The sequence below is a fragment of the Microbacterium pollutisoli genome (assembly GCF_053586795.1).
Genome location: NZ_JBNYWT010000003.1, coordinates 111,233 through 225,495 on the forward strand (window position 1 = coordinate 111,233; position 114,263 = coordinate 225,495).

Genomic DNA, 114,263 nt, shown 5'->3' on the forward strand with positions numbered 1-114,263 from the left:
GCGCGTGACCACGCGCTCGGCGCTCGACCAGGCGCTCACCGCCCCGGCGGGCGGTCGCCAGATCATCGAAGTGCCGCTGGACAGGTGATCGCGCGCGGCGTTTCGGCCATGATGTGTGCATGGGCACCGAGAGCGCGCGCACGACCACGTCCGACGACGAGCTGACCGGAGCGCTGCTGCGGGTCGGCGACGGGTTCCGGCTGAGCGATGTGGATCCGGGCTCGACCCCCGGGTTCGACGGCGACAAGAAGGACGGGCAGAAGCGTCTCGCCGACGACGAGCCCGTGCTCGACGAGCTTCAGGAGCGCCTGTACGCGGCCAGCCGCGACGACGATGACGCCCCCGCCGTGCTGCTGGTGGTGCAGGCGATGGACACCGCCGGCAAGGGCGGGATCATGCGCCATGTCATCGGCGCCGTCGACCCGCAGGGGGTGCGGCTGAAGGCGTTCAAGGCCCCGACCGAGGAGGAGCTCGCCCACGACTTCCTGTGGCGCATCGAGAAGGAGGTGCCGCCGGCCGGGTTCATCGGGGTGTTCGACCGTTCGCACTACGAGGACGTGCTGATCGGCAAGGTGCGGCAGCTCGCGCCGCCGGAGGAGATCGAACGGCGGTACGACGCGATCAACGACTTCGAGCAGCGGCTCGTCGACCGCGGCATCCACCTCGTGAAGGTGATGCTGCACATCTCGGCCGAGGAGCAGAAGGAACGCCTCATGGAGCGGCTCGACCGCCCCGACAAGCACTGGAAGTACAACCCCGGCGACGTCGACGAGCGGCTGCTGTGGCCGCAGTACATGGACGCGTACCAGACGGTGTTCGAGCGCACCTCGACCGCGCACGCGCCCTGGCATGTCGTGCCGGCCGACGCCAAGTGGTACGCGCGGATCGCGGTGCAGACACTGCTCATCGAAGAGCTCCAGCGCATCGATCCGCAGTGGCCGGCCGCTGATTTCGACGTCGAGGCCGAGAAGAAGCGCCTCGCCGCGAGCTGACGCGCCGGTCAGGCCAGGGCGTCGACGATCGGGCGGAACTTGACGCGGGTCTCGAGCATCTCGGCCTCGGGGTCGCTGCCGGCGACGATGCCGGCCCCGGCATGGGCCGTGAACGGGATGCCGTCGGTGCCGCCGGCCGGAACGGCGCCCAGATCGAACTGGGCGCAGCGCAGCGCGATCGCCCACTCGCCGTCGCCGTGCGCATCGATCCAGCCCACCGGCCCTGCGTAGCGGCCTCGGTCGAACGGCTCGAGCCGGCGGATGAGATCGAGCGCCGCGTCGGTGGGGGTTCCGGCGACAGCGGCCGTGGGATGCAGCACCTGCACGAGGTCGAGGGCCGAGGCGCCGTTCTCGAGCGTGCCCTCCACATCGGTGGCCAGATGCCAGACGTTGGGCAGCTTGAGCATGAACGGCTGCTCCTCGGACACCAGGGCGCTGGTGTGCGGGCGGAGCGCGGCGAGCACGCTCTGCACGGCGTACTGATGCTCGTCGAGGTCTTTGGCGCTGGTGGCCAGTGCCACCGATGCCGCGGTGTCGGCGGCCGCGTCGATGCCGCGGGCGATCGTTCCGGCCAGCACCCGCGCGGTGACGGTGCCGCCCGAGACCGTCACCAGGGTCTCGGGGCTCGCGCCGATCAGACCGGCGACGGAGAACACCCACGTGTCGGGGTAGGAGGCGGCCAGCGCCCGCACGAGCCGCCGCAGATCGGCGCCCGGCGGCACCGAGCCGACCAGATCGCGGGCCAGCACCACCTTGCTCACCTCACCGGCGGCGATCGCGGCCAAGCCGGCCCGGACGACCTCCTGGTACCCCTCGGGGGTGAGGGCGCCGGGGCCTACGGTCGGCGACCAGTGCGGACCGTACGGGGTCGGTTCGGCGGCGACCTCGAGCCCGGCCCGGTCGACGGCGGTGATGCGGGTGAGCCACGTGCGGTCGCCGCGGCGGCCGACGACCACCGCGGGCACGATCAGCCGCGCGGTCGCGGCCGAGGCGGTGTCGAACGGCAGGGCGCCAAACGCGATCAGGCCGGTGCCCGGCAGCCCCACGGCGTCGTCGATCTCGGTGGCCTCGGCGACCCGGCGCCACCACTGCGCGGTCTCGTCGGCGGGACCCTCGTACTCGACGGCCGCGTCGATGCCGACCAGGGTGTCCCCGCGGCGGGTCCACACCAGTGGGTCGCCGGCCGACGCGTACTCGAGCAGCTCGTCGACGCCGTCGATGTCGCGCGTGACGACGCGCAGGCGCGGGGCGGGAAGCGGTTCGGTCGTCACCCTCCCAGCCTAAGCCGCCCGGCCCTGCGCGCTCGCCGAGCCCGGCGCTCTACACTCACGTAGGTGACCCCCGCGCCCGGCACCCGGCTGACCTTCCGCTGGCGGAAGTGGGACGGCTCGCCGCACTGGGTGCACGAATGCGTGTACCTCGGCCGCGACGGCTGGGGCGAGTGGGTCGGCCAATGGCGGGGGGCGCGCAGCGTGCGCCCCGGACGCGAGGTCGTCGCCGCCGGGCCCAACGTCACCCTCCTGTCCCCGGACGGCCGGTGGGCGGCGACGTTCAACGCCGACCATCCGCGCATGTGGATCTACATCGACGTGGCCTGGGACGTGCGGTGGGACGGCGACGAGCCGACCGCCATCGACATGGACCTCGATGTGGTCGCCGCCACCGACGGCCGGGGCGTGTTCATCGACGACGAGGACGAGTGGGCCGAGCACGCACAGCGGTTCGGGTACCCGGCCGACGTCATGGCCCAGCTCGAGCAGGTGGCGCTCGACCTGCAGCGCCGGGTCTCGGCATCCACCCCGCCCTTCGACCCCGCGACCTCCGCCGGCTGGCTCGACGTGCTCCGGCAGGTCGGGCCCGGGCCCGACGCCTAGACTCGAACGGTGACTGAGCACGCGCACCGCGCCGACCTGGGCAAGGACCCCGACCGCGTCAGCGGCATGTTCGACGAGGTCGCCCCCGGCTACGACCGCACCAACACGGTGCTGAGCCTGGGCAACGACAAGCTGTGGCGTGTGGCGACCACCCGGGCGATCGCCCCGCGGCCCGGTCAGCGCATCCTCGACCTGGCCGCCGGCACCGGCGCGAGCTCCGTCGCCCTGGCCCGCAGCGGCGCCGACGTGGTGGCCGCGGACTTCTCACCGGGCATGATCGCCGAGGGCCGCCGCCGCCACGGCGACATCGCCAACCTCGACTTCGTCGAAGCGGATGCCATGGCCCTGCCGTTCGGCGACGACGAGTTCGACACCGTGACCATCTCGTTCGGCCTGCGCAACGTCAAAGAGCCGCGGGTCGCGCTGGGGGAGATGCTGCGGGTGACCGCGCCGGGCGGCAAGCTCGTCATCTGCGAGTTCTCGCAGCCGCCGTCGCCGGTGTTCGGCGCGCTGTACCGCTTCTACAACGACCGGGTGCTGCCGCTGGTGGCCGGGGTCGTCAGTTCGAACGCCGACGCCTACGACTACCTCAACGAGTCGATCCGGGACTGGCCCGATCAGACCACTCTCGCCGCGTGGATCCGCGACGCCGGATGGACGGGGGTCGCCCACCGCAACCTGAGCGGCGGCATCGTCGCGCTGCACCGGGCGACCAAGCCGCACGCCGCGGCCTGAACACCCGGGCCGGCCGCGCCGGGCGCGCACCGGGCGGCCCGCCGCCCGCATCGCCCGACGGTAGGCTGTCAGGGTGACTGCGCGCCCCCACTCGTCTGCCTCGCAGCTGGCGAGCCATCTCGGCCCGACCGAGCGCATCTTCGCCGGTCCCCGCATGCGCGCGCTGGCCGCGATCGTCGACGACGGCCTCGCACAGGTCGAGGCCAAGCTCGCCGAGGAGCTGCGCGCCGCCGACCCCCTGGCTGACGCCGCCGGCCGCTACCTGTTCGAAGCGGGTGGCAAGCGCATGCGTCCCATGCTGACGCTGCTGGCCGCCCAGCTGGGTGACGGCACCGGCGCCGACGTGATCGCCGGGGCGGCGGCACTCGAGCTGACCCATCTCGGGTCGCTGTACCACGACGACGTCATGGACGGTGCTGACACCCGGCGCGGCGTCCCCAGCGCGCAGTCGGTGTGGGGCAACAACGTCGCCATCCTCACCGGCGACCTGCTGTTCTCGCGCGCGAGTCAGCTCATGGCCGGGCTCGGCGAGCGGGCGATCCGCATGCAGGCCGACACCTTCGAGCGGCTCGTGCTCGGCCAGATGCACGAGACCGTGGGGGCGCAGGAGGGGGATGACCCCGTCGAGTTCTACCTGCAGGTGCTGGCCGACAAGACCGGGTCGCTCATCGCGGCGTCGGCGCAGGCGGGCGTGCTGTTCTCGAACGCCCCGGCGGTCTATGAGAAGCCGTTGCGGGAGTTCGGCGAGAAGGTCGGCATCGCCTTCCAGCTGCTCGACGACGTGATCGACCTGTCGGCGGACGCCGCCGAGACCGGCAAGGTGCCCGGCACCGATCTCCGCGCCGGTGTCCCCACCATGCCGTACCTGCTGCTGGGGCGCGCCGGCGACGCGGCCTCACAGGACCTCAAGACCACGATCGACGACGGGGTCGCCCGCATCGCCGACGGCGCCGCCCCCGGCATCCTCGATGCCGCCCTCGCGCGCCTGCGCGACCACGACGCCACCGAGCAGACCCGGCGGCTGGCCGCCAGCTGGTCGGAGGACGCGGTCGTCGCGCTCGAACCGCTGCCGTCGGGCCCCGTGCGCGAAGCGCTCACGCGGTTCGCGCGCTTCGTCGTCGACCGTTCCCGCTGAATCTGTCGGGCCGCGTGCCCACGCCCCATCTCGGAAGGATCCTATGACCAAGCTCAGGCTGGCCATCGTCGGCGCCGGACCCGCCGGCATCTACGCTGCCGACATCCTCCTCAAGGCCGAGCGCAAGTTCGAGGTCGCGATCGACCTGTTCGATCAGCTGCCCGCACCGTACGGACTCGTCCGCTACGGGGTGGCGCCCGACCACCCGCGCATCAAGGGCATCATCACGGCCCTGCGCGACGTGCTCGACCGCGGGGACATCCGCATCTTCGGCAACGTGCGCTTCGGCACCGACCTGAGCCTGGACGACCTGAAGCGGCACTACCACGCGGTGATCTTCGCCACCGGCGCGATCCGTGACGCGGAGCTCGACATCCCAGGCATCGACGCCGAGGGCTCGTACGGCGCAGCGGACTTCGTCAGCTGGTACGACGGGCACCCCGACTTCCCCCGCGAATGGCCGCTCGAGGCCGAGTCGGTCGGCGTCATCGGCAACGGCAACGTGGCCCTCGACGTCGCGCGACTGCTGGCCAAGCACGCCGAAGACCTGCTGCCCACCGAGATCCCGGCCAACGTGCAGGCCGGTCTGGAGGCCTCGAAGGTCACCGACGTGCACGTGTTCGGTCGTCGCGGCCCCGCCCAGGTGAAGTTCACGCCGCTCGAGCTGCGCGAGCTCGGGGAGCTGCGCGACGTCGACATGGTCGTCTACGACGAGGACTTCGACTACGACGACGCGTCGAAGGCGGCCATCGCCTCGAACAAGCAGGTCATGGTCATCGACCGGGTGCTGCAGTCGTGGCGTCAGCGTCCGTCGGTCAACAACGCCGGCGGCGAGGCGAGCCGGCGGCTGCACCTCCACTTCTACGCCAAGCCCGTCGAGGTGAAGAAGGACGCCGAGGGGCGGGTCTCCGCCCTCGTCTACGAGCGGACGCGCCCCGACGGTGAGGGCGGCGTGGTCGGCACCGGCGAACTGCGCGAGGTGCCCCTGCAGGGCCTGTACCGTGCGGTCGGCTACTTCGGATCGCCGCTGCCCGGTGTGCCGTTCGACAAGCGGCACGGCGTGATCCCCAACCGCGAGGGTCAGGTGCTCGAGAACGGGTCGAACCAGCGCGTGCCCGGCGTCTACGCGACCGGATGGATCAAGCGCGGACCGGTGGGTCTGATCGGCCACACCAAGTCGGACGCGATGGAGACGATCAGCCACCTCATCAACGACCAGGGCTCGTGGTGGGACCCGGCCGATCCGTCCCCCGAGGCGATCCCGGCGCTGCTGGCCGAGCGCGGGGTGCGGTGGACCGACCTCGACGGCTGGCACCGTCTCGACGAGCACGAGATCGCCCTGGGCGCCCCGCAGGAGCGGGCCCGCATCAAGGTCGTCGACCGCGACGAGATGGTCCGGGTCTCACGCGGCGAGTAGGCCACCACGTCGGTGACCCGTCGGCCGGCTCGATACGCTGGCGGCATGGTCGACGCATGGGTTCCGGATGTGCTCGGTGCGCCGTTCGAACAGCTCACCCTCACCCTGGAGCCGGATGCGGAAGGCGAAGTCGTCGCCACACTTGTGCGGCGGCTGCCGTCACTTCTCGCGCGCCTGACCGGACCGCTGCGGGACGTCGACGTGCTCTACGTGCACGGCTGGTCGGATTACTTCTTCCAGACCGCGCTCGCCCAGTTCTGGAATGATCTGGGCGCACGGTTCTACGCGCTCGACCTGCGCAAGTACGGCCGCAGCCTGCGCGAGGGGCAGACACCGGGCTACGTGGCGTCGCTCGACGAGTACGACGCCGACATCGACGCCGCGCTGGCCGCGATGCCGGGACGTGCCGACCGGCGGCTCGTGCTGATGGCGCACTCCACAGGTGGGCTGACTCTCACCCTGTGGGCGGCCCGGCATCCCGGAGTCGCGGCCGGGCTCGTGCTCAACAGTCCGTGGCTCGAGCTGCAGACCGGAGCCCTTGCGCGTCAGGCGCTGACCCCGCTGGTCAACGCCCGCGCCCGCCTCGACCCGCTCGGCGCGCAGCCCGCCGTCGATCTGGGGTTCTACACGCGGGCGCAGCGTGAGCTGGGGACGCTCCCGGCCGGCCCCGAGCAGTGGCGGCCCGAGCGCGGATTCCGCACCCACCCCGGCTGGCTGGCGGCGGTGCTGGCCGGACACGCCCGCATCGCGGCGGGAATCGATGTCGGGTGCCCGGCCCAGGTGCTGCTGTCCACGGCATCCGCGTACCCGTTCGCCTGGTCGGACGAGATGACCTCGGCCGACGCGGTGCTCACGGTCGACGACATCGCCCGCGCCACCACCCGCATCGGCGGCGACGTGACCCTCACCCGCATCGAAGGCGCGATCCACGACGTGTTCCTGTCCCGCCGCGACGCCCGCGACGCCGCCTTCACGGCGCTGCGCCGCTGGGCGCTGCACGGAGCGCTGCGGAGCTGACCTCGGGTTACCGGTAGTTGACGAACTGCAGGTCGACATCGAGGTCGGCGGCCTTGAGCAGGCGCTGCACCTCCTGCAGGTCGTCGCGGCTCTTGGACTGCACGCGCAGCTCGTCGCCCTGGATCTGCGACTTCACCGACTTCGGGCCCTCGTCGCGGATGAGCTTGCCGATCTTCTTCGCGTTCTCCTGCGAGATGCCCTCCTTCAGCGAGGAGACGATGCGCACCTCCTTGCCGCTGGCCACGGGGTCGCCGCTCTCGAGGCTCTTCAGCGAGATGCCGCGCTTGATGAGCTTGGACTGGAACACGTCCAGCACCGCCTTCGCGCGCTCTTCCGTGTTCGCCTTGATGAGGATCTGCTCACCGCTCCACGCGATCGACGCGTCGGTGCCGCGGAAGTCGTAACGCTGCTCGACCTCCTTGCGGGCCTGGTTGAGCGCGTTGTCGGCCTCTTGCCGGTCGATCTTCGAGACGATGTCAAACGAGGAGTCAGCCATGCCGTGAGTCTATCCAGGCCGCGACATCACCCCCACCCCGCGTCGGTCTTCGTAGACTGGCCGGATGCAGGCGCTGACCGAAGACCTCGTGCGCGCGGCACTGATCAACGCGTCACCCGACGAACGCGAGCGGCTGGCCGTGCCGCCCGACTTCCGCTTCCTCGACTGGGACCACGTCGACTTCTACGCCTGGCGCGACCCGCACCTGCGCGGGCGCGGATACATCGTGGCGCAGCTGCCCGACGGGCCGACGGGTGTCGTGCTCCGGGCGACGGATGCCGGTGGCGCCGGCCGTCCGGCCCTGTGCAACCTGTGCCACACGATGCAGCCGGGCGACCAGGTCGCGCTCTTCACGGCACGCAAGGCGGGGGATGCCGGTGCGCGCGGCGACAGCGTCGGCACCTACATCTGCGCCGACCTCTCGTGCCATGAGAACGTGCGCATCGCCGCGCCGCTCGCGCCCAACGAGATCCGCGCCAGCGTGGACCGTCGTATCGACGGCACGCGCGACCGCATCGAATCGTTCGTGGAGCGTGTCGCCGTGGCATCCTGACCGAGTGGTTCTCGACACCCTCCCGGTGCAGGTAATATAGGTGATCGCGCCTCCGGTCGACTGTACAAGCCGGGCGGGTGCGCCTGGCGAGTTACCCAAGCGGCCAAAGGGATCTGACTGTAAATCAGCCGGCATAGCCTTCGGGGGTTCGAATCCCTCACTCGCCACCCTTGTCCTGAGTCGCGACATCGTTTACGAACGAGTCGCGGCTCAGGACTTTTTCGTGGGTTCGGGGTCTTGACGTTGACGTGGGTCTGGTGAGTCGCGTCATCGTTGACGGTGGGTTTCAGCGCTTTTTGGGTTGGTAGTCGCGGGCCGGGTCGATGGTGTGTTCGGCGATGATCTCGCCGGTGTTCGCGTCGCTGGTGGTGACGTCGCGGTCGTGGATGAGTAGGAGCACGGGGGTGAATCGCCCCGGGTCTCGTGGAGGGTCTGATTCCCCGAGAGGATGATGACTATGCCAGCACCGAGGAAGTATCCGCCGGAGCTTCGTGAGCGTGCGATGCGGCTTGTTGCAGAGGCCAGGAAAGAGGATCCGGAGCTGTCCGTGAACGCGGCAGTGGTCCGGATCGGGCAGCGTGTCGGGGTGAACGCCGACACGCTGCGTGGCTGGTGCAAGCAGGCCGCGATCGACGCGGGCGAACGCCCTGGGACGACCACGAGCGACGCGAAACGGATCAAGGATCTTGAGGCCGAGGTTCGCGAGCTGAAGCGCGCGAACGAGATTCTGTTGGCGGCCTCCTCGTTCTTCGCGCGGGAGCTCGACCCGCGACTGCCGTGGTAGTTCAGTTCATCGACGATCATCGTGACCGGTTCGGGGTCGAGCCGATCTGCCGGGTGCTCACCGCGCATGCCGTGCCGATCGCTCCGTCCGGTTACTACGCGTTCAAGAAGCGGCCGGCGTCAGCGCGGGCGGTCTCGGACGCGGAGTTGATCGTGCAGATCGAGCGGGTGTTCTGGGACCGCAACCTCGGGCGCGGGATCAGCGGCGCCCGGAAGATCTGGAGGTTGCTGCAACGTGAGGGCATCGCCGTCGCCCGCTGCACGGTCGAACGTCTCATGCGGCAGCAGGGGCTGCGCGGGATCCGCCGCGGGAAGCAGTTCGTCACCACGAGAGCGGACGGTGCAGCGTTCCGGCCACCGGATCACGTGCAGCGCTGCTTCCGCGCGGACCGGCCCAACGAGCTGTGGGTTGTCGACTTCACGTATGTGCCCACGTGGTCGGGGATGGCGTTCACCGCGTTCGTCACCGACGTGTACTCCCGCCGGATCGTGGGCTGGCGGACCATGGACCGGATGCCCACCGACCTGCCCTTGGACGCGCTGGAGATGGCTCTGTGGATCCGGGACCGCGCGGGCGAGGACGTCACTGGCGTCATCCAACATTCCGATGCCGGGTCTCAATACACCGCGATTCGCTACGCCGAGCGACTCGCGGACGTCGGCGCGATCGCCTCCATCGGAACGGTCGGGGATTCGTATGACAACGCCCTCGCGGAGACGGTCGTGGGCCTCTACAAGACGGAGTGCGTGAAGATCGACGGCCCGTTCCGCACCGCCGACGAGCTCGAACTCGCCACGCTCTCCTGGGTGCACTGGTTCAACGAGAACCGGCTGCACTCATCGATCGGATACCTCACCCCGATCGAGAAGGAGAACGAGTACTACCGTCAGAACAACCCCCAGAGCCAGTCGGCACTGGGAGAACTCGCCCTCCACTAAACCCGGGGCGATTCAGAGTGATATCGGAACTAGCTGGTTCGTGATATCGGATCTAGCGGGCACTGATGACAATTTCCCCGGTAATCCGGGGGTTTCGTGCTGCTGGTTGGCGCGCGCACTCCACCCGGGGGCGCGCACAATCGTGCGCAATCTTGCTCAAGTGCTCCCGAGAGAGCTGGCGGTTGCCCTCCCGGTGTATCGGAGTACGGGCTCCTGGTCCCAGCGGATTCACTGAACCTCAAAGGTCTGGGTTAGTCCCACTCAACTCTTCTGACTCGGCGATGTCGTCATTTCGACCCTCGTCCGCTAGTTCACGGCATCCGAGTCGGGCGGTGCGAAGAAACCGTGTTGCTTTGCGTTCCACCGGTAACCGACCGCGTCCATTACTCGCTTCGCGTCGGCCGGTCCAAGATCGAAGAATGTCTTGAGATGAACAATCCACCACCAGTCGCTTTTCTGGATCTGCCTTCTCAATACTGCCGGGACTTCGCCGCCTTCGATCAGCCATGACCTCGCGGCAAGCCTCGCCTCACGGTATCTCCGACGCCTGGTGGCGCTCCCGATTCGGCGAGCAATCTCGGCGTAGCCGTAGAGCTCGACGAGCTCGGCGCCGATCGGGGCGAGGTCCTCCACGAACCATGTGACGAACTCCTCAACGCCGTCGCCTCCGAACCCGGTCTCAAAGACCGTAACGCTGAACGGTCGCGGGCCTACCATTCGCCGCAATTCTGAGAATGTCGTGCTCGGAGGGACCGCGATGTACTCGACGGGGATACCGCCAGACGGGTCGTCGGGGGACTCTCCGCACAGCACTAACCCGTACTCATCGCTGTCTTCGCCATCGTTGTCCGCCGCGCCCTCTCGGGGTTTGATCGGCGCCCGCCCAAGTTCGAGGCGGATGGCGTTGACGAGAGCGCTGGCTGCGTTCGCCGCTGGCTGGCCTGTAACAGTCAGCTCGCGGCGCCGGTTGTCGTGCCCGAGGAGAACCCGGATCGTGATCTGGTCGGTGTCCAACATGCCGACAGGGTATCCACTTCGTCGAGTCCACTCGTGAGCCGGACGCTGCGCGCTCGTCGGGATTCAGCAGGCCACCCGGCGTCGGCGGGTATCCACCACCGCGACGTCGGTGCCGAAGTGACCGCGAGCTCATGAGATTGGTAAGCGGTCCGGCCGAGGGCGCGTACGAGTTTCGGCTCTTCCGCTAGTGCGCGACTCATCACCCGAGTAGGGCGTTGCAAGAAAATGGGTGGTGCCCGCCGCGAAGCACGGGGCTCGACGGTCCGGACTACCGTGAAGTGTGCCCAAACTTATCGACCATGGCGAACGGCGTGCGCAGATCGTTCATGCCGCGTGGGCGGTGGCCGCAAGCAATGGCGTAGGTGCTGTGACACTCCGGCAGGTAGCGGACGACGCGGGCATCGTGGTCGGCTCCCTCCGCCATATCTTCTCCTCACGCGACGACTGCGTCTTTTTGTTAGCCGCCACGTGCTATCACCGCGCGCTGCGTCGGACGCTACTCGTCGGAATCGGTCTCGACAAGTCCCCTCGCGCAGGGGGTGGTGGACCCGGATGACGCGAGTTGATGTGTGCACCGCGCATAGTCCGATACATGGACGTTTACATTGCCCCAAACCCTCGTAGTGCCGGCGAGTGGGTGCTCGACGACTTCTTCCACTTCTTGGGCGGGTCCGACGACGATCACCGCGCGCTTGAGGCGGCGATCGAGAGAAGGCGCGCCGCGGGGTGAGCCTGGTCCGTTCTGAACGTGACGTGCTGTGCAGTCCGATGAGCAGAGCCGCTCGGCGTTGAAGCCGCAGTCAGCCGGACGCGGAGAACAACTGCGCGCCAGAGCCACTCATCCGTACTGAGCCGGTCGAGTGCGGCGCTCGTTGGGTCGCCCCCACCGCAACGAGCGGTCGACGTCGGATCTTGCCCGACCTACAAAGAGGCAATGAGGTTCGAGCAGGCTTGCTCGCAGCGGCGGCATGCCTCGGCACACACTCGGCAATGTTCGTGCATCTCGGCGTGCTGCTCGCACTCGGAGGCGCACGACGCGCAGGCCGCGCGGCATGCCTCGACGAGCGCCCGGAGAACGTCCGAGTTCTCGCCGGTCTGCCGCGTGAGCACCGCAGCCGTGGCAGCGCACACATCCGCGCAGTCCAGGTTCTTCCGGATGCACGCCGTGAGCTCCGCGACCATGCCCTCGGACAGGCACGCGTCCGCGCACGCGGTACACGCTTGCGCGCATTCAACGCACGCTTCGAGGCATTCGAGTAATGCCCTGTTCGGGTCGCCCGTGGTGGCGGGGTGGGTCTGCAGCATTCTCTCCATGACGGTCATCGCCGTCTCCTTCCGATGAGCGGGGGCTGATGGGGGCACCGTACGCGGGAGGCTGCACACTCAACAGGGGGCTTGCATATCCTTCCGGGGTAGAGTACTCGCGCCGACAGTTCTGTCGCGGACCCACTTGCTTGTAATACCCCTGGGGGGTATGCTCGGGGCCATGAACGGATACGTAGCTAACAAGGATGACCTGCTCAAGCGGCTGCGGCGCGCGGAAGGGCAGGTGCGCGGGATCGCCCGGATGGTCGAGGAAGACCAGTACTGCATCGACATCCTGACGCAGGTATCGGCGGCGACGAAGGCACTCGAGACGGTGGCTCTGTCCCTGCTGGGAGATCACCTCAGCCACTGCGTCGCCGAAGCGAGCGCCGAAGGTGGCGCGGTCGCGGCCGAGAAGATCCGTGAAGCCAACGAGGCCATCGCCCGCCTCGTCCGCTCCTGACCAACCCCTCACCCACCCTCTGAAGGAGATCATCATGACCATCGACGACCGCACCGATCTGGGCCTGAAGGACACCGGCGCGAGCTGCGCCTGCTGCGCCACCTCGGAAGCCGCTTCCACGCCGACCGCCGCAACCGAGGCCGCGGTGACGTCGGAAGTGCTGGTGTCGGGGATGACCTGCTCCCACTGTGTGAAGAGCGTCACGGAGGAGTTGTCCGCCATCGACGGCGTGGACGACGTGTCGGTCGATCTCAACGCCGGCGGGACGTCGCGAGTGACCATCCGAAGCTCGTCGCCCGTCGCGGACTCCGCCGTGCAGGCGGCCGTCGAGGAGGCCGGCTACAGCCTGGCCAGCAGTCCCTCATGAGCACGGTCGACGTCGAACTCGACATCACCGGAATGACGTGCGCGTCGTGCGCGACGCGTATCGAACGGAAGCTCAACAAGCTGCCCGGCGTCGAGGCAACCGTGAACTACGCCACCGAGAAGGCACGCGTACGCGGCGAGGGCGTGGATCCGGCGGTGCTGATAGCGGCGGTCGAGTCCGCGGGATACCAGGCGGCCGTTCCGGCGCCCCCGGTCACCGGCCCTGAAGACACCGAACGCGCATCGGGAGCAGACCCGGAGCTGCTGTCGCTGCGGCGACGGCTGCTGATCAGCACCGCACTGGCCGTGCCCGTCGCCGTGCTGTCGATGGTGCCGGCGTGGCAGTTCACCTACTGGCAGTGGCTTGCGCTCACGCTGACCGCACCCATCGCGGTGTGGGGCGCCTGGCCGTTCCACCGCGCCGCGGCGGTCAACGCGCGGCACGGGGCCGCGACGATGGACACCCTCATCAGCATCGGCGTGCTCGCGGCGTTCGGCTGGTCGCTGTACGCCCTGTTCTTCGGCGGTGCCGGGATGACCGGCATGACGATGACATTCACGCTCGTCGGCACCCCGCAGGCCGGCGGCCACGAGATCTACCTGGAAGTGGCGGCGCTGGTCACCGTCTTCATCCTGGCCGGGCGGTACGCCGAAGCACGCGCCCGCAGGTCATCCTCCGAAGCGCTGCGGGCCCTGCTGGAGCTCGGCGCGAAAGACGCCGTGAAGCTCGTGAACGGGATCGAAACGCCGGTCCCGGTCTCACAGTTGACGGTGGGCGACACCGTGCTGGTGCGCCCAGGGGAGAAGGTCCCCTCGGACGGTCTCGTGCTCGACGGCGCCTCCGCGATCGACGCCAGCATGCTCACCGGCGAGGCCGTCCCGGTCGAAGTCGAACCCGGCTCCCGGGTAGTCGGCGCGACCGTGAACGTCGGAGGTCGCCTGATCGTGGAGATCACCCGGGTCGGCGCCGACACGGAGCTGTCCCGGATGCGCCGGCTCATGGAGGAAGCGCAGACGGGAAAGGCACAGGTGCAGCGGCTGGCCGACCGCGTCTCCGCGGTGTTCGTTCCCACCGTGATACTGCTGTCGGTCGCCGCCTTCGCCGGCTGGCTGATCTTCGCAGGCTCGGTGGAGCTGGCGTTCACCGCGGCGGTCGCCACGCTGATCATCGCCTGCCCGTGCGCGCTGGGCCTCGCCACCCCCACGGCCCTGCTGGTCGGCACCGGACGAGGGTCGCAACTGGGCATCCTGATCCGCGGCCCCCAGGTACTCGAGCAGACGCGCAAGGTCGATACCATCGTGCTCGACAAGACCGGCACGGTCACCTCCGGCGTCATGAGCGTCACCGGCACCTACCCGTCGCCCGGCATCACGGAGCAGGATCTCCTGCGTGCGGCAGCCGCGGTCGAGTCCGGCTCTGAGCACCCCGTCGCCCGCGCCATCACGGCCCGCGCGGACACCGTGACGATGGCCGAAACGTTCACCTCCCACGCCGGCTTCGGCGTGCAGGGCATCGTGGCGGGATCCATGGTGCTCGCCGGGCGACCGGCCTGGGTGCAGGAACAGTGGAGCGTCGCCCTCGACCGCGACGTGCACCGCCAGGCCGAGCAATCGGCGGACGCCGGTGCCACGGTGGTCGCGGTCGCCCGCGACGGCGCCCTGCTGGGCCTCATCACGGTCGCCGACACCGTCAAACCCACCAGCACGGAAGCCATCCGCAGGTTCCGCGACCTGAATCTGGCGCCGGTGTTGCTCACCGGCGACAACCACGGAGCTGCTGAGCACGTCGCCGCAACGGTCGGCATCGAGCAGGTCTTCGCCGAGGTCACCCCGGCCGGCAAGCTCGAGGTGGTCCGCCGGCTCCAGTCCGAGGGACGAGTGGTCGCGATGGTCGGCGACGGGGTCAACGACGCTGCGGCCCTGGCCGCCGCCGACCTCGGCCTCGCCATGGGCGGCGGGACAGATGCCGCCATCGCCGCCAGCGACATCACCGTCGTCTCCGGCGACCTGCTGGTCGTCGCCGACGCGATCCGGCTCGCCCGCCGAACACTGGGAACGATCAAGGGCAACCTGTTCTGGGCGTTCGCGTACAACGTGGCCGCCATCCCCGTGGCGATGGCCGGGCTCCTCAACCCGCTGGTCGCCGCGGCGGCGATGGCACTGTCTTCGGTGTTCGTCGTGACCAACAGTCTTCGACTGCGCAGCTTCCGCCCCGTCCCCTCACGCACCGCGGCCGCCGCCGAGGCGACCCGGGCGGTCCACCAAACGGTTTGACACACCTCGAGCACCCGGCCTTCGGGTGCGAGCAGGAAGGAGGCTCGACATGAGCCAGCACGACCACCACGACCACGCCATCCCCACCCCGGTCGACGACGAACCCGCCGCCCGCGACCTGCGGGAACAGGCGGCGGCAGCCGGCGTCCGTAACCACACCCACCACCACCACGGGGATGCCGCCGACACGCTCGGGGACCACCAGCACACCTCCGGCCACAACGCGCCACCCACTCCCGCGCCGCGCGACCCGCACGCAGCCCACGACAGCGCCGGCGGCGACGGCGGACATGCCGGGCACACCGGTCATGCCGGACACAGCGGCACCAAGGACCACGCCCAGCACGCCGGTCACGCCGGTCACGGGGGCCACGCCGGTCACGCTGACCATGTGGGACGGTTCCGCCGGCTGTTCTGGATCATGCTCGTCCTCGCCGTTCCGGTGGTCGGGTTCTCGACGATGTTCGCCATGCTCATCGGCTACCCTCTGCCCGACGCCAGCTGGGTGACGTGGATCTCTCCGGTTCTCGGCACGGTGATGTTCGTGTGGGGTGGCGCCCCGTTCCTCACCGGCGCCGTCAGTGAACTCCGGAGCCGGAAGCCGGGGATGATGCTTCTGATCGCGCTGGCGATCAGCGTTGCGTTCATCGCCTCGTGGGGTGCGAGCTTGGGACTGCTGCATCACCAACTCGACTTCTGGTGGGAGCTGGCGCTGCTGATCGTCATCATGCTGCTCGGCCACTGGATCGAGATGCGCTCCCTCGCGCAGACCACCTCCGCCCTCGACTCACTGGCCGCGCTGCTGCCCGACGAGGCGGAGAAGGTCGACGGTGACACCACCGTCACCGTCGCCCCCGCTGACCTGCAGATCGGTGATGTCGTGGTCGTGCGCCCGGGCGGCCGCGTCCCCGCGGACGGCCGCATCGTTCAGGGGTCCGCGAGCATGGACGAGTCGATGATCACCGGCGAATCCCGCCCTGTACGTCGTAGCGACGGCGAGCAGGTCATCGCCGGGACGGTGGCCACCGACAGCGGTGTCCGCGTGCAGATCACCGCAGTCGGCGAAGACACCGCCCTCGCGGGGATCCAACGGCTGGTCGCAGAGGCGCAGAACTCGTCCTCCCACGCTCAGCGTCTCGCGGACCGCGCAGCCGGTTGGCTGTTCTGGTTCGCGCTGATCGCGGGCGCGATCACCGCGGTCGTCTGGTCGCTGGTGGGGCTTCCCGACGAAGCGGTCGTCCGCACCATCACGGTCCTGGTGATCGCGTGCCCTCACGCTCTGGGCCTTGCCATCCCGCTCGTGGTCTCCATCGCCACCGAGCGCGCCGCCCGAGGCGGCGTCCTGGTGAAGGATCGACTGGCGCTCGAAAGCATGCGGACAGTCGACACGGTCCTGTTCGACAAGACCGGCACGCTCACCAAGGGCGCCCCCGCCGTGACGGGCATCGAACCCGTCGCCGGCATCGACGCGGACGAGCTGCTCACCCTCGCCGCCGCTGCGGAGGCCGACTCCGAACACCCGCTGGCACGCGCCATCGTCAACGCGGCGAAGGAGAAGACGCTTCGCGTACCAGCCTCGTCCGAGTTCGAGTCCTCGCCCGCTGTCGGGGTGCGGGCGCGCGTCAACGACCGCGTCGTGCAGGTGGGAGGGCCGTACCTTCTCGAACAGGAGCAGGCGACGGAGCTCCCCGTCGCGGACCAGTGGCGCGAGGAGGGAGCGATCATCCTCCACGTCCTCATCGATGGCGCGGTCGCCGGCGCGCTGCGGCTCGCTGATGAGATCCGCCCCGAATCCCGTGACGCGATCGGCGCGCTCCATCGCCGTAACGTCCAGGTCGTCATGATCACCGGTGACGCCGAAGCGGTCGCCGCCGCGGTGGCGGCCGACTTGGGCATCGACCGGTACTTCGCGGGGGTCCGCCCCGAGGACAAGGCGTCCAAGGTGAAGCAGCTCCAGACGGAGGGGCGCAAGGTCGCCATGGTGGGCGACGGTGTCAACGACGCTCCCGCCCTCGCCCAAGCGGACGTCGGCATCGCCATCGGCGCCGGCACGGACGTCGCCATCGCGTCCGCCGGGGTCATCCTCGCCAGCGACGACCCCCGGTCGGTGCTGTCGGTGATGGAGTTGTCGAGCGCAAGCTACCGGAAGATGAAGCAGAACCTGTGGTGGGCGGCCGGGTACAACCTGATCTCCGTTCCCCTGGCAGCCGGCGTGCTCGCACCGGTCGGTTTCGTCCTGCCGATGTCGGTCGGGGCCGTGCTCATGTCGCTGTCCACCATCGTCGTCGCGCTCAACGCGCAATTGCTGCGACGCCTTGACCTGGACCCGCGCAACGTGTCTCGCGGCGCGTAGGGGCTCAGGAAAGAGACGTACCCTGGAAGGGAGGAGGGTCAGGATGTCGCTGGTACGGATAGCACAGCACGTGCACGGCCCTCGCACGCTGGGGCGCACCGTCCTTGTGGTGCTCGCTGTCAGCATCGCCGTGATCATCGGGCTCCTGGCGATGCACTCCCTCAACACGCACGCGGTCGGCGGTGGAGCGACGGCGGAGAGTGTCGCTCAAGCACCCACCGAGATGACTGTCCATCACGGTCCGGCTGCCCCTGCGGAGCCGGGGGCGGGGTGCGCGTCCTGCGGGCAGGGCGAGCACACCACCGCCTGGATGGCGTGCGTGATCGGGCTTCTGCTCACCCTTCTGCTGCTGGCGCCGCGCGCGGGCGTCCGAAACGCCGTCCGTGCCGTATGGGGTGAGCGTGTATCGCGTCTGCTGTGGCCGGTACGGTCTCTGGCCGCGCCGCCCGGCCCGTCTTTGAAGGTTCTCTGCATCACTCGAACGTGATCCGAGCGGTGCCGCAGCCAGGCTGCCGCCGACCACCGATCACCCGGGCCACGCGCCCACACCATCGACTCTTGGAGAACCCTCATGAAGATCCGCACTTTGGCGATCCCCGCGATCGCCCTCACCGCCGTTCTCGCCCTCGCCGGCTGCTCGGACACCGGCGCCACAGGCAACGGCATGCCCGGCATGGACCACGGCAACGGCAGCAGTTCCGCCCCTGCCGCGAACGCGAACGAAGCCGACATCATGTTCGCGACGATGATGATCGAACATCACCGACAGGCGATCGAGATGTCCGACGCTGTGCTCACCAAAGAGGACGTCGACCCTCGAGTGACCACCCTGGCAGAGGACATCAAAGCCGCGCAGCAACCCGAAATCGACCAACTGGAGCGATGGCTGGAGGAGTGGGGCGCCAGCGACTCTGGGATGGGCATGGATGACATGGGCCACGGCGACGGCATGATGACAGAGGACGACATGCAGGCCCTGGAGGCCGCGACCGGTCCCGAGGCGTCGCGCCTGTTCTTGGAGCAGATGATCGAGCACCACAACGGTGCGATCACGATGGCGCAGGAACAGGTGGACAACGGCCAGAACCCGGACGCTGTCGCCCTCGCCCAGAAGATCGTCGACGACCAGACGGCTGAGATCGCGACCATGGAGGACATCCTCGCCAGCCTCTGACCGGAGCGAGTGGGGCGGGCGACCGCCTCACTCCCCGGTTGGCGCTTGCAGGTCCACGACCATGAAGCACAGCTACGTCAACACACCGTTCCTTTCCACCTTCCGCTCTCGGGCGACTCGACCGTCGCGCCGGTCGTTCCTCGGGGTTGCGCTCGGCGCCACGGCCGCACTGGTGCTCGCCGGGTGCGTCGCAACCGCACCGGCACCCACCCCGCAGGCGACCAATTCGTCATCAATCGGTCACGTCCACGGCATCGTCCCGGACCCCGCAGGGGACGGCTTCCTCATCGGCACCCATGACGGCATCTACACCGTCAACGCGGACGGGGAACTCGGGGCACCCGTCGACGGGCCCGGCTTCGATGCCATGGGGCTGACAGTGGTCGACGACGTCCTTCTGGCGTCCGGTCACCCCGGACCCGACACCCCACCCGACCTGGGCGCACCCCACCTCGGCATCATCCGCAGCACCGATGGTGCGCGGACGTGGACGCCGATGGCGTTCACCGGGTCGAAGGACTTCCACGTGCTCACCGCCGCACCCGACGGCACCGTGTTCGGACTGTCAACTGACAGCGCCGAACTGTTGCACAGTCCCGATGCGGGCGCATCCTGGGTTCCCACCGGCGCGTCCGTCGAAGCGTTCAACCTCACCGTTGACTCGGAGAACCGCCTCATCGCCTCCACCACCGACGGGCTGCTGACCAGCGCCGACGCGGGGGCGACTTTCGGTGCATGGCCGGGGACGCCGCCATTGATTGCATTGCTGAACTCCTCTCCCGACCGGGAGCGGATAGTCGGCGTGGCGACCGATCTCACCGTGTGGGTGACCGCCGCCGGTTCTGATGAGTGGACGCAAGTGGGTGCGGCGGGAGACGGACCGGAAGCGATCGCCATCACCAACGATGGGGACATCCTCATCGTCGATGCGAGCGGGATCGTCACGTTGCCCCGGGACGCCCAGTCGGCACCACCCGAATAATGACCCGTCGCGTTGAGAAGGCGAATGTCCCCGTGCCGATCCGCACCCCCTTCACCGACCTGACCTGAGGCTCATGCCTCTTGGAGCTTGCAATGGAAACCATCATCTCGGCGCGCCGGCGGGTGCGACCGCGTCCCAACGAGCGCGCCGCCGCCCGCCCCACGAGCGGAAGCCCGTCATCATGAAGCGCCTCCAGGACGCCCCCACCCTGCGGCGGTACAGGATGGCAGGGTTCATCGCCGGGCTGATCGGCCTCGCCGTCGTGGTCGCCGGCTGCGCGCCCGACTCCTCGCTCGTGGATCAGTACCGTGCGGGCGACAACAAGGGGTACATCGCGGGTGACTTCCGCGTCGTGGAGATTCCCCCAGCCGACAGGACAGCGCCGGTCGAATTCGCGGGGACATTGGACTCGGGCAAGAAGACCACCAGCGACGACTACCGCGGTCGAGTGCTCGTTGTGAACTTCTGGTACGCGGCCTGCGCACCGTGTCGAGTGGAGGCCCCCGAGCTTGAGGCGACCTATCAGGCGTTCGCGGACGACGACGTCTCTTTCCTAGGCGTGAACCTGTACGACGGGGCGGCGGCGTCAATCGCGTTCGCCGAGACATACGGCGTCTCCTACCCCAGCGTGCTGACTGTGGTCGATGGCTCGATCAAGCTCGCGTTCGCGGAACAGACCCCTCTCAACGCGGTTCCAGTGACGCTGGTCCTGGACCGGGACGGGCGGGTCGCTTCGCGGATCATCGGGCAGCTTCCGGACTCGTCCGTCCTCAACTCTCTGGTCCGTGACGTGCTGGAGGAGAAATGAACATCGCGACGATCGTCGGAGACGGCTCGCTCTGGCTGGCGAGCCTGATCGCTGTGGCGGCGGGGCTCATCTCCTTCCTGTCTCCCTGCGTTCTGCCGTTGGTGCCCGGCTACCTCGGCTTCATCGGCGGCGCTGTCGCCCGCCCCGCCGTCCCGGCAGCCCACGCCCATGCCGTCGGTGGCGGCCGCTCGGCGGGAAGCGACGCCGCCCCAGCCAAAGGGCCGGGTGCTCCCGTGGCACCTAGCCGTGCACGGCTGCTCGGCGGAGTGCTCTTGTTCATCGCGGGGTTCACGCTGGTGTTCATGAGCGTGGCCGTACTAGGCGGCGCGGCGGGCCGGTTCCTCGTCCAATACGGGGACCTCATCACCCGCATCCTCGGCGTCGTGATCATCACGCTCGGGCTGGTGTTCCTGGGTGTGCTGTCCTTCGCACAGCGCACCACACGTCCACGGGTGCGCAGCAACATCGGCCTGGCCGGCGCCCCGCTCCTTGGCGTCGCGCTGGGCATCGGGTGGACACCGTGCATCGGCCCGACGCTTGCCGTCATCCTGGGGATGTCGTTCGACTCCGCCTCCGCAGGACGCGGCGCCGTGCTGGGCCTGGCCTACTCCCTGGGGCTGGGCATCCCGTTCATCCTCCTGTCCCTCGGATTCGGGTGGGCCACCCGCTCCGTCGCGTTGCTGCGCCGCCACATCCGCACCGTCAACGTGGTCGGTGGCGCGATGCTGATCATCCTCGGCATCCTGATGGTCAGCGGCGCCTGGACAGCTCTCATGTCGCAACTGCAGGGGGTGTTCCAAAGTGTCCCGCTCCCCATCTAACGCTCCCGTGTCGGCTGAGAGCGGCGACCCGCTGCGACCATCCGACTACGCGGACAGCCCTCGTACGCGCGACCTCCCGCCGGCCCCCGGACCCGACGGCGATATTGCTGTCGGTCTCGGCGTCAGCGGATGGGTGCGCTGGGGGTGGCGTCAACTGACGTCGATGCGCACCGCCCTGGTGCTGCTGCTCCTGCTGGCCGTCGCAGCCATCCCGGGGTCCCTTGTTCCCCAACGCAGCGCCGACCCCAACGGCGTCACCCAGTACTACGACGACAACCCGGAACTGGCCGGCACCCTGGACAGCTTCGGCATGTTCGACGTGTACACCTCCCCGTGGTTCTCCGCGATCTACCTGCTGCTGTTCATCTCACTGATCGGGTGCGTGCTTCCTCGCACAAAACACCATTACAAGGCGCTGCGAGCCCGCCCGCCACGCACACCCATGCGACTGCAGCGGTTGGGCGCGTACCACCGCGAGGAAATCCCCGCACCCGCGGGCACGGACGAGCCTGAGGCCGCCGAATCCGTGATCCAGGTCGCACACGACCAGCTACGAAAAGGCGGCTACCGTGTTGAGCGCTACGACACAGGCACGACAGTGTCCGTGTCAGCTGAACGCGGCTACCTGCGCGAATCCGGCAACCTCGTCTTCCACGTATCGCTGCTGGGCGTCCTCCTGGCGGTCGGCATCGGTGGCGGATTCACCTACACCGGTCAGGCCGTCATCATCGAGGGGCGGACCTTCACGAACACCCTCCTGGACCACACCTCGTTCAACCCGGGACGGTTCGTTGACACGGAGGCGCTCGTCCCCTACTCGCTCGACCTCGAAAGGTTCACAGTCTCGTACGTCCCGCCCGGGCAGGCCGGTGCCGGACAGGCCGGTGACTTCGTGGCGCACCTCACCACCCGCTTCCCGGGCGAGGACCCGGCCCCCTCCGAGGTGCGCGTGAACCATCCCATCGAGATGGGCGGGGACCGGATCTACCTCATGGGCAACGGCTACGCTCCCACCCTCACCATCAAGGACGAGGACGGCGAAATCGTGTACTCCGAGCCGGTCCCGTTTCTCCCACAAGACAGCTTCATGACATCGCTGGGTGTGGTGAAGATCCCCGACGGCATGCCCCAACAGCTGGGGCTGGTGGGATTCTTCTACCCGACCGGTCAGGCCCTGCCGAGCGGCGCGATGACGTCCGTCTACGGCGACTTGGAGTACCCCGTCCTCACACTTGACGTGTACACCGGTGACCTGGGAATCAACGATGGCACCCCACGCTCGGTCTACGCGCTGGACACATCCGGGATGACGAAGCTGACCGGTCGGGACACGGAGGTGCCGTCCATCGAACTGATGCCGGGACAGTCAGCGGAGCTCCCGGACGGGTTAGGCACCATCACCTTCGAGAACGAGGCCCCCGCGGGCGCGGCCGACTACGACGGGTCCGTCAAGAGGTTCGTCTCCCTGTCCATCCATCGTGACGCCGGGACGACCTGGGTCCTCATATTCAGCATCACCGCCATGCTCGGGCTGATGGCCGCACTGTTCGTACCGCGACGGCGGATCTGGGTCAGAGCGGTACCCGGCGACGCGACCGTGAGCATCGAATATGCGGGGCTTGCGCGGGGCGAAGACCCTGGACTCGCGCAGGCTGTGACCGCTTTCGCAGCGCGGCACACCGCGGCACTCGGTCAAGGTCCGCGCTAGCTCCATACGGCGCGTACCGAGGCCGACGTGTGGGTGCTCCCTCGGGCGGCGGCTCGAGTCGGCGTTGAGTGCCGGTGGGCGACGGCGGAGACACCCGCCGGCTCGCGACTCCTCGAGCCGCGAATCCTCGCGTCGCGATCGCGCAACTATCGCTCGATCGCGGCGTCGATGGCGTCGGTCAGATCTGACAGCTGCGTGAGCTCCAACCTCTCTCCGTCCAGGAAGAAGGTGGGCGTGCCAGTGACATTCATTACGCGGCCGTCGTTGAAATCCTCCTCCACGCGCGCCTGCGTTGCGGGGTCAGCGATTGCGGCGTCGTACTGCGCCATGTCGAGGCCGAGCTCCACGGCGAAGTCCCGGAATAGTGCTGCGAGGGATACCTGCTGTTCGCCCCACTGTGATTGAGTCTCGAACAGGCGGTGGTACATGGCCTCCAGCTGGCCCTGCTGCGCGGCGGCTTCGGCTGCGAGAGCGGCGTTCATGGAGTTGTGGTGGCCGGGCAGAGGGAAGTGCCGGAGGACGTAGTTGATTTCGCCGTCGTAGTCCTTCCGGACCTGCTCGATCACGGGGTAGAACGCCCCGCAGACCTCGCATTCGAAGTCAAGGAACTCCACCAGCGTGGGGGCCTCGGGGCCCGCGTTATCGATCACGTGTGAGTTCGCGCGGGTACCTGGCAGCGCCCCTTCGGTTTCTGCAGGCGAGGGAGCTTCGGGGTTGTTCATCCTCGCAAGGATCAGCACCACGACAAGCAAGACGACGACGAGTCCGCCGGCAATGATGGTCGCTTTGACGGGGGTCTTCATGGAGATCTCCGGTTCGGGGGACGGGGGAGGATTTCGGGGCCAGCAGCTGACGAGTTCAGATGCGCAGCGTCTCCGACTGTGTCGGTGCGGTGTGTGCCAGCTGCTTCAGTAGGAGCGGTCGCCGTGCTGCGCGGATGCCGTTGAGGATCACGACCACTTCGGCGACCTCGTGCACGAGGACCACGCCTGCCAGGCCCAGGACGCCGAACAGGGCAAGCGGGAACAGTGCGACGATGATGGCCAGGGCAAGCGCGATGTTGACGGTCATGATGCGGCGGCCGTGGCGGGCGTGCGCGAGAGCCCCGGCGAGCAGGCGCAGATCGTGTCCGGTGAATGCGACGCTGGCGGATTCGACTGCGGCGGCCGAGCCTTTCACCCCCATGGCGATGCCGACGGTCGCTGTTGCGAGGGCGGGCGCATCGTTGATGCCGTCACCGACCATCGCGGTCGGGTTGCGGGCGGCCAGCGCGTCGATCTCGGCGGCCTTGTCGCCAGGCAGCTGCTGCGCGCGGACCTCGGTGATGCCAGCCTCACGAGCGATGGCGTGCGCGGTGCGTTCGTTGTCACCGGTGAGCATAACGACGTCGATGCCCTGCGCGGTGAGCATCCTGACGGTCTCGGCCGCCTCGGGGCGAAGCTCGTCGCGGACGCCGATAATACCCGCCACACGTCCGTCAGCTTCGACGATGACGACCGTCATCCCGGCTGCGGCCAGCTCCTCTGCGTCGCCGCGAAGCTCGCCCGCGTCCAGCCAGCGGTCGCTGCCGACCTTGATGGCGCGCCCTTCGACCGTGCCTTCGATTCCGGATCCCGCAATTTCTGACACGTCGGCCGCCGGCGTGTTCTTCGGCGCGGACGCGGCGATGGCAGCCGCGAGCGGGTGCGTGCTGGTCGCCTCCAGGGCAGCCGCCCACGTCAGGACCTGCTCCGAGGTCACACCGGCGACGGTCCGGGTGTCGACGACGGCGGGTTCATTGCGTGTCAGCGTGCCAGTCTTGTCGAGTGCCACGGTGCGAATCGTGCCGAGTTGTTCGAACGCTTCGCCCGACTTGATGACCACACCGAACTTCGATGCTGATCCGATCGCGCTGATGACGGTCACCGGGACTGCGATCGCCAGCGCGCAGGGCGAGGCGGCGACGAGCACGACGAGGGCTCGCTCGATCCACGTCGACGGGTCTCCGACCACGAAGCCGAACAGTGCGACAAGGGCTGCGGCGACGAGGACTGCCGGCACCAGGGGCTTCGCGATGCGATCGGCCAGGCGCGCCCGCTCACCCTTTCGCGAGTGGGCCTGTTCGACGAGCGACACGATCTGCGTCAGAGAGTTGTCGGTCCCGGCAGCGGTCGCCTCGATACGCAGCGTCGCGGAGCCGTTGATCGATCCGGCGGCGACAGGGTCCCCAGGGCCGACTTCGACCGGTATGGATTCTCCCGTGATCGCGGACGTGTCCACACTCGAGCGCCCTTCGACGACGATGCCGTCGGTGGCCACACGCTCGCCTGCCCCGACGACGAGGATGTCGAGTTGCTGTACATCGGCAGCCGGGACTGTGACGTCGCCAGCGAGTCGGGAGACGCGGACGGTGTCGGGGATCAGCGACAGGAGCGCACGCAGGCCTTCTCTTGCCCGGTCCATGGCGCGGTCTTCCAGCGCTTCTGCCAGTGAGAACAGGAACGCGAGAGTCGCCGCCTCACCGACGTGTCCGAGCAACACTGCTCCGATGGCAGCGATTGTCATCAGCAGCCCCACGCCCAGCCGGCCGCGCAGCAGCCGGCGGACCGCCCCGGGGGCGAACGTGTACGCACCGGCAAGGAGCGAAACCCACTGGAAGACCAGCGCAGGGACCCCGGCACCGATCCACTCGAATCCGAACCCGATCAGCAGGAACACCCCGGACAGCGCGGCAGGAAGCAACGCCACGTCACGCCACCACGGCGGGCGCACGTCGTTGTCCTCGTGGTCCTCGCCGTGCTCGGCCGTGCTAACGGCAGGACCGCAGCACGCGTCGCCCTCAACAGGGGCGTGCGGCGACTCGACCCGCCGGGGCGGGGTTGTCTTGCGCGGCTCGTCTGTTCCGCAGCACTCTTCGCTCATCAGTCTTTCCTTCGGATTGTGCAGTCACCGGTTCACGCGCGATTGCCGCGCGACGAAGTCCAGCGTTGTTGGCTGGCGTTCAGTGCGCGGGAGGCAGTGGCTCTTACGCGCAGCAGGTGCAGCCGTCGTCCACGCAGGGCGCACCCTCGTCGACCGCGACCACCGACTCCAGCAGCTGCGCCAACCCACGAGCCAGGTGCGGGTCGGCAATCTCGTACCGGGTACGGCGGCCTTCGGGGGTGGCGACAACTAACCCGCACCCGCGCAGACACGAGAGGTGGTTGGAGACGTTCGTGCGAGTGAGCTGTAGATCGCGCGAAAGCTCTGCGGGGTAGCCCGGGCCGTCGAGCAGGCTCAGCAGGATGCGCGACCGCGTGGGATCGGCCATCGCACGGCCAAGACGGTTCATCACGTCCAGACGTGAAGCAATAGTCAGCATATAGTGACTATACAGTGATAGCTGACGATTCATTTAGTTGGGCCCAGCGTGATCGTCATGCGGGTCGGAGCGGAGTGAGCCCGGCCCCCGGGGTTGGGAACCCGAAGAGGTCCCCCCGGTGATCATTCTCCGGACATGACCCAGCGTGATTGCGCCTCCGACACCGAGGAGCGCGATTACCCAGGAGAGGGGCGTTGCCCACGCCATGGCCGGGGTGATCGTCGAACTCAGGGGCACCTCAGCGATCATGGCGCCGGGAGCGAACGGAGTGAGCTGGTTGATCACAGCGCCGTCGGGGCCGATCATCGCAGAAACCCCCACCGTGGACGCATTCACCACGCTGCGGCCGCTCTCGATCGCTCGCATCCGGGCGATCGCAAGCTGCTGAGCGCTCTGGTCGGTCCGACCGAAGTCGGCATTGTTCGTCGGCGCGAGAATCAGTTGGGCGCCACCATCGACCATCTCCCGGATCAACGCATCGTCGACGATGTCGAAACAGATCGCGACTCCCGCGGGAACATCGCCGATGTCCAGGACATTCGAACGAGCGCCGATGGAAAGGTCGCGAGGGACCAGCGAGAACAAGTCCGGGGCCAGCGGATACCAGAAGTCCCGGTCCGGAAGGTACTCCGCGAACGGCACCGGGTGCTTCTTGTCGTACTGGGCGGTTGCACCCTCACCTTGCTCCCAGAGCAGCGCGCTGTTGAACGTCCGATCACCGTCGGCGGTGATCGTGCCGACGAGGACCGGCGCATCCACCTGCGCCGCGAGCTGGTCGAGAATATTCGCGACGTCCCGGTTCCGCAGCGGATCGATGTCCGCCGCGTTCTCTGGCCACACCAGAAGGTCCAGGTCCTGCCCCCGTAGCGGGGTGGTCGCAGCAAGGTGATCCTGGAGGATCCTGCCCGGCTGGTTCCGGGCGAGCAACCCGGCTTCCGAATTCCCTTGCGCCGCTCCGATGCGCATCGTCCCGATGACCTCGATGGGAAACGCAGGCACGGCGACGAGTGCTGCCAGCACCGCGGCGGGGAGAGCAAGGAGGCTGCGTGGAAGGTGCCGCCGGTCGCGGATGGCCTGGACGGTGAGGGCGCTGATCCCTGCCAGGAGGAACGTCAGCCCGTCCAACCCGGTCCACGCGGCGAGCTCTCCCAGCGGGCTGTCGGCCTGCGAGTAGGCGAGGTCTCCCCATGCGAACCCGCCGTATGGCCAGGCCCCGGTGACCATCTCGCGGACCGTCCAGAGAGCGCCGATGGTGATAGGGATCACGGCCAACCGTGCCACTGCGCCCGGTATCGTCTGCTCCGCCGACCGCCACGTGAACGCCATCATGACCCCGGCTGTTGCCATGAACACGGTTTGCAGCCCTGCAAGCCCCAACCACGGCGCCGCGCCGAGGTACACCGTCAGCCAGTACGTGTGGGTTCCCCAGAAAGCGGCCGCTCCGACCACCGCGGAGAGCACCGCGATCCGAAACCGCGCGGCGATGAGGGGAGCGAGAAGGAGTGGAGTGCCAATGAGGATCAGTGGCCACCAGCCCAGTCCGGGAAAGGCTGCGGCGTTGAGGACACCACCAGACACCGCGACCGGTATCGCCCACCATTCGCGTGCGCGCCGGCGAGCACCTGGGAAGCGTGTGTCCGTTTGAAGATGTGGGGGTCGACGATCGGCCCGCCCGTTGCGCACCCATCTGGGCGATGGTCTCGCCTGCGGCGGATCGGCGGCGAACCGGTCACGCCGGTCGAGTCGCTCACGCAGCGTCAGTGGTGACATCAGAGAAGTGCTCCCAGCAGGAGGTAGCTTCCGATGGCGAGAAGGATGGCGGTCACAGTCCCGATGGCGACGAAGAAGGTGAAGTTCTTGAGAAGGCCTTTTCGGTCATTCATACGAGTCGGTTCGTCCTTTGGAATTCTGAGTGGTTGAGTGCGGGGTGCGTGCGCACAACAGCGGTGGTGCCGGGGCGCGTGAGGGCGACGCGGACTCGCTCATCGATCACGTTCACGGAGTGATCGCGGGCACCTCGGAGGCAAGCCCGGGTGCGAGTGCTGTCGTGTCGCCTCGCTTGCTAGGCGCCCGAGATGGGCTTGGGAATGTGTCAGCGCCGGGATAGGGGACGCCAGTTACCGCTCGTCCGAACCGTTGAGGGGTACGAGTCGGCAGACTGTTCGTTGCGCGCGGGGTTCAGGTGCGGCTGATCGAAAGCACGACGAGCGACGGGGCTTCTGGCATATGTGGAGTGCCGAAGTCCCTGGACCGCGGGTGGAGATCGTGAACGACCGGGATGCGGCGAAGTACCGGCCTGGGAAGCGCGAGCAGGAGGAATCCGGCGAGCACGGCCAGGACGCACGCCATCAGCAGGTCATCGTGAGCTGGCCACTTCGCAGCACTGGACTCGCACGGCGCATCGCATGCGATCTGAGCTTCGTCGGACCCAGTGGTGACCACGATGGGATTGGTGTCAGGTACAGGGCTTGTAGCACCGACAACTGTGTGCGTTGCAGACTCCGCGGTGAACGTATGCAGTGCGAGCAAGCCGACGATGATCAGGGTCACCGTGGCGCCGAACAGTACCAGCGCGCGCAGCGAAAGCCGCGTGCGAACGTTGTGAAGTGCGACGTGCATGCCCGGTCCTCCCGCTCGCGGCAACGTTAACACCGGATGCTATGTACTTACTCAATCGCCCCGCGGCTAGGGCATGTCTGACAATTGCCGGGTCCAGGCGATGACGGCGTTGAGGATGACAGCGGCCCGGTAGGTGATCGCGAGTTTGTCGTAGCGGGTGGCGAGTCCTCGCCATTGCTTGATGTGGCAGTAGCGGCGCTCGATGACGTTGCGGCCCTTGTAGTCGGCGGCGTCGAGGCAGACGGGGCGTCCGCCGCGTGAGCCGCGGCGCTTGCGGTGGCCTTGCTGGTCGGACGGCTCGGGGATCACGGCCTTGATCCCGCGGGCGCGTAGATGCCCGCGGATCGCGCGGGATGAGTACGCCTTGTCACCCCGGACCGCGTCCGGACGAGTGCGGGGCCGGCCGACGGGACGGGCGACACGCAGGTGTCCCATCAGCGGCAGGAACATCGGCGAGTCCCCGGCCTGGCCTGCTGTCAGCAGCGCGACCAGCGGGAGCCCGTTGCCGTCGACGAGCTGGTGGATCTTCGTCGACAGGCCGCCTCGGGAGCGGCCGACCGCGTGATCAGGCGGCTCGCGCGTCGTTCCATCCGACTTGCCGGGATGCATCGGCGATCGGCAGGTCGGTTTCCTCGATCAGTCGCGTGAACTCCGTCAGGCGGGTCTCGATGAGGAACCGCATGGGGGGGCGACACCGACCTGCTGGGTGAAAGCGCGTGTGAGATGGGCGCGGGAGACGGCCACCTCCGCGGCGAGCCTGCCGACCGTCCACGGCTCGGTCATGCGCGAGCGCAGCAGGACGACCGAGCGGCGCACGGGGCGAGCGATTGGCGGCTGCGCGAGCCGGCCGCGCACCGGGAGGACGAACCTCTCGGGCACGGCGCCGTCGTCGGCGAGCAGCGTCGGTAGGGCAATCTCGACGGCGCGGGAGAACAGAGAGATCAGTCGGGTGGTCGCGACCTCCGGTGGCGCGGTCTCGTTCACGAGGCTGATCTGGCGCCACAGCGGTTCGATGCGGTGCAGGATGTCCACGCCAGGCTGCAGCACGAGTGCCGAGCCGTCCCAGGCGTCAGGATGCACGCCCGGACGGACGCGCGTGGTGTCGGCGAGCACCCATCGCATGTGGGAGCGGAGGAAGGACTCGTCGAAGTAGAGCGTCCATAGCCGCACAGTCGGGTCTGGGCGCACTGAGCACCACATGCCGGCCCCGAGAGCCATCGCGTAGCCCGGTGTCAACTCGTGGATGCCTGTGGCTGTCTCAATGCGTGCGGCGCCCTCGAGGACGTGGACGATCTTGGCGTGCCCAAACACGGCGCGGTGGATGCGTTCGGCGCGCACGCTTTCCACCGCCGACAACGGCGGACCGGCCGGCCGGCCAATAACGTAGCCGCGGCTGGTATCGTCACGATCCCGCAGGGGTGGGACCGCATCCCGTCCGATCAATGGCGCCGTCACGCGTTCATCGACACGACCAGTTCCGTGGCCTCCGGAAGGTTGCGCCGTGGTCACGCCCGATAGCCGATGACAGTGGTCATGCCGGTTTCGGCGTGGTAGATGTTGTGGCAGTGGGCGACCCAGAGACCTGGGTTGTCAGCGTCGAAGTCGACGGTGAGGGTCTGCTTGGGCAGGATGATCGACGTGTCTTTCCGCGGGCCGCCACCTTCATGCTGGTAGGTGTGGCCGTGTAGATGGAATGGGTGCCACATCTCGGTGTCATTAGTGATCGTGAACCGGACGCGTTCGCCTTCGCGGATCTCGTGCGCGCCGTCGAGGGGCTGATTCATATCGAACCGTCGCCCGTCGATGCCCCAGTCGTATTCGGCCATACCTCCGGTGAGAGTGATCGCCACGGTCCGATCAGGCTGCCGTGAGGACAGCGCAACGCTGCTATCTGACGTCAGCAGCTGTGCGGTCCCGATCCGGCTGCTAGTGAGCTCCGGGATGCTCACATCGGCCGTCGGTGCTGCCGCGGCGCTGCCGGTGCGGATGACGGCGAAACCGCGATCGCGTTTGCCCTCGGCCTGAGCGATGAGGGGGAACGCGCCGTCATCCAGGGTAATGATCGCGTCGTAGCGTTCGCCCATACCGATGAGGATGCTGTCGACTTCGACCGGTTCCACGGGGAATCCGTCGGTATGGGTGATGGTGAGCGGGTGACCGCCGATGGCGAGGCGGAACGCGGTGTCGCTGCCGGCGTTGATGATCCGCAGCCGCACCTTCTCGCCGGCCCGCCCGGTGAACTGGGTCGGGTCGGCGGGGGGCTTCCCGTTGACGAGGTAGAGGGGATAGTAGACGTCGCCGGCGTCGCCGCCGAGCAGGTCGGAGGTGGCGCCCATGAGGGTGTTGCCCATCCGCATGAACATGTCGCCCATCCCGCCCATGTCGCCCATCCCGGCGGACAGCTCGTCAAGGACGTCGTCGGGGGTGGCGGTGACGCCGTCGAGCCAGTCGTCGAGGATGATGACCCACTCGTCCTCGTACCCGCCGGGCTCGGCGGGGTCCTCGACGATCAGCGCCCCGTACAGGCCACGGTCCAGCTGCACCCCGACGTGGGGGTGGAACCAGTAGGTGCCGGGATCGGGCGCGATGAACTCGTAGTCGAAACTGGCCCCGGCCTTGATGGGCTGCTGGGTGACCGGCGGGACGCCGTCCATGTCGTTGCGCAGCGCGAGCCCGTGCCAGTGCACGGAGGTGTCCGCCTCGAGCTGGTTCCGGACGGTGGCCTTCAGAGTGTCTCCGGCGCCGAGACGGATCACGGGCGCCGGAACAGACCCGAACGCCCAGGTCGGCGCGGTCGCCCCGGCTAGGTCCAGCACGGTCGGGGCGGCGGTGAGGGTCGCGGTGGTGACCTTCCCGGTGCCGCCGCGGCGCCGCTCGGCGCCTTGGACCTGGGCGCCGTCGGGCTGCACCCAGTTCGCCGCCGGCGCGCAGGATGCCAGCGCGACCGTCGCGACGGCGCCAATGCTGACGCCGAGGAACCCTCGCCGAGTTAGGAGGAAGCGGGGGCGTGGGGCGGGCGACGGGTTCATCGTTGTTTCCTTTCCGGCCGGGAGCGCGGGCCGTGGTTTTCGTCAGGGAGGCCGTCCGGGTCGGACGTCGCATGATCGGCGGAGGCTCGTGGGGCACGATTGCCGGTTGCCGTGACGGCCGAGGGCTCTGAGCGCCTGGATCCGATGGCGAGCAACGCCATTGCGATCAGCACGATCACGGTCCCGATCCAGCCCCACAGGCCCGGGTCCTCGCGCAGGATCAGCAGCGACAGCAGGATCCCGAAGACCGGCACGAGCAGCGTCCACGCGGCGAGGAGGTCGAGCCGGGCACGTCCGATCTCGGTGAACCAGGCGACCGTGGTGGCGGCGGTGCCGACCAGTGATAGGAACAGCAGGGTGAGGATGAACCGGATGTTCCAGTCGATCGTGGGCGGCCCTTCTGTGACGGCTGCGGTGCCGGCGAGGATCGCACCTCCGATGAGCAGCTGAGCTGCCGCCACGATTCGGACGTCTGCGTGCACGATCCGGCCGATGAGGGTGCCGGCGGTGATCGCGGCGGCGGAAGTCAGTGAGAGCCACGCTCCGGTGCCGAGCCCGGAGGGAAGGACGATGATGAGTAGGCCGGTGAAGCCCAGGCCGATCGCGGCGATCGCGGCGGGGGTGGGACGCTCGCGGTAGAGCCACCACGCGGGCAGCAGGATCAGGATCGGCTGCGCGTTGGCCAGCACCGAGGCGATCCCGGTCGACAGTCCGGTCGCGGCGACGAACATCGTCGCGAATGCCAGGGCGATGTTCACCAGTCCGAGGCAGCCGATCAGTGCCCATGTCTTCGGGTCGCGGGGAAGAGGTGCCCGCTGGATGCCCGCGACGGTTGCGAGCGCGACCCCGGCGATGAGGGCTCTCAGTGCCGCGAGCCACAGCGGCGGGGCGTCTTGCAGGCCGACGGTGATAGCGACGAAGCACGACCCCCACGCGAGCGTGACCCACAGCATCCGCAGCGGTCGGGGGTGCCCGTGCCGGCTGGCGTCCGCGAGGGGGCGGACGACGGTGTTCACGACGACTCTCGCGTGTCGGTCCCGCTGTCGCCCCCGTGGCGTCGATGATTCGAGTCGTGGGCGCCGGTGTGGTGGCGGTGGCCGAACAGGTGCATGGCGGCAATGCCGATGATCGCGACGTAGGGCAGCACTGCGACGACGTGGGGAAGGTGGTCGATGAACAGGTAGATCGCGATCCCGAGCACGGAGATCCCGATGATCAGCCACGCCGTCACAGGCATCCGTCGCCGCGGGTCGCCTTCGCCGGGATGGTCGGCGGGCGGTTGGTGGTCACCGGTCATGGTCGGGCTCCTCCGCCGGTGTGAGGAAGTCCTGGCGCATGCCGAGGCTCTCGTCGGTGAGGCGGATCGAGGTCGCGGCGTCGGGGACGGTGCCCGTCAGCGCGCGGATCGCGTCGATCGTCTCGGGCACGACGATGGCCTCGTTGTAGACCTGGTAGGCGAGGTAGGCCTCGCTGCCGTTCACTGTGACCAGGTCCTCCCACACGGCGACCTCCCACATGTCTCCCCGGGGGCGGCCGAGATCGCGCATCAGCTCGACGGTGGAGTTGAGGGCGACCAGGCCATCGGACATCCGGATGAACGCGATGCGGGGCGCGGCGCGCAGGGCGTCCAGCACCTCGTCGCGGGTCGCCTCCCGGGTCAGTTGTAGCGTCCAGTAGTGGCTGTGGGTCTGCGTGTGGGCGCCTTTGGCGGCGATGGTGACGACATCGAGTCCGGGGAGCACCGTCTGTGCGTCGGGGCCCTGATGAGAGGGGATGGTCGGTTCTGGGACCATCGTGTTCATGATCCCGCCGAGGTGCGATTCCCACGGGTCGGTGGCGCGGCGGATGAGCACCCCACGGGCGCGCAGCAGGAGTCCGGCCGCATCCAGCGCGCCGAGGATTCGCACGATGCTGGTGGTGTTGCAGGAGACCACCCGGGTGCTGTCCCTGCCGATGGCGCTGGCGTAGTTGGCTTGGGCGACGAAGGAGTGGCCGGTGGTGGAGTGGGACTCGCCGCCTTGGAGCACTGCCTTGACGCTGAGGGCGCGGTAGCGCTCCAGGTTTCCCGCTGCCACATGCTTGGGGGTGGTGTCGACGACGACGTCGCACTGCGCGATAAGGTCGTCGAGCACTCCCTGTGCGGGCACGTCGGCGGCCCGCATGGCCTGCTGCGCCTCGATGGTGGAGGCGAACACGGGCAGGCGGTTCGCTGCGGACTTGATCCGCCAGTCGGTGGCGATGTCCGCGACGCCGACCAGGTCCATGTCCGACTGCAGCCGGACCGCGTCGGCGACGCGCTTGCCGATGACGCCGTAGCCGTTGACGCCGACTCGAATGGTGTTCATGTGCGTGCCTTTCTGATGAGGGATGGGAGCCGCGGCGGTCATCGCCGTCGCCGCGTGGTCCAGAGCAGGTAGCCGCCGAGTGCGGTGACCACGCTCGCGCCGGCGCCGATCATGACGCCTTCCCGCGAGCGCCATCTCGTGTTCCCGCTGACGAGTTCGCCGATGCCGTTGATCAGGGCGGCGGTGATCATGCCGGCGATCAGGCGATTGCCGATCCGTTCAGCCCGTCCCACGAGCGGTTCCAGTTCGGCCGCGCGCATGTGCACCTCGAGGCCGCCGTTCTCCAGCACCCGCCGGAGCTGCTTGAGTGTTCCGGGCAGCTCGAGCAGCAGTGCTCCGGCATCCGCGGATGCCTGTGCCCAGCGTTTCGCCAGGGCGGGGAGGGAGAACTGTCGCTGCACGATCCGCTCCGAGAAGGGGGTGAGCGCCTGCAGCATCTCGAACTCGGGGTCGAGCCGTGCCGCCAGTGCCTCGCCCATCATCAGGACCTTGAACAGCAGAGCGATCTGCTGCGGCAGCTGGAGGTGGTGGTGTCGCAGCAGGGCGAGCAGCTCTCCGAGCAGGTGGCTGAGGTTAATGTCGGACAGGGGGCGTCCGAGATACCGCGACACGAAGACGTCCAGGGAGCGGCCTAGCTCGCCGCGGTCGGAGGTGTTCTTGGTGATCGAGAGCGCGAGCAGGGCGGTGGCGAGCGCGTTGGAGTCTCCGCGGGTGAAGGCGAGCAGCACGTCGGAGAGCTGTTCGGTGACCTCTTCGTCGAGTTGGCCGACCATGCCGAAGTCGATGAGAGCGATGGATCCGTCGGCGTGGATGAACAGGTTGCCTGGGTGCGGGTCGGCGTGGAAGAAGCGGTTCTCGAACACCATGGTGAGGATGAGGTCTGCGCCTCGCCTGGCCAGCTGGTTCCGGTCGATGCCGGCCGCGTCCAGGGCGGGCAGGTCGTCGACTCGGATGCCGTGCATCCGTTCCAGGGTCAGCACACGTGACGTGGTCGTCTCCCAGAACACCTGGGGGACGGCGACGTCGGGTGAGTCGGCGAAGTCGGCGGCGAACCGCTCCGCGTTCCGGCCCTCCTGCAGATAGTCGAGCTCGGCGCGCAGCGTGCGGGAGAACTCCTCGATGATGCCCGGCAGGTTGTATTGGCGGGCGGCATCCCACCGCTTGTCGGCGCGCTCGGCGAGGTTCTGCAGGATCTCCAGGTCTTCGTGGATCTGGGCCACCGCGCCTGGTCGGCGGACCTTCACGACGACCTCGGTGCCGTCGTGAAGGGTCGCGGCGTACGCCTGCCCGATCGACGCGGCGGCCAGCGGTTGCGGGTCGAACTGTGCGAAGAGCTGTTCGGGGTCCGCGCCGAGCTCCTCGCGGATCACCGCCTTCATCGGCTCCCAGGCCTCGGGCGGCGCGGCGTCCTGAAGCTTGACCAACTCGGCGAGGTAAGCGGCGGGCAGCAGGTCGTTGCGGGTGGACAGCAGCTGGCCGAGTTTGATGAAGGTCGGTCCGAGCTCCTCGAGGGCGAGTCGGAGGTGTTCCGGACTGGTGTAGGGCTCGTCCCGGCGCGCATGCCCGAGAACGCCTTTGTTGAAGGGAATCCACTTCTCCAGCCCGAGCAGCCCGAGGCCGAGCCCGAGTCCGTGATGCTCGAGGATGGTGGCGATGCGCCGATACCGGCTCCGATGCGTGCTCATCAGTCGAGGCCTCCTTCGCGGTTGGTCGCGTCGCGGGCCGAGGTGCCCGGGCCGATCGCGAACGTCTTGGTCTGTCCGGCCGAGAGCGGCACGGCGACCGCGCCGACGCGCACGTGGATCGCGGGTGCTGAGCCGGCGTGCACGCGAAGCTCCAGGCTGCGGTCACGGAGCATCACGTCGACGAGGTGGCCGCGGTATCGGATCTGGAACCCGACCCGGGTGAGGTTCGGCGGCAGTCGGGGGGCGAAGACGAGCTCGTCGTCACCGAGGGCCATGCCGGCGAAGGAGCGGACGGGCAGGTCGATGGTGCCGGCCATCGCGCCGAGGTGGATCCCTTCGCGGGTGGTGCCGCCCTGGGAGTCGTCGAGATCGGCGATCAGCGCCTCGCGGAACGCGATCCAGGAGCGGGACGGGTCGATGCCGGCCAGGACGGAGGCGTTCACGACTCGGCTGAGCGTCGACCCGTTGGCGGTGCGCGCGAGGTAGTACTCGACCGTGCGGGTCAGGTCCTGCTCGGAGAACGGGTAGCCGAGCGTGGCGAGTTGCGCCCGGAGCCCGTCGTGACCGAGCAGGTAGACCAGCATGACGACGTCGGGCTGCTTAGCGAGCTTGTACCGGTTGGTGCTGTCGTTCTCGGACTCGAGGATGAGATCGAGCCGGCCGATGTTCCCGTACTCTTCGCGGTAGTGGTCCCAGTCCAGCTCCTGCAGGCTCTCGTAGCCGTCGAACTGGGTGAGGATGCCGTCGCGGTGGAACCCCACCGCCAGTCGTGTGCTGAGCCGGGCCCATCCCGCGATCTCCTCGTCGGTGACGCGGAGCCGGTCGCGGAGGCCCTCGCCGCGGTGCCCGTGGAGCAGGGCGAGTGTCCGGGCCGCTCGCGTGGCGACCCACGAGGCGAGGACGTTGGTGTACGTGTTGTCGCGCAGGCCGCTGCCGGGAGCGTCCGGGGCGCCGTCGTGGAACTCGTCGGGTCCCATCACCCCGGCGATGTGGAAGCGGTCGGTGGCAGTGTCGTGCTCGGCGAGCGAGGCGAACAGGCGGGCGACCTCGATGATGAGCTCGCCGCCGCGTTCGGCGAGCCACTCGAGGTCGCCGGTGGCCTGGTAGTGCTGCCAGGCGTTGTAGGCGATGGCGAGGCCGACGTGGCGTTGACGGTGGGAGTTGTCCGGCATCCACCGACCGGAGCGCGGGTTGTAGAGCGCCTCGGGCGTCTCCTCGCGACCGTCGCTGCCGCTCTGCCAGGGGAAGAGGGCTCCGCGGAGTCCGGCGGCGGTCGCCGCGGCGCGGGCGGCGTCCAGTCGCCGCCAGCGGTAGTCGATCAGCGCCCGGCTGATCTCGGGCGTGCGCAGAGCGATCACGGGCAGGACGAACACCTCGTCCCAGAAGACGTGCCCCCGATACCCCTCGCCGTGCAGGCCGCGGGCGGGCACCCCGGCGTCGAGCTCGACGGTGTGCGGCGAGAGGGTCTGGAGCAGGTGGAAGACGTGCAGGTTCAGGATGAGTCGGCTGTGCGTGTCGGCGTCCAGGGTGACCGCGAAGCGTTCCCAGAGTCGCCGCCACGCCGCCGCGTGACGTTCCCGCAGCGCCTCGACGTCGCCACCGCGTTCGGTGAGCAGGGCCAGGGCGGCACCACCCGGCTCGCTGATGGCCCGATCGTGGGAGGTGTAGATCGCGGCCGTCTTGGTGAGGGTGACCGGTCGACCCTGCTCCAGAGGGATGCGCAGCTCCCGGGCGTGCTGCGATGGCGTGTCGATGCGGTGATCGGTCGCGCTGTCGGTTCCGGTGAGGGTCGAGCGGACGGCGGTGGCGATGTGGACCCGGCTCTGCCGGGTCCACACCTCGCAGAGGGTGGTGTCGCCGACCTGGCGGAACGTCGGCTGCGTGAGGTGGGTGGCGTCCGATCCGAGATACGCGGCCACGTTGCTGTTGCGCACCCCGGCGTCGATCCCGGCGCGGAGGGTGACCGTGCCGCTCCAGTCGGGGGCGGTGAGCGTGGTTTCCAGCACGGCCAGGTGAGGCTCGTCCAGGGAGGTGAACGTCGTCTGCACGAAGTCGAGTCGATCCCCGTTCGGACCGGTGAGGACCGCGCGGCGGACGACCATGCCGCGGCGCAGGTCGAGCTCGCGTCGTTCGCTGTGCGTCACGACCTGGCCGGTGGACAGCCACGGCCCGTCTCCGAGGCGGAGGTCCACCGGAAGCCAGTTGGGAGTGTTGACGAGATGCTCCTCCTCGAGCTCGCGCCCGTGGATGGTGCTCGCCAGCCGGTTGTACACGCCGGCGAGGTAGGTGCCGGGATAGTGGATGCCGTCGTCGTGGTGCTCGGGCCGGGCGCCCCGGGTGGCCAGGTAGCCGTTGCCCAGCGCGGTGAGCGCCTCCCGGTGCCCTTCGTGCGCGGGGTCGAAGCCGTCGTAGACCAGCTGCCACGGATCCGTGGTGGAGACGCCCAGGTCGAGCTCGGCGACATCGGCCAGGACGAGGTCGGCGCCCGCGGCCTCGAGCTGCTCCCGCGCTCCGGCGCGGTCGATGCCGACGACGAAGCCGAAGCCTCCGCGCCTCCCGGCCGCCACGCCGGCGACCGAGTCCTCGACGACCGCGGTGCGGGCCGCAGCGACACCCAGTCGCCGGGCTGCCTCGACGAACATGGCGGGATCCGGCTTGCCTTTCAGGTGATGCGAGAGCGCGATCCGGCCGTCCACCACGGTGTCGAAGCAGCCGGCCAGTCCTGCGGCGGCGAGCATCTGGTGCGCGTTCCGGCTCGCGGTGACCAGCCCGACCGGAACGGCCGCGCCCCGCAGGCGATGCAGCAGCGCCACGGTGCCCGGATAGACGCGCAGCCCGCGGGTGCCCAGCTCCGCCAGGAACAGCTCGTTCTTGCGCGCCGCGAGCCCCGAGATCGTCCACGCCGTTGGTGGGTCGTCGGGATCTCCGGCGTCCAGGGCGATCCCACGGGCCGTCAGGTACGCCGATACCCCGTCCTCGCGGGTTCGCCCATCCACATAGCGGCGGTAGTCGGCGACCGGGTCGAAGGTCGTCTCGGGGTCGTCCACCTGCACACGCGGGTCTCGCAGCACCTCGTCGAACAGCTGCTTCCACGCGGCGGCATGGATCGCGGCGGTGTTCGTGACCACGCCGTCCATGTCGAACAGCACCGCGTCGTACACGGCATCGAGGTGGTGAGTCCCGCGCTCTGCCGACCGCGGAGTCATCGCGGCGCCTCGCGTCCGGTCATGAGGCGCCGCCGGGCGTCGACGCCGGGGCGAGGCTGCTCGCCTCTGCCGGGGCCGCGGGGGCCTGCTGGGCGGGCAGCCGGAGCCGCTTGAGCAGGAGCGCGTTGACGGCGACGATCACGCTGGAGCCGGACATGCTGATGGCGGCGATCTCGGGGGTGAGCATGATCCCGAACGCGGGGTAGAACACGCCGGCGGCGATGGGCAGCGCGATGGCGTTGTAGCCGATGGCCCAGCCGAGGTTCTGCCGCATCTTCCGCAGCGTGCCCTTCCCGATCTTCAGCGCGATCGCCACGTCCAGCGGGTCGGAGCGCATCAGGACGACGTCTGCGGTCTCGATGGCAACGTCGGTGCCGGCGCCGATCGCGATGCCGAGGTCCGCCTGGGCGAGGGCGGGGGCGTCGTTGACGCCGTCGCCGACCATCGCGACCTTCTTGCCGGATGCCTGGAGCTCGGCGATCTTGGCGGACTTGTCCTCGGGGAGCACGTCGGCGATCACGGTGTCGATGCCCAGCAGCGAGGCGATGCGCTCGGCGGTGGGCTTGTTGTCGCCCGTGAGCATCGCCACCTCGATGCCCTGCTCGTGGAGGGCGTCGATCGCGGTCTTCGCGGTGTCGCGGGCTGCGTCGGCTAGGGCGATGATCCCGGCGACGTTCCCGTCGACGGCGAACAGGATCGCGGTCCGCCCGGATCCTGCCAGCTCCTGCTGCGAAGCATGCACGGCGGTGATGTCGACGCCCTCTGCGGTCAGCAGTCGCGGGTTGCCCAGGACGACTTGGTGTCCGTCGACGGTGGCGATCGCGCCCTGCCCGGTGACGTTGCGGAACGCGGTCGCGGTGCGGCGGGGGATGTCGCGGGCGTCGGCGTAGTTCACGATCGCTTTGGCCAGCGGATGCTCCGACTCCCGCTCCAGGGCCACGGCGAGGGCGAGCATCTCGAGGTCGTCCCCTCCGACCGGGATGTAGTCGGTGACCTCGGGCTCGCCCTTGGTGAGCGTACCGGTCTTGTCGAACACGACGGTGTCGATGCGGGCTGCGGTCTCGATCCCGGATGCGTTCTTGAACAGCACCCCGCGCTTGGCGCCCAGGCCTGTGCCGACCATGATCGCGGTCGGGGTGGCGAGCCCCAGCGCGTCGGGGCAGGTGATGACGACGACGGTGATCGCGAACAGGATCGCCATCGGCACCGCCGCCCCGGCGAGCAACCACACCACGAACGTGAGGGTGCCGCCGATGAGGGCGACCAGGACGAGCCAGAACGCGGCTCGGTCGGCGAGGCGCTGCCCGGGGGCCTTGGAGTTCTGCGCCTCCTGCACGAGCTTCACGATCTGCGCCAGCGCGGTGTCGGCGCCGACCTTCGTGGCCCGCACCCGGAGCGCGCCGACGGTGTTCACGGTCGCGCCGATCACCTCCGAGCCGGGCGCCTTCTCCACCGGCATGGACTCGCCGGTGACCATGGACTCGTCGATTTCGGACTCGCCGGACTCCACCACGCCGTCGGTGGGGATCTTCGCCCCGGGGCGAACCAGCATCAGATCTCCGGGCACCACGTCGGAGGTTGGGATCTCGACCTCCTCGCCGCCGCGGATGACGACCGCGCGGGACGGGGCGAGTTCCAGCAGCGTGCGGATGGCGTCGTTCGCGCCGCCGCGGGCGCGCATCTCCACCCAATGGCCGAGGAGCACGAACGTGGCCAGCACGGTCGCGGCCTCGTAGAACACTTCCCCGCCGCCGGTGAGGGTGACCGCAAGGCTGTAGATCCAGCCGGCGCCGACACCGACCGCGACCAGCACCATCATGTCCAGGGTCCGGGCGCGCAGAGCACGGTAGGCGCCGTCGAAGAAGATCCAGGCCGAGTAGAAGATCACCGGCAGCGACAGGATCAGCATGAACACGTCGTCGCGCAGCCCAAACGGGGCCGGCACCTCGAAGCCGATCACCTCCCGGCCGATCGGGGACCACAGGGTGATCGGGATCGACAGGATCAACGCGACCAGGAACCGGTTGCGCATGTCCCGGATCATGGCATCCATCGACATGCCGCCGTGATGCCCGCCGTGACCCATCACCTCCTGCGCGCTGCGGCCGGCCGGCTGACCCCCGTGATCGTGCCCGCCCTCGGTAGCCGGAGCGTGACCGGCATGCTCACCGGCCTCCACTACGGAGTCGTCAGCGTGGTCCGCTGCCGGGTGCGGATGCTCGTGCCGCGCCGCACTGTCATGACCGGCGGACACCGCGCGTCCCTCGTGCCCGTCGTGCACGTCATGCCCGGCGTGTCCTGCGTGCACGTCCTGCCCGGAGTGCTCCTGGTGGTCGGCGTGCCCATTGTGGAGCTCGTGGGCAGGGTCGCAGATGTGATCCGGGACGGATTGCCCGGCGCAGTGGTAGCCGCATTCGATCACCCACTTCTGCAGGTGCGCGACCGAGGTGGTCTGCGGGTCGTAGGTGACGGTCGCGGTCTGGGAGACCGGGTTCGCGTCGACGGCGAGCACGCCGGGCTGGCGGGCGAGGTGGGCTTCGGTGACGTTCTTGGAGGTCGCGCGGATCATGCCGCTGACCTGCAGGGTCACGGTCTTGGTGTCGGTCATCACAGTTCCTTCGCGGTGGAGGGGCGGTTCGGGTCGGTGTCGGGGTGGGGCCAGCGCCAGTCGGCGACGGCAGGGATGTCGGTGCCGTGCTCGCGGGTGTGGGCGCGAGCACGCAGGCGGGCGTCGACGAGTTCCTGCCGCAGCTGCGCGTGCGTCGCGGCCAGGCCGGGAATGTGGTCGAGGACGTCGATCGCGAGCCGGTAGCGGTCGAGGTCGTTGAGCATGACCATGTCGAACGGGGTCGTGGTGGTGCCCTTCTCCACGAAGCCGTGCACGTGCAGGTTCTGGTGCCCGGTGCGCTTGTAGGTGAGCCGGTGGATCAGCCACGGGTAGCCGTGGTACGCGAAGATCACCGGCTTGTCGGGAGTGAAGATCGCGTCGAACTCCCGGTCCGGCAGGCCGTGCGGGTGCTGGTCCTCGGATTGCAGACGGGTCAGGTCGACCACATTCACGACCCGCACAGACAGGTCAGGGATGTGCTCGCGCAGCAACGCGGCCGCGGCAAGCACCTCGAGCGTGCGCACGTCGCCCGCGGCGGCAAGCACCACGTCCGGCTCGGTTCCCTCGGTCTCGGTGCCCGCCCACGGCAGGATGCCCAGGCCCCGGGTGCAGTGCGCGATCGCCTCGTCCATCGTGAGCCACTGCGGGGCGGGCTGCTTCCCTGCGACGACGACGTTGATGTAGCCGGTGGAGCGCAGGCAGTGGTCGTAGGTGGACAGCAGCGTGTTCGCGTCGAACGGGAGGTAGACCCGGACGATGTCGGGGCTCTTGTTCAGAGCGAGGTCGAGGAACCCGGGATCCTGGTGGCTGAACCCGTTGTGGTCCTGCCGCCAGACGTGGCTGGAGAGCAGGTAGTTGAAGCTCGGCACCGGTTCCCGCCAGGGCACCTCGCGGGCGGCCTCGAGCCATTTGGCGTGCTGGTTGAACATCGAGTCGACGATGTGCGTGAACGCCTCGTAGCAGTTGAACAGGCCGTGCCGGCCGGTCAGAACGTACCCTTCGAGCCAGCCCTGGCACTGGTGCTCGCTGAGTACCTCCATCACCCGCCCGGTCGGCGCCAGATGCTCGTCCACCGGCAGCACGGTCGCGTTCCATTGCTTGCCGGTGGCCTCAAACACGGGCGGGGCGAGCCGGTTGGAGGCGGTCTCGTCGGGGCCGAAGATGCGGAAGTTGTCCGGGTTGTGCCGGATCACGTCGGCGAGCCACTGGCCGAGCATCCGGGTCGCCTCCGCCGTTCCCGTGCCTCGCGCCTCGGGGTCGACCGGGTGGGCGTGGTCGCGGAAGTCGCCCAAGCGCAGCGGGACGGTCAGCTGTCCGCCGTTCGCGACCGGGTTAGCGCTCATCCGCCGCGCTCCCGCCGGCGCGGCGGCGACCGTGGCGGGGAACGGGGTGCCGTCGGCGTCGAAGAGCTCGTCGGGCCGGTAGGAGGCCAGCCAGTCCTGGAGGATCTGCAGGTGCTCGGGGGTGTCGCGGACCTCGGCGAGCGGCACCTGGTGGGACCGCCAGGTGCCCTCCACGGGGAGCCCGTCGATCACGGACGGGCACGTCCAGCCTTTCGGGCTGCGCAGCACGATTGCTGGCCACGCAGGCCGGCCCTCCAGGGTGCCCGCCGCCGCGGCGGCCTTGATGTCCGCGATCCGGTCCAGCACCTCGTCCAGCACGTCGGCGAACCGGGCGTGGGACTCCCGCGGGTCCTCGCCGTCGAAGCCGACGGTGACAACAAACGGCTCGTGGCCGTAGCCGCGCAACAGTGCGACCAGCTCGTCCTCGGGGATGCGCGACAGCACCGTCGGGTTGGCGATCTTGTACCCGTTCAGGTGCAGGATCGGCAGAACCACCCCGTCCGCGACGGGGTTGAGGAACTTGTTACCGTGCCACGCGGTCGCCAGCGGCCCAGTCTCGGCCTCCCCGTCGCCGATCACGCAGGCGACCAGCAGGTCCGGATTGTCGAACGCGGCGCCATAGGCGTGAACGAGGGAGTAGCCGAGCTCGCCGCCCTCGTTGATCGACCCGGGTGTGTCCGGGGAGGCGTGCGAGGGGATGCCGCCAGGGAAGGAGAACTGACGGAACAGCGCCTTGAGTCCCTCCTCGGTGCGGTCGATCCGCGGGTACAGCTCCGTGTAGGTGCCGTCCAGGTAGGCGTTGGCGACCATGCCCGGCCCGCCGTGCCCCGGCCCGGTCACGTACAGCGTGTTCAGGTCCCGGTCGGTGATCGCCCGGTTGAGGTGGGCGTACAGGAAGTTCAGGCCCGGGGTGGTGCCCCAGTGCCCCAGCAGCCGGGGCTTGATGTGCTCCGCGGTGAGCGGGTCGCGCAGCAGCGGGTTGTCGAGCAGGTAGATCTGCCCGATGCTCAGGTAGTTCGCCGCTCGCCACCACGCATCCACCTGCTCCAGTCGTTCCGGGGTGACGGCGGCGGTGCGGTATGCCCAGCGGGCCGGTGCGGTGCTCATGGTTGGTCTCCTCGCGGTTCGCGGCCGAGGCCGCCGAATGTGGTCATGGTGATGGTGGTCATTGTGCGGTCCCTGTCGGGAGGACGACGGCGGTCTCGGTGCCGTGGATCCAGACGATGCTGCGGTCGTCGACTGCTGGGGCGGCGGTCGGCGCGGAGGTGCAGCCGGCCAGTAGCGGGCCCCCGGGCAGCGGCGACGGCAGCGGCCGTGATCATGGTGGCGTTGCTGCTCATGCGATCGCCTGGATGAAGAGAATGGTCGCCGCGGACAGGATGATCAGGGCGAGGATGATGCCCACGGAGCCGGCGGGCAGAGTCCGGGAAGTCATGATGGGCCTTTCGACGGACCGGCGCTGTCGGTGAGGACGGATGCCCCGGCGCCGGGCCTAGGGCGGGGCCAGGTCAGCGGTGGTCGGCCCCGCCCGAGGCGTCCGGGTCAGAGGGTGGCGAGGATGTCCTGCATAGTGGTGATCTCGGCGGTCTGCCCGTCGATGATCTGCTGGGCGAGCGCGGACACGTCCGGGTTCTCTCCGTTGTTCAGTACCATCTGGGCCATGGTGACGGCGCCCTGGTGGTGGCCGATCATGCCCTCGAGGAAAAGCCGGGTCGCCTCGACCCCGGTGGCGGCGTCGAGGGCAGCCATGTCGTCGTCGGACATCATCCCGTCGCCGTGGTCCATGCCGTCCATCCCGCCCATGTCGGACATGGAGTCGTCGTAGGGGATTCTCCAGTCCTCGAGCCAACCCTTCATGGTCTGGATCTCGGGGCCTTGGGCGGCTTTGATCTGCTCGGCGAGGGTCACGACCCGCTCGTCGATGCCGTCCTTGGCCAGGATCTGGTCGGCCATCTCGATGGCCTGTTCGTGGTGCGGGATCATCATCGTGACGAACATCTCGTCAGCGGAGTTGAACGATGCCTGCCCGGAGGGGGCGGGGGTGCTGCTGGTCATGCCGCCGGTGCCGTGGTCCATGCCGGGCATGGATCCGTCGGTAGGGGCGCAGCCGGCGAGCACGAGCGCAGCGGCGAGCGCGCCGGTGCTCAGCGCGAGAATGCGGAAACGCATGGGTGGGTGTCCTTGTCTAGTCGGTCGAATGGTGTGTTGATTCCTGTGCCGTGTGCGGGCACGGCGCAACATCTCCCGGCACAGTGGTGACGGGAGGGCGGGGAATCAGGTTCGACTGATCGACAGGACGATGAGGGAAGGTGGTCGGGGGTGTGGTAACGCGGTGAGCACATCCCGCCCGTGCGGGCGCAGCAGGGCGAGCGCGGTGCCCAGGCGGGCAAGCAGCGCCGGAGCGAGCAGCACGATCACGGCGACCAGCAGCGCCAGGACGCACGCCATCGTCAGCATCGACTGATCCGGCATTCCGGCGGCGCCGCCGCAGTCGCCCTCGCAGTGCCCGCCCGAAGCATCGGGGCCTGTCCCGATGGTGTTCTCGAGCATGCTGCCGGTCGCGACGGTGCCGTCCAGGTCAGAGGCAGGCGCGGCATGGGCGGCTTCGGATGCCGCTGCGAGGGTTTCGGCGTGCCCGCTGGTGAGGGTGTGCATGGCCAGCAGGCCGGCGATCAGCAGGAGCGCGGTGGCGAAGGTCAGCAGCAGGCGGTGCAGCGCGGATGGGGAGTGCACCAGGGTTCGGATGTGGTTCACCGCTGACCTCCTTCCCGCGTCCAGCGTACTCCGGGGTGCCTGGATGCCCACTGGCACCGATGTGGCGCACGATGGTCCTGCTCATCTTGGTCGCCCGACCGGTGCCTGGCCAATGGCGATGGTCCCGGATGCGGACCGGTGCGCGGCAGCCGGCTCATCGGCGGCCCGTTCCGGCGCGGTGGGCCTTCTCCATCAGGGCTAGCAGCCCGAGGGTGTCGTCCTTGATCTGGGTGCGACCGACAACGGCCCAGTTGCGGGCGAGGTGATCGCGGAGATAGTCGAGGATGTGCTCGAGGGGGACGGTGTGCCAGGAGCCGGACCGGTTCGGCCGGGCGGTGTTGCCGAACGCGACCGTGCGGATCAGGTGGCCCTCCGGGGCGAGGACCTGCCCGGTCGTCAGCAACTCCTGGACGAGCGCGGGCGCGTCGGCGGGGGTGCAGCAGCCGAACCGGGCGAACGCGGCCTCCAGCACCGCGGGGTCGCGCATCGCGGGGTTCAGCTTCGGGGCGCCCTCCTTGACCTCGCCGACGATCATGTCCGGCGCCCCGGGGCGGGCGCCGAGGGCCGGGTCGGGGTCGTCGCCGGGGATGTGGTGCAGCCGGATCGCGAGGATGTCCAGGTCGGTGACGGTGCGCGGCCCGTCCGGACCGGTCGCGTCCAGCACCGGGTACTCGGCGACGGTGAAGTACCCGTTCACTCGCAGGTAGGCCTGCACCAGCCCGACCGCTGTATCCATCCCGCGCCCCCCTTTTCCTGCCGTCGCGGGTTAGGCGGCGTTGGCGTAGCGAGCGGGGTCGGCGTCGAACAGCGGCCCACACTCGGGGCAGCAGAACCAGTACCGCGCGCCCTCGTAGTCGCGGAACAGGCCGCGCTTCTCGGCCCATGCCGGGTCGACCTGATTGCCGGGCATGACCGGGCAGGTGACGAGGTTGGTCGCCCCGGCCGGGGGCTCATGGTGATGGTGCTCGTGGGATCCGTGATCGTGCGCGGCGTGCTCGTGGCCGGTGTGGTGGTCGTGGTCGTGCGTCATGGCGGTCTCCTTGCGGGGGTGTCAGGCGTGGACGGGGGTGGTGTCGCGGCTGGACGTCGGGACGGTGGTCGTCGGGGCGGGCAGGGGGCGGAAGCGGCGCAGTCGGAGGCTGTTGGTGACCACGAAGACGCTGCTGAACGCCATCGCGGCGGCGGCGAGGATGGGGTTGAGCAGGGCGAGCATCGCGACCGGGATCGCGGCGACGTTGTAGGCGAACGCCCAGAACAGGTTGCCCTTGATGGTGCCCAGGGTGCGGCGGGCGAGCCGGATCGCGTCCGGGACCAGCAGCAGGTCGCCGGAGACGATGGTCAGGTCCGCGGCGGTGATGGCCGCGTCGGAGCCGGTTCCCATCGCGATGCCGAGGTCCGCCTGTGCGAGGGCGGCGGCGTCGTTCACGCCGTCGCCGACCATCGCGACCACCCGACCTGCGGCCTGCAGCTCCCGGATGGTGTCGAGCTTGCCCTGCGGGGTGACTCCAGCGCGGACGTCCTCGATGCCGGCGTCGTCGGCGATGGTGCGGGCGGCGCCGGGGTTGTCGCCGGTGAGCAGGATCGGGGTCAGCCCGAGCCCGCGCAGTCGGGCGATGGCCTCACGGCTGGTGGGCTTGATGGTGTCGGCGACGCTGATCGCGCCGCGCGCCTGCCCGTCCCAGGCCACGACGGTCACGGTGGCGCCCGCGGCCTCGTCGGCCGTGATCGTCGCGGCGAGCTCGTCGGGGAGCGTGATCGCCCATTGCCCGGTGATCCAGGTGGCGCGGCCGGCGGCGACCATGCGGCCGTCGACGATGCCCTGCACGCCTTGACCGGCCTCGGCGGCGAATGACTCCACGGCATCCACCGGGCCGTCGGCTGCGGCGGTGATGGCGCGGCCGATGGGGTGCTCGGAGCCGTGCTCGAGCGCCGCGGCGAACCGGATCAGCTCCGCCTCATCGGTGCCGGGAGCGGGGTGGATGCCGGTGACGGTCATGGTGCCGGCGGTGATGGTGCCGGTCTTGTCGAGCACGACGGTGTCGATGCGGCGGGTCTGCTCGAGCACCTGGGGTCCGCGGATGAGGATGCCCAGCTGGGCGCCGCGGCCGGTGCCGACCAGCAGAGCGGTCGGCGTCGCCAGCCCCAGCGCGCACGGGCAGGCGATGATCAGGGTGGTCACCGCGGCGGTGAAGGCGACCTCCAAGGGCGCCTCCGCGATCAGCCACCCGGCGAACGCCGCCAGGGCCAGGACGATGACGATGGGGACGAAGACGGCGGAGACCCGGTCGGCGAGGCGCTGCACCTGGGCCTTGCCGGTCTGCGCCTCCTCGACCAGCCGCGCCATCCGGGCCAGTTCCGTGTCGGCGCCGACGCGGGTGATCTGCACGAGCAGGCGCCCGCCGGTGTTCACGGTCGCGCCGACCACGCGGGAGCCGGGGGCGACCTCGACCGGCACGGACTCGCCGGTCAGCATCGACTCGTCCACCGCGGACATTCCCTCGGTGACGAGGCCGTCGGCGGGGATCTTCTCACCCGGCCGCACCACCACGACATCACCCGGCACGAGCTGTGCGACGGGGATGCGCTGCTCAGTGCCTTCGCGGAGGACCACGGCGTCCTTCGCGCCGAGCTCCAGCAGCGCGCGCAGGGCCTCACCGGACTGCCGCTTCGCGCGGACCTCGAGGTAGCGGCCGAGGAGGATGAACACCGTCACCAGTGCGGCGACCTCCAGGTACACCTCGTGGCCACCGGACTGCGGGGTGCCGACGAAGGTGACGCTCATCCGCATCCCCGGCATCCCCGCGCCGCCGAAGAACAGCGCGTACAACGACCAGCCGAACGCGGCCAGCACGCCCACGCTGATCAAGGTGTCCATCGTCGCCGCCCCGTGCCGGGCATTGATCGCCGCGGCCCGGTGGAACGGCCACGCCCCCCACACCACCACAGGCGCAGCCAGGGTGAGCGTGAGCCACTGCCAGTACGTGAACTGCAGAGCGGGGATCATCGACAGCACCGCCACCGGCACCGCCAGCACCGCCGAGACGATCAGCCGCTGCCGCAGCGACGCCAGCTCCTCGTCCCGCGGGATGGTCTGCTCAGCCGTGTCGGGGGCGGGCGGGGCGGGGACGCTCGCCCCGTACCCCGCCTGCTCGACCGCCGCGATCAGTTCCTCCACCGGCACCGGGGTCTCCGAGTGCACGCGGGCCTTCTCGGTGGCGAAGTTGACCGTCGCCGCCACGCCGGGCAGTTTGTTCAACTTCCGCTCGACCCGCGTCGCGCACGACGCGCAGGTCATCCCGGAGATGTCGAGATCGACGTCCACCGTGCTCATGATGCTGCGGCGAGGCTGTACCCAGCCTCCTCGACCGCCTCCCGCACCCGCTCCGCGTCCACCGGGGCGGTGCTGGACACGGTCACCGTGGACACGCCGCCCGCGTGCAGGTCGACCTCGACGCCGGAGACCCCGTCGATCGCGAAGACCTCCTCGGTGACGCTGCGCACGCAGTGCGAGCACGTCATGCCCTCCACCAGGAACTGCGCCGACAGATCACCCGACGCTGGTTGCGCCGTCGCCGGAGCGGTGGTGCTCGCCGTGGTCGCGTGCGAGGCGGGGCCGCAACAGGCGCATCCACCGCCGTTCGTCGCCTGCAGGCCGAGGTCCTGGAATCCCTGTCCGGTCATGTTGTGCTCCTTTCGCGAGCGTGTCGATGCGTGTGGTGTGAACGTTCTAGGAGCGGACCAGCCGCGCGATCGCGGCGTTCGCCTCGCGGAGCTTCTCCTCCGCCACCGGGCCGCCCTGCGCGGTCGCCTGCGCGACGCAATGCCCGAGATGGTCCTCCAGCAGCGTCAGCGCGACCGACTCCAGCGCCTTCGTCGCCGCCGAGGCTTGGGTCAGGATGTCGATGCAGTACACGTCCTCGTCGACCATCCTCGCGATCCCGCGCACCTGCCCCTCCGCCCGATGCAACCGCGCCAGCAGCGCCTGCTTGTCATCCACGTATCCGTGTGCCATCTCAGCCACCTCCAACGACAATCCTATACCCTCTAGGGGTATAAGGTACTTCATGAAGAGGATATTCCCGGAGCGGGCAGAGCGAAAGGGCGAACGTGACCAACTGGTACGTCATCACCGGCGGGCCCAGCTCGGGCAAGACCACCACCGTGAACCTGCTGCGGGACCGCGGCTACACCACCACCATCGAGCATGCCCGGCACTATCTCGACCTGCAGCGCATCGCCGGCCGCACGGTCGAGGACGTCCGGGCGAAGCAGCGGCAGTTCCAGCGCGGCGTCCTGGACACGCAGCTCGCGGAGGAAGCTGCCCTCGACCCGGACGCCACCGTGTTCCTGGACCGGGCTATCCCCGACTCCCTCGCCTACTACCGTTTCCTCGACCTCGAGCCCGACCCCGCCCTGCTCACCGCGCTCGAGCACGTCGACTACCGCAAGACGTTCATCCTCGACCTGCTGCCCCTGGCTCCTGACTATGCCCGCACCGAGGACACCGCCGCGCAGCAGCGCATCCACGAACTGCTGACCCAGGTGTACAAAGCGCTGCCCTTCCCGGTCGTGCGGGTTCCGGTCCTCAGCGCCGAGGAGCGGGTGCAGTTCATCCTGGACCGGCTCTGACCGCTCTCGCCCGATCGGGATGTCCTGCGTATGCGCGGAACGACCGGTATGCGACATCCGCGCGATGGCTGTGGTGTGGAATGAGGAAAGCGCGGCACGGTTGGGCGGGACGCTCCGCCAGCTGAGGAACGCTCGCGGCCTCTCCCAGGAGTCGCTGGCCTACCAGGCGGGGATCACCAAGAACCAGCTGCAGCTCATCGAGTCCGGTCGCGGCTCGGGCGCCAGAGACAAACTAGGCCCGTCCAATCCTCGGATGGCGACTCTGGCTGGCCTCGCCTCCGTGCTGGGTGTGTCGATCGCAGAGGTTCTTGCTGAGGCGGAGTTGTAGGCGACCCCGCCTGTTTCGCGCTGGTCCCGGGGTGTCAACGCTCGACCGCGTAGCCGACATCGATGAGTGGGCGTCTTGTCGCGCGGCTCGCGTGGTGATGGCCCGTGACCCATGTTTCGATGACGACCGCGCATGGGGTGGGTGAGGCCCGCGCCCGCGGGCGGAGACGGAACGACACCATGATCACCAGCCCCTACATCCGCGCTGACGGGACCGTCACGGCGGTGCCGCGCAGCATCCACCACGCCGGGACCGGTGTGGAAGAGTACGGCAGCGCTGGCGGCGACAGTGATCGGCAGCTTCAGCCTCCACGCAGAAGACGACTCACGGCACGCAGTCCGCATCCGGCGCGAGTAGGTGCGAGAGAACAACGCCCTAGCAATGCTGGTACGTGCAACCCGATGTTGGAGTGGCCTGCAGAGGATTAGTGCGTCCCCGCCACAGGTTTCGACCCGCATGGAGGTAACCGTGACGACCGGAAACTCAAGGCAAAACCAAGCACGGATATCGTTCCGGCGGGGGCCAATCTGGTGTCATCTGGACGACGGAAGGCAGCCCTCCTACCGGGCGCTAAGGCCCCGAAGCCTGGCCATCTTCGACCTGTTAGCCCGAGCGCCCAAAATCCGAGGTCACAGGGAAGTTCGCCCTAGCGGGCGAGGAACGCCCGTGCCAGTATGATCGAAAGTCGGCTCGGTGCCGGACTCCCGAGAAGGGAAGCCAGATGCGCAAGCTTGTGTTTGTTGCAACCGGCGCCGTGCTCGTGGGTTTCGCAGTCGGCGCTCTCGCTGTCAACGCGATCAGCCCGCCCCCCGATGCGGACGCGCGGAGCGGCAGCACGGAAATTCACGTTGCCCAGGCCAGCTCGCCTCGTGCGTACGACACACCCACGCCCGCAACGGGTGTGAAGCCGGGTAGCGACGGGATCAACGAAGCGGGCGTCACATACGGGTATGACGCCGGCCCTACCCAGCCTCACCCGGACCTGGTCGAAGCGATAGCGACGAATGGTCTCATCGGCTACTACTACGCTGCGGACCTCGAAAAGGCACTTGGGGCCTCGGCGGAGCTCTCCCCTGGTCAAGCGGCTAGTCAGTGGCTTTGTCAAGCTGATTTGGGACCGTTGTGACGGTTTGATTCGGGACCACCGTGCGTTGCGTCGTTGAGAGAAGGGCGAGGCTCCGGGACTTAGAGGTACTGGCAGACGCTGTCGGGGTCGCAGTTCTCGGTGGGGGTGTCGGCGTGGTGGCGAAGCTCGAGGAGCGCGGCGTGGAGGGCGGTGAGGTTGCGGATCTGCTGCTCGACGTCCATGAGTCGTTGGTCGAGTAGGCCACGGACGTGGATGCAGGGGGCGTGACCGGTATCGCGGATGTCGAGGACTTGCTTGATCTGGGCCAGGGTAAGGCCGGCGGCCTGCCCGCGGTGGATGAAGTCGAGCCTTGGGAGCATCCCGGGGTCGTAGTCGCGGTACCCGGCCGGGCTCCTGTTCGCTTCGGGTAGCAGGCCTTGTTCTTCGTAGAACCGCAACGTCTTGGCGGTGGTGCCGGCCGTTGCGGCGAGCTCGCCGATCCTCATGACAATCTCTCTCCTTCCCGGGTGCCTTAGCGGACGCTTGACCTTCCCCCGTACTGGAAGGTTCATCGTAGTCCTATCGGCCGTTTTTGGTGAAGGAGAGGTGCCGGATGGGTGTGCAGGTGGATCTTGTGGTGATCGGATCGGGTGGTGCGGCGTTCTCGGCCGCGATCCGTGCCCGGAACTTGGGGAAATCGGTGGTGATGATCGAGCGGGGCACGGTCGGAGGCACGTGTGTGAACACCGGGTGCGTGCCGTCGAAGGCGTTGATCGCCGCGGCCGAGGCCCGGCACGTCGCCGCCGACGCCGCGGCCCGGTTCCCTGGCATCACCGCGGACGCGGGCCCGGTGGACATGCGCGCCCTGGTGGAGGGGAAGCAGGCACTGGTGGACGGGCTGCGGTCGGCGAAGTACGTCGACATCGCCGAAGCGTACGACTGGCCGATCCGTCACGGGGAAGCAGCCTTCGCCGGTACCCGGGACGCGCCGGTGGTGCAGATCACCGACGTCGACGGTGACCCCGAAGAGCTCGAAGCGCAGCAATACCTGGTCGCGACGGGTGCAGCCCCGTGGATCCCCGACATCCCGGGGCTGGACCGAGTGGAGTATCTGACGTCGACGACGGCAATGGAGCTGACTTCGGTGCCGGACTCGCTGCTGGTCCTCGGTGGCGGGTATGTCGCGTTGGAGCAGGCGCAGTTGTTCGCCCGGCTCGGGTCGAAAGTCACCATGCTGGTCCGATCCCGTCTCGCCTCCAGGGAGGAGCCCGAGGTCAGCCGTGCCCTGGAGACGGTTTTCGCGGACGAGGGCATCCGCGTCGTGCGCCGGGCGCAGGTCACCGCAATCAGCACCGACGACACGACTGGCGAGGTCGTGGCCACCACGACCGTGTCGGGCGGGACGAGCGAGTATCGCGCCCAGCGTGTGCTGGTCGCGCTCGGCCGCCGCCCGGTCACCGACACGTTGAACCTGGACGCCGTCGGGGTGGAGACCGGTGAGCGTGGCGAGATTGTGGTCAACGACACGTTGGCGACCGCGAACCCGCGGATCTGGGCGGCCGGGGATATCACCGGACACAGCGAGTTCGTCTACGTTGCCGCGAACCACGGTGCGATCGCCGTGGACAACGCGTTCACCGGAGCAGCCCGAACCGTGGACTACACCCACCTGCCCCGGGTGACGTTCACCAGTCCCGCGATCGGTGCGGTCGGAATGACGGAGAAGGAAGTCCTCGCTGCCGGGTATCGCTGCAACTGCCGGGTGCTGCCCCTGGAGTATGTGCCGCGGGCGATCGTGAACCGGGACACAAGAGGGTTCATCAAAGTCGTCGTCGATGACGATACCGGTCGGATCCTCGGCCTCACCGCCGTCGCGAAAGACGCCGGTGAGCTCGCCGCGGCCGGCGTGTTCCTCCTGGAAGGACAGAAGACCTACGCCGACGTTGCCGGCATGTGGGCCCCGTACCTGACCATGGCCGAGGGCATCAAACTCGCCTGCCAAGCCTTCACCACCGACCCGTCCCTACTGTCCTGCTGCGCCTGACCAAGGGGCGAGACGATGACGAACCCTTCGAAACCATCCCAACCGCGAAGCCGGCCTGGCTGGCTCGTGCTGCTCGGCGTCGGCATCGTGGCGGTGCTGTGCTGCGCCGGCCCGGGCTTGCTCACCAGCGGTCTCGCAGTCGGCGCGCTGGCAGCCATCGGCGTCTGGGCCTCCAACCCGTGGGTGTTCACCGCTGCGATCGCACTTACTTTCGTCACAGCGGGTGTACTCCTACGACGGCGTCTCACCAACAGGCCAGGTCCCGACGAGCACAACTGCTCTCCGCCGGATAAGGACGCCCGAGGGCCAGACGACACGGACCGTTGCTGAACAGCTCCCAGCTACCCGGCTCGGGTCGAGGCATCCTCCGGGCCGATGATCTCGGCTGGGATCCGTGCACGATCCGTCTCGTCAAGCACGGGGCAGTTGGCCGGTGTGGGCAAGGCGGTAGGAGTCAGTGCCGGTCTCGATGATCGTGCCATGGAAGGTGAGCCGGTCGACGATCGCGGCGCAGAGGCGGGGATCCGTGAAGGTGCGGGTCCATTCGCTGAAGGGCTGGTTCGTCGCGATCGCGACGGACGCTTTCTCTTCCCTCTCGGTGAGGACCTGGAAGAGGAGTTCGGCGCCGCGCTTGTCGAGTTCCATGTAGCCGAGCTCGTCGATGATGAGGAGATCGACTCTCCCGTAGCGGGCGATCGTGCGGGCGAGTTGCATCTCGTCGGCGGCCTCGACGAGCTCGTTCACGAGCCTCGTCGCGAGCGTGTATTTCACCCGGAACCCTTTCTCCGCCGCGGCGGTGCCGAGCCCGATGAGGAGGTGGCTTTTGCCGGTGCCGGAGTCCCCGATGAGGCAGAGCGGGTCGCCGCGACGGACCCAATCTCCCTGAGCGAGCGTGTTGATCGTGGCGGCGTTGAGGTGCGGGTTGGCGTCGTAGTCGATGTCGTCGAGAAACTTCGGCCTCGGGAACCCTGCCGTGGCGACGCGGCGGATCGTGGAGCGGCGGTCCCGGTCATCGACTTCGGCGAGGAGCAGCTCGGCAAGGAACCCGATGTACGACAACTGGCCTTTCTCCGCGGCCGTGACCGCATCGGCAAGGACCGCGCGCATCGTCGGCAGCCGCAACCGGCGCAACGCGCTGTCCGTCGCCGCAGCCGCGGCCTCGTCCGTCATCGGCCGGCGCCGGCGCAGCAGCGAGGTCACGGAGGTCGTCGTGCTCATGCGGGGTGTGCTCCTTCGTTCGAGTCCCGAGCCACGTCCTTCGCGACCCGGCGTTTCAGCAGTTCGTCGTAAGCGGCAACCGACGGGGTGGGGCGCCGGTCCGGTGGAAGGCCCGCGATCACCACGAGCGGGTCCATCAGGCGGCGCTGCGTGAGCGAGACCACGTTCGCCGCCGCGACCGCTGCAGGAGCGGGAACAGCCGCGGTCGCGGTGGAGGGATCTGCGGCTGCGGCGCGACGTGCTTCGACCGCGACGACCTCCGCGAGCACGGACCCGACGCTGAGCGCGGCGCGGATCCCCGCGATCACCACGGCAGCGGGCAAGTGCCGGTGCAAGAGCAGAACGTCGAGGAGCTCGCGGGTGCCAGCAGCATCGCCGTTGACCCGCCGGGATGCATCCCAGAAGGCCTCGTGCTCTGGTGTGAACGCGCCCGTCGCCCGCGCGTGGGAGAGGACCGTGGAACCGGACAAGGCGCCGGGTTTGATGCGGAGAACCTCGAGGTAATGATCCAGGAGCACGGCCTGCCCGTTGCGGACAGCGACGCGCTCGTGCCGCGCGACCAAGCGCCGGCCGTCGAAGATCAACACCTCCGACGCGCGCAACAACGCCCTCACCCGCCGTCCGATCAGCGACGCGGGGACGGAGTACTTCGCCTGCCGGATCGTGACCAAAGCGGAGTGATCAACCATCGGTGACAACGGCTGGCCCGGCTCGAACCTGTCTGCCGGCAGAGGGCCCAGAGCACCCCGTTCACGCTCCCAGTCCTGCCCGACCGTGGTCAGCCGGCCAGTGATACGACGGCCATCGTCACGGGCCTCGCAACGCTCGATGTAGTCGTTGAGCTCCGCCAGCGTGTCGACGTGCGGGACCGGGGTGAGCCAGGTGCGACGGAACCGGCCGACCTCCCCCTCGACGCCGCCCTTCTCATGCGCACCCCGCTCACCCGGTTCGCAGTAGAACGCGTCGAACCCGTAATGCGAGCGGAACAACGCCCACCGGTCATTTTCCTCCCGCCGGCGCCCGACGCTGAGGACCTTCTTCACCGCCTGCCCGAGATTGTCGTACTTGATCTGCAACGTTGGTACCCCGCCCAGCGTCTCGAACGCGGTGACATGCCCCTCCAGGAACGCCTCCTGCGACAACGTCGGATAGACCCGATGGATCGCTTTCCCAGAGTGGGACATCCGGAACACGAACATGAAGACCTTCGTGCGCGTCCCGGCGAGATCGATCCAGAACTCCCCGAAATCAACCTCCGCCTCCGCGCCCGGCAAGTGCTCCTGCGGCACGATCGCCACCGCCGCCAGGCCTCCCGCCTCGACGGCGATCTGCGAGCGACGGGCCCGGACGTAATCCCGCACGGACGGATAGCCGACCTCTGCAGCGTGCTCGTCGACGAGCCAGTTCCAGATCCGCGTCGCGGTGTGTCGCTGCTTGCGTGGAGCGGTCAGATCCTCCCGCAGCATCGCGTCGATGGCGTCTTTGAATGGCCCCAGTTTCGGCGCTATGCGATCCGGGACCTTCCGCGTCGGCGGTTCCGCGCTCTGCAACGCCATGCGCACCGTATTCCGGCCGACCCCGAACCGGGCGGCCAGCTTCCGCGTGCCCAACCCCTCGATCCGCGCGTCTCGTCTGATCCTCGCGAACAGATCCATCCGACTCTCCACCCACCACCTCGATCCCGTGCCCCCGATGAGCACGAGACCAGCGATACAGGTGGTCCCGAATCAGACCGACACGCCCCGCCGAAAACACCGGGGGTGGTCCCGAATCAGAATGACAAACCGGTCTCAGATCAAACTGACACAGTCAAGTCAGAGCCAAAGTCTCATCACCATCCCGGTGTACTTGACGGATGGCATCACAGAGATCGGCCGATATCCAATTCTCCCCGCAGTCGCGGAGGAACTCGATGGATGATCACAGTGCTGCACGAACGTCTCGCTCCTTCCGCGCCCGACTCCTGATCGCGGGCTGCTTGCTTGGTGGGCTCCTCGTGGGGATTCCCGTCGGTGCGGCGGTCGCGACGACGTATTCCATCTGGGTGAGTTTCGGTAATGGCCATCAGGTTCGCGCATACACAGTTGACTCCAGCGGCACGCCCATCGGCGGCGCTCAGGTCGAGAAGGCCAACGGCAGCACGTCTCCGACGGGCTACTTGGGTGGTGCGGTGACGATGCAACGCGGCACCGCATCCTGCGCGTCCGCGGGAACCAGCTACAACACGAAGTCGCTGGTGACGTTGATCGTCAAGGTTCAGTACGACTGCGGCGCGGGCAATTACCGGACAGCTGCGGCTGGCCGAGCATACAACCCAAACTCTGGCGACTATTGGTCTGCCCCCACACCCACAACGCCTTACCAATACGTTCCCTGAGCTCTTAGGCCGTGGCACGAACGCGATACTCGAGGTTCCGCTGACGTCGAATCGGGATTGAAGCGACGCAACGACCATGGCGTGCGCCGCCACCAGCCGCACTCCTTCGGCCCAATCGAGCCGATTCTGTCCAGCTCGTAGGACGACGCGCTTGGCTAGCGACGACCGTGGAGAACTCCTCACCGAAAGGGGCTGCGGTCCGCGTAGCAATGGCGGGGCGCCGCCTGTTGTCGACTGGAATGCGTCGCGCGGGCAATTATCCGGTTTTCGACGTTTGCATCTTTCGTATGTTGTGGATGCCCGGTTGAGTCGTGGTAGCGGGACGAGAGATTAGTCGGTCAGCGCACGTTTCCGGTCGGCTACCGCGGCGCGCAGAGGATTAGCGTGGTCGCGCCAGAGGATTCGACCGCGCATGCAGATACTCGTGACCCCCGGAAACTCAAGGCAATACCAAGAAGCGATATCACCCCACCCTCGGAACGGCCCCGCTTCGGCGGGGCCGTTCGGGTTCCCGGCTGTGAATGATCCCGGCACCCGTCTCGGGCACGTGTCAGGATGGGATGCGGCGGATTGGCCGCCCCGGCGGAAGGACAGCGATGAGTGAACCGATCACCTCACCGAGTTCGAACAAGATCCTGCGCTCCGCGATCTGGGTCGCGATCGGCGCGCTGATCGCCGCGGCGATCGTGTGCGTCATCTGGGTGCTCATCGGTGATGCGAACGGCATGGTCGGCAAGGCGTTCATGACGATCCTGCTGCTGGCCGGCTTCGCGGGCATCTCGATCCTCGAGGCCAACCTCGCGCCGCGCCGCCCGGCCTGGTTCGCGCTGGCGAGCATGGTCAGCTGGGTGCTCGTGCTGCTGCTGGGCGCCTTCCTGATCTGGATGCCGGAGAGCGTGAGCTATTTCGATTCCGGTGCCGAGCGGTTCTTCAAGTTCCTGCTGATCACCCTCATCCTGCAGGCGACACTGCTGCACGTGCGCCTGTTCACCAAGGCCCACCAGCGCTACGAGACCACGTTCACCTCGATCGTCACCTATGTCACGATCGCGCTCGTGGTGATCCTGGCGATCATGCTCATCGTGCCGATCATGGTCGAGGAGTACATCGACTTCCGGCCCATCTACTGGCGCGTGGTCGTCGCCCTGGCGATCCTCGCCGCGGTGGGCACCGCGCTCGTCCCGCTCGTGAACGCTCTGTTCGCCCCGAAGAAGCCGCGCCCGGCCGTGGCCTCGTACGGTCAGCACTACACGCAGCCGGTCGCCCCGGCCCCGTGGCCCACCTACGTCGACGGTGTCACGCCGCTGCCGGTGCTGCCTGACGGTTCGCCCGACTGGAACGCGTACTACAGCGGCCAGCCCACCTACCCGCAGGCGCCCGCCGCCGGTGTCGGCCACGATGCGCCGCACACGCCACCGGCGCCCGAGGGTGCCCCCGGACCGGCCCCTGCGCCGCCCGCATCCGCGCAGCCCGCGGCCCCCGCGCCGCCGGCGCCTGAGCAGCCTGCCGCGCCCGAGCAGCCCGCCGCGCCGGCGTCACCGGCACCCGAGCAGCCCGCCACACCGACCGGACAGCCCGCCCCGCCGCAGCCGCCGGCCCAGCCCGGGTACCAGGGCTACCCGCCGCCGCCCGCACCGCCCCAGTAGGCCGCGACCGTCAGCCGGTCAGGATCTCGCGGGCGGCCATCGCGGCATTGTGCCCGCCGATGCCGCTGACGGCGCCACCCCGCTGAGCGCCCGACCCGCACAACAGCACGCCCGCATGCTCCGTGGCCACCCCCCACCGCTGGGCGGGGGTGGCCAGTTCGGCGTCGTCGTCGGCCCACGGCCAGTCCAGCGCGCCGTGGAAGATGTCGCCGCCGGTCATGCCCAGCGACCGCTCGAGATCGCCTGTCGTACGCGCTTCGATGCACGGCGACCCATCCGGCGCCTCGTACAGGCAGTCCGCGAGCGGCTCGGCCAGCACGGCATCGAGCGACCGGGTCGCCGCCGCCAGCAGGTCGGCGCGCAGCGTGTCGGGGTCGGCGCCGCGCGTCAGCCGGTGCGGCACCTGCAGCCCGAACAGCGTGAGGGTGTGCGCCCCCGACGCCCGCAACTCGGGGCCGAGGATCGACGGGTCGGTCAGCGAATGGCAGTAGATCTCCGCGGGCAGCGGGTCGGGGATGCGGCCGTCGCCGGCGGCGGTGTGCGCCGCGTCGAGCTGCGTCAGCGTCTCGTTCACGTGGAAAGTGCCGGCAAAGGCGGCCTCGGGGCGGACCGTCTCGTCGCGCAGCCGCGGCAGCCGGCGCAGCAGCATGTTGATCTTCACCTGGGCGCCCTCGGGCGGCGTGACGGCGGCGGCATCGGCCCCGCCGGCGCGCAGCAGCTCGGCCAGCACGGCCGGGCCGACGCCCGCGAGCACGACCCGTCCGTGCACCCGGCCGCCGTCCGCGAGCGTCACCTCGCCGTCCGGATGGATCGCCGACACCGCCGCGCCGGTGCGCAGCTCGGCGCCGGCGTCGCGTGCCGCCCGCTCGAGCGCCGCCGATACCGTTCCCATGCCGCCGACCGGCACATCCCAGTCCCCGGTGCCGCCGCCGATCACGTGGTACGCGAAGCACCGGTTCTGCCGCAGCGACGGGTCGTCGGCGGCGGCGAACGTGCCGATCAGCCCGTCGGTGAGGGCGATGCCCCGGACGAGATCGGATGCCAGCGACGCGCGGATCAGCTCGCCCAGCGGCCGCGCGGTCAGCCCGTCCCACAGGGCGTCGTCGCCGAGCCGTTCGCGCACGATCGCCGCGCGTGGCAGCGGGTCGGTCATCGTGGGGAACACCGCCTCGGCGAACGGACGCAGCCGAGCGCCGAACCGCGCGTAGCGCCCGGTCTCGGCGGCGTCGCCGGTGGTGCGGGCGAACCCGGCGGCGGTGGCCGCGGCATCCATCGTGTCGACGAGAATGCCCCGCGACGGGTCGGCGGGGTCGGCGGTGTACGACGCGTAGCGGCGTCGGCGCAGCGTCAGATCGAGCCCGAGGTCGTCGATGATGCGCCGCGGCAGCAGGCTGACCAGGTACGAGTAGCGCGAGAGGCGGGCGTCGACGCCGGGCCAGGGCCGTTCGGACACGGCCGCGCCGCCGAGACGATCGAGTTGCTCCAGCACGATCACGCGGAACCCGGAACGGGCGAGGTAGGCCGCACTCACGAGGGCGTTGTGGCCCCCGCCGACGATGACGGCGTCGTATCGGTCGCTCATGGCTTCACGCTATTGCGTAGCGTGGGGGACATGGTGAATCCGCACGAGCTTCTCGCCCTCGCCGTCGACATCGCCCGGGAAGCCGGTGACCTCGCACGCGCCCGCCGCGGCGAGGGCGTCGCGATCGCCGCCACGAAATCCGCGATCGCCGACATCGTCACCGACGCCGACCGCGAGGTCGAAGCGCTCATCCGGGCCCGGCTGACCGCCGCGCGCCCCGACGACGGGTTCTGGGGTGAGGAGACCGGCGCCGAGCGCGGCACGAGCGAGGTCACCTGGGTGGTCGACCCGATCGACGGCACGGTCAATTACGCGTACGGCATCGCCCACTACGCCGTGAGCATCGCCGCCGTCACCGGTGAACCCACGCCCGCCGAATGGATGCCGGTGGCCGCGGCCGTGTACGACCCCAGCCTGCAGGAGATGTTCACCGCGACCCGCGGCGGGGGCGCGTGGCTGGGGGAGGTCCGCTTGACGGTGGGGGAGCCGTCGCCGGCGGGTGCCCTGCTGGCCACCGGGTTCGGATACGACCCCGCGACGCACGAGGGCGATCTCGCACGGGTGCGGCGGGTCATGCCGCTGGCGCGCGACCTGCGCCGGGCCGGCGCCGCCTCGCTCGATCTGGCCTACGTCGCGGCCGGACGCCTCGACGGCTACTTCGAACGCGGCCTGCAGCCGTGGGACCACGCCGCCGGCGGACTGCTGGTCACCGAGGCGGGGGGACGTCTCGGCGGGCAGCCGGACGGCGTGCCCGGACGGGACATGACCATCGCGGCCGGCGCTCAGCTTTACGATCAGATTTCGAAAGCCGTATATCGGGACGAATAGATGGCATTCTCAGGCTCCCGGGAGTAGTGTTTACCCGATCGTTACTTTTGCACCCGATGCAGAAGTGGCGCGAGCCCCCCGAAGTGACCGTCGTTTACCCGAGCGACCGACCCCGAGAGCCTGCACTTTGACCCTCGAGACCTCCACGGCTGACGCCGCGCCCACGCGCCGCTCACGCCGTCGACCCGTCACGTCGGTCACGGCCGACCAGGGTCGGATCTCGAGTGACGTCGCAGAACTTTCTGCACCCACCCCGTCGGTCGCCGAGGCCGTCGTCGCGGCCGGCGCGACCGTGTGGGCACAGGCGACGACCACCGCAGCCGTCGACGGCACGACCGTGGCGGCGCAGCCGACCACAGTCGCCACCGCCGATGTGCCGTTGACGCGCGCCGAACTGCGCCGGCGCCGTGCGGCCGCACTCGCCTCCGCCACGGACGTCGAGACCGTCGCGGCCACGCCCACCGGCACGACGCGGCACCCCGCCGTCTCCGGCACGTTCGCCGGTACGCCCGCACAGCCGGGGCCCGAGCCGTGTGCCGTCGAGGACTTCGACTTCTCGGCCCAGCTGTTCTCCTTCACCGGCGAGACCCCGGTGCAGGTGGCGGCGGCCGCCCTGGCCGATGAAGCCGAAGCCGAAGCCGCAGCGTCCGACGTGGCCCCGCGACGCCGTCGCCTGAGCGGCAAAGCCGCATTCCGGCGCATCGCGGGCGTCTCGTTCTCGGTGTCGGTGATGGGCGCGGTGGGCCTGCTGGCCATCGGCGTCACCACCCCGGCATCCGTCGTCGCCGCCATGGCCGACACCTCCGCCGACATCGCCGTCGTCGCGCCCTCGTCGACGACGTCGATCACGGCCGACGAGATCCAGGCCTACGTAGCCGCATCTGACGTGACCGCCGGCTCGCTGGAGCGCACCGAGACCTACGACATCGCCTCGATGGCCGATATCGCCGCGGACTCCGGTGTCACGCAGTTCGCGGGCACGTGGGTCAACGACCCCGCCGCCGACATCCAGTGGCCGTTCCCCGTCGGTGTGCCCGTCTCGGCGGCCTTCGGGTCGGCCAGTTACCTCGCCCAGTTCTCCTCACCGCACCGCGGCGTCGACCTCGCCCCGGGCACCGGTGCCGAAGTGCACGTGATCGCCGACGGCACCGTGCGGCTGGCGACCGAGGGTGGGGGAGACTACGGCGTGAACGTCGTGGTCGACCACGTGATCGACGGTCAGCTCGTGTCGACCCGCTACGCGCACATGCAGTACGGCTCGTTGCGGGTCTCGGCCGGCGACACCGTCAGCGTCGGCGACGTGCTCGGAACCGTGGGCAGCACCGGCAAGGCGACCGGTCCGCACCTGCACTTCGAGGTGCTGCTGGGCGGCACGGCACGCGTGGATCCCTATACGTGGATGCAGCAGCACACGACAAGTTGACATCGATTCTGCAGGATGCCGGAGCGATGGTATTCTGTTCTGGTTGCCCGGAAGCGGGCAGCACGCCCCGATAGCTCAGTGGCAGAGCACTTCCATGGTAAGGAAGGGGTCGTCAGTTCAATCCTGACTCGGGGCTCGTAGCATCCGCTCGCGGATGTCGCGTGGCGGAGTAGCTCAGTTGGTGAGAGCGCACGACTCATAATCGTGAGGTCGCGGGTTCGAGTCCCGCCTCCGCTACAGATAGAAGCCCTCGGTCCTCCGGGGGTTTTGTCGTTTCCGGCCGGTCACATCCACCGTCACGACGCTCCGGCTGACCCGGCCGGCCCGCTGATCGTCGGGATGGGGAGCGCCTTCGTGCGCCGGTCGATCTCAGCGCATGCCGCGTCGGCGTCGGCCAGCGACGGAGCCAGCACCATGTCGGCGTCGACCACGGCGAGCGAGCCGGTGCCCAGAAGCAACGTGCAGCGTCCGGCCTCACCGTTGTAGAGGGTCGGGAACTCGACGAGGTCGGTGGCGCCGTTGGACACGAGCGCCCGCGCATAGCCGATCACCGCATCGGCGACGTCGTCCGTGGTCAGAATGCGGTGTCCGGCGATCAAGATGTCTTTCATGCCTCGGCGCTCTCGTCGGTGTCGGGGTCGGTGTCTGCGTGTGCTCCCTGGGTGATGACGGTCAGTCAATCCGGACCCGTCCGCGGCGGCGAGGGGGTTGACAGGCCCCGGGACCGCGGATAGGTGGTTGCACCGACCGCGCACCACCTGCTACATGTGGAACGACGAGATCTGGGGTCTCGGTCAGCGGCGAGCGTGGGGCTCGACCGCGCAATGGACGCTTGGGGGGTCCGATGTCTGAGTTGACGCTCGTTCCGGCTGTGTACCGCTGCCCGGACCACGACAACCACGAAACCGTCACGGCACGCGTGCGCGAGCGGGTCGAGTGGGAAGTGCGCTGCCTGGGTGATCATGCCCGACCGTCGTTCCGGGTGGCGGTGATGTGCCCGGGCGGCGGACCCGGTGCCGAGCACCGCCGGCTGTACGACGGGCGATGGCAGCGCAGCTGACCCGGCTGTCCCGGCCACCGTCGCGATAGGCTCGTCCGGGCGCCCGTGCGGGCGCATCCACCGGGAGGCCCCTGATGACGGACGTCGCACCGCGCGCTGCGCGCACCCCGCGATTCGTCCTCACCTGCATCGGCATCGGGCTCGCGGCCGGACTCATGTCGGGACTGTTCGGGGTCGGCGGCGGCACGGTCATCGTCCCGCTGCTGGTGATGATCCTGCACTTCGACCAGCGCCTGGCCGCCGGCACGTCGCTGGCGGCGATCGTCCCCACCGCCACCGTCGGCGTCGTCTCCTACGCCGTCTCGGGCTCGGTCGCCTGGATCCCGGCCCTCATCCTCGCTGCCGGCGCCGTCGTCGGCGCACAGGTCGGCACCTGGCTGCTCGCCCGCCTGCCGCAGAATGTGCTGCGGTGGGGGTTCGTCGGCTTCCTCCTGGTCGTGATCGTCATGCTGTTCATCGTCGTCCCGTCGCGGGACGCGGACCTGCCGCTGACGTGGCTCAGCGTCGGCGGACTGGTCCTCCTCGGCATCATCACCGGCATCCTCGCGGGGCTGCTCGGGGTCGGCGGCGGCGTCATCGTCGTGCCGGCGCTCATGCTGCTGTTCGGCACCAGCGACCTGGTCGCCAAGGGGACGTCGCTGCTCATGATGATCCCGACCGCGATCTCGGGCACGGTGGGCAACCTGCGCCGGCGCAACGTCGACCTGTTGGCCGCGGGGCTCGTCGGCGGCGCCGCCTGCCTCACGACCGCGCTGGGCGCCTTCGTCGCCACGCACATCGACCCGTTCGTCGGCAACGTGCTGTTCGCGCTGTTCCTGACCTACGTCACGGTGCAGATGGTTCTGCGCGCACTCAAGGCGCGGCGCGCGCGCTGACACCGATCGGTAGGATCGAGGGGTGTCTGTGAACCCTGACCTGGTGGGCCGCGAGTTCCCGCCGACGCCCGCATACCTGGTGGGGCGCGAGAAGGTGCGCGAGTTCGCCCGCGCCGTGTTCGCCACCGACCCGCAGCACTTCGACCCGGCCGCCGCACGCGCCCTCGGCCACCCCGACGTCGTGGCGCCGCCGACCTTCGCGATGGTCGTGCAGGATCTGACCCTGCAGCAGCTGCTCGCCGAGCCGGACTCCGGCATCGCGCTGGAACGCACCGTCCACGCCGAGCAGCGCTTCCGCTACAGCCGGCCCATCGTCGCCGGCGACGAACTGACCGCGCAGCTGCGCATCACCGGCATCCGCCCATTCGGAAAGGGTGCGATGGTCACCAGTGAGGCTGAGATGGTGGATGCCGGTGGCGCCCACGTCGTGACCGCGACCTCGGTGCTGCTGATCGGCGGGGAGGACGCATGACCGCCCTGGAAATCGGCGCGGTCGTCGCCGAGCGTGCCGTGCACCTGGACCGTGAGGCGCTCGTGCGCTACGCGGGGGCGTCGGGCGACTTCAACCCCATCCACTACCGCGACGACGTGGCCGCCCGCGTGGGCCTGCCCGGCGTGCTCGCCCACGGCATGCTCACCATGGGCCTGGCCGTCGAGACCATCGTCGGCTGGCTGGGCGACGCCGGACGCGTCGTCGAATACGGCGTGCGCTTCACCCGACCGGTCGTCGTGGACGCCGCCACCGGCGCCGACCTCACCGTCGTCGCGAAGGTCGGCGCCGTCGACGACGAGACCGCTCGCATCGACCTCACCGTCACCTGCGCGGATGTGACCGTGCTCGGCAAGGCGCAGGTGCGCGTCCGCCTCGACGCCTGACATGCCCGAGATCACCCCCCGCCCGCTCGCCGAGCTCACCACGCTGCGCACCGGCGCCGCGCCGAGGCGCATGATCGAGGCGCACACCACCGAAGAGCTCGTCGCGGCGCTGCGCGATGTCTGGGCGGCACACGAGCCGTGGCTCGTCGTGGGCGGCGGCTCGAACCTGCTCGTCGGCGATGAACCGTTCGACGGTACGGTGATCCTCGTGCGCACGAGCGGCATCGAGGAGCTTCCCGCACCGCGCGAGGGCTACGTCCGGCTGCGTGTGCAGGCCGGTCACGAATGGGACGACCTGGTCGCCTACTCGGTGGCCGCCGGCCTCGGCGGCATCTCGGCGATGTCCGGCATCCCCGGTACGGTCGGGGCCGCCCCGGTGCAGAACGTGGGCGCCTACGGGCAGGAGATCGTGCAGACCCTCGTCGAGGTCGACCTGATCGACGAGGCCACCGGCGACGTGACCACCGTCCCCGCCGCCGACCTCGAGCTGGGCTTCCGCACCTCGGTGCTCAAGCACCACTACGGGTCGGTCCCGATCCGGTCGGCGGTGATCCTCTCGGCCACCTTCGACCTGCGTGTCGTCGGGCACGGGCCGACCCCGGTGCCCAGCGCCCAGCTGCGCGCCGCGCTGGGTCTGGCCCCCGACGACGAGGTCACCCTGGCCTGGGTGCGGGAGACGGTTCGGGCGACCCGCGCCCGCAAGGGCATGGTCCTCGACCCGGACGACCCCGACACCTACAGCGCCGGGTCGTTCTTCCAGAACGCGATCGTGTCGGCACCGTTCGCCCGGTCGCTGCCGGCGGAGTGCCCGCGCTGGCCGGTCACGCCCGACCTCGATCCGGTCGTGGTGATCCCGCTCGAGGAGTACACCGGCGTCGTCGCCCCGCCCAGCACGATCGAACCCGACGTGAAGGTCAGCGCGGCGTGGCTCATCGAGCACGCCGGGCTGCGCAAGGGTTTCAAACTGCCGCGGTCACGGGCGGGCCTGTCGACCAAGCACGCCCTCGCGCTCACCAACCGTGGCGGCGCCTCGGCGGCCGAGCTCGCGCAGCTGGCACGCTTCATCCAGCAGCGGGTGCAGGCCGAGTTCGGCCTCATCCTGCAGCCCGAACCGGTGCTCGTCGGCGTCGAGCTCTGACGCCGGCACGCACCACGGGGTGCGTGCCGGCAGCGCGTCACGCGAACAGGCGCTGCAGGCGCTGGACGCCCTCGAGCAGGGCGTCGTCGCCCAGAGCGTACGACAGGCGCAGGTAGCCGGACGGACCGAACGCCTCGCCGGGCACCACGGCCACCTCCGCCTCTTCGAGGATCAGGTCGGCCAGCTCGAGCGACGTCGTCGGGGTCTTCCCCGCCCACCCGCGCCCGAGCAGCCCCGTCACGTCCGGGTACACGTAGAACGCGCCCAGCGGGTTGGGGACGGTGACCCCGTCGATCTTGGCCAGTTCGGTGACGATGAGGCGGCGCCGCCGGTCGAACGCGGCGCGCATCTTCTCGGCTTCGGTCTGCGGACCGGTGAGCGCGGCCAGGGCTGCGCGCTGCGCGATGTTGTTCACGTTCGAGCTCAGGTGCGACTGCAGGTTGCCGGCGACCTTGATCGCGTCGGCGGGACCGATCATCCAACCCACGCGCCAGCCGGTCATCGCGTACGTCTTCGCGACGCCGTTGACCAGGATCGTCTGCTCGGCCAGCTCCGGCACAGCCTCGACGATCGACACGGCGCGCGCGCCCTCGTAGACGAGGTTCTGATAGATCTCATCGGTGATCACCCAGATGCCGTGCGCCAGCGCCCACTGCCCGATCGCCTTGGTCTCCTCGGGCGAGTACACCGCGCCGGTCGGGTTGGACGGCGACACGAACACCAGCACGGTCGTCTTCTCGGTGCGGGCCGCTTCGAGCTGGTCGACGGTGACCTTGTAGTCCTGCTCGGCGCCGGCGAACACCTCGACGGGGGTGCCGTCGGCCAGCGCGATCGCCTCCGGGTAGGTGGTCCAGTACGGTGCCGGCAGCAGCACCTCGTCGCCCGGGTTCACAACCGCCTGGAACGCCTGGTAGACGGCCTGCTTGCCGCCGTTGGTGACGATGATCTGCGACGGCTCGACCTCGAGCCCCGAGTCGCGCAGGGTCTTCGCGGCGATCGCCTCACGCAGCACCGGCAGGCCCGCGGCGGGCGTGTACCGGAAGTTCGCGGGGTTCTGCAGCGCCTCGGCCGCGGCATCCACCACTGCTTGCGGCGTCGCGAAGTCCGGCTCGCCGGCGGCATAGGAGATCACGGGGCGCCCGGCGGCCTGCAGGGCTTTGGCCTTGGCATCCACTTTCAGGGTCGCCGATTCGGCGATGGCGGACAGCTTGCGGGACAGGGGAGCGCGTTCGGTCACGCTTCGAGCGTAGTCGGCACGCGCTCCCCGCGCGCGTCACAGATCCAGCGGACGGAGAGGCTCACATTTCGACGGGAAACGGGAATCCGCCGCGACCCCGAGGGGCCGCGGCGGATTCCGATCGCGCCGGTTCAGGTGAACTGGTTCATGGTGTTGTCCTTGCCGCCGGCCTTGAGGGCCGCGTCGCCGGCGAAGTACTCCTTGTGGTTGTCGCCGATGTCGCTGCCGGCCATGTTCTGGTGCTTGACGGTCGCGATGCCCTCGCGGATCTCGCGGCGCTGCACACCCTGAACGTAGGCGAGCATGCCCTCGTCGCCGAAGTAGCCCTTGGCCAGGTCGTCGGTCGACAGGGCGGCCGTGTGGTAGGTCGGCAGAGTGATCAGGTGGTGGAAGATGCCGGCCCGGGCCGAGGCGTCCTTCTGGAACGAGCGGATCTTCTCGTCGGCCAGACGCGCGAGCTCGGTGTCGTCGTAGTCGACGTTCATGAGATCGGCGCGGTCGTAGGCCGACACGTCGGCGCCCTGCTCCACGAGCGCGTCGTAGGCCTGCTGGCGGAAGTTGAGCGTCCAGTTGAACGACGGGCTGTTGTTGTAGACCAGCTTCGCGTTCGGGATCACCTTGCGGATCTCATCGACCATGCCGGCGATCTGTGCGACATGCGGCTTCTCGGTCTCGATCCACAGGAGGTCGGCACCGGCCTGCAGCGCCGTGATGCAGTCCAGGACGCACCGCTGCTCACCGGTGCCGGGGCGGAACTGGTACAGGTTGCTGGCCAGGCGCTTCGGGCGCAGCAGCTTGCCCTCGCGGCGGATGACCACGTCGCCGTCGCTCAGCTCGTCGGGCGAGATCTCGTCGACGTCGAGGAACGCGTTGTACTGGTCGCCCAGGTCGCCGGGGGTGTGCGAAACGGCGATCTTCTGCGTGAGCCCGGCCCCGAGCGAGTCGGTGCGCGCCACGATGACCCCGTTGTCGATGCCGAGTTCCAGGAAGGCGTAGCGCACGGCGTTGATCTTCGCGAGGAAGTCCGCGTGCGGCACGGTGACCTTGCCGTCCTGGTGGCCGCACTGCTTCTCGTCGGAGACCTGGTTCTCGATCTGGATCGCGCAGGCACCCGCCTCGATCATCTTCTTGGCGAGCAGGTAGGTCGCCTCGGGGTTGCCGAAGCCGGCGTCGATGTCGGCGATGATCGGCACGACGTGCGTCTCGTAGGTGTCGATCTGCGACTGGATGAACTCGACCGCGGTCTCGTCGCCGGCGGCGCGGGCGTCGTCGAGCTGGGTGAACAGCAGGTCGAGCTCGCGGGCGTCGGCCTGGCGGAGGAACGTGTACAGCTCCTCGATGAGCGCCGGCACTGCCGTCTTCTCGTGCATCGACTGGTCGGGGAGGGGGCCGAACTCGCTGCGGAGCGCGGCGACCATCCACCCGGAGAGGTACAGGTACCGCTTGTTCGTCGACTTCAGGTGCTTCTTGATCGAGATGAGCTTCTGCTGCCCGATGAACCCGTGCCACACGCCGAGCGACTGCGTGTACACCGACGAGTCGGCGTCGTACTCGGCCATGTCGCGGCGCATGATGTCGGCGGTGTACTGCGCGATCTCCAGACCGGTGCGGAACCGGTTCTGCGCGCGCATGCGGGCGACCGACTCCGGGTTGATGGCTTCCCAGCTCGCGCCCTGTTGCTGCACGAGTGCCTCCACCGCGCGGATGTCTTCTGTGTAGGTGGTCATGTCACGTCCTCTTTCAAATGGTTCGCGTTCGGCCGGTCAGTCGGTCTCGACCAGGAAGCGGGCGTATGCGGGCAGGGTCAGGAAGGTCGGGAAGTCCGCACCCAGCGCGACGTCGCGGAACACCTCGGCGGCGTCGTCGAACCGGTCGCCCTCGCGACGCTCGACCTCGGCGAGCACCTCGGTGATCAGCCCCTCGACGTAGTCGCGGGTGATGGCGGTGCCGTCGTCGGTGTGGCGGTCCTGGTGGATCCACTGCCACACCTGCGAGCGGCTGATCTCGGCGGTGGCGGCGTCCTCCATGAGGTTGTCGATCGCGACGGCGCCGAGGCCCCGCAGCCACGCCTCGATGTACTGGATGGCCACCGACACGTTGCCGCGCACGCCCGCCGCGGTGATCGGACGGCCGATGTGCACGTCGATCAGGTCCTCGGCGCGCACCGACACCTCAGGGCGCTGGCGGTCGAGCTGGTTGGGCCGGTCGCCCAGCACGGCGTCGAACTCTGCACGCGCGATCGGGATCAGGTCCGGGTGGGCCACCCACGTGCCGTCGAACCCGTCGCCGGCCTCGCGCTTCTTGTCGGCGGCGACCTTCTCGAACGCCTGCGCGGTCACCTCGGGGTCACGGCGGTTCGGGATGAACGCACTCATGCCGCCGATCGCGAACGCCCCGCGGCGGTGGCACGTCTGCACGAGCAGTTCGGTGTAGGCACGCATGAACGGGACGGTCATGGTGACCTCGCTGCGGTCGGGCAGCACGAACCGGGCGCCGCGGCCGCGGTAGTTCTTGATGATCGAGAAGATGTAGTCCCAGCGGCCCGCGTTCAGGCCCGCGCAGTGGTCGCGCAGCTCGAACAGGATCTCCTCCATCTCGAACGCCGCCGGCAGCGTCTCGATGAGCACCGTGGCGCGGATCGTGCCGTGCGGGATGCCGAGGTGGTCCTCGCTGAAGGTGAAGACGTCGTCCCAGAGCTTGGCCTCTTCGGACGACTCCAGCTTGGGCAGGTAGAAGTACGGGCCGCGGCCGGCGTCGATCAGCGCCTGCGCGTTGTGGAAGAAGTAGAGCCCGAAGTCGACGAGCGAACCGGATGCCGCCAGGGCGCGTCCGGCGCGGTCGGTGAACCGGATGTGGTTCTCGGTCAGGTGCCAGCCGCGCGGACGCATGACGATGGTCGGCGTCTGCTCGGCGGTGACCTCGTAGGTCTTGCCCTCGGGGCTCGTGTAGCGCAGCTCGCCGCGGATGGCGTCGCGCAGCGACAGCTGCCCCTCGATCACGTTGCGCCACGTGGGGCTGGTCGCGTCCTCCTGGTCGGCCAGCCACACCTTGGCGCCCGAGTTGAGCGCGTTGATGGTCATCTTGGGGTCGGTGGGTCCGGTGATCTCGACGCGGCGGTCCTCCAGGCCGGGGCCGGCGCCGGCGACCTGCCAGCTGTCGTCTTCGCGGATGTGGCGGGTGTCGGCGCGGAAGGCCGGGTCGTGGCCGTTGCCGATCTCGAAGCGGCGGCGCAGCCGGTCGGACAGCCGGTCGTGGCGGCGGCCCGAGAAGCGCTGGTGGAGCTCGGCGAGGAACGCGATGGCGTCGGGGGTGAGGATCTCGTCGTAGCGGTCACGGATCGGGCCGAGGACCTCGATGCCTCCGGATCCGGTGGTGATCGGTCCCGTCGTGGGACGGATCGGGTCGATCTCGATGTCACTGGTGGTGGGCGCGATGCCCGTGGCGGTGGGAGTCATTGCCCTGTCTTTCTGCGAGGTGGATGCCGGGGTCCGGCGGGTCGTGACTCCACTCTGTGTGAAGTTCCACCTCACTGTTGACCAAGTGCGGTGTGAAGTTTGCTGGATCTTCACGTTCTGTGACACACTCGCGGACATGACGATCATCGATGTTTCGCCCCCGGACACCGCGGACGAGGCCGACGCGCTCACGATCGGCCGTCGTATCCGGCAGTTGCGCACCGCGCGCGGCATGACCCTGGACGAGCTGGCCGCGGCCGTCGAACGCGCCCCCAGCCAGCTGTCGATGATCGAGACCGGCAAGCGCGAGCCCAAGCTCACCCTGCTGCGGGCGATCGCCAAGGCGCTGGGGGTGACCGTAGACGCGCTGCTCGAAGCGGAGACCCTCGACGAGCGCGCCACGCTCGAGATCGCGCTCGAGCGCGCGATGAAGGGGCAGACCTTCCAGTCGCTGGGCATCGCCCCGTTCCGCATCGGGCGTGCCGTCCCCGACGAGGTGCTGCGGGCCCTGCTGGCCTTACAGGGGGAGATCGAGCGCCTCGGTGACGAGCGTTCGGCCACACCCGAGGAGGCGCGGCGCGCCAACGTCGAACTGCGCCACCTCATGCGGCGGCAGGACAACTACTTCGCCGAGCTCGAAGACCGGGCGCGCGCGGTGCTCGCCGCCGTCGACCACCCGGGCGGTCCGCTCACTCAGCGCACGGCCAGCGATATCGCCGCCCACCTGGGGTTCTCCCTGCACTACGTGCCCGACCTGCCGGCATCCACCCGCAGCGTCGCCGACCTGCGCCACGGCCGGCTCTACCTGTCGAGCCGGGTGCCCGCCAAGGGCGACTCGCGCACGCCCGTGCTGCAGGCGCTGGCCAGCCGCATCCTGGGGCACGCCGAGCCGCGGTCGTATGCCGAGTTCCTGCGCCAGCGGGTGGAGACCAACTACCTGACCGGCGCGATGCTGATCCCCGAAGACCATGCGGTGCCGTTCCTGCAGGATGCCAAGAACCGGCGCGCGATCTCGATCGAAGACCTGCGCGACGCGTACTCGGTCTCGTACGAGACCGCCGCGCACCGGTTCACGAACCTCGCCACCCGGCACCTCGACATCCCGGTGCACTTCCTGAAGGTGCACGAGTCGGGCACCATCACCAAGGTCTACGAGAACGACGACGTGAACTTCCCCGCCGACCGGCTCGGCTCGATCGAAGGCCAGCTGTGCTGCCGCAAGTGGACGAGCCGGGTCGTGTTCGACGTGCCCGACAAGTTCAACCCGTACTACCAGTACACCGACACGGGCAACGGCACCTACTGGTGCACCGCGCGCGTGGAGACCTCGAGCGAAGGCGCGCACTCGGTCAGTGTGGGCGTGCGCTTCGACGACACGAAGTGGTTCATCGGCCGTGAGACCACCAACCGCGGCGTGTCGCGGCACGCGGTCGAGGTGTGCTGCCGCCGCGCACCGGCCGAACTCGAGGGGCACTGGCGCGACCAGGCGTGGCCGAACGTGCGCACCCCGCGGACATTGCTGGCGACGCTGCCGACCGGCTCGTTCCCCGGAGTCGACACCACCGACCTGTACGAGTTCCTCGAGAGCCACGCGCCCCAGGACTGACCCACCCGCGGCCGTCGCCGCCGGGATACGCTCGGAGCATGAGCGTCAATGTCGACGACGTCGTCCCGGTGGGCGGGCCCGACCTGCCCCAGCAACGGCGCCTGGTCACCCCGCTGCCCGGTCCCCGTTCGCAGCAGATCCTCGCGCGGAAGGCCGATGCGGTGGCGGCCGGTGTGGCGCACACCGTGCCGATCGCGGCGGTCGCCGCCGGGGGAGGGGTCGTGGTCGACGCCGACGGCAACTCGCTCATCGACCTCGGCTCGGGCATCGCAGTGACCACCGTCGGCAACGCGCACCCGAAGGTCGTGGCCGCGGTGCAGGAGCAGATCGCGCGCTTCGCCCACACGTGCTTCATGATCTCGCCGTACGAGGGCTACATCGCCGTCGCCGAGGCTCTCGGCCGGCTCACCCCGGGCGACCACGCCAAGAAGTCCGCGCTGTTCAACTCCGGCGCCGAAGCCGTCGAGAACGCCGTCAAGATCGCCCGCACGGCCACCGGACGCCAGGCGGTCGTCGCGTTCGACCACGCCTACCACGGCCGCACCAACCTGACCATGGCACTGACCGCGAAGGCCATGCCTTACAAGCGCGGTTTCGGGCCGTTCGCCGGCGAGGTGTACCGCGTGCCCGGCTCGTATCCGTTCCGCGACGGGCTGAGCGGGGTGGATGCCGCGGCACGCGCGATCGCGCTGATCGAAGCGCAGGTGGGTGCCGATCAGGTCGCAGCGGTGGTCCTCGAGCCGATCCAGGGCGAAGGCGGCTTCATCGTCCCCGCGGACGGGTTCCTGCCGGCGGTCGCCGAGTGGTGCCGCGCCCACGGGGTCGTGTTCATCGCCGATGAGGTGCAGACCGGGTTCGCCCGCACCGGCACGATGTTCGCCTGCGAGCAGTTCGGCGTCGTACCCGACCTGGTCGCCACGGCCAAAGGCATCGCCGCGGGGATGCCGCTGTCGGCGGTGACCGGCCGCGCCGAGCTCATGGACACCGTGCACCCCGGCGGCCTCGGCGGCACCTACGGCGGAAACCCCGTCGCGTGCGCCGCGGCGCTCGCCGCCCTCGAGGTGTACGAGACCGAAGGACTCCCCGCCCGAGCCGCAGCGATCGGGCACATCCTGACCGGCCGGCTCACCGGCATCCGCTCGACCGACGCGCGCCTCGGAGACGTGCGCGGTCGCGGCGCGATGGTCGCCGCGGAGTTCGTCGACCCGGCCACCGGGGCTCCCGACGCCGCCCTCGCCGCGGCCGTCGCCCGCGCCTGCATCGCCGACGGCGTCATCGTGCTCACGTGCGGCACGTTCGGGAACGTGCTGCGCTTCCTGCCGCCGCTGTCGATCGGCGACCCCCTGCTCGAAGAAGGACTCGACGTCGTCGCGGCATCCCTCGCGGCGGCGTGACACCGGCGCCCATCCGCGCCCCGATCGGAGGACACATGACCGGCTACACCGTCACCAACCCCGCCACCGGCGAGCAGCTCGCCACCTATCCGCCCGCCACCGACGCCGACGTCGCCCAGGGCATCGCCGACGCCCACGCGGCAGCCGAAGGGTGGGGGCGCACCTCGACGCCGGCCGAGCGCGCCGAGCTGCTGCGCCGGGCCGCACAGCTGCACCGCGAGCGCCGCGACGAGCTGGCCGAGGCGATCGTGAACGAGATGGGGAAGCCGATCGAAGCCGCCCGCGGCGAGGTGGACTTCGCCGCCGATATCACCGAGTACTACGCCGACCACATCGACGAGATCACCGCCGACGTGCCGGTGCCCATCGAAGGGGCCGGCAGCGCCGTGATCCGGCGCGCCCCGCTCGGTGTGCTGCTGGGCGTGATGCCGTGGAACTTCCCGTACTACCAGGTCGCCCGCTTCGCCGCGCCCAACCTCGCGCTGGGCAACACCATCATCCTCAAGCACGCCGAGAAGTGCCCGGCCTCGGCGGCCGCGATCGCGCGCATCTACGACGATGCCGGCTTCCCGCGCGGTGCCTACGTCAACCTCTACCTCTCGCACGAGCAGGCCGCCGACGTGATCGCCGACCCGCGGGTGCGTGGCGTGTCGGTGACCGGCTCCGAACGTGCCGGCGCGGCCGTGGCGGAGGTCGCCGGGCGTCATCTGAAGAAGGTCGCGCTCGAGCTGGGCGGCTCCGACCCGTTCCTCCTGCTCAGCACCTCCGACCTGGACGCGGTCGTCGCGCAGGCGGTCGACGCCCGGCTGGACAACACCGGCCAGTCGTGCAACGCCGCCAAGCGCTTCATCGTGGTATCCGACCTGTACGACGTGTTCGTCGAGAAGTTCGCCGCGGCCATGGCGGCGGCGACCGTCGGCGACCCGTTCGACGATGTCGTGCTGGGCCCGCTGTCGTCACTGGCGGCCGCCGAGCGCCTGGAGCAGCAGGTGGCCGACGCCGTGGCCGACGGCGCCCAGGTCGTCACCGGCGGCACGCGCGACGGCGCCTTCTTCACCCCGACGGTGCTGACCGGGGTCACCGCCGCGATGCGGGCCTATCGCGAAGAGCTGTTCGGTCCGGTGGCCGTGGTCTATCGCGCCGAGGACGAGGACGACGCGGTGCGCATCGCCAACGACACGCCCTTCGGGCTCGGATCGTATGTGTTCACCACCGATGCGGCACAGGCCCAGCGCGTGGCCGACCGCCTGGAGGCGGGCATGGTGTTCGTCAATCTGGTGCTCGCCGACGAGGCCGGGCTGCCCTTCGGTGGTGTCAAGCGCAGCGGCACCGGACGCGAACTGGGCCTGCTCGGCGCCGACGAGTTCGTGAACAAGAAACTCATTCGCATCGCCTGAGACTGCGATGGCGCCGCGGCGCGATCGGCGAGAGGATGGAAGCATGGAAGAGAACCCGGAAGTGGTCGCGCGGCTCAGCGACCAGGAGTGCTGGGAGCGCCTCGCCGGACAGGCGCTGGGGAGGCTCGTGACGCATGTCGGGGACGTGCTGGACATCTTCCCCGTCAACTACGTCGTCGACGGCGCCTCGCTGGTGTTCCGCACCGCCGAGGGCAGCAAGCTGACCGAGCTGACGATCAACGACGAGGTGCTGTTCGAGGTCGACGCGTACAGCGAGACCGACGCCTGGAGCGTCGTGGTGCGCGGTCGGGCCGAGCGGCTGACCACCGGCGACGAGGTGCGGGCCGCTGACGAACTGCCCCTGAAGCCCTGGATCCCCACGCTGAAGTACAACTACGTGCGCATCACGCCCACCTCGATGTCGGGGCGCGCCTTCGTGCGCAGCGACGAGCCCGATCGGTACGGCATCCAGCAGTACTGAGCACGGCCGGGCTGATTCGCTCCCCGCCGCGGGCATGACGTACACTGGACGACGCAGTTGTCTGCATTCTTTCGCCGTGCCCAGCGAACGGGAAATCCCGCGATCCGGTTACGGTGGAGGTGTGGACACCCAGGGTCGCCAGACCTTAGGGCGGTAGCTCAATTGGCAGAGCAGCGGTCTCCAAAACCGCAGGTTGCAGGTTCGATTCCTGTCCGCCCTGCGCGCGTCAGCGATCACGCTGGCACCACGCGCCAGCAGCGTGCTGGCACGAAACACATCACAGGTGGGTTGCATGGTCCAGGATGAGCCGAACGGCGAAATCGTCGCGGCAGGCGGCGCGACCCGTGAGAAGAAGCTGAACTTCTTCCAGCGGATCGCACTGTTCATCCGGCAGGTGTTCGCCGAACTGCGCAAGGTCGTCACCCCGACCCGGCAGGAGCTCGTCAAGTTCACGGCGGTCGTCCTCGGCTTCGTCGTCGTCCTGATGGGCTTCGTCTACGGGCTCGACCTGCTGTTCACGTGGGTCGTGGACGTCATCTTCGGCATTCCGGGCTGAATCCGGCCCGAAGCACGCCCCTGACGACCGGCATCCGCACACCAATGGAAGAGAACGCAAGTGTCTGAAAGATATGTCGACGACGCCGACTGGTCGACCGCGGCCGAGCAGTCGAGCGAGGACGACGAAGCGCAGGAGGGCAACGTCCTGGCCGACCAGGAACGCTCCGCCCAGGCGCCGGAGCAGGCCGCCGTCCACGTCGTCGACACCGACGCCGACGACGCGGATCCGTCCGACGCCGACCTGGACGACATCGACATCGACGACCCGGAGGCAGACGCCATCGTGAACGACGCACTTGAGATCGACGAAGCCGCCGAGGCCGCCGCTGCCGCCGAGGTGCTCAACGACTCGCTGGCCGAAGAGACCGCCGAGCGCGCCGCCGAGGCCGCCGACGAGGTCACCCCCTACGACGGCCCCGAGGTGGGCGCCGACGAGGACGACGAGGCGGACAGCGAGCCGGTCGACCCGTACGAGGAGTTCCGCGCCGAGCTGCGGTCGTTGCCCGGCAAGTGGTACGTCATCCACTCGTACGCCGGCTTCGAGCGCAAGGTGAAGGCCAACATCGAGCAGCGCAAGTCGACGCTCGAGGTCGAAGAGGACATCTACCAGGTCGAAGTCCCCATGGAGGACGTCGTCGAGATCAAGAACGGGCAGCGCAAGATGGTCACGCGCGTCCGGATCCCCGGCTACGTGCTGGTGCGCATGGAGCTCAACGAAGACACCTGGTCGGTCGTGCGACACACGCCCGGTGTCACCGGCTTCGTGGGCAACGCCCACAACCCGACCCCGCTGCGCTTCGAAGAGGCCTTCAACATGCTGAAGTCGCTCGTCGAGGTCAAGGAGGTCGCCCCGGCAAAGGGCGGCGGCGCCAAGGCCGCGGCCACGCAGAGCCGGGCCATCCCGGCCGAGGTCGACTTCGAGATCGGCGAGACCATCACCATCAAGGAAGGCTCGTTCGCCGGCCTTCCCGGTTCGATCAGCGAGATCAAGCCCGAGAGCGGCAAGCTCACCGTGCTCGTGTCGCTGTTCGAGCGTGAGACCCCCGTCGAGCTGTCGTTCGACCAGGTCACCAAGCTCTGACACCGCCGGGTCGTCCGACCCGCTGTGCACCCGACGCCCCGCCGGCCCGCACCGGCGGGGCGTCGGTGCCTGTCGGGGTGCCTGCCGGCCTGTGGCGCACCGGGGTGCGGACATGACGTAGGATGGGGAGGTTGCACGTGCGCGCTCCGGCGCGCCCGCGCACTGCACCGCCGCCCGGAACGGCCGGGTCCGCGGGAGAGGGATGCCACCGGCATCCACTCGAGGAAAGGAAATCACCATGGCACCGAAGAAGAAGGTGACCGGCCTGATCAAGCTCCAGATCAACGCCGGCGCCGCCAACCCGGCGCCGCCGATCGGGCCCGCGCTCGGTCAGCACGGCGTCAACATCATGGAGTTCTGCAAGGCGTACAACGCCGCGACCGAGTCGCAGCGCGGCAACGTCGTCCCCGTCGAGATCACCGTCTACGAGGACCGCAGCTTCACCTTCATCCTGAAGACCCCGCCGGCCGCCGAGCTCATCAAGAAGGCCGCGGGCGTGGGCAAGGGCTCGTCGACCCCGCACACCGCTAAGGTGGGCAAGCTCACCAAGGACCAGGTGCGCCAGATCGCCGAGACCAAGCAGCCCGACCTGAACGCGAACGACCTCGAGGCCGCCTCGAAGATCATCGCCGGCACCGCCCGTTCCATGGGCATCACGGTTGAGGACTGAGGGGGTAACGACAATGGCTAAGTCCAAGGTTTACGCAGCTTCCGCGGCCAAGATCGACCGCGACAAGTTCTACACGTCCACCGAGGCCGTCGCCCTCGCCAAGGAGACCGGCTCGAAGAAGTTCGACTCCACTGTCGAGGTCGCCCTCAAGCTCGCGGTCGACCCGCGCAAGGCCGACCAGATGGTCCGCGGCACCGTCATGCTGCCCCACGGCACCGGCAAGACCGCCCGCGTCATCGTGTTCGCCAACGGCCCGGCCGCCGAGGCGGCCATCGCCGCGGGTGCGGACGAGGTCGGTGGCGCCGAGCTGATCGAGAAGGTCGCCGGTGGCTGGACCGACTTCGACGCCGCCGTCTCGACCCCCGAGCTCATGGGCCAGGTCGGCCGCCTGGGTAAGGTGCTCGGTCCCCGTGGCCTCATGCCGAACCCCAAGACCGGCACCGTGACCCCCAACCCGGCCAAGGCCGTCGAGGAGATCAAGGGCGGCAAGATCGAGTTCCGCGTCGACAAGCACGCCAACGTGCACTTCATCGTCGGCAAGGCCTCGTTCACGGCCGAGCAGCTGGACGAGAACTTCAAGGCCGCGCTCGAGGAGATCGTGCGCCTGAAGCCGTCGAGCGCGAAGGGCCGCTACATCCAGAAGGGCGCCGTGTCGACCACCTTCGGTCCCGGCATCCCGCTGGACGTCAACTCCATCGCCTGACACCTGTCACGCACGACGGGCCTCACCTTCGGGTGGGGCCCGTCGTCGTCTGTCCGGCGCCGTGCCGGGGGATGCCGGGGTTCACGCCGTGGCGGGCCGCGGTCACGCCGTGCCGGGGCCGCGGTCCACGCCGTGGCGGGGCCGCGGCTCGCGCCCTGCCTGGGCCGCGGTTCACGCCGTCGGCAGCACCTCGAATCCGCCGGCGCCGGTGGCCGCGGCATCCGTCACCTGCGCCCCGGTGACCCGGGAGCCGGGCGGGCCCTCCGCCATCCACGCGAGCACTTCGTCCACTTGCGTCTCCGGGCCTTCGAGCTCGGCCTCCACGGTGCCGTCGCGGCGGTTGCGCACCCAGCCGGCGACGCCCGCCTCGCGCGCGACCATCCGCAGGGTGTACCGATAGCCCACGCCCTGGACCTCGCCGGACACGATCACGTGCACGCGTCTCATGGCTCCATCCTGTCGTGGACGTTGGGGAAACGACAGGCTGCGCCCCAGGGCACGCGGCGCTGTGGGCACCGGATGCCGGGGGCACGAAGTTCACAGAATGACGCGAAGTTCACACGATTTCGGCGTTTCGATCCGAACTTCGCGCGATTCTGCGAACGTGGGCGGCGCCGTGCGCGGGTGCGACGGCCCGGAGCCGGGGTCACGCTCCGAGCACGGGCAGCGCGAGGCCGACCGCGAGCACGAGCATGATGGCGGCGATGATGCCGTCGAGCACGCGCCACGACCGCGGCGTGCGCAGCCAGCGCCCGAAATGCCGGGCGCCGAAGCCGAGGCCGGTGAACCAGAGGATGCTTCCCAGCACCGCGCCGCCGGCGAACAGCCAGCGGTCGTCGCCGTGTGTCGCGGCGATCGACCCCAGCATGAGCACGGTGTCGAGGTAGACATGGGGGTTCAGCCAGGTGAGGGCGAGGGTTGTGAGCACGACCGCGGACAACCGGGTGGAGCCCGGCGCTCCGGTTGCTCGGCTCGGTCTGGGCATCGTCCTTCGGACGGCGGCCGGCGCTGTGGGGGATGCCGGAGCGGCAGAGTCGCCGGCCTGCCCCGCGCCCTGAACGCCGGTGCCGTCGCCTCCCACGCCCGCTTCGTCGACGCGCAGCACCGCCTCGGCGCTGCCTGCACCCGCTTCGTCGCCGCGCAGCCCGGACTCGTCGGTGCCCACGCCCGCTTCCTCGACGCGCAGCCCCGTCTCCTCGCCGCGCCATGCCCGCCGGGCGGCGAGCAGTGCGTAGCCGAGCAGGAACGGCGCACCCGCCACTCGTGCCGCATTCTCGAGCCACGGTGCGGCCGTCAGCAGCGCGCCGAGCCCGGCGACACCGGCGACGATGAGGACCGCGTCCGAGGCCGCGCACAGCACGACGACCACGAGCACGTGGTCCCGCCGCAGCCCCTGGCGTAGCACGAAGACGTTCTGCGCCCCGATGGCGACGATGAGCGACAGGCCGAGCCCGAGACCGGCCAGAACAGAGATCACCCTGTCGACCCTAGGGAGTACGCGACATAAGCGCCAGTTACGAACTCTTCAGCATCATGAACACACCTGAAGATTGCGCTAGCCTGCTCGGATGAGGATCGACCCGGAGCTGGCAGCCACGGTCGCCGCCGTCGTCGACGAGGGGACGCTCGATGCGGCCGCCCGCCGGCTGCGGATCACGCCGTCCGCGGTGAGCCAGCGGCTGAAGGCGCTCGAGCACCAGCTCGGTCGTGTCCTGGTCGTGCGCTCGCGACCGGTGCGGCCCACACCGGCCGGAGAAGCCGTCGTCCGCCTGGCACGTCAGATCCGGCTGCTCGAGCACGAAGCGCTCGCCGCGTTCGGCGTCGACGAGTCGGCGCGGGTCCGCGTCCCACTGGCCGTCAACGCCGACTCGATGGCGACCTGGTTCCTGCCGCCGCTCGCGCGGCTGAGCCGCCGGTGGCCGATCGACTTCGACCTGCACCGTGACGACCAGAGCGTGACCACCGCCTTGCTCGAGTCGGGCACGGTCATGGCCGCTGTCACGAGCGACCACATCCCGGTCGCCGGGTGCACTGTGACCCCGCTGGGGATCATGGAGTATCTGCCGGTGGCCGCCCCCGGCTACCTCGCCCGCCACTTCGCCGACGGCGTGCACGCCGACGCGCTCGCGGTGGCGCCGTTCGTCGACTTCGACCGGCGGGACGAGCTGCAGCATCAGTGGCTCGGCACGTGGGGCGTCGCCGCGCAGGACGTGCCCCGCCACTACGTGCCCGCCTCGCACGACTTCGCCCAGGCGGTGCGCCTCGGCATGGGCTGGGCGCTGCTGCCGGCACTGCAGGCCGAAACCGGTCTCGCCGACGGGTCCCTGGTGCGGATGCCGGGGGAGACCGTCCGGGTGCCCCATTACTGGCAGCAGTGGAACCTCCGCTCCGAGCTCATCGACCGCGTAGCCGCCGAGATCGCCACCGAGGCGCGCACCGCCCTGCGCCGGAAGTGACCGCCGAATCCGCGCCGGAGGCGACTCAGCCGGCCCGGACCTGCAGCACGATCTTGCCGCGGGTGTGACCGCGTTCGAGCGCGGCGTGCGCCGCCGGGGCGGCGGACAGGTCGAACACCTCGTCGACGTAGACCCGGATCATGCCCGCGTCGAGCAGCCGGGTGAGGGTGGCCAGAGCCGTACCGTCGGGGACGACCTTGTGCTGCGTCGCCCGCACGCCGGCCGCCGCGGCCTCGGCCGCATACTCGGGGAACGCGCCGGTCGGCACCATGATGTACAGGCCGCCCGGGCGCAGCACCCGCAGCGAACGCGACCCGGTGTCGTCGTGCACGTTGCCGACCAGGTCGATGACGACGTCCACCTCCTGCACCGTATCTTCGAAGCGCGTCGCCTGATAGTCGATGACCTCACGTGCCCCGAGCTCGCGCAGCCACTCTCCGTTGCGCGCCGATCCGGTCGCGATCACGTGCGCACCGAAGTACGCCGCCAGTTGCACCGCGAAGTGCCCGACGCCGCCGGCCCCCGCGTGGATGAGGATCCGCTGACCCTCATGCGCATGCGCGGTCTCGACGACCAGCCCCCAGGCGGTGAGGGCGGCCAGCGGGACGGCGGCCGCCTCGGCATGCGAGAGGGATTGCGGCTTGCGGGCCACCGACAGGGTGGGAACGACCACGTACTCTGCGTACGTGCCACCGGTGCGGGGGAACGGGACCATCCCGTACACCTCGGTGCCGGCCGGCAGGTGATGCGACTCGTCGGGCGCCTGGACGACGACGCCGCTGAAGTCGAACCCGAGCGTGCTCGGGAAGCGCTCGATCGCGCCGGCCACGCCGCGTCCGGCGCGCGTCTTGGCGTCGATCGGGTTGATGCCGGCGGCCACCACGCGCACGAGCAGTTCGCTCAGCACCGGCGACGGGGTGGGCACCTCCGCGTCGCGCAGCACCTCCGGGGCGCCGGGCTCGTCGAACACCATCGCACGCATGGTCGGCGGCGGCGGGCTGACCGGCACGGTCGGGGGAGCGGACGACGGATGCAGCGGCCGAAAGCGCATGGTGACCTCCTTCGCCCCCGGCGGGGTGCCCGGGCCCGATCCAGTCAACCCGATTTCCGGTTTCGGATGTGTTACGCCTGCGCGTCAGTCCGCCAGTGCGAGCGCGCGGAAGGGCTGGCGGGCCGGTTCCGGTGCCGGTGGGGACTGTGTGCGCCGGCGCAATTGGGTCCGCCGGTAGAGTTCATCGATCAGGTCGGTGGCCAGGTTCACGAGTCTGCGGATCTCGCGTTCGTCGCGGTCGACCCAGGCGCAGCGGGGCTCGTCGCCCACGGGCACGAAGTCCTCGTGCTGCTCCCACACGACGAGTGTGCGTTCGGCGCCGAGCACGTGCTGCTGCCACCAGACCTGCCGCAGGTAGTTGCGGGGGATGGACCGCCAGGTCTTGTTGGTGGTCTTGATCTCGGCGAGCGTGATGCGGCCGTCGGCATCGACCGCGACCCCGTCGGGCGTGGCGAGGTGCCGCGTCTCGATCACCGCATGGAACAGCGCCGACGACGGCTGGATGCCGTGGGTGGCGGCGACCCACGCCGCGATCTCCGGTTCGCGGCGACGGCCGTGATCGGTGTACGCGTTGCCCGAGAAGCCGGAGCCGCCCAGCTTCGCGTCCGCCGCACGGGCGATGGCCTTCTCGCTCGTGAGCCCGGCCACGTCGGTGGCGGTGATGCCGCGCGAGCGGGCCCGGATCCACCCGACGCGGTCGCGCGAGTCGGCGATGATGCGCGCAGCCAGTTCGGGGGTCACCCATCGAGGCTAACCCGCGCGTGCGCAGACCCGAGCCGCGACACCCGCCCCGGCCGATCGTGCCGACGTGGACCACGATTTGGGGGGATCTCCGGCATCCCGTACACTGGGGGAAGCCAAAGACCGCCGGTCTCGGTGTGCGCGTAAGCGGACATCGACGAAGCTCTGCACCGCAGGGGCCCGCGCAGGTGACACAGACAGACTTCCGGGAGATCCGGGCCGAAGCTCCGTGCGCTTGCGCCGGAGCTTTTTTCTGTGCCGGGGGCGGTCGAGGCCGGCGCCCCGCCACTGCGGAGCGTCACGTATACACAAGGAGTGGCCATGGCGCAGAAGGACGCAACGGTCGCCGAGCTCACGAAGAACTTCGAGGACTCGACCGCCGTTCTGCTGACCGAGTACCGCGGTCTGACGGTTGCCCAGCTCAAGGAGCTGCGCAACAGCATTCGTCAGGACGCGGAATACGCCGTGGTGAAGAACACGCTGACCAAGATCGCGGCCGAAAAGGCCGGGGTCAAGGGCCTCGATGACGACCTCAAGGGGCCGTCGGCGATCGCCTTCGTACACGGTGACCCGGTCGCCGTCGCGAAGGGGCTGCGTGCCTTCGCCAAGGCTAACCCTCTGCTGGTGATCAAGGGCGGGTACTTCGACGGTGCCCCGCTCTCGCCCGCCGAGGTGAACAAGCTCGCCGACCTCGAGAGCCGTGAAGTCCTGCTGGCGAAGCTCGCCGGTGCGATGAAGGCCTCGATGACCAAGGCGGCATTCGTCTTCAACGCGCTTCCGTCGAAGGCCGTCCGCACGGTCGACGCGCTGCGTGAGAAGCAGGAGTCCGCGGCCTGACATCGGGCCCCGGCATAGCACAACCCCAATCAAGGAGAATCATCATGGCAAAGCTCAGCACTGAGGAGCTGCTCGACGCGTTCAAGGAGCTGACGCTCATCGAGCTGTCCGAGTTCGTGAAGGCGTTCGAGGAGACCTTCGACGTCACCGCCGCCGCGCCCGTCGCGGTCGCCGCCGCGGGTGCCCCCGCCGGTGGTGCCGGCGACGCCGCCGCCGAGGAGGAGAAGGACTCGTTCGACGTCGTCCTCGAGGCCGCCGGTGACAAGAAGATCCAGGTCATCAAGGTCGTCCGCGAGCTCACCTCGCTCGGCCTCGGCGAGGCCAAGGCCGTCGTCGACGGTGCCCCCAAGGCCGTCCTGGAGGGTGCCAACAAGGAGACCGCCGAGAAGGCCAAGGCCGCTCTGGAAGAGGCCGGCGCTTCGGTGACCCTCAAGTAAGACCGCTTCACAGCGACGCAGGCCCCCGGGAGATCCCGGGGGCCTTTGTCGTGCGTGCAGCATCCGCGTCGAGACTGCGCATTCCGGACCGAGATTCGTCGAAGATGCCCGATTTCTCCATGCCTCTTGCGCATCCCGAGCGGTTCCGGTAGGAATGGGTAAGCGCATTCCAGAAAGCGCATTCTCGGATCGACGAAGACCGGAGGAGTCGGTGGCACAGACGCACCGCGCGAGGGGAGCAGCCTCGTGAGCGCCCTGAGCGAACTGGGCAAGCTCAAGTCGTCCCAGGCGACGGGGAAGAAGCAGAACAAGGTCGCGTTCGGCTTCCTGCTGCCGTGGTTCATCGGCCTGGCCCTGGTCACCATCGGCCCGATGATCGCGTCCATGGTCCTGTCGTTCACGCGGTACAACCTGCTGAGCCCGCCGCGGTTCATCGGAATCGACAACTGGGCCCGGATGTGGGAGGACGAGCGCCTGCACACGTCCCTGCGGGTGACCTTCCAATACGTCTTCTTCTCGGTGCCGCTGCAGCTGGCGGTCGCCCTGCTGCTGGCGATCGTGCTCGACCGCGGACTGCGCGGCCTCGCGTTCTACCGCTCCGCGTTCTACCTGCCGTCGCTGCTGGGCTCGAGCGTCGCCATCGCGATCCTCTGGCGGCAGATCTTCGGCGTCGACGGGCTCATCAACCAGGTGCTCGCGCTGTTCGGCATCGAAGGCCAGGGCTGGATCTCCAGCCCGGACACGGCACTGGGCACGCTCATGATCCTCAACGTGTGGACGTTCGGATCGCCCATGATCATCTTCCTGGCGGGGCTGCGGCAGATCCCGACGATGTACTACGAGGCGGCGCAGGTCGACGGCGCGACTCGCTGGCACCAGCTGTGGCGCATCACCATCCCGCTGCTCACGCCGATCATCTTCTTCAACCTCGTGCTGCAGGTCATCGGCGCCTTCCAGTCGTTCACGCAGGCGTTCATCGTCTCGGGCGGTTCGGGCGGCCCCGTCGACTCGACGCTGTTCTTCACGCTGTACCTCTACCAGCAGGGCTTCGCGAACCTGAACATGGGCTACGCCTCGGCGATGGCCTGGCTGCTGCTGGTGATCGTCGCGGTGCTGACCGCACTCGCCTTCTGGTCCTCCAAGTACTGGGTTTTCTACGATGACGAAGATTGACGACGCTCCCGTGACAGGACACCTCACCGACGGCGCCGCGACGCGCGCGATCGTCACCGGCTCGCCCGGGCGGCGCCGGCGCCTCGACCCGTTCCGCAAACCGGTGACCAGCATCCTCCGCCACGTCATCCTCATCGCGATGGCGGTCGTGATGCTCTACCCGGTGATCTGGATGGTCGTGAGCTCCCTGCGACCCAACGAGCTGATCTTCCGCGAACCCGGCATCGTGCTCGACAGCCTCGAGATCGCCAACTACACCAACGGCTGGACGGCCCTGTCGTACCCGTTCAACACCTACCTGTGGAACTCGGCGATCATCGTGTTCGGCTCGATCGTCGGCAACCTCGTCTCGTGCGCCATGGCGGCCTACGCGTTCGCGCGGCTCGAGTTCACCGGCAAGCGGATCTTCTTCGGCATCATGCTCCTGAGCATCATGCTCCCGATCCACGTGATCATCGTCCCGCAGTACGTGCTGTTCTCGCAGCTGGGCTGGGTGAACACCTTCCTGCCGCTGATCGTGCCGAAGCTGCTGGCCACCGACGCGTTCTTCGTCTTCCTCATGGTCCAGTTCATCCGCGGCATCCCGCGCGACCTCGACGAGGCCGCCCGCATCGACGGGGCCGGCCACCCGCGCATCTTCGGCCAGGTGATCCTGCCGCTCATGGTCCCCGCGCTGGCGACGACCGCCATCTTCACGTTCATCTGGACCTGGAACGACTTCTTCTCGCAGTTGATCTACCTGACCAAGCCGGAGCTGTACACCGTGCCCCTGGCCCTGCGCGCGTTCGAAGACGCACAGAGCGCGACCAACTATGCGGAGATGTTCGCGATGAGCGTCGTCTCGCTCGTCCCGATCTTCCTGATCTTCCTGTTCGGACAGCGGTTCCTCATCAAGGGCATCGCGACGACGGGAATCAAGTGACGAACCGTCACGCACGACTCACGGGTCCGCCGGACCCGTCCTCATCACAGGCACCCGAACCGACGAATGTCGAAAGGACGCAAGACATGCGACGCACCTCAACCGCACGCCGCCTGCTGGCGCTGGCCGCGGTCGGCACAGCGACGACGCTGGCCCTGTCCGCCTGCGCCGGGCCCGGCGGGACCGATGAGCCCGAGCTGTCGGACGAACCGGTCGAGCTGACCTTCACGTGGTGGGGCAACGATGTCCGCCACGAGATCACGCAGCAGCTCATCGACGCCTTCGAGGCCGAGCACGACAACATCACCATCGAGCCGCAGTACACCGACTGGTCGGGCTACTGGGACAAACTGTCGACCACCGTGGCCGCCGGCGACACCCCGGACATCATCCAGATGGACGAGAAGCAGCTGTCCACGTACGCGGCCAATGGCGTGCTGCTCGACCTCGGCACGCTCGGCGACGCGCTGCCCACCGGCGATTTCCCCGACGCGACGCTGGGCACCGGAGCACTCGACGGGGTGCAGTACGGCATCCCGGTCGGCGTCAACAGCTACACGATCATGGCCAACCTGGACCTCCTCGAGAGCCTCGGCATCGAGGCTCCGGACGACGAGACCTGGTCGTGGGAGGACCTCAAGGACATCGCCGTGGCCGTCAGCGAGGCCGGCGGCGGTGACGTCGTCGGCACGCAGTCGTGGGGCTTCGAAGACGGCGGCCTGAACAACTGGCTGCGCCAGCAGGGGGAGTCGCTGTACGCCGAGGACGGCTCACCCACCGTCGCCGCTTCGCCCGAGGCCCTGGCGTCGTGGTGGCAGTTCCTTCTCGAGATCACCGAGGCCGGCGGCGCCCCCGAGCCGTCCGCGACGATCGAGCGCGAGTCGGCGGGCCTGGCGGAGTCGTTCACGGCGACCAACGCGTCCGCGTTCGGGCCGTGGTGGTCCAACCAGGTGTCGGCGTTGCGCGAGGCCAGCGGTCAGAACCTGGTGCCGCTGCGGGTGCCCACGCCCGACGCGGGCGCCGCACCCACCGCCTACTACAAGCCGTCGATGTTCTGGTCGGCCTCGGCGAAGACCGAGCATCCCGCCGAGGTGGCGCTGTTCCTCGACTTCCTCGCCAACAGCGAGGCGGCCGCCGACCTGCTGCTGGCCGAGCGCGGTGTGCCGGCCAACGAGAAGATCCGGGCGTACATCACGCCCAAGCTCGACGCCGACAACCAGCAGGTCGTCGAGTTCCTCGATCTGATCGCGCCGCGGGTGGGCGATGCCCCGCCGGCGACCCCGCCCGGGGGCGGGGCGATCGAGACGGTCGTCGAGCAGCACACCCAGCAGGTGCTCTTCGGTGAGCTCACTCCCGACGAGGCTGCGGAGAGCTTCATCAAGGACCTCCAGCAGGCTCTCGACGACGCGGCGCTGTAGGCGCCGCTCAGACCGAGCAGGGCGGACGGCGTCGTCCGTGTGGCCGCCCGCCCTGCTCCCCCGCCCCGCGGGGTCGGATCGACGTGATGAGGGATCCGGCCCCGCGTGGTCACCTGCCGCGCTCGCGGCGAGTACTGTCGGATTCTCAAACAGGGGAGGCTCGCGTTGGTCGACGTCCGTCCGATCACGATGGCGCAGGTCGCGCGCTACGCCGGTGTGTCGCAGGCTTCGGTCTCGCGGGTGCTCAACGGCGTGACCAGCGTCGATCCCGGCATCGTGGCCAAGGTGAACCGCGCCGTCGCCGCGCTGAACTACTCGCCGAGCGAAGCGGCCCGCAGCCTCGTCCGCGGACGCAGCCACACCATCGCGCTCCTGGTGCCCGACCTGGAGAACCCGATGTTCCAAGGGGTGCTCAAGGGGCTCACCGTCGCCGCCGCGAAGGACGGCTACCGGGTGCTGGTCGCCGACAGCGCGGAGGCCGCCGAGATCGAGTCGGAGATCGCGCTCGAGGCGCGCAGCAAGTGCGACGCGCTCGTGCTCGTCTCGCCGCGGATGCCGGATGCCGAGCTGGCCGAGCTGGCACAGCGCGCCGCCCCCGTCGTCATCGTGAACCGACGGTCGATGGATGCCGGGGGCGCCCAGCTCTCCGTCGACTACGTGTCGGCGGCACGCGAACTGGCCGAGCACCTCGTCGGGTTCGGCCATCGCCGGATCGCCTACGTCGCGGGCCCGGCCGACAGCTACGCCAACGAGCTGCGGCTGCAGGGCCTGGCGGAGTTCACCCGCGCCCACCCCGACGTCGAGGTGATCTCGGTGCCGGCCGGCTCCGGCATGGAATCCGGCTACGACGCCGCCGACACGGTGCTCGAGACCGGGGCCACCGGCGCGATCGCCTTCAACGACCTCGTCGCCCTCGGCATGATCTCGCGGCTACGGGAAGTGGGCGTGCCGGTGCCGGACGCGCTGTCGATCGCCGGCATCGACGACATCCCGCAGGCCCGGTTCGCCGCGCCGCCCCTGACGAGCATGACGGTGCCGCGCACCGAGATCGGCCGGCAGGCGTGGCTGCGGCTGCGCGACGTCATCGACGGTCTCGACCCGGCCCCCGGCCTGTTCTACCGCCCCACGCTCGTCGCGCGCGACAGCACCGGACCGGCCACCGAGGCCAGCGGCTGGCTGGGACCGGCCCGGCCGGTGCTGCGGCTGGGCCGCACCGTCGTGGCCCAGTACCAGGACGGCGCCGCGGCCGACGCCGTGCTGTCGCCGCGACCGTACCTGGATGCGGTCGTCTCCCGTGCGGGCACCCCGCTGACGGTCACCCAGCCCACCGACCACCCGCACCACCTCGGCGTGAGCCTGGCGATCGCCGACGTGAACGGCACGTCCTACTGGGGCGGCCGCACGTGCGTGCGCGGCGAGGGTTCGGTCATGGTGGCCAACCACGGACGCCAGCGGCGGGACGATCTGCGCATCGACGGGCATCGGCTGCACGAACGGCTCAGCTGGGTCGACCACCACGGGACGACGCAGCTGGTCGAGGTGCGCGAGCTGCGCACGGCCGAGCTCGACGACGGCTGGTCGCTGACGTGGCGCAGCCACCTCAAGGCGACGATGGATGCCATCACCTTTGGGTCGCCGGCCACCAACGGGCGCACCGGTGCCGGGTACGGCGGTGTGTTCTGGCGGTTCGCGCCCGACATCGCGCGCGTGTTCAGCCCCGCCGGCGCCACCGAGAAGGCCGTGCACGGCGCCCGCACGCCGTGGCTCGCCTTCACCTTCCCCGAGCGGGACACGACGGTGATCCTTCAGCAGGGCGGCACCGAGCAGCTGCCCTGGTTCGTCCGGTTCGCCGAGTACATCGGCGCGGGTCCCTCGGTGGCGTGGGACCAGCCGCGTCACCTCGTCGAGGGCGGGGAGCTCGACCTGGAGCTGACCGCGTTCGTGCTCGACCGGACGCTCGCCGACGCGGCCGCCGTCGAGGACGTGCTGCCCGCCCTGCGCGAACAGGCGGGCATGTGAGGGTGCGTATCGGGCTGGCCGGCGTGCACGGCCACGGCCGCGGACACGTCGAGGCGGCGCTGGCCCTGGCGGATGCCGGTACGGGACACGTCGTGGCCGTCGCCGACCCGCAGGGGCCCGGCGTGGTGCCCGATGGTGTCGCCCATCACCGCGACGCGGCCGACATGATCGCGCGGGAGGATCTCGACATCGTCGTGCTCTCCACGCCCATCCCCACCCACGCCGCGCTGGCCGAGGCGGCGCTGCGCCGCGGGGCGCACGTCCTGCTCGAGAAGCCGCCGGTGACCTCGACCGCCGAGCACGCCCGGCTGCGCGCGGTCGAGGAGGCGACGGGCCGGGTGGTGCAGGTCGGATTCCAATCCCTGGCCAGTGCCGGGGTCGCCGCGACGATCGACGCCGCGGCCTCCCTCGGCGAGATCCGCCACATCGGCGCCGTCGGGGTGTGGGAGCGGTCGGAGCAGTACTGGCGACGGTCGGACTGGGCGGGGTACCGGCACCGCGACGGGCAGGTGATCGCCGACGGCGCCGTCACCAACCCGCTCGCCCACGCCGTGGCCACCGCGCTGGCCGTGGCCGGGGCCCGCGAGCCGGCGGACGTGGCATCCGTCGAGCTGGACATGTACCGGGCGAACGACATCGCCACCGACGACACGTCGTCCCTGCGCCTGCGCCTGCGCGACGGCACGACCCTCGTCGCCGCGCTGGCGACCACGGGCGACCGGCGGCACGAGCCGTATGTGCTGGTGCGGGGCACGCGCGGACACCTGGTCTACTTCTACACGTTGGATCTCCTGCAGGTCTTCCGTGCCGGTGCGGTGCTGCCGCAGACCTTCTCCTTCGCCCGTGCGGGGCTGCTCGCACAGCTGTGCGCGCACGCGCGCGACGGCGTGGGCCCGGCGGTGCCGTTGGCGGCGACGGGGGCCTTCACACGGGTGCTCGAGGAGATCGTGACCGGCCCGGATGCCACCCCGCTGCCGCCCGCCCGCTTCGACACCGTGACCCGCGGTGCCGAGCGGTTCCGCGTCGTGGGCGGCATCGCCGGGATCGCCGAGCGCGCCGCGTGGGAGGCGGCGCTGTTCCGGGAGATCGTGGCGTTCTGACCGGACGCCCGCGTTCGCGGGGGCTGTGTGGGGGAACTCTAGCGACAGGTAACGATCCGGGAAACCCTCTTCTGCCTGTCCGTACAGGTCGATAGCGTGAGCATCACCGCGCTCTGGTTGAGCATCACCGCGATCTGGTGATTGCCGCCAGCGATCAGGGAGGATCTGAGATGACTATGGGACACCGCAGGAATCGACTGGCCGCACTGGCGGTCCTCGGCACGATCGGATTGGTCGCCGTCGGCTGCTCCGCCGGCGACGGGGAGACGCCCGAGGAAGAGGTTCCCGGCAGTGAGCAGGACTTCTCCGGCCAGGAGCTGAGCGTCGTCGCCGCGTGGTCGGGCGCCGAGCAGGCCAACTTCGAGGCCGTGCTGGACGTGTTCGAAGAGGCCACGGGGGCGACCGTCACCTACACGAGCTTCGGCGACAACGGCCCCACCTACATCCAGGGCCAGCTCGCCGGTGGCACACCGCCGAACGTCGCCGTGGTGGGTCAGCCCGCGCTCATGCAGTCGCTCGCCACCAATGGCGACATCCTGCCGCTGGACGAGACCACGGCAGGCCTCGTCTCGGACAACTACTCGCAGAGCTGGATCGATCTCGGCACCGTCGACGGTGAGCTCTACGGCGTCTGGTTCAAGGCCGCGAACAAGTCCACGGTCTGGTACAACAACGACATCTACTCCCAGGCGGGGGCCACCGTGCCCGAGGACTGGGACGGGTTCCTCGAGCAGCTCGAGCTGATCAACGACTCCGGGTACGCCGGCATCTCGGTCGGCGCCGACGTCGGCTGGCCGCTGACGGACTGGTTCGAGAACGTCTACCTGCGCACCGCGGGCGGTGACATGTACGACCAGCTGACCAACCACGAGATCCCGTGGACCGACCCGTCGGTGCAGGAGGCGCTCGAGGTGATGGCGACGCTGTGGTCCAGCCCTGCGCTGCAGCCCGGCGGTGACCAGCGCACGTTCCCGGAGAGCGTGACGGCCGTGTTCGGCGCGAACCCCGAGGCGGGCACCGTCTTCGAGGGCGACTTCGTGGCCGGCAACATCGCCGACGACGGCAACTCCGTCGTGGGCGAGAACGCACTGTTCTACAACTTCCCGTCCATCAACGGGTCGGCGCCGGCGGTCGTTGGCGGCGGCGACGTGGCGGTGCAGTTCACCGATGACGAGGCCACCGCGGCGCTCATGGCGTTCCTCGCCTCGCCCGCGTCGGCCGAGGCGTGGGTGCCCAACGGCGGCCTGACCTCGCCCAACAACGCGGTCGACACCTCGCTGTACCCCGACGACATCTCGCGGCAGATCGCCGAGGCGCTCGTCAGCGCCGAGGAGTTCCGGTTCGACATGTCCGACCTCACGCCCAGCGCGTTCGGCGGCACGGCCGGGCAGGGCTTCTGGCAGGAGATGATCACCTTCTACCAGAACCCGGACGACATCCAGGGCACGATGGAGCGGCTGGAAGCCGCAGCGGCGGCTGCGTACTGAGTGTGACCGGTGACGACCGTCGCTGACGCCCCCGCCGAATCGGCCCCCGCGCGCGCCCCACGGCGCCCGCGGGGGTCGGGCGGCTGGCGCAAGTTCGCGCTCATCGCCTCCTTCCTCGCACCCGGGATGATCATCCTGGGTGCGCTCGTGGTGTACCCGATCGTCTACACGGCGATCCGGTCGCTGTTCTCCCGGGCCGGCGACGAGTTCGTCGGGTGGGACAACTACGTGACGATGTTCACGAACGACACCACGTTCACCGCCATCCGCAACAACGTCATGTGGGTGATCGTGGCGCCGGCGGCGTGCACGATCCTCGGGCTGATCTTCGCGGTGCTGCTCGAGAAGCTGAAATGGAAGACGGCGTTCAAGCTCATCATCTTCATGCCGATGGCGATCTCGATGCTCGCCGCCGGCGTGATCTTCCGGGGCATGTTCCAGGAAGACCCGAACCTCGGGGTGGTCAACGCCACCCTGGTGGGCATAAACAACATCTTCACCGACGACGCCAACTATCCCGGCGGCGCGCCCCGCGACGGGTTCGGCATCATCGACGACGGCGGCGTGATCGCCACGGAGGAGACCGTCAGTCCCGGCACGACGGTCGACTTCCCGCTGATCCGCATCCGCGCCGACGACCTGCCCGACGACGCGGCACAGGCCGTCGCGGCGGATGCCGCCGGCGACACCGAGATCACCGGCACGGTCTTCCTCGATCTCATCACCGGTGGCGGTGGCACCAACGGCGAGATCGAAGACGGCAAGAGCGGTCTGCCCGGCATCCGGGTCGATGCCGTCTCGCCGGACGGGTCGATACACGGGTACGCGACCACCGGCGCCGACGGCACCTTCACGATCGAAGGCCTGACGGCGGGGGAGTCGTACCGTGTCGCCCTGCCGGCGGCCAACTTCGACGCCGGCTTCCAGGGCGTGTCGTGGCTGTCGGCCTCGTTCATCAACGCGGTGATCATCCTGTCCTACATCTGGATCTGGGCCGGGTTCGCCATGGTCATGATCGCATCGGGCCTGTCGGCCATGGACCGGTCGCTGCAGGAGGCGTCCCGCGTCGACGGCGCGAACGAGTGGCAGGTGTTCACCAAGATCACCGCGCCCCTGCTGGCGCCGGTGCTGGTCGTGGTGCTGGTGACCCTGATCATCAACGTGCTGAAGATCTTCGACCTCGTGTACGTCATACCGCCCGGCGCCTCGAAACCGGCGGCCAACGTGATCGCGGTGGAGATGTGGACGGTGTCGTTCGGCGGTGGCAACAACTACGGGTTGGGCTCGGCCCTGGCCATCCTGCTGCTGATCCTCGTGCTGCCCTCGATGATCATCAACATCCGCCGCTTCCGTGAGGAGCGCAGCCGATGAGCGCCGCGGAACTCGGGATCGTCCGGGGCAAGAAGACCGTCGCCCAGCGGGTGCTCGGCGTCATCTCGTCGGGCATCGTCAACGTCGTCCTGCTGATCGTGGCGATCTTCTGGCTCGTGCCCACGGTGGGCCTGCTGATCATGTCGCTGCGCACGGTCGGCGACAACGCCTCGTCGGGCTGGTGGACGGTGTTCACCAAGCCGGCCGAGCTGACCATCCAGAACTACGTCAACCTGCTGTCCAACTCGACGATCACCGGATCGTTCTGGAACACGATCATGATCGCGGTGCCCAGCACCGTGCTCGTGGTCATCATCGGGGCGCTGGCCGCGTATGCGTTCGCGTGGACCGAGTTCTGGGGCCGCGACTGGCTGCTGATCGTGGTGATCATCCTGCTCGCGGTGCCGGTGCAGGTGGCACTGATCCCGTTGGCGACGCTGTTCGGCGCGCTGGGCATCTTCGGGTCGGTGCTCGGCGTGGTCCTGTTCCACACGGCGTTCGGCCTGCCGTTCGCGATCTTCCTGCTGCGCAACTTCTTCCTGCAGGTGCCGGGGGAGCTGCTCGAGGCGGCGCGGATCGACGGGTCGAGCGAATGGCGCATCTTCTTCCAGATGATGCTGCCCCTGGGGTTGCCGGCGATCGCGTCGCTGGCGATCTTCCAGTTCCTGTGGACCTGGAACGACATGCTCGTCGCGCTGATCTTCACCAACCCGGGGTCGATGCCCCTGACGGTGGCGATCCAGTCGCAGCTGCGTCAGTTCGGCTCGAACATCGACGTGCTCAGCGCCGGCGCGTTCCTGTCGATGATCGTGCCGTTGATCGTGTTCTTCGCGTTCCAGCGGTACTTCGTGCAGGCGCTGCTGGCCGGCTCTCAGAAGTAGTCCGCGGTCAGTCGGTGCAGGCGAGCCTCGCCTGCACCGACTGCATCGCGTCGATCTCGAACAGCTGTGCCGAGCGCATCGCCGAGGCGACTGCGAGGGTGCGCGGCTCGCTGCCCAGCTCGAGCACCGCGTCGGTCATCGGGATCGCGCCCTCGTGGTGGCGGATCATCAGCTTCAGGAACAGGCAGTCAGCCGCCGTCCCGGTGGCCTCGCCCAGCGCGGTCAGCTCGGCGGGGGATGCCATGCCCATGGCCTCGCGCATCTCTTCGTCCGTCGGCGGCTGGGCATCCGAGCCGCCGTGGGCGTGTCCGGCATCCGCCGCGTTCATCCACGTCATCGGTGTGCCCGCCTGCGGCAGCCCCCACTGGACGAGCCAGTCGAACATCTCGCCCTTCTGCGCCGATTGGCCGGTGGCGATGTCGTACGCCAGCACGCGCACCTCGTCGTCGTCGGTCGTACGGAAGATCGTCATCGCCATGTCGATCGCCTGCGCGTGATGCACCTGCATGTCGCGGGCGAAGCCCGCCTCGGGCGAGGTGTCGCCGGGCGTGCCGGGCGCCACCTGACCGAAGGCAGAGAACCTGCCGATCGCGAACGCGACCGCGGCGATGGCCACGGCCACCAGCAGCACCGCCCACCAGGGCGGCAGTTCGCGGGCCCGCTCGGCGGAGGCCGTCACGACTGCTTGCCGGGTCCGTCGATCGCTCCGGTGCACGCGGCGTTCGGCTCGGGGGCGTTCACGTTGCGCCAGAAGGTGGACAGGAACTCGCCGATGCGGGGGTCGTCGGCCGACTCCAGCTTCAGCTGGGCGTTCCACGCGCTCATCACGATCGGCGCGTCCAGCCCCTCGTACGGCGAGAGGATCACGTACGTCGAGGGCAGCTGCGCCTTGATCGTGGCCAGGTCTTCGTCGCTGACCGCGGCGGCGTCGTAGGTGATCCACACGGCGCCGTGCTCGAGAGAGTGCACGGCGTTCTCGTTCGGCACCGGCTCGCTGTAGACGCCGCAGTTGAGCCAATAGGCGTTGTGGTCGCCGCCGGCGGGCGGGGTCTGCGGATACTCGACCGCTCCCTCGACATGGGTGGCGCTGTTGGAGAACGTCTCCACGCCGCTGATGCCGGCCGCGTCGCCGTCGCCCCGGTCGAGTGTCACCGGGCGCGGGGTGAGGACGAGGGAGGCCACGACGAGGCCGACGACCACGAGCGCTGCCGCGCCGCCGACGATCCACCAGGTCAGCTTGCTACGGCGACGCTTGGCGAGCTGCTTCTGATACTCGGCGAGCTTCTGCTGCTTCTGCTGTTCCCGCTGCTGCTTGACGGTCAGTTCGATCTTGGCTTGCGCTGCGGGGTTGCCGCTGGAGCGCTTGCTGGACGGGGTCGGGGTCATGGCGCTGATCTCGGCTCGGGGTGCCCGTCGCGGCGGGCGCGGATGCGGCAAGTCTACGCGCCCGGATACGAGTGGCGGCGGGCGGATCGATAACGTTGCGCTATGAGTCTTGCGCTGCCCACCACGACGCCGATGGATGCCGGGGTGGACGCCGCCGGCATCCTCGACCTAATCGATGCTCTCGAAAATGACCCGGCGCAGGAACCGCACGGACTGATGATCCTGCGGCACGGCGCCGTCGTCGCACAGGGGTGGTGGGCGCCGTACACGGCAGACCGACCGCAGTTGGTGTACTCGCTGAGCAAGAGCTTCACGTCGGCGGCGGCAGGAGTGCTCGTCGACGAGGGCGTGCTCGATCTCGACAGCGCGGTGATCTCGCACTTTCCCGAGTTCGCCGATGACATCACCGACGACCGGTCGCGGCGGATGCGGGTGCGGCACGTGGCGTCGATGGCCACCGGTCACACCGGCGAGATGATCGAAGCCGCGTTCGGCACCGACCCGGCCGAGCCGGTGCGCGGCCTGCTGCTCAACCCGCCCGAGCGGGAGCCGGGCACCGTCTTCGCGTACAACCAGCCGGCGACCTACACGCTCGCCGCGATCGTGCAGCGGCTGACCGGGCGCTCCCTCGTCCAGTTCCTGCGCGAGCGGGTGCTCGGGCCGATCGGCGCGGGGCCGATCGCGTGGGAGGAATGGCCCGCCGGCCGCAACATCGGCTATTCAGGCGCCTACGTCACCACCGACACGATCGCCCGGCTCGGTCTGCTGCTGCTGCGGCGCGGCCGGTGGGACCGGACCCGGGTGCTGTCGGAGCAGTGGGTGACCGAGGCGACGTCGGTGCATGTGGCCACAGCACCCGACGCCGAGGTGGGTCTGTCCGAATCGTCGTTCGGCTACGGCCTCCAGCACTGGCGGTCGCGGCACGGCTTCCGCGGCGACGGCGCGTTCGGGCAGCTGTGCCTCGTGCTGCCCGAGCAGGACCTGGTGGTCGCCTATCAAGGACAGTCCACCGACATGCAGGCGCTGCTGGCCACCGTCTGGCGGCACCTGCTGCCCGCGGTCGGTCGCTCCGGCTCGGCGCAGGCGGATGCCGCGCTGGCCGAGCGCCTGGCCGCGGCGACGCTGCCGGAGTGCGAGGTGGCGCGGGTGGAGGTCGAGGTCGCGCGCTGGGACGGCGCGGTGTTCACGGGCGCCCGCGCCGACGCGGGTGTCCGCGCTGATGCCGGGGATGCGGGCGCGCGGCCCGCACGGGACCGCCCCGAGGCCGTCGTGCGGCTGGACCGGGACGGCGCCGCGTGGCTGCTGACCCTCCCCGGCTCCACCGGGGAGATCACGGCACGCTTCACGGGCGAGGCGGGATGGACCGTCACGGACGACGACGGTCCGACCGTCGCCGTCAGCGGCGGATTCACCGGCGACGACGAACTGGTTCTCGACGTCGCGTTCGTCGAGACCCCGCACCGGCTCCACCTGCGGTTCGACCGTGCCGCCGGGACCGTGTCTCACCGGTGGGAGACCCCGCCGCTGCGCGATCCGGCCGATCTGCGCAGTCTGACCGCGCCCGGCACGTTCGGGTGACGCAGACGGCGGCGTGCGGCACACTGGACCGATGACCGGACGCGTCTCCGACTACGAGATCACCATCGCGCTGCAGCGCGTCGTCATCGGCACCGTGCTCGTCGTGCTCGCGGCCGGGCTCGGACTGGTGGTGGCCACCGGTGCCGAGCCCCGCGACCTCGACATGTGGTGGAACGGCCTGGTGGCGACCCTGGCGCCCGGCCTCGGCCCGGTGAGCCTGTTCATGGACGCGGCCGGCGGAGGATGGATCGCCACCTTCGCGATCCCGCTGGGCGGGCTCGTGCTGCTGATCGTGCTGCGCCGTCCGTGGGCGGGCGTCTACCTCGTGGCCGCGTCGGCGTTCAGCGCGCTGAGCGTGCAGGTGCTCAAGCAGATCTTCGGCCGCGCCCGGCCCGAGGAGATCCTCGTGGTGTCGGACTTCGGCTCGTATCCGTCCGGGCACACCGCCAACGCGGCCACCCTCGCGGTGGTCGTGGTCGTGGTGTTCCCGCGCCTGTGGGTGGCACTGGCCGGCGCCGCCTGGGTGCTGCTGATGGCCTTCAGCCGCACCCACGTGCACGCCCACTGGGCCAGCGACACCGCCGGCGGCGTGCTCGTCGGGGCCGGTGCGGCGCTGCTGGTGGCCGCCGCCTTCACCGTGCCGCTGAGCCGCGAAAGCGCGCGACACCGCGAGCGGCGGTGAGCGGCTCCGCCGGCATCCGTCCCTCCCAGTAGGCTGAGCGCCATGACTGCGTCGACGCCGCCGGATGCCGCCGAGATCGCCCGCCTGCAGGCCGAGGCCGAAGCGGCCGCCGCCGAGCTCAAGCTCGCCCAGGCCAAGGCCGCGCTCGCCGCCGCGCAAGCCGAAGCCGCCCGCGCCGCCGCGGCGTCGGATTCCCCTTCCGCCGATGCCGCACCCGCACCGGACGCCGACGACGCCGCGCCCGCGTCCGCTCCGCCCGCCGACGCACCCGAGGGGCCGCTGGACGCGGACGAGGTCGCCCGGATCGTGGCGGGCTACACGTTCGAAGCGGCGACCCTCGATCTGGGTGCACTGGTCAACGGCGTGCCGCTGCCCGAGGCGCAGGTCCGCATTCCGCTGGCCATGATGAACCGTCACGGACTGGTCGCCGGGGCCACCGGCACCGGCAAGACGCGCACGCTGCAGGGCCTGGCCGAACAGCTCGCCGCCCAGGGCGTGCCGGTGTTCGCCGCCGACATCAAGGGTGACCTGTCCGGGGTGGCCACGCCGGGCGAGCCGAGCGAGAAGCTGCTCGAGCGCACCCGTGCGATCGGCCAGGACTGGCAGCCGACCGCCTCGGCCACGGAGTACTTCGCGCTCGGCGGCATCGGGCACGGCATCCCGGTGCGCGCGACCGTCTCGGGGTTCGGCCCGCTGCTGCTGAGCAAGGTGCTCGGCCTGAACGCCACGCAGGAGTCCAGCCTGGGGCTGGTGTTCCATTACGCGGACGCGCACGGCCTGGCCCTGGTCGACCTGTCCGACCTGCGCGCTGTGCTCACCCACCTCACCAGTGACGAGGGCAAGTCCGAGCTGAAATCACTGGGGGGCCTGTCGTCGGCCACCGCCGGTGTCATCCTCCGCGAGCTCATCACTTTCGCCGACGACGGCGCCGACGTGTTCTTCGGCGAACCGGAGTTCGACGTGCGGGACTTCCTGCGCACCGCCGCCGACGGCCGCGGCGTCATCTCCCTGCTGGAGGTGCCCGGGGTCGCCGACAAGCCCGCCCTGTTCTCCACGTTCCTGATGTACCTGCTGGCCGAGCTGTTCGAGATCCTCCCCGAGGTCGGCGACCTCGACAAGCCGAAGCTCGTGTTCTTCTTCGACGAGGCGCACCTGCTGTTCCGCGACGCGTCGAAGGACTTCCTGGCATCCATCGTGCAGACCGTGCGCCTCATCCGCTCCAAGGGGGTGGGGGTGTTCTTCGTCACGCAGACGCCCAAGGACGTGCCCGGCGACGTGCTGGCGCAGCTGGGCTCCCGCGTGCAGCACGCCCTGCGCGCCTTCACCCCCGACGACGCGAAGGCGCTGCGGGCCACCGTCGGCACCTACCCGACGTCGGGGTACGACCTGGAGCGCACCCTGCAGGAGCTGGGCACCGGTGAGGCGATCGTGACGGTCATGAGCGAGAAGGGCGCGCCGACCCCCGTCGCGTGGACGCGCATGCGGGCGCCCCAGGGCCTGATGTCGCCCACCCCCGAACCCGACATCGCGCGCGCCGTGAAGGCGTCGCCGCTGCTGGCGCGCTACGGCACCGCGATCGACCGCGAGTCGGCGCGGGAGATCCTCACCGCCAAGATGAACGCCGCCGAGGCGGCCGCAGCCGCGGAAGAGGCCGCGCTGGCCCAGGCGAAGATCGACGCGGAGTACGCCGAGCAGCAGGCCGCCATCGAGAAGCAGCAGGCCAAGGAGGCCGCGGCGGCCCAGAAGGAGTACGAGCGGCTCATGAAGGCCACGGCCGGGCGCAGCCGCACCTCGCGGGCGGCGGAGAAGAGCCCGCTCGAGCAGATCCTGGGGTCGAAGGCCACGCAGACGATCCTCGGCGGAGTCATCCGCGGGATGTTCGGCACCGGTCGCCGCTGAGTCTTCCGCCGGGCGGAACTGCCGCCGGCCGCGCACGGCCCGCGGCGACCGCCCGGGGCCTACGATCGAGGTATGGCGACGAAGCCCCCCACCCGCGACATCGATGAATCACAGCTCCGCGTCGAAGAGCCCAAGAGCAAGGCCGTCGGCGTGCCCGCCGTGCTGCACGCGCTGCAGATCGCGCAGCAGCAGATGGGCGTCGTCCGCAGCATCCAGACGCTGACGCGGGTCAACCAGAAAGACGGCTTCGACTGCCCCGGCTGCGCCTGGCCCGAAGAGGACAAGCGCCACATCGCCGAGTTCTGCGAGAACGGCGCGAAGGCCGTCGCCGAAGAGGCCACCCTGCGCCGCATCGGCCCCGAATTCTTCGCCGCGCACTCGATCGACGAGCTGCGCGGCCACGACGACTGGTGGCTCGGGCAGCAGGGGCGTCTGACCCACCCGATGATCCTCGACGAGGGCGCCACCCACTACCGGCCGATCTCGTGGGACGACGCGCTCGCCGAGATCGCCGACGCCCTGCGGGGCCTGGCCGACCCCGACGACGCCGTCTTCTACACCTCGGGCCGCACCTCGAACGAAGCCGCGTTCCTCTACCAGCTGCTGGTGCGCGGGGTCGGCACCAACAACCTGCCCGACTGCTCGAACATGTGCCACGAGTCCAGCGGCTCGGCCCTCACCGAGACGATCGGCATCGGCAAGGGCACCGTCTCGATCGAGGACATCCACAACGCCGAGCTGCTGATCATCGCCGGCCAGAACCCCGGCACCAACCACCCGCGCATGCTGAGCGCGCTCGAGAAGGCCAAGAACAACGGCGCGAAGATCATCGCCGTCAACCCCCTGCCGGAAGCCGGCCTGATGCGGTTCGAGAACCCGCAGACCGTGCGCGGCGTGCTGCTGGGCGGCACCGAGCTGGCCGACGAGTTCGTGCAGATCCGCCTGGGCGGCGATCAGGCACTGTTCCAGGCGATCGGCAAGCACCTGCTCGAGGCCGACGAACAGGTGGCCGGCGTCGTCGACCGCGCGTTCGTCGAGACGTACACGAGCGGCTTCGACGCGTACGCGCAGGCGATGAAGGATGCCGCGTGGCCGCAGCTGGAAGAGGCGACCGGCATCGATGAGGCCGAGCTGCGGCGCATCGCCGAGATCGTCCGCGCCTCGGGCGCCACGATCGTGTGCTGGGCGATGGGCCTCACCCAGCACAAGCACTCGGTGCCGACGCTGCGCGAGATCGTCAACGTCCTGCTGCTGCAGGGCAACATCGGCCGCCCGGGCGCGGGAGTCTGCCCCGTCCGTGGGCACTCGAATGTGCAGGGCGACCGCACCGTCGGCATCTACGAGAAGCCGTCGGCTGCGTTCCTCGACGCCCTCGACCGGGAGTTCGGGTTCGCGTCCCCGCGCGAGCACGGCTACGACACGGTCGCCGCGATCCGGGCCATGGCCGCCGGCAAGGTGCGCTTCTTCATGGGCATGGGCGGCAACTTCGTGTCCGCGACGCCGGACACGGCACTGGTCGAAGCCGGCATGGCCAAAGTCGACCTGACCGTGCAGGTCTCGACGAAGCTCAACCGCTCCCACACCGTCACCGGTCGCCGCGCGATCATCCTGCCCACCCTCGGCCGCACCGACCGCGACCGGCGCGGCGGCGGGGAGCAGCGCGTCACCGTCGAGGACTCGATGGGCGCCGTGCACGCCTCGCGCGGCAGGCTGGCGCCGCCGGCCGACGACCTGCTGAGCGAAGTCGCGATCGTGGCGCGCCTGGCCGCGCTCGTGTTCGGGGACACCGCCGCGCCCCACCCGGCGCCGGCCCCCGCCGCGACCGACCACGCCCCCGTCGCGGTCGACGCCGGTCAGCCCGAGCACGACCACATCACCGAACCGGCTCCCGCCCACGGCGCGGACACCGCTGCCGAGGGTGCGGGCGCCGCGGCATCCGGGTCGCGCAATGTGCCCCACGCCGACTGGGCCGGACTGGAGGCCGACTACGCGGGCATCCGCACCCACATCCAGAACGTCATCCCGGGCTTCGAGGACTACGAGAAGCGCATCGCCAAGGGCCGCACCTTCCTGCTGCCCAACGGGCCGCGCGACCAGCGCCGCTTCGCGACGGTCGACGGCAAGGCGCGCTTCACCGTGAACCCGCTGGAGTACCCGCACATCCCCGCCGGGCGTCTGCTGCTGCAGACGCTGCGGTCGCACGACCAGTACAACACCACCATCTACGGCAAGGACGACCGGTACCGCGGCATCCAGGACGGACGCCGCGTGGTGCTCATCCACCCCGACGACATCACCGCGGCCGGCTTCGCGCCCGGCGACATCGTCGACCTCGTCTCGGAGTGGCAGGGGCCGGACGGGCTCGAAGAACGCCGGGCCGAGCAGTTCCGACTGGTGCCGTATTCGACGCCGCGCCGCAACGCCGCCGCGTACTACCCCGAGACGAACGTGCTCGTGCCGCTGGAGTCGGTCGCCGACGTGTCGGGCACACCCACCTCCAAGGCAGTCGTCATCCGGCTCGAACGCCGCTGACGCCGCCGGCACAGCACGGGATTATCCCCGGCCGGGGCCGGATCCCGCCGGGTGAGGTGCGCCTAAGCTGGAACCGTGGATGCCACGTCTCGACGGGCGGCCCGAATCCTCATCATGGTGCCCGCCGCCGCCCTCATGCTGCTGGGCCTGAACTCGGGGTTGCTGCTGATGGGGGTGACGATGCCGATCGTCAACGCCCCCGACCTGCACTCGACGCTGCTCGTGTTCGGATTCGTCGGCACCCTCATCAGTCTCGAGCGGGCCGTCGCGCTGCGCGCGGCCTGGGCCTACAGTGCCCCCGTGCTACTGGCGGCCGGGTCGGTGCTCACGCTCACCGGTGTGCCCGTGATCGCCGGCAAGGCGGTCATCACGGCAGGACTGGTCATGCACGCGCTCCAGTACCGGGCGATCTGGCTGCGCCAGCCCATGACGGCCACCGCCGTGCAGGCCGCCGGCGCCGTCACCGGCATCGCCGCCGCGCTGGCCTGGTGCGGCGGAGTGCCGCCGAACCGGCTCGTACCACTGCTGGCCGTGTTCCTCATCCTCACGATCGCCGGCGAGCGACTGGAGCTGGCCCGCCTGGCCTCGCCGGGCGTGCGCGCGGAACGGCTCCTGCTGATCCTGGCGGTGGGCCTGGCGGTCACCGTCCTGCTCACCCTCACGATGCCCGTGGTCGCGGTGCCGGTCGCCGGCATCCTGATGCTGCTCATGGTCGCCTGGCTGCTGCGTTACGACATCGTCCGCGGCACGATCCGCCAGCCGGGGCTCCCGCGCTTCGTCGCCGTGTGCGTGTACCTCGGGTACGGCTGGCTGCTGGTCGCCGGCGCCGGGTGGCTGCTCGGCGGGGCGCGCACGGAAGGCGTCATCTACGACGCGACGACCCACGCGATCTTCCTCGGCTTCGTGATCACGATGATCATGGCGCACGCGCCGCTGATCCTGCCCGCGGTGCTGCAGCTGAACATCCCCTACCATCGCGCCCTCTACGTCCCGGTCGCCCTGCTGCAGGTCGCGCTGCTGGTGCGCGTGGTCGCCGGCGACGCCTGGGGACTGCCGGGCGCCCTGCAGGCCGGCGGCATCGGCGCCGTCGCCGCGATACTGCTGTTCGCCGCCACGGCTGTGACGGTCTCGCTGCGCGAACGGGGAAGGAAGAGCCGTGTCCCGGCGTAACTGGTACCTGCTGACCAACTCGGTGATCCTGCTGTGGATCGTGCTCACCGTCGTGGCGGTCACGATCCACCGGTTCGTGAACCAGGCCATGTGGCTCATGGTGCACGTGCCACTGCTGGGTGCGGCGACGGCCGCGATCCTCATCTGGTCGCAGCACTTCGCCGACACGCTCCTGCGGCGCGAGGCGCCCGCCGGGCGGGTGGGACTGGGCGTGCGGCTGGGGCTGCACACCGTCGGCGCCGGCGTGATCGTCGCCGGCATGATGACCGACGTCCTGCCACTGGTCGTCATCGGCGCCGTGGCCGTCGCGGGGGCCATCATCGGGCATGCCGTGATCCTGTGGCTGCAGCTGCGTCACGCGCTGCCGGCCCGGTTCGCGCCCCTCGTGCGCTACTACGTCGCCGCGGCGCTCGTGTTCCTGGCCGGCATCGCGATCGGCGCGCTCATGCCGGTGCTGGGCGACCCCGACACGACCGACCGGCTCGTCGTCTCGCACCTCGTGCTCAACGCCTACGGGTGGATCGGCCTGACGGTCATGGGCACCCTCGTGCTGCTGTGGCCGACCATCCTGCACGCGAAGATGCCCGCCTCGGCCGACGCCGCGGCCCGGCAGGCCCTGCCCATCCTGATCGCGGGTCTCGCCGTCGCGGCCGCCGGTCCGCTCCTCGACCTGCAGCTGCTGGTCACGGTGGGCATGGCCGTCTGGCTCGTCGGCGCACTGCGACTGGCCGTGGAAGGATGGCGCGAAGCGCGCGCCATGCCCCCGGGCACCTTCGCCGGATGGAGCCTGGCGGCCGCGTTCGGCTGGGTGGTCTTCGCCGCCGCGGCGCTGGGCGTGCACGCCGTCGTGCAGCCGGACTGGACCACCCTGCGCGGCGAGTATCTGATGATGCTCGGGCCGCTCGTGGCCGGGTTCGCGGTGCAGATCGTCAGCGGGGCGCTGAGCTACCTGCTGCCGGTGGTGGCCCTGGGCAGCCCCGCGGCCGCCAAGGCCGGTGCCGAGATGCTCGACCGCGGTGCGGCCCTGCGCGTGGTCATCTACAACGGCGCGATCGTGCTGTATCTGCTGCCGATGCCGTCGGTGGCCCGCGTGCTGCTGTCGTTTGCGGCCATGGGCGTGGTCATCGCGTTCCTCGTGCTCGCGACCCGTGCGATCATCGCGGGGCGCCGCGTCCGCAAGGCCGAGGGGGCCCAGCCCGACCGCAGCGGCCGCGTGAAGCTGGGCGCACCGGCATCCACCCCGCCGCCGGCCCGGCCCCGGCACGGCGGCGCGATCGTGGCCGGCTTCGCCGTGCTGGTGCTGTGCGTGGCCGGCGGTGTCGCCGCCGACCCGGCCGCCGTCGGCATCAACACCGCCGCCGCCAGCGACGTCGCCGCCACCGGTGAGGTGACCGAGGTGACCGTGCAGGTCGACGGCATGCGCTTCACGCCCGCCGAGATCGAGGTGCCGGCCGGCAACGAGCTGGTCGTGGTGTTCGAGAACACCGGCACCGACGTGCACGACCTGACCTTCGCCAACGGCGTGCGCTCGCAGCGTCTGGCCCCCGGCGCGAGCGAGACCCTCGAGGTGGGGGTCATCGGCGCCGACATGGCCGGCTGGTGCTCGATCGCCGGACACCGTCAGATGGGCATGGAGCTGACCGTCGTCGCCGTGGGCGCCCCGGCATCCGACGCGCCCGCCGACCATGCCCACGACCACGGTGCCGACACGGACGGGCCCTCGGCCGCCGACGACATCGACCTGCAGCGCACTCCCGACGACGGGTTCGAGCCGTGGCCAGCGGCGCTGCCGGCGGCATCCGGTCAGACCGTCCACCGCGTCACCCTGGAGGTGGACGAGGTCGTGGCGGAGGTGGCCCCCGGCATCCGGCAGACCCGCTGGACGTTCGGCGGCAGCGCGCCCGGACCGGTGTTGCGCGGCAAGGTCGGCGACACGTTCGAGATCACGCTCGTCAACGACGGCACCATCGGCCACTCCATCGACTTCCACGCCGGGGCGCTGGCCCCCAACGAGCCGATGCGCACGATCCAGCCGGGCGAGACGCTGACCTACACGTTCACGGCGACCAAGGCCGGCATCTGGATGTACCACTGCTCGACCGACCCGATGTCGATGCACATCGCCAACGGCATGCACGGCGCGGTCATCATCGACCCGCCTGACCTGGCGCCCGCCGATCGCGAGTACGTGTTCGTGCAGGGCGAGCTGTACCTCGGACCGCAGGAGGAGACCGCCGACGCCGCCAAGATAGCCGCGCAGACCCCCGACCTCGTGGCTTTCAACGGCTACGCCAACCAGTACGCGTACGCGCCGCTGGCGGCGGACGTCGGCGAACGGGTGCGGGTCTGGGTGCTCGACGCAGGGCCGAACGTGGCGACCTCCTTCCACGTGGTGGGCGGCCAGTTCGATACGGTTTACCTGGAGGGCGACTACCGCCTCCGCCCCGAGGATGCCGGCGGCGCGCAGGCGCTGGCCCTGCAGCCGGCGCAGGGCGGGTTCGTCGAGTTGACCTTCCCCGAGGCGGGCGACTACCCGTTCGTCACACACATCATGAGCGATGCCGAGAAGGGTGCGAAGGGGATCTTCCATGTCGAGGAATGACGTCCATTCTGTCGTCCGACCGCGCCCGAACCGCGTCGTGCTGCACCGGCATGCCGACGTGCTGGCCGCCGCGCACGATCCGGAGACGTTCTCGGCCGCGGTGTCGCAGCACCTGCAGATCCCCAACGGGCTCGACGGCGCCGAGCATGCCGCCGCCCGCCGGCTCATCGACCCGTTCTTCACCGCCGACGAGCTCGACCGGCACATGCCGGGCTTCGAGCGCATCGCCGCCGACCTGGTGGCGTCACTGGCCGGTGCGGACGCGTTCGACGCCGTCGCCGACCTGGGCGCCCGCTTCGCCGTGCGCGCCCAGTCGCACTGGCTGGGCTGGACGGCCGAGCTCGAGGACACGCTTCTGGAGTGGGTGGCCGACAACCGGGCCGCCACCCGCAGTGGGGACAAGGCCCGCACCGCCGAGGTCGCAGCGCGGTTCGACGGGATCATCCGCGCCCTGCTGGCCGAACGCCGCACCGAGCCGCACGACGACCTCACGACGCGCCTGACGCTGCTGACCAAGCCCGACGGCGCGCTGCTGAGCGACCCTGAGCTCGTGTCGATCCTGCGCAACTGGACCGGCGGCGACCTGTCGTCGATCGCGCTGTGCGCGGGCGTGGTGGTGCACGGGCTCATGGCTTCGCCGCAGCTGGCCGCCCGCGTCGCGGTGGCCGGCGACGCCGAAGTGGATGCCATCGTCGACGAGCTGCTGCGCCGCGACGACCCGTTCGTGTCGAACCGGCGCCGGGCCACCCGCGACGTCGAGATCGGCGGATGCCCCGTCGCGGCCGGCCAGGTCGTCGTGCTCGACTGGCGCCAGGCCAACACCGACCCCGACGTGTTCGGCGCCGACTTCGACCCCGAGGGGCACGCGGCCGACAACGTGGTCTACGGGACCGGCCCGCATGTGTGCCCCGGCCGGCCGCTGGCCGCTCGCGAACTGCGGGTGCTCGTGCGCGCGGTGCTCGCCGCCGGAGACCTCGAGGCCGCCGGGGAGCCGGTGCGTGAAGAGGCGCCCGTGGCCGGCTACCGCACGCTGCCCGTCCGCATCCTGCCGCGCTGAGCCCGCCTCCTGCGGCGGCGGGCCCCCGCGGGGCCTCGCCGCCCGCCGGCCGGGCCCGCCGGCATCCTCAGCCCACGGTTTGCGGGGCCGCGGATGTACGGTTCGCAGGAGATTCGTGTCGCAGGGCCGTGACACGCCGTTCGACACGCCCGGGATCGCGAAAACCTCCTGCGAACGGAACGTGCCGGCGGGCGGCCGGAGCCCGAGACCGAGCCGAAGCCGGGCTACAGCCGGCGGAGCTTCTCCGGGTCGGGCTGCTTGACCGGGTCCCAGCCGCGGCGCACGGGGCGCTGCGGGGTGGTCGCATCGCGCGACCGGTACACGATATACGGGCGGAACAGGTAGCCGACCGGTGCCGAGAACACGTGCACGAGGCGCGTGAACGGCCACAGCGCGAACAGCAGGAACGCCGTGATGACGTGCAGCTGGAACAGGAGCGGGACCTCCAGCATCAGCTCGGGCTGCGGCTGGAACCCCAGGATGCTGCGGATCCACGGGGACACCGTCTCGCGGTAGTGGAACCCGCCGCCGAACACCTGGTACACGACGGTGGCGGCCGTGCCGAACAGCAGCGTCGCGCCGAGGAACACGTACATGACCTTGTCCATGACGGTGGTCGCCAGGAACACCGGCCCCACCGTGCGGCGCCGGTAGATGAGGATCGCGAGGCCCGCGAGGGTCAGCACCGCGGCGGCCGTCCCCAGCACGGTCGCGCCGATGTGGTAGATCTCCTCGCTGATGCCGATCGCGTACAGCCACTCACGGGGGATCAGCAGACCCACGACGTGACCGACGATGACCATGAGGATGCCGAAGTGGAACATCGGCGACCCCCACCGCAGCAGCCGGTTCTCATACGTCTGACTCGACCGGGTCGTCCAGCCGAACTTGTCGTACCGGTAACGCCAGATGTGGCCGACGATGAACACGGCGATCGCCGCATACGGCAGCGCGACCCAGAGGATGAAGGGCAAGGCGTTCACGAGTCCTCCTGCGAGACGGGGCGGAACGGCGGCAACTGGCCGAGGAAGCTGAGGCCGACCGTCTCGGTGGGCGGCCCTTCACTGATCAGTTCGAGGAAGCGCTCACGCGTGCGCTCGTCGATGGGCGGAAGCGACAGCGTGATCGTGCGGACCACGAGCGCCCACGGGCTGTCCAGACCCTCGAGAGCGGCGCGCAGCACCTCGATGCCCTCGCGGTGCGAGGCGATCAGGGCGCCGGCGATCTCCGAGTCGGAGCGCGCCGAGAACTCGAGCACCGCGGGCAGGTAGTCGGGTAGGTCGTCCGCCTCGAACTCCCATCCCGCCGCCCGGTACGCCTCCAGGAAGGTCACCAGGGCCACGCCGCGGCGGCGGGTGTCACCGGTCGCGTAGTAGCTCAGATATAGGCTGCACTTGCGCTTCAGGTCGAACGTCGTGACGTACCGGCGCTGCCACTCGGTCACCCCCGCGCGGCGGGCCTGGCCGATGTAGTCCTCCAACGGTCCGGCGATCGCCGACGGCAGCCCCACCAGGTGCGCCTGCAGCGTGTCGAGACGGGCGTGCCACTGCGCGTCCGGGTAGTCCAGCAGCAGGGATGCCAGCATGTGCACCCGCGCGCGCTGCGCGGCGTCCAGCTTCACCGGCGCCAGCTCCGGCGGCATCTTCCGCTGCGGGGTGACCCGCGTCAGCACCGAGCTCATGGCGTGTCTTCCTGCGTCTCGCGTTCGCGGACATCGTCGGCGCTCTGCGGCGGGAACAGCCCCTGCGGCGTGCCGTTGCCGTCCCAGTTGAGCAGGTTCACCCGGCCGGGCGTCGACGGGCGGTCGGCGGTCTGACGGTCGGCGAGGATGTGGAAGTTCTCCACCGCGACCGGCACCGACGGGCCGCTCGACGAGCCGAAGGGGCCGGCGCCGCCCATGCCCGGGCCGCCCTCGAAGTCGAGCGAGCAGGCCAGCTCCTCGAGCTGGTGCGCCTGTTCGGTGTGGGCGGCGGGGATGACGTAGCGCTCCTCGTACTTCGCGATGGCCAGCAGCCGGTACATCTCCTCGATCTCGGGGCCGGACATGCCCACGGCGTTGGCGATGCGCTCGTCGCGCTCGTCGTCGATCGAGATCCCGCGCATGTACGAGCGCATGGCCGCCAGGCGCCGCAGCGCCAGGTCGACCGGTGCCACATCGCCGGCGGTGAACAGCTCGGCCAGGTACCCGATCGGGATGCGCAGCTTGTCGATCGCGGCGAACAGCGTGCGGGCGTCCTCGCCGTCGTTGCCCGACCCGGTCACGACGTCGACCACCGGCGACAGCGGCGGGATGTACCAGACCATCGGCATGGTGCGGTACTCGGGGTGCAGCGGCAGGGCCACCTGGTACTGCATGAGCTTCCAGATGGGGGAGCGCTGGGCGCCCTCGATCCAGTCCTCGGCGATGCCGTCGCGGCGGGCCGCGGCGATGACCTCCGGGTCGTGCGGGTCGAGGATGATGTCGCGCTGGGCCTGCAGCAGGTCCTTCTCGTCCTCGACGCTGGCGGCGGCCGCGACGCGGTCGGCGTCGTAGAGCACCAGACCCAGGTAGCGCAGCCGGCCGACACAGGTCTCCGAGCACACGGTGGGCAGCCCCACCTCGATGCGCGGGTAGCAGAACGTGCACTTCTCGGCTTTGCCGGTGCGGTGGTTGAAGTACACCTTCTTGTAGGGGCACCCCGACACGCACATGCGCCAGCCGCGGCACTGGTCCTGGTCCACGAGCACGATGCCGTCCTCGGCGCGCTTGTACATGGCGCCGGAGGGGCACGAGGCCACGCACGACGGGTTCAGGCAGTGTTCGCAGATGCGCGGCAGGTAGAACATGAAGGCCTTCTCGAACTCGGCCTTCACCTCTTCGCTCATCTTCTGCAGGACCGGGTCGTCCTGCATGGTCTCCATCGACCCGCCGAGGTTGTCGTCCCAGTTGGCCGACCACGAGATCTTCATGTCCTCACCGGTCAGCAGGCTCTTGGGCCGCGCGACCGGCACCTGGGCGCCCTTGGGGGCGTTCAGCAGCATGTCGTAGTCGTAGGTCCACGGCTCGTAGTAGTCGTGGATCTCGGGCAGCTTCGGGTTCGAGAAGATGCGCGCCAGCTTCGACAGCCGGCCGCCGCCCTTGAGCTTGAGGCGGCCGCGCTTGGTGCGCTCCCAACCGCCGCGCCACTTCTCCTGGTCCTCGTAGCCGCGCGGGTAGCCGACGCCGGGACGGGTCTCGACGTTGTTGAACCAGACGTACTCCACGCCGGTGCGGTTGGTCCAGGCCTGCTTGCAGGTCACCGAACAGGTGTGGCATCCGATGCACTTGTCGAGATTCATGATCATCGACATCTGCGCCATGACCTTCATCAGTACTCCACCTCCTGGCTGCGGCGACGGATCGAGGTGATCTCATCGCGCTGGTTCCCGGTCGGGCCCAGATAGTTGAACGCCCACGCCAGCTGCGCGTAGCCGCCGATGAGGTGGCTGGGCTTGAGCAGGATCCGCGTCAGCGAGTTGTGGATGCCGCCGCGCAGACCGCTGGTCTCCGCGATCGGCACGTCGACGGTGCGGTCCTTCGCGTGGTACATGTACACCGTGCCCTCCGGCATGCGGTGCGACACGATCGCGCGGGCGACCACGACGCCGTTGCGGTTGTACGACTCGATCCACTCGTTGTCGCGGACGCCGATCTTGGCGGCATCCTGCGGACTCATCCAGATCGTGGGGCCGCCGCGACTGAGGGACAGCATGAACAGGTTGTCCTGGTACTCGGAGTGGATCGACCACTTCGAGTGCGGGGTCAGGTAGCGGACGGTCACCTCGGTCTGCCCGGCCGCACCGGGGCCCGCGACCCGGCGGGTCGCGCCGACCTGGCCGTCGCCGAACAGGCGGTGCATGTCCAGCGGTGGACGGAACACGGGTAGGTTCTCGCCGAGCTCCTCCATCCAGTCATGGTCGAGGTAGAAGTGCTGGCGGCCGGTGAGGGTGTGCCAGGGCTTGAGGTGCTCGACGTTGATCGCGAACGCGGTGTAGCGGCGGCCGCCGTGCTCGGACCCGGACCATTCGGGCGAGGTGATGACGCTGCGCGGCTGCACCTGCACGTCCTGGAACGTGATGTGCGCGCCCTCGTGGTCTTCGGCCAGCTGCGCGATGCGCTGGCCCGTCGTCTTCTCGAGCTGCCGGAAGCCCTGCACGGCCAGGCGCCCGTTGCTGGTGCCGGAGAACGCCAGGATCATCTCGCACGCGCGCTTGTCGGAGTCCAGCCGCACCGAGCCGGCGTAGGGCCCGGAGGGCACCGTGCCGTTGACGTGCTTCAGCCGCTCGATCTCCTTGTCGGGCATGTAGGTGATCGCCTTGGTCGTCATGCCGAGCTTGCCGGTGAGCGGACCCAGGGTGCGCCACTTCTCGTAGAGGTTCGGGTAGTCGCGCTCCACGACGATGAGCTTGGCCATGGTCTGGCCCGGCACCAGCGGCAGGCCGTCGAGCACCTTGCCGTGCGGGGTGGCCATGACGTCGGCCGTGTCGTGCTGCAGCGGCGAGGCGACCACGTCCCGGCGCATACCCAGGTGAGTCTGCGCGTACTCGCTGAACTTCTTGGCGAGCGCGCCGAACAGCTCGAAGTCGGTGCGGGTCTGCCACGGCGAGGTGATCGCCGGGGTGAACGCGTGGATGAACGGATGCATGTCGGTCGAGGACAGGTCGTACTTCTCGTACCAGGTCGCCGCCGGCAGCACGATGTCGCTGAACAGCGTCGTCGAGGTCATGCGGAAGTCAGCCGTCATCAGCAGGTCGAGCTTGCCCTCCGGCGCCTTCTCATGCCACCGCATGTCACGGGGCCGCGAGCCCTCGGGGGTCTCGGGAGCGCGGACTGCCGAGTCGGTGCCCAGCAGGTGCTTGAGGAAGTACTCGTTGCCCTTGCCGGAGGAGCCCAGGATGTTCGCCCGCCACACCAGCACGATGCGCGGGAAGTTCTCGGGCGCATCGGGGTCTTCGACGGCGTACTCCAGCGAACCGTCCGTGAGGCTGTCGACGATGTGCTGCGCCGGCTCCTTGCCGGCCGCCTCGGCTTCGTCGGCCAGGTCGAGCGGGTTGCGGGAGAACGTCGGGTACGCCGGCATCCACCCGCGCTTGACGGACTCGACCATGCAGTCGGCCGTCGTGCGTCCGGCGAAGGTGCCGCGCGCCAGCGGCGAGGCGAGCTGGTCGGCGGGCAGGCCGTCGTAGCGCCACTGATCGGTGGCCAGGTACCAGAACCCGGTGCCGATGTGCTGGCGGGGCGGCCGGTTCCAGTCACCGGCGGTCGCGTACTGCGAGTAGCCGGTGATGGGGCGGACCTTCTCCTGACCCACGTAGTGGGCCCAGCCGCCGCCGTTGACACCCTGGCAGCCGCACATCATCGTCAGCGCGAGGAACGTGCGGTAGATCGTGTCGGAGTGGAACCAGTGGTTGGTGCCGGCGCCCATGAGGATCATGGAGCGGCCGCCGGAGCGGTCGGCGTTGTCGGCGAACTCGCGCCCGATGCGGATCGCCTGCTCGGCGGGCACGGAGGTGATCTCCTCCTGCCAGGCGGGGGTGCCCGGGGTGGTCGGGTCGTCGTAGCCGGTGGGCCACTCGCCCGGCAGGCCCTCGCGGGCCACCCCGTAGCGGGCCAGCATCAGGTCGAACACGGT

The 114,263-nt window shown here is 69.5% G+C and carries 102 protein-coding genes, 4 tRNA genes and 1 other annotated feature (2 of these 107 running past the window's edge); of the genes, 62 read left to right on the forward strand and 44 right to left on the reverse strand.

The window, feature by feature from the left end:
* Together menD and ACQ143_RS08430 are read left to right on the forward strand one after the other, a co-directional pair.
* Positions 1-88 carry the final stretch of a 2-succinyl-5-enolpyruvyl-6-hydroxy-3-cyclohexene-1-carboxylic-acid synthase gene (gene menD / locus ACQ143_RS08425; protein WP_449570245.1) on the forward strand. It extends 1,631 nt beyond the left edge of the window, so only the last 88 of its 1,719 coding nucleotides appear in the window; its start codon lies off the left edge, out of view; the stop codon is at positions 86-88.
* Positions 89-119: 31 nt separating this feature from the next.
* Positions 120-992, forward strand: a complete 873-nt coding sequence (locus tag ACQ143_RS08430) for a PPK2 family polyphosphate kinase (RefSeq protein WP_449570246.1) — start codon at positions 120-122, stop codon at positions 990-992.
* Between the two features lie 8 nt (positions 993-1,000).
* On the opposite strand, the gene ACQ143_RS08435 is transcribed toward ACQ143_RS08430, so the two are convergent.
* Positions 1,001-2,263: an isochorismate synthase gene (locus tag ACQ143_RS08435; protein WP_449570247.1), complete on the reverse strand. Its 1,263-nt coding sequence runs from the start codon at positions 2,261-2,263 to the stop codon at positions 1,001-1,003.
* Positions 2,264-2,326: 63 nt separating this feature from the next.
* Between ACQ143_RS08435 and ACQ143_RS08440 the strand changes: the two genes are divergently transcribed.
* The 5 genes from ACQ143_RS08440 to ACQ143_RS08460 all read left to right on the forward strand — a co-directional run bounded on the left by ACQ143_RS08440 (position 2,327) and on the right by ACQ143_RS08460 (position 7,170).
* Positions 2,327-2,866, forward strand: a complete 540-nt coding sequence (locus ACQ143_RS08440; protein ID WP_449570248.1) for a DUF402 domain-containing protein — start codon at positions 2,327-2,329, stop codon at positions 2,864-2,866.
* 9 nt (positions 2,867-2,875) lie between these two features.
* Complete coding sequence (locus ACQ143_RS08445) at positions 2,876-3,601, forward strand: class I SAM-dependent methyltransferase (protein WP_449570249.1); 726 nt, start codon at positions 2,876-2,878, stop codon at positions 3,599-3,601.
* A 154-nt stretch (positions 3,602-3,755) separates the two neighbouring features.
* Complete coding sequence (locus ACQ143_RS08450; RefSeq protein WP_449570520.1) at positions 3,756-4,736, forward strand: polyprenyl synthetase family protein; 981 nt, start codon at positions 3,756-3,758, stop codon at positions 4,734-4,736.
* A gap of 43 nt (positions 4,737-4,779) precedes the next feature.
* The gene (locus ACQ143_RS08455; RefSeq protein ID WP_449570250.1) at positions 4,780-6,153 is read left to right on the forward strand and encodes an FAD-dependent oxidoreductase; all 1,374 of its coding nucleotides are present in this window, start codon (positions 4,780-4,782) and stop codon (positions 6,151-6,153) included.
* A 45-nt stretch (positions 6,154-6,198) separates the two neighbouring features.
* Positions 6,199-7,170: an alpha/beta hydrolase gene (locus ACQ143_RS08460; RefSeq protein WP_449570251.1), complete on the forward strand. Its 972-nt coding sequence runs from the start codon at positions 6,199-6,201 to the stop codon at positions 7,168-7,170.
* A 7-nt stretch (positions 7,171-7,177) separates the two neighbouring features.
* On the opposite strand, the gene ACQ143_RS08465 is transcribed toward ACQ143_RS08460, so the two are convergent.
* Positions 7,178-7,666, reverse strand: a complete 489-nt coding sequence (locus ACQ143_RS08465) for a YajQ family cyclic di-GMP-binding protein (RefSeq protein WP_449570252.1) — start codon at positions 7,664-7,666, stop codon at positions 7,178-7,180.
* Positions 7,667-7,730: 64 nt separating this feature from the next.
* On the opposite strand from ACQ143_RS08465, the gene ACQ143_RS08470 reads away from it, so the two are divergent.
* From ACQ143_RS08470 to ACQ143_RS08480, 3 genes are all read left to right on the forward strand, one after another.
* Positions 7,731-8,219 (forward strand): FBP domain-containing protein, encoded by a 489-nt coding sequence (locus tag ACQ143_RS08470; RefSeq protein WP_449570253.1) that lies wholly within the window; start codon positions 7,731-7,733, stop codon positions 8,217-8,219.
* Between the two features lie 85 nt (positions 8,220-8,304).
* Positions 8,305-8,386 (forward strand) — tRNA-Tyr (locus tag ACQ143_RS08475).
* Positions 8,387-8,676: 290 nt separating this feature from the next.
* A protein-coding gene (locus tag ACQ143_RS08480; protein WP_449570254.1) for an IS3 family transposase occupies positions 8,677-9,941 on the forward strand; the annotation gives its coding sequence in 2 pieces (ribosomal slippage) (positions 8,677-8,968 and positions 8,968-9,941; 1,266 coding nt in all).
* Positions 8,961-9,089, forward strand: a sequence feature (AL1L pseudoknot). (Overlaps the previous gene by 129 nt.)
* 306 nt (positions 9,942-10,247) lie before the next feature.
* Here ACQ143_RS08480 and ACQ143_RS08485 read toward each other — a convergent pair.
* Positions 10,248-10,958 carry a hypothetical protein gene (locus ACQ143_RS08485; protein ID WP_449570255.1) on the reverse strand — a complete coding sequence of 237 codons (711 nt, stop codon included), beginning with the start codon at positions 10,956-10,958 and terminating at the stop codon, positions 10,248-10,250.
* Between the two features lie 280 nt (positions 10,959-11,238).
* Between ACQ143_RS08485 and ACQ143_RS08490 the strand changes: the two genes are divergently transcribed.
* The gene (locus tag ACQ143_RS08490; protein ID WP_449570256.1) at positions 11,239-11,514 is read left to right on the forward strand and encodes a TetR family transcriptional regulator; all 276 of its coding nucleotides are present in this window, start codon (positions 11,239-11,241) and stop codon (positions 11,512-11,514) included.
* Positions 11,515-11,879: 365 nt separating this feature from the next.
* Here ACQ143_RS08490 and ACQ143_RS08495 read toward each other — a convergent pair whose 3' ends face one another.
* Positions 11,880-12,281, reverse strand: coding sequence for a four-helix bundle copper-binding protein (locus ACQ143_RS08495; RefSeq protein WP_449570257.1), 402 nt, complete (start codon positions 12,279-12,281; stop codon positions 11,880-11,882).
* Positions 12,282-12,444: 163 nt separating this feature from the next.
* Here ACQ143_RS08495 and ACQ143_RS08500 point away from each other — a divergent pair, with 163 nt between their 5' ends.
* The 10 genes from ACQ143_RS08500 (at position 12,445) to resB (ending at position 23,212) form a co-directional block, all read left to right on the forward strand.
* On the forward strand, positions 12,445-12,726 hold the full coding sequence (locus ACQ143_RS08500; protein WP_449570258.1) for a metal-sensitive transcriptional regulator: 282 nt from the start codon (positions 12,445-12,447) through the stop codon (positions 12,724-12,726).
* 34 nt (positions 12,727-12,760) lie between these two features.
* The gene (locus ACQ143_RS08505) at positions 12,761-13,093 is read left to right on the forward strand and encodes a heavy-metal-associated domain-containing protein (protein WP_449570259.1); all 333 of its coding nucleotides are present in this window, start codon (positions 12,761-12,763) and stop codon (positions 13,091-13,093) included.
* Positions 13,090-15,366, forward strand: coding sequence for a heavy metal translocating P-type ATPase (locus ACQ143_RS08510; RefSeq protein ID WP_449570260.1), 2,277 nt, complete (start codon positions 13,090-13,092; stop codon positions 15,364-15,366). Before ACQ143_RS08505 ends, ACQ143_RS08510 begins: the two co-directional genes overlap by 4 nt.
* Before the next feature lie 49 nt (positions 15,367-15,415).
* The gene (locus ACQ143_RS08515; RefSeq protein WP_449570261.1) at positions 15,416-17,719 is read left to right on the forward strand and encodes a heavy metal translocating P-type ATPase; all 2,304 of its coding nucleotides are present in this window, start codon (positions 15,416-15,418) and stop codon (positions 17,717-17,719) included.
* A 43-nt stretch (positions 17,720-17,762) separates the two neighbouring features.
* Positions 17,763-18,206, forward strand: a complete 444-nt coding sequence (locus ACQ143_RS08520) for a DUF6153 family protein (protein WP_449570262.1) — start codon at positions 17,763-17,765, stop codon at positions 18,204-18,206.
* 84 nt (positions 18,207-18,290) lie between these two features.
* On the forward strand, positions 18,291-18,893 hold the full coding sequence (locus ACQ143_RS08525) for a DUF305 domain-containing protein (protein ID WP_449570263.1): 603 nt from the start codon (positions 18,291-18,293) through the stop codon (positions 18,891-18,893).
* Between the two features lie 61 nt (positions 18,894-18,954).
* Complete coding sequence (locus ACQ143_RS08530; RefSeq protein WP_449570264.1) at positions 18,955-19,875, forward strand: F510_1955 family glycosylhydrolase; 921 nt, start codon at positions 18,955-18,957, stop codon at positions 19,873-19,875.
* Between the two features lie 181 nt (positions 19,876-20,056).
* Positions 20,057-20,683: a TlpA family protein disulfide reductase gene (locus tag ACQ143_RS08535; RefSeq protein ID WP_449570265.1), complete on the forward strand. Its 627-nt coding sequence runs from the start codon at positions 20,057-20,059 to the stop codon at positions 20,681-20,683.
* Positions 20,680-21,504, forward strand: coding sequence for a cytochrome c biogenesis CcdA family protein (locus ACQ143_RS08540; protein ID WP_449570266.1), 825 nt, complete (start codon positions 20,680-20,682; stop codon positions 21,502-21,504). The genes ACQ143_RS08535 and ACQ143_RS08540 overlap by 4 nt, the downstream gene beginning before the upstream one ends.
* 163 nt (positions 21,505-21,667) lie before the next feature.
* The gene (gene resB / locus ACQ143_RS08545; protein ID WP_449570267.1) at positions 21,668-23,212 is read left to right on the forward strand and encodes a cytochrome c biogenesis protein ResB; all 1,545 of its coding nucleotides are present in this window, start codon (positions 21,668-21,670) and stop codon (positions 23,210-23,212) included.
* Positions 23,213-23,358: 146 nt separating this feature from the next.
* On the opposite strand, the gene ACQ143_RS08550 is transcribed toward resB, so the two are convergent.
* The 22 genes from ACQ143_RS08550 to ACQ143_RS08655 all read right to left on the reverse strand — a co-directional run bounded on the left by ACQ143_RS08550 (position 23,359) and on the right by ACQ143_RS08655 (position 50,153).
* On the reverse strand, positions 23,359-24,015 hold the full coding sequence (locus tag ACQ143_RS08550; protein WP_449570268.1) for a DsbA family protein: 657 nt from the start codon (positions 24,013-24,015) through the stop codon (positions 23,359-23,361).
* Between the two features lie 55 nt (positions 24,016-24,070).
* A complete protein-coding gene (locus ACQ143_RS08555) occupies positions 24,071-26,113 on the reverse strand; it encodes a heavy metal translocating P-type ATPase (protein ID WP_449570269.1) in 2,043 nt (680 codons plus the stop codon).
* A gap of 103 nt (positions 26,114-26,216) precedes the next feature.
* Positions 26,217-26,552: a Cd(II)/Pb(II)-sensing metalloregulatory transcriptional regulator CmtR gene (gene cmtR / locus ACQ143_RS08560; RefSeq protein WP_449570270.1), complete on the reverse strand. Its 336-nt coding sequence runs from the start codon at positions 26,550-26,552 to the stop codon at positions 26,217-26,219.
* A gap of 33 nt (positions 26,553-26,585) precedes the next feature.
* On the reverse strand, positions 26,586-28,130 hold the full coding sequence (gene lnt, locus ACQ143_RS08565; RefSeq protein ID WP_449570271.1) for an apolipoprotein N-acyltransferase: 1,545 nt from the start codon (positions 28,128-28,130) through the stop codon (positions 26,586-26,588).
* 600 nt (positions 28,131-28,730) lie between these two features.
* The gene (locus ACQ143_RS08570; protein WP_449570272.1) at positions 28,731-29,171 is read right to left on the reverse strand and encodes a hypothetical protein; all 441 of its coding nucleotides are present in this window, start codon (positions 29,169-29,171) and stop codon (positions 28,731-28,733) included.
* Between the two features lie 66 nt (positions 29,172-29,237).
* On the reverse strand, positions 29,238-29,780 hold the full coding sequence (locus ACQ143_RS08575) for an IS5 family transposase (protein ID WP_449570273.1): 543 nt from the start codon (positions 29,778-29,780) through the stop codon (positions 29,238-29,240).
* 45 nt (positions 29,781-29,825) lie between these two features.
* Positions 29,826-30,680 carry a helix-turn-helix transcriptional regulator gene (locus ACQ143_RS08580; protein ID WP_449570274.1) on the reverse strand — a complete coding sequence of 285 codons (855 nt, stop codon included), beginning with the start codon at positions 30,678-30,680 and terminating at the stop codon, positions 29,826-29,828.
* The gene (locus tag ACQ143_RS08585; protein WP_449570275.1) at positions 30,677-32,200 is read right to left on the reverse strand and encodes a multicopper oxidase family protein; all 1,524 of its coding nucleotides are present in this window, start codon (positions 32,198-32,200) and stop codon (positions 30,677-30,679) included. Before ACQ143_RS08585 ends, ACQ143_RS08580 begins: the two co-directional genes overlap by 4 nt.
* Positions 32,197-33,216 (reverse strand): DMT family transporter, encoded by a 1,020-nt coding sequence (locus ACQ143_RS08590; protein WP_152594931.1) that lies wholly within the window; start codon positions 33,214-33,216, stop codon positions 32,197-32,199. The genes ACQ143_RS08585 and ACQ143_RS08590 overlap by 4 nt, the downstream gene beginning before the upstream one ends.
* Positions 33,213-33,497, reverse strand: coding sequence for a DUF2933 domain-containing protein (locus ACQ143_RS08595; RefSeq protein WP_449570276.1), 285 nt, complete (start codon positions 33,495-33,497; stop codon positions 33,213-33,215). Before ACQ143_RS08595 ends, ACQ143_RS08590 begins: the two co-directional genes overlap by 4 nt.
* Positions 33,487-34,545 carry a type II glyceraldehyde-3-phosphate dehydrogenase gene (locus ACQ143_RS08600; protein WP_449570277.1) on the reverse strand — a complete coding sequence of 353 codons (1,059 nt, stop codon included), beginning with the start codon at positions 34,543-34,545 and terminating at the stop codon, positions 33,487-33,489. The genes ACQ143_RS08595 and ACQ143_RS08600 overlap by 11 nt, the downstream gene beginning before the upstream one ends.
* Positions 34,546-34,583: 38 nt before the next feature.
* A complete protein-coding gene (locus ACQ143_RS08605; RefSeq protein WP_449570278.1) occupies positions 34,584-36,230 on the reverse strand; it encodes an ABC1 kinase family protein in 1,647 nt (548 codons plus the stop codon).
* Complete coding sequence (locus tag ACQ143_RS08610) at positions 36,230-39,436, reverse strand: HAD-IA family hydrolase (protein WP_449570279.1); 3,207 nt, start codon at positions 39,434-39,436, stop codon at positions 36,230-36,232. Before ACQ143_RS08610 ends, ACQ143_RS08605 begins: the two co-directional genes overlap by 1 nt.
* 19 nt (positions 39,437-39,455) lie before the next feature.
* Positions 39,456-42,044, reverse strand: coding sequence for a heavy metal translocating P-type ATPase (locus tag ACQ143_RS08615; RefSeq protein ID WP_449570280.1), 2,589 nt, complete (start codon positions 42,042-42,044; stop codon positions 39,456-39,458).
* Positions 42,044-44,494, reverse strand: coding sequence for a phosphoketolase family protein (locus ACQ143_RS08620; protein WP_449570281.1), 2,451 nt, complete (start codon positions 44,492-44,494; stop codon positions 42,044-42,046). The genes ACQ143_RS08615 and ACQ143_RS08620 overlap by 1 nt, the downstream gene beginning before the upstream one ends.
* A gap of 435 nt (positions 44,495-44,929) precedes the next feature.
* Entirely contained in the window at positions 44,930-45,556 is a 627-nt protein-coding gene (locus tag ACQ143_RS08625; protein ID WP_449570282.1) for a DUF305 domain-containing protein, read from the reverse strand.
* Between the two features lie 105 nt (positions 45,557-45,661).
* Positions 45,662-46,141, reverse strand: coding sequence for a DUF6153 family protein (locus ACQ143_RS08630; protein ID WP_449570283.1), 480 nt, complete (start codon positions 46,139-46,141; stop codon positions 45,662-45,664).
* A gap of 154 nt (positions 46,142-46,295) precedes the next feature.
* On the reverse strand, positions 46,296-46,877 hold the full coding sequence (locus ACQ143_RS08635; RefSeq protein ID WP_449570284.1) for a hypothetical protein: 582 nt from the start codon (positions 46,875-46,877) through the stop codon (positions 46,296-46,298).
* 30 nt (positions 46,878-46,907) lie between these two features.
* Positions 46,908-47,171: a YHS domain-containing protein gene (locus ACQ143_RS08640; RefSeq protein WP_449570285.1), complete on the reverse strand. Its 264-nt coding sequence runs from the start codon at positions 47,169-47,171 to the stop codon at positions 46,908-46,910.
* A gap of 21 nt (positions 47,172-47,192) precedes the next feature.
* Entirely contained in the window at positions 47,193-49,472 is a 2,280-nt protein-coding gene (locus tag ACQ143_RS08645; RefSeq protein ID WP_449570286.1) for a heavy metal translocating P-type ATPase, read from the reverse strand.
* The gene (locus ACQ143_RS08650) at positions 49,469-49,822 is read right to left on the reverse strand and encodes a heavy-metal-associated domain-containing protein (protein ID WP_449570287.1); all 354 of its coding nucleotides are present in this window, start codon (positions 49,820-49,822) and stop codon (positions 49,469-49,471) included. The genes ACQ143_RS08645 and ACQ143_RS08650 overlap by 4 nt, the downstream gene beginning before the upstream one ends.
* 46 nt (positions 49,823-49,868) lie before the next feature.
* Positions 49,869-50,153: a metal-sensitive transcriptional regulator gene (locus ACQ143_RS08655; protein ID WP_449570288.1), complete on the reverse strand. Its 285-nt coding sequence runs from the start codon at positions 50,151-50,153 to the stop codon at positions 49,869-49,871.
* Positions 50,154-50,248: 95 nt separating this feature from the next.
* Here ACQ143_RS08655 and ACQ143_RS08660 point away from each other — a divergent pair, with 95 nt between their 5' ends.
* On the forward strand, positions 50,249-50,770 hold the full coding sequence (locus ACQ143_RS08660) for an AAA family ATPase (RefSeq protein WP_449570289.1): 522 nt from the start codon (positions 50,249-50,251) through the stop codon (positions 50,768-50,770).
* 64 nt (positions 50,771-50,834) lie between these two features.
* Positions 50,835-51,098, forward strand: coding sequence for a helix-turn-helix domain-containing protein (locus ACQ143_RS08665; protein ID WP_449570290.1), 264 nt, complete (start codon positions 50,835-50,837; stop codon positions 51,096-51,098).
* Between the two features lie 1,185 nt (positions 51,099-52,283).
* Here the strand turns inward: ACQ143_RS08665 and ACQ143_RS08670 are convergent.
* Positions 52,284-52,670, reverse strand: a complete 387-nt coding sequence (locus ACQ143_RS08670) for a heavy metal-responsive transcriptional regulator (protein WP_449570291.1) — start codon at positions 52,668-52,670, stop codon at positions 52,284-52,286.
* Positions 52,671-52,777: 107 nt separating this feature from the next.
* Between ACQ143_RS08670 and merA the strand changes: the two genes are divergently transcribed.
* On the forward strand, positions 52,778-54,208 hold the full coding sequence (merA, locus tag ACQ143_RS08675; RefSeq protein WP_449570292.1) for a mercury(II) reductase: 1,431 nt from the start codon (positions 52,778-52,780) through the stop codon (positions 54,206-54,208).
* 411 nt (positions 54,209-54,619) lie between these two features.
* Here merA and istB read toward each other — a convergent pair whose 3' ends face one another.
* Together istB and istA are read right to left on the reverse strand one after the other, a co-directional pair.
* Entirely contained in the window at positions 54,620-55,426 is an 807-nt protein-coding gene (gene istB, locus ACQ143_RS08680) for an IS21-like element helper ATPase IstB (protein ID WP_449570293.1), read from the reverse strand.
* Positions 55,423-57,093, reverse strand: coding sequence for an IS21 family transposase (istA, locus tag ACQ143_RS08685; RefSeq protein WP_449570294.1), 1,671 nt, complete (start codon positions 57,091-57,093; stop codon positions 55,423-55,425). The genes istB and istA overlap by 4 nt, the downstream gene beginning before the upstream one ends.
* A gap of 245 nt (positions 57,094-57,338) precedes the next feature.
* Here istA and ACQ143_RS08690 point away from each other — a divergent pair, with 245 nt between their 5' ends.
* Both ACQ143_RS08690 and ACQ143_RS08695 read left to right on the forward strand, forming a co-directional pair.
* Positions 57,339-57,803 carry a hypothetical protein gene (locus ACQ143_RS08690; protein ID WP_449570295.1) on the forward strand — a complete coding sequence of 155 codons (465 nt, stop codon included), beginning with the start codon at positions 57,339-57,341 and terminating at the stop codon, positions 57,801-57,803.
* A 596-nt stretch (positions 57,804-58,399) separates the two neighbouring features.
* Positions 58,400-59,449 carry a hypothetical protein gene (locus ACQ143_RS08695; protein ID WP_449570296.1) on the forward strand — a complete coding sequence of 350 codons (1,050 nt, stop codon included), beginning with the start codon at positions 58,400-58,402 and terminating at the stop codon, positions 59,447-59,449.
* A gap of 10 nt (positions 59,450-59,459) precedes the next feature.
* Here ACQ143_RS08695 and ACQ143_RS08700 read toward each other — a convergent pair whose 3' ends face one another.
* Entirely contained in the window at positions 59,460-61,031 is a 1,572-nt protein-coding gene (locus tag ACQ143_RS08700) for a phytoene desaturase family protein (RefSeq protein WP_449570297.1), read from the reverse strand.
* Between the two features lie 30 nt (positions 61,032-61,061).
* Between ACQ143_RS08700 and ACQ143_RS08705 the strand changes: the two genes are divergently transcribed.
* From ACQ143_RS08705 to ACQ143_RS08720, 4 genes are all read left to right on the forward strand, one after another.
* A complete protein-coding gene (locus tag ACQ143_RS08705; protein WP_449570298.1) occupies positions 61,062-61,859 on the forward strand; it encodes an inositol monophosphatase family protein in 798 nt (265 codons plus the stop codon).
* Between the two features lie 127 nt (positions 61,860-61,986).
* Entirely contained in the window at positions 61,987-63,282 is a 1,296-nt protein-coding gene (locus ACQ143_RS08710; protein ID WP_449570299.1) for a M23 family metallopeptidase, read from the forward strand.
* A 64-nt stretch (positions 63,283-63,346) separates the two neighbouring features.
* Positions 63,347-63,418: transfer RNA gene (locus tag ACQ143_RS08715), tRNA-Thr, on the forward strand.
* Between the two features lie 27 nt (positions 63,419-63,445).
* Positions 63,446-63,519 (forward strand) — tRNA-Met (locus ACQ143_RS08720).
* A gap of 59 nt (positions 63,520-63,578) precedes the next feature.
* Here ACQ143_RS08720 and ACQ143_RS08725 read toward each other — a convergent pair.
* Positions 63,579-63,893, reverse strand: a complete 315-nt coding sequence (locus tag ACQ143_RS08725) for a hypothetical protein (protein WP_449570300.1) — start codon at positions 63,891-63,893, stop codon at positions 63,579-63,581.
* 233 nt (positions 63,894-64,126) lie between these two features.
* Here ACQ143_RS08725 and ACQ143_RS08730 point away from each other — a divergent pair, with 233 nt between their 5' ends.
* The 5 genes from ACQ143_RS08730 to ACQ143_RS08750 all read left to right on the forward strand — a co-directional run bounded on the left by ACQ143_RS08730 (position 64,127) and on the right by ACQ143_RS08750 (position 67,231).
* On the forward strand, positions 64,127-64,342 hold the full coding sequence (locus ACQ143_RS08730; RefSeq protein ID WP_449570301.1) for a hypothetical protein: 216 nt from the start codon (positions 64,127-64,129) through the stop codon (positions 64,340-64,342).
* A 74-nt stretch (positions 64,343-64,416) separates the two neighbouring features.
* Positions 64,417-65,217 (forward strand): sulfite exporter TauE/SafE family protein, encoded by an 801-nt coding sequence (locus ACQ143_RS08735; RefSeq protein ID WP_449570302.1) that lies wholly within the window; start codon positions 64,417-64,419, stop codon positions 65,215-65,217.
* 22 nt (positions 65,218-65,239) lie between these two features.
* A complete protein-coding gene (locus ACQ143_RS08740; protein WP_449570303.1) occupies positions 65,240-65,689 on the forward strand; it encodes an FAS1-like dehydratase domain-containing protein in 450 nt (149 codons plus the stop codon).
* On the forward strand, positions 65,686-66,093 hold the full coding sequence (locus ACQ143_RS08745; protein WP_449570304.1) for a MaoC/PaaZ C-terminal domain-containing protein: 408 nt from the start codon (positions 65,686-65,688) through the stop codon (positions 66,091-66,093). Before ACQ143_RS08740 ends, ACQ143_RS08745 begins: the two co-directional genes overlap by 4 nt.
* Position 66,094: 1 nt before the next feature.
* Positions 66,095-67,231 (forward strand): UDP-N-acetylmuramate dehydrogenase, encoded by a 1,137-nt coding sequence (locus tag ACQ143_RS08750; protein WP_449570305.1) that lies wholly within the window; start codon positions 66,095-66,097, stop codon positions 67,229-67,231.
* Positions 67,232-67,268: 37 nt separating this feature from the next.
* Here ACQ143_RS08750 and ACQ143_RS08755 read toward each other — a convergent pair whose 3' ends face one another.
* From ACQ143_RS08755 to aceB, 3 genes are all read right to left on the reverse strand, one after another.
* The gene (locus ACQ143_RS08755; protein WP_449570306.1) at positions 67,269-68,468 is read right to left on the reverse strand and encodes a pyridoxal phosphate-dependent aminotransferase; all 1,200 of its coding nucleotides are present in this window, start codon (positions 68,466-68,468) and stop codon (positions 67,269-67,271) included.
* A 131-nt stretch (positions 68,469-68,599) separates the two neighbouring features.
* Positions 68,600-70,195: an isocitrate lyase gene (locus ACQ143_RS08760; protein WP_449570307.1), complete on the reverse strand. Its 1,596-nt coding sequence runs from the start codon at positions 70,193-70,195 to the stop codon at positions 68,600-68,602.
* Between the two features lie 36 nt (positions 70,196-70,231).
* A complete protein-coding gene (gene aceB, locus ACQ143_RS08765; protein ID WP_449570308.1) occupies positions 70,232-71,923 on the reverse strand; it encodes a malate synthase A in 1,692 nt (563 codons plus the stop codon).
* 136 nt (positions 71,924-72,059) lie between these two features.
* Between aceB and ACQ143_RS08770 the strand changes: the two genes are divergently transcribed.
* The 9 genes from ACQ143_RS08770 to rplA all read left to right on the forward strand — a co-directional run bounded on the left by ACQ143_RS08770 (position 72,060) and on the right by rplA (position 79,813).
* A complete protein-coding gene (locus ACQ143_RS08770) occupies positions 72,060-73,529 on the forward strand; it encodes a helix-turn-helix domain-containing protein (RefSeq protein ID WP_449570309.1) in 1,470 nt (489 codons plus the stop codon).
* Between the two features lie 38 nt (positions 73,530-73,567).
* On the forward strand, positions 73,568-74,923 hold the full coding sequence (gene gabT, locus ACQ143_RS08775; RefSeq protein ID WP_449570310.1) for a 4-aminobutyrate--2-oxoglutarate transaminase: 1,356 nt from the start codon (positions 73,568-73,570) through the stop codon (positions 74,921-74,923).
* A 35-nt stretch (positions 74,924-74,958) separates the two neighbouring features.
* The gene (locus tag ACQ143_RS08780) at positions 74,959-76,320 is read left to right on the forward strand and encodes an NAD-dependent succinate-semialdehyde dehydrogenase (protein WP_449570311.1); all 1,362 of its coding nucleotides are present in this window, start codon (positions 74,959-74,961) and stop codon (positions 76,318-76,320) included.
* 43 nt (positions 76,321-76,363) lie between these two features.
* Positions 76,364-76,801 carry a pyridoxamine 5'-phosphate oxidase family protein gene (locus ACQ143_RS08785; RefSeq protein ID WP_449570312.1) on the forward strand — a complete coding sequence of 146 codons (438 nt, stop codon included), beginning with the start codon at positions 76,364-76,366 and terminating at the stop codon, positions 76,799-76,801.
* 147 nt (positions 76,802-76,948) lie between these two features.
* Positions 76,949-77,021, forward strand: a tRNA-Trp gene (locus ACQ143_RS08790).
* Between the two features lie 72 nt (positions 77,022-77,093).
* On the forward strand, positions 77,094-77,357 hold the full coding sequence (secE, locus tag ACQ143_RS08795; protein ID WP_449570313.1) for a preprotein translocase subunit SecE: 264 nt from the start codon (positions 77,094-77,096) through the stop codon (positions 77,355-77,357).
* Between the two features lie 60 nt (positions 77,358-77,417).
* Complete coding sequence (nusG, locus tag ACQ143_RS08800) at positions 77,418-78,440, forward strand: transcription termination/antitermination protein NusG (protein WP_449570314.1); 1,023 nt, start codon at positions 77,418-77,420, stop codon at positions 78,438-78,440.
* A 238-nt stretch (positions 78,441-78,678) separates the two neighbouring features.
* Complete coding sequence (gene rplK, locus ACQ143_RS08805) at positions 78,679-79,110, forward strand: 50S ribosomal protein L11 (RefSeq protein ID WP_449570315.1); 432 nt, start codon at positions 78,679-78,681, stop codon at positions 79,108-79,110.
* A gap of 13 nt (positions 79,111-79,123) precedes the next feature.
* The gene (gene rplA, locus ACQ143_RS08810) at positions 79,124-79,813 is read left to right on the forward strand and encodes a 50S ribosomal protein L1 (RefSeq protein WP_449570316.1); all 690 of its coding nucleotides are present in this window, start codon (positions 79,124-79,126) and stop codon (positions 79,811-79,813) included.
* Positions 79,814-79,984: 171 nt separating this feature from the next.
* Here the strand turns inward: rplA and ACQ143_RS08815 are convergent, their stop codons facing one another.
* A complete protein-coding gene (locus tag ACQ143_RS08815) occupies positions 79,985-80,260 on the reverse strand; it encodes an acylphosphatase (protein WP_449570317.1) in 276 nt (91 codons plus the stop codon).
* 199 nt (positions 80,261-80,459) lie between these two features.
* A complete protein-coding gene (locus ACQ143_RS08820; protein WP_449570318.1) occupies positions 80,460-81,290 on the reverse strand; it encodes a LysE/ArgO family amino acid transporter in 831 nt (276 codons plus the stop codon).
* A gap of 91 nt (positions 81,291-81,381) precedes the next feature.
* Here ACQ143_RS08820 and ACQ143_RS08825 point away from each other — a divergent pair, with 91 nt between their 5' ends.
* Positions 81,382-82,269, forward strand: coding sequence for a LysR family transcriptional regulator ArgP (locus tag ACQ143_RS08825; protein ID WP_449570319.1), 888 nt, complete (start codon positions 81,382-81,384; stop codon positions 82,267-82,269).
* A 25-nt stretch (positions 82,270-82,294) separates the two neighbouring features.
* On the opposite strand, the gene ACQ143_RS08830 is transcribed toward ACQ143_RS08825, so the two are convergent.
* Positions 82,295-83,320: an NADP-dependent oxidoreductase gene (locus ACQ143_RS08830; protein WP_449570320.1), complete on the reverse strand. Its 1,026-nt coding sequence runs from the start codon at positions 83,318-83,320 to the stop codon at positions 82,295-82,297.
* A gap of 84 nt (positions 83,321-83,404) precedes the next feature.
* On the reverse strand, positions 83,405-84,061 hold the full coding sequence (locus ACQ143_RS08835) for a YqaJ viral recombinase family protein (protein ID WP_449570321.1): 657 nt from the start codon (positions 84,059-84,061) through the stop codon (positions 83,405-83,407).
* Positions 84,062-84,382: 321 nt separating this feature from the next.
* Between ACQ143_RS08835 and rplJ the strand changes: the two genes are divergently transcribed.
* From rplJ to ACQ143_RS08885, 10 genes are all read left to right on the forward strand, one after another.
* Positions 84,383-84,898, forward strand: a complete 516-nt coding sequence (rplJ, locus tag ACQ143_RS08840; protein WP_449570322.1) for a 50S ribosomal protein L10 — start codon at positions 84,383-84,385, stop codon at positions 84,896-84,898.
* 44 nt (positions 84,899-84,942) lie between these two features.
* Positions 84,943-85,335 carry a 50S ribosomal protein L7/L12 gene (gene rplL / locus ACQ143_RS08845; RefSeq protein ID WP_067162486.1) on the forward strand — a complete coding sequence of 131 codons (393 nt, stop codon included), beginning with the start codon at positions 84,943-84,945 and terminating at the stop codon, positions 85,333-85,335.
* A 246-nt stretch (positions 85,336-85,581) separates the two neighbouring features.
* Positions 85,582-86,508 (forward strand): carbohydrate ABC transporter permease, encoded by a 927-nt coding sequence (locus ACQ143_RS08850; RefSeq protein ID WP_449570323.1) that lies wholly within the window; start codon positions 85,582-85,584, stop codon positions 86,506-86,508.
* Positions 86,495-87,430 (forward strand): carbohydrate ABC transporter permease, encoded by a 936-nt coding sequence (locus ACQ143_RS08855; protein WP_449570324.1) that lies wholly within the window; start codon positions 86,495-86,497, stop codon positions 87,428-87,430. The genes ACQ143_RS08850 and ACQ143_RS08855 overlap by 14 nt, the downstream gene beginning before the upstream one ends.
* 86 nt (positions 87,431-87,516) lie before the next feature.
* Entirely contained in the window at positions 87,517-88,848 is a 1,332-nt protein-coding gene (locus ACQ143_RS08860; RefSeq protein WP_449570325.1) for an ABC transporter substrate-binding protein, read from the forward strand.
* 165 nt (positions 88,849-89,013) lie between these two features.
* Positions 89,014-90,867, forward strand: a complete 1,854-nt coding sequence (locus tag ACQ143_RS08865; RefSeq protein WP_449570326.1) for a DUF6807 family protein — start codon at positions 89,014-89,016, stop codon at positions 90,865-90,867.
* On the forward strand, positions 90,864-91,967 hold the full coding sequence (locus ACQ143_RS08870) for a Gfo/Idh/MocA family protein (RefSeq protein WP_449570327.1): 1,104 nt from the start codon (positions 90,864-90,866) through the stop codon (positions 91,965-91,967). The genes ACQ143_RS08865 and ACQ143_RS08870 overlap by 4 nt, the downstream gene beginning before the upstream one ends.
* Positions 91,968-92,137: 170 nt before the next feature.
* Entirely contained in the window at positions 92,138-93,454 is a 1,317-nt protein-coding gene (locus ACQ143_RS08875; protein ID WP_449570328.1) for an ABC transporter substrate-binding protein, read from the forward strand.
* A gap of 9 nt (positions 93,455-93,463) precedes the next feature.
* A complete protein-coding gene (locus ACQ143_RS08880; RefSeq protein ID WP_449570329.1) occupies positions 93,464-94,825 on the forward strand; it encodes an ABC transporter permease subunit in 1,362 nt (453 codons plus the stop codon).
* Positions 94,822-95,706: a carbohydrate ABC transporter permease gene (locus tag ACQ143_RS08885; protein WP_449570330.1), complete on the forward strand. Its 885-nt coding sequence runs from the start codon at positions 94,822-94,824 to the stop codon at positions 95,704-95,706. The genes ACQ143_RS08880 and ACQ143_RS08885 overlap by 4 nt, the downstream gene beginning before the upstream one ends.
* A gap of 7 nt (positions 95,707-95,713) precedes the next feature.
* Here the strand turns inward: ACQ143_RS08885 and ACQ143_RS08890 are convergent, their stop codons facing one another.
* Positions 95,714-96,385, reverse strand: coding sequence for a DUF305 domain-containing protein (locus tag ACQ143_RS08890; RefSeq protein ID WP_449570331.1), 672 nt, complete (start codon positions 96,383-96,385; stop codon positions 95,714-95,716).
* Positions 96,382-97,092, reverse strand: a complete 711-nt coding sequence (locus ACQ143_RS08895; RefSeq protein WP_449570332.1) for a DUF3105 domain-containing protein — start codon at positions 97,090-97,092, stop codon at positions 96,382-96,384. The genes ACQ143_RS08890 and ACQ143_RS08895 overlap by 4 nt, the downstream gene beginning before the upstream one ends.
* Positions 97,093-97,194: 102 nt before the next feature.
* Between ACQ143_RS08895 and ACQ143_RS08900 the strand changes: the two genes are divergently transcribed.
* The 7 genes from ACQ143_RS08900 to ACQ143_RS08930 all read left to right on the forward strand — a co-directional run bounded on the left by ACQ143_RS08900 (position 97,195) and on the right by ACQ143_RS08930 (position 108,612).
* Complete coding sequence (locus ACQ143_RS08900; RefSeq protein WP_449570333.1) at positions 97,195-98,670, forward strand: serine hydrolase domain-containing protein; 1,476 nt, start codon at positions 97,195-97,197, stop codon at positions 98,668-98,670.
* Between the two features lie 31 nt (positions 98,671-98,701).
* On the forward strand, positions 98,702-99,352 hold the full coding sequence (locus ACQ143_RS08905; protein ID WP_449570334.1) for a phosphatase PAP2 family protein: 651 nt from the start codon (positions 98,702-98,704) through the stop codon (positions 99,350-99,352).
* A gap of 42 nt (positions 99,353-99,394) precedes the next feature.
* The gene (locus ACQ143_RS08910) at positions 99,395-101,251 is read left to right on the forward strand and encodes a helicase HerA-like domain-containing protein (RefSeq protein ID WP_449570335.1); all 1,857 of its coding nucleotides are present in this window, start codon (positions 99,395-99,397) and stop codon (positions 101,249-101,251) included.
* A gap of 72 nt (positions 101,252-101,323) precedes the next feature.
* Positions 101,324-103,783, forward strand: coding sequence for an FdhF/YdeP family oxidoreductase (locus ACQ143_RS08915; RefSeq protein WP_449570336.1), 2,460 nt, complete (start codon positions 101,324-101,326; stop codon positions 103,781-103,783).
* A gap of 75 nt (positions 103,784-103,858) precedes the next feature.
* Positions 103,859-104,953 (forward strand): hypothetical protein, encoded by a 1,095-nt coding sequence (locus tag ACQ143_RS08920; protein WP_449570337.1) that lies wholly within the window; start codon positions 103,859-103,861, stop codon positions 104,951-104,953.
* The gene (locus tag ACQ143_RS08925) at positions 104,940-107,555 is read left to right on the forward strand and encodes a multicopper oxidase domain-containing protein (protein WP_449570338.1); all 2,616 of its coding nucleotides are present in this window, start codon (positions 104,940-104,942) and stop codon (positions 107,553-107,555) included. The genes ACQ143_RS08920 and ACQ143_RS08925 overlap by 14 nt, the downstream gene beginning before the upstream one ends.
* On the forward strand, positions 107,542-108,612 hold the full coding sequence (locus ACQ143_RS08930) for a cytochrome P450 (protein ID WP_449570339.1): 1,071 nt from the start codon (positions 107,542-107,544) through the stop codon (positions 108,610-108,612). The genes ACQ143_RS08925 and ACQ143_RS08930 overlap by 14 nt, the downstream gene beginning before the upstream one ends.
* 224 nt (positions 108,613-108,836) lie before the next feature.
* Here the strand turns inward: ACQ143_RS08930 and narI are convergent, their stop codons facing one another.
* The 4 genes in view from narI to ACQ143_RS08950 are tightly spaced (at most 5 nt apart) and all read right to left on the reverse strand, a layout consistent with a single transcriptional unit that may run on beyond the window.
* Entirely contained in the window at positions 108,837-109,586 is a 750-nt protein-coding gene (narI, locus tag ACQ143_RS08935; RefSeq protein ID WP_449570521.1) for a respiratory nitrate reductase subunit gamma, read from the reverse strand.
* Between the two features lie 5 nt (positions 109,587-109,591).
* Positions 109,592-110,293 (reverse strand): nitrate reductase molybdenum cofactor assembly chaperone, encoded by a 702-nt coding sequence (gene narJ, locus ACQ143_RS08940; protein WP_449570340.1) that lies wholly within the window; start codon positions 110,291-110,293, stop codon positions 109,592-109,594.
* Positions 110,290-111,960 carry a nitrate reductase subunit beta gene (gene narH / locus ACQ143_RS08945; protein WP_449570341.1) on the reverse strand — a complete coding sequence of 557 codons (1,671 nt, stop codon included), beginning with the start codon at positions 111,958-111,960 and terminating at the stop codon, positions 110,290-110,292. Before narH ends, narJ begins: the two co-directional genes overlap by 4 nt.
* A protein-coding gene (locus tag ACQ143_RS08950) for a nitrate reductase subunit alpha (protein WP_449570342.1) crosses the window boundary here: on the reverse strand, positions 111,960-114,263 show its 3' portion. It continues 1,440 nt past the right edge of the window; 2,304 of the gene's 3,744 nt are visible here — the last part of the coding sequence; its start codon lies off the right edge, out of view; it ends in the stop codon at positions 111,960-111,962. The genes narH and ACQ143_RS08950 overlap by 1 nt, the downstream gene beginning before the upstream one ends.

What these genes read in the sequence shown, in the direction of transcription:
- ACQ143_RS08585 (WP_449570275.1), bottom strand. Translation starts at nt 32,200, where the DNA reads ATGAACCCGTCGCCCGCCCCACGCCCCCGCTTCCTCCTAACTCGGCGA.
- rplA (WP_449570316.1), top strand. Translation starts at nt 79,124, where the DNA reads ATGGCTAAGTCCAAGGTTTACGCAGCTTCCGCGGCCAAGATCGACCGC.
- ACQ143_RS08645 (WP_449570286.1), bottom strand. Translation starts at nt 49,472, where the DNA reads ATGAGCACGGTGGACGTCGATCTCGACATCTCCGGGATGACCTGCGCG.
- ACQ143_RS08735 (WP_449570302.1), top strand. Translation starts at nt 64,417, where the DNA reads ATGACGGACGTCGCACCGCGCGCTGCGCGCACCCCGCGATTCGTCCTC.
- ACQ143_RS08550 (WP_449570268.1), bottom strand. Translation starts at nt 24,015, where the DNA reads ATGAAGACCCCCGTCAAAGCGACCATCATTGCCGGCGGACTCGTCGTC.
- ACQ143_RS08525 (WP_449570263.1), top strand. Translation starts at nt 18,291, where the DNA reads ATGAAGATCCGCACTTTGGCGATCCCCGCGATCGCCCTCACCGCCGTT.
- ACQ143_RS08700 (WP_449570297.1), bottom strand. Translation starts at nt 61,031, where the DNA reads ATGAGCGACCGATACGACGCCGTCATCGTCGGCGGGGGCCACAACGCC.
- ACQ143_RS08785 (WP_449570312.1), top strand. Translation starts at nt 76,364, where the DNA reads ATGGAAGAGAACCCGGAAGTGGTCGCGCGGCTCAGCGACCAGGAGTGC.
- narH (WP_449570341.1), bottom strand. Translation starts at nt 111,960, where the DNA reads ATGAAGGTCATGGCGCAGATGTCGATGATCATGAATCTCGACAAGTGC.
- ACQ143_RS08860 (WP_449570325.1), top strand. Translation starts at nt 87,517, where the DNA reads ATGCGACGCACCTCAACCGCACGCCGCCTGCTGGCGCTGGCCGCGGTC.
- ACQ143_RS08770 (WP_449570309.1), top strand. Translation starts at nt 72,060, where the DNA reads ATGACGATCATCGATGTTTCGCCCCCGGACACCGCGGACGAGGCCGAC.
- ACQ143_RS08465 (WP_449570252.1), bottom strand. Translation starts at nt 7,666, where the DNA reads ATGGCTGACTCCTCGTTTGACATCGTCTCGAAGATCGACCGGCAAGAG.
- ACQ143_RS08595 (WP_449570276.1), bottom strand. Translation starts at nt 33,497, where the DNA reads ATGACCGGTGACCACCAACCGCCCGCCGACCATCCCGGCGAAGGCGAC.
- ACQ143_RS08610 (WP_449570279.1), bottom strand. Translation starts at nt 39,436, where the DNA reads ATGACTCCGCGGTCGGCAGAGCGCGGGACTCACCACCTCGATGCCGTG.
- ACQ143_RS08605 (WP_449570278.1), bottom strand. Translation starts at nt 36,230, where the DNA reads ATGAGCACGCATCGGAGCCGGTATCGGCGCATCGCCACCATCCTCGAG.
- aceB (WP_449570308.1), bottom strand. Translation starts at nt 71,923, where the DNA reads ATGACTCCCACCGCCACGGGCATCGCGCCCACCACCAGTGACATCGAG.
- ACQ143_RS08825 (WP_449570319.1), top strand. Translation starts at nt 81,382, where the DNA reads ATGAGGATCGACCCGGAGCTGGCAGCCACGGTCGCCGCCGTCGTCGAC.
- ACQ143_RS08690 (WP_449570295.1), top strand. Translation starts at nt 57,339, where the DNA reads ATGGATGATCACAGTGCTGCACGAACGTCTCGCTCCTTCCGCGCCCGA.
- ACQ143_RS08570 (WP_449570272.1), bottom strand. Translation starts at nt 29,171, where the DNA reads ATGCACGTCGCACTTCACAACGTTCGCACGCGGCTTTCGCTGCGCGCG.
- ACQ143_RS08575 (WP_449570273.1), bottom strand. Translation starts at nt 29,780, where the DNA reads ATGCATCCCGGCAAGTCGGATGGAACGACGCGCGAGCCGCCTGATCAC.
- ACQ143_RS08730 (WP_449570301.1), top strand. Translation starts at nt 64,127, where the DNA reads ATGTCTGAGTTGACGCTCGTTCCGGCTGTGTACCGCTGCCCGGACCAC.
- ACQ143_RS08665 (WP_449570290.1), top strand. Translation starts at nt 50,835, where the DNA reads ATGGCTGTGGTGTGGAATGAGGAAAGCGCGGCACGGTTGGGCGGGACG.
- ACQ143_RS08900 (WP_449570333.1), top strand. Translation starts at nt 97,195, where the DNA reads ATGAGTCTTGCGCTGCCCACCACGACGCCGATGGATGCCGGGGTGGAC.
- narJ (WP_449570340.1), bottom strand. Translation starts at nt 110,293, where the DNA reads ATGAGCTCGGTGCTGACGCGGGTCACCCCGCAGCGGAAGATGCCGCCG.
- ACQ143_RS08780 (WP_449570311.1), top strand. Translation starts at nt 74,959, where the DNA reads ATGACCGGCTACACCGTCACCAACCCCGCCACCGGCGAGCAGCTCGCC.
- ACQ143_RS08705 (WP_449570298.1), top strand. Translation starts at nt 61,062, where the DNA reads ATGGTGAATCCGCACGAGCTTCTCGCCCTCGCCGTCGACATCGCCCGG.
- ACQ143_RS08830 (WP_449570320.1), bottom strand. Translation starts at nt 83,320, where the DNA reads ATGCGCTTTCGGCCGCTGCATCCGTCGTCCGCTCCCCCGACCGTGCCG.
- ACQ143_RS08540 (WP_449570266.1), top strand. Translation starts at nt 20,680, where the DNA reads ATGAACATCGCGACGATCGTCGGAGACGGCTCGCTCTGGCTGGCGAGC.
- ACQ143_RS08485 (WP_449570255.1), bottom strand. Translation starts at nt 10,958, where the DNA reads ATGTTGGACACCGACCAGATCACGATCCGGGTTCTCCTCGGGCACGAC.
- ACQ143_RS08725 (WP_449570300.1), bottom strand. Translation starts at nt 63,893, where the DNA reads ATGAAAGACATCTTGATCGCCGGACACCGCATTCTGACCACGGACGAC.
- ACQ143_RS08615 (WP_449570280.1), bottom strand. Translation starts at nt 42,044, where the DNA reads ATGACCGACACCAAGACCGTGACCCTGCAGGTCAGCGGCATGATCCGC.
- istB (WP_449570293.1), bottom strand. Translation starts at nt 55,426, where the DNA reads ATGAGCACGACGACCTCCGTGACCTCGCTGCTGCGCCGGCGCCGGCCG.
- ACQ143_RS08495 (WP_449570257.1), bottom strand. Translation starts at nt 12,281, where the DNA reads ATGACCGTCATGGAGAGAATGCTGCAGACCCACCCCGCCACCACGGGC.
- gabT (WP_449570310.1), top strand. Translation starts at nt 73,568, where the DNA reads ATGAGCGTCAATGTCGACGACGTCGTCCCGGTGGGCGGGCCCGACCTG.
- ACQ143_RS08510 (WP_449570260.1), top strand. Translation starts at nt 13,090, where the DNA reads ATGAGCACGGTCGACGTCGAACTCGACATCACCGGAATGACGTGCGCG.
- ACQ143_RS08905 (WP_449570334.1), top strand. Translation starts at nt 98,702, where the DNA reads ATGACCGGACGCGTCTCCGACTACGAGATCACCATCGCGCTGCAGCGC.
- ACQ143_RS08930 (WP_449570339.1), top strand. Translation starts at nt 107,542, where the DNA reads ATGTCGAGGAATGACGTCCATTCTGTCGTCCGACCGCGCCCGAACCGC.
- ACQ143_RS08635 (WP_449570284.1), bottom strand. Translation starts at nt 46,877, where the DNA reads ATGGATACAGCGGTCGGGCTGGTGCAGGCCTACCTGCGAGTGAACGGG.
- ACQ143_RS08530 (WP_449570264.1), top strand. Translation starts at nt 18,955, where the DNA reads ATGAAGCACAGCTACGTCAACACACCGTTCCTTTCCACCTTCCGCTCT.
- ACQ143_RS08640 (WP_449570285.1), bottom strand. Translation starts at nt 47,171, where the DNA reads ATGACGCACGACCACGACCACCACACCGGCCACGAGCACGCCGCGCAC.
- secE (WP_449570313.1), top strand. Translation starts at nt 77,094, where the DNA reads ATGGTCCAGGATGAGCCGAACGGCGAAATCGTCGCGGCAGGCGGCGCG.
- ACQ143_RS08520 (WP_449570262.1), top strand. Translation starts at nt 17,763, where the DNA reads ATGTCGCTGGTACGGATAGCACAGCACGTGCACGGCCCTCGCACGCTG.
- merA (WP_449570292.1), top strand. Translation starts at nt 52,778, where the DNA reads ATGGGTGTGCAGGTGGATCTTGTGGTGATCGGATCGGGTGGTGCGGCG.
- cmtR (WP_449570270.1), bottom strand. Translation starts at nt 26,552, where the DNA reads ATGCTGACTATTGCTTCACGTCTGGACGTGATGAACCGTCTTGGCCGT.
- ACQ143_RS08515 (WP_449570261.1), top strand. Translation starts at nt 15,416, where the DNA reads ATGAGCCAGCACGACCACCACGACCACGCCATCCCCACCCCGGTCGAC.
- ACQ143_RS08855 (WP_449570324.1), top strand. Translation starts at nt 86,495, where the DNA reads ATGACGAAGATTGACGACGCTCCCGTGACAGGACACCTCACCGACGGC.
- ACQ143_RS08655 (WP_449570288.1), bottom strand. Translation starts at nt 50,153, where the DNA reads ATGGCACACGGATACGTGGATGACAAGCAGGCGCTGCTGGCGCGGTTG.
- rplJ (WP_449570322.1), top strand. Translation starts at nt 84,383, where the DNA reads ATGGCGCAGAAGGACGCAACGGTCGCCGAGCTCACGAAGAACTTCGAG.
- ACQ143_RS08500 (WP_449570258.1), top strand. Translation starts at nt 12,445, where the DNA reads ATGAACGGATACGTAGCTAACAAGGATGACCTGCTCAAGCGGCTGCGG.
- ACQ143_RS08535 (WP_449570265.1), top strand. Translation starts at nt 20,057, where the DNA reads ATGAAGCGCCTCCAGGACGCCCCCACCCTGCGGCGGTACAGGATGGCA.
- ACQ143_RS08695 (WP_449570296.1), top strand. Translation starts at nt 58,400, where the DNA reads ATGAGTGAACCGATCACCTCACCGAGTTCGAACAAGATCCTGCGCTCC.
- ACQ143_RS08915 (WP_449570336.1), top strand. Translation starts at nt 101,324, where the DNA reads ATGGCGACGAAGCCCCCCACCCGCGACATCGATGAATCACAGCTCCGC.
- ACQ143_RS08745 (WP_449570304.1), top strand. Translation starts at nt 65,686, where the DNA reads ATGACCGCCCTGGAAATCGGCGCGGTCGTCGCCGAGCGTGCCGTGCAC.
- ACQ143_RS08750 (WP_449570305.1), top strand. Translation starts at nt 66,095, where the DNA reads ATGCCCGAGATCACCCCCCGCCCGCTCGCCGAGCTCACCACGCTGCGC.
- ACQ143_RS08450 (WP_449570520.1), top strand. Translation starts at nt 3,756, where the DNA reads ATGCGCGCGCTGGCCGCGATCGTCGACGACGGCCTCGCACAGGTCGAG.
- ACQ143_RS08650 (WP_449570287.1), bottom strand. Translation starts at nt 49,822, where the DNA reads ATGACCGGACAGGGATTCCAGGACCTCGGCCTGCAGGCGACGAACGGC.
- ACQ143_RS08885 (WP_449570330.1), top strand. Translation starts at nt 94,822, where the DNA reads ATGAGCGCCGCGGAACTCGGGATCGTCCGGGGCAAGAAGACCGTCGCC.
- ACQ143_RS08455 (WP_449570250.1), top strand. Translation starts at nt 4,780, where the DNA reads ATGACCAAGCTCAGGCTGGCCATCGTCGGCGCCGGACCCGCCGGCATC.
- resB (WP_449570267.1), top strand. Translation starts at nt 21,668, where the DNA reads ATGCGCACCGCCCTGGTGCTGCTGCTCCTGCTGGCCGTCGCAGCCATC.
- ACQ143_RS08815 (WP_449570317.1), bottom strand. Translation starts at nt 80,260, where the DNA reads ATGAGACGCGTGCACGTGATCGTGTCCGGCGAGGTCCAGGGCGTGGGC.
- ACQ143_RS08600 (WP_449570277.1), bottom strand. Translation starts at nt 34,545, where the DNA reads ATGAACACCATTCGAGTCGGCGTCAACGGCTACGGCGTCATCGGCAAG.
- ACQ143_RS08430 (WP_449570246.1), top strand. Translation starts at nt 120, where the DNA reads ATGGGCACCGAGAGCGCGCGCACGACCACGTCCGACGACGAGCTGACC.
- ACQ143_RS08470 (WP_449570253.1), top strand. Translation starts at nt 7,731, where the DNA reads ATGCAGGCGCTGACCGAAGACCTCGTGCGCGCGGCACTGATCAACGCG.
- ACQ143_RS08875 (WP_449570328.1), top strand. Translation starts at nt 92,138, where the DNA reads ATGACTATGGGACACCGCAGGAATCGACTGGCCGCACTGGCGGTCCTC.
- ACQ143_RS08670 (WP_449570291.1), bottom strand. Translation starts at nt 52,670, where the DNA reads ATGAGGATCGGCGAGCTCGCCGCAACGGCCGGCACCACCGCCAAGACG.
- ACQ143_RS08910 (WP_449570335.1), top strand. Translation starts at nt 99,395, where the DNA reads ATGACTGCGTCGACGCCGCCGGATGCCGCCGAGATCGCCCGCCTGCAG.
- ACQ143_RS08555 (WP_449570269.1), bottom strand. Translation starts at nt 26,113, where the DNA reads ATGAGCGAAGAGTGCTGCGGAACAGACGAGCCGCGCAAGACAACCCCG.
- ACQ143_RS08460 (WP_449570251.1), top strand. Translation starts at nt 6,199, where the DNA reads ATGGTCGACGCATGGGTTCCGGATGTGCTCGGTGCGCCGTTCGAACAG.
- ACQ143_RS08895 (WP_449570332.1), bottom strand. Translation starts at nt 97,092, where the DNA reads ATGACCCCGACCCCGTCCAGCAAGCGCTCCAGCGGCAACCCCGCAGCG.
- ACQ143_RS08505 (WP_449570259.1), top strand. Translation starts at nt 12,761, where the DNA reads ATGACCATCGACGACCGCACCGATCTGGGCCTGAAGGACACCGGCGCG.
- rplK (WP_449570315.1), top strand. Translation starts at nt 78,679, where the DNA reads ATGGCACCGAAGAAGAAGGTGACCGGCCTGATCAAGCTCCAGATCAAC.
- rplL (WP_067162486.1), top strand. Translation starts at nt 84,943, where the DNA reads ATGGCAAAGCTCAGCACTGAGGAGCTGCTCGACGCGTTCAAGGAGCTG.
- ACQ143_RS08620 (WP_449570281.1), bottom strand. Translation starts at nt 44,494, where the DNA reads ATGAGCACCGCACCGGCCCGCTGGGCATACCGCACCGCCGCCGTCACC.
- ACQ143_RS08760 (WP_449570307.1), bottom strand. Translation starts at nt 70,195, where the DNA reads ATGACCACCTACACAGAAGACATCCGCGCGGTGGAGGCACTCGTGCAG.
- ACQ143_RS08625 (WP_449570282.1), bottom strand. Translation starts at nt 45,556, where the DNA reads ATGCGTTTCCGCATTCTCGCGCTGAGCACCGGCGCGCTCGCCGCTGCG.